The sequence below is a fragment of the Ruegeria sp. B32 genome, assembly GCF_025141855.1.
GTDB classification, from domain to species: Bacteria; Pseudomonadota; Alphaproteobacteria; order Rhodobacterales; family Rhodobacteraceae; genus Ruegeria; species Ruegeria arenilitoris.
In genome coordinates this window covers 56,389-165,722 of sequence record NZ_CP081106.1, presented here as the reverse complement: position 1 = coordinate 165,722, position 109,334 = coordinate 56,389, and the positions used below count along the sequence as shown (strand labels likewise).

The window sequence follows — 109,334 nt, the reverse complement described above, 5'->3', positions numbered from 1 at the left end:
GCTCATCCCGGTTCCGCTGGTCTCGGTCCTGTTCGAACGTGGACAGTTCACACCTGAAGACACGGCTACCACCGCTCTGGCCGTGGCGGTCTATGGCATCGGCCTGCCGGCCTTCATGCTGCAAAAGCTGCTGCAACCGTTGTTCTTCGCCCGCGAGGATACCCGCGCGCCCTTCCGGTATGCCGTTGTGGCAATGATCATCAACGCCGTTCTGGCCTTTGGGCTGTACCCGATCGTCGGCTGGATCGCCCCGGCCATCGCGGCCTCGGCCGCCGGGTGGGGCATGGTGGCGCAATTGGCACTGGGCGCCCGGCGCATGGGCGACGAGGCCCGTTTCGACGACCGTTTCAAGCGCCGCGCGCCCAGGATATTGGCCGCCTCAATAGGAATGGGCGTGGTGCTGATCGCGGCGATGCAGCTATTCGGTTGGACATTCGAGGTTCCGGGCTGGCGCTATCTGGCCTTGCTGGGCCTGATCGTGGTCGCCGCGGTATCTTACTTTCTTCTGGGCCACCTGCTGGGCGCATTCCGCCTGTCCGAGTTCCGGTCCGCCCTGCGAAGGTCCTGACCACCTCAGTCCCGCCGGATACGCCCCACCAGCCGCGCCCATCCGCCCGGCGCCACGAAAAACGACAGCCCGAACCCGGTCGCGAACCCACCCAGATCGGCCACCCAATCCGAGGTGCCGCCGAAGATCAGCCCGAACAACAGTTGGATACCCATCAGCACCGCGATCAACTGGAACGCCCGCGCCTGGTTCTCTCCGACCAGCGACAGCCTGCGCCATAGCAGCCAGGTGAACGCGCCGATCAGGCCGTAGACCGGCGGAAAGCCCCCGACCAGCGGATAGCGCGGGTCCAGCAGCACCGCATAGGCCAGCGCCCCGCCCACGCCGGACAGCACAAAGATCACCAGCATCGCAAAACCGCCAAAGACCTCACCCACCATCTTGCCCATCGCCAAAACAAAGACGCAGACAAAAAGCGCCTGGGTAAAGCTACCTGACACGAAGGGGTAGGTGAAAAACCGGATCATATGCTCGACCGGCCAACGCCCGTTCATCACCATCCAGTCGAAGATGTCGGCCGAGAAGGAATAGCGCTGGATCGCCTCCAGCCGCCAGCCCACCGCGCCCGGTCCGCCGACCAGGCCCCGCGTGCCGAGGGTGAAAGCCAGTTCGATCCCCATGATGAACAAGACCAGCGCCACCACCACGGGTGGCAGGGGGTTCACGGGGGGTGTGTAATGCTCGCTGCTCATTGGGCGGGCCTTTCGCGGCTGTTGACGTCCCTTTGCCTCATGGGTAAGCGACGGAGGCTTATTTTTCCAGACGGGAGTTCCCTTCCATGACCGAGACCAAGTTCACGCCGCGCGTGTTTTCCGGCATTCAGCCCTCGGGAAACCTGCATCTTGGCAACTACCTTGGTGCGCTCAAGCGTTTTGTGGATATGCAGGGACCGGAGATGGAGACCGTGTACTGCATGGTCGATCTTCACGCGATCACCGTCTGGCAGGACCCCAAAGAACTGGCGCATTCCACGCGCGAGCTGTGCGCGGGCTTCATCGCCGCTGGCATCGACCCGGAACAGTCGATCCTGTTCAACCAGTCCCAGGTGCCCGAGCACGCGCAACTGGCCTGGATCTTCAACTGTGTCGCGCGCATGGGCTGGATGCAGCGCATGACCCAGTGGAAGGACAAGGCGGGCAAGAACCAGCAGAACGCCTCGCTGGGCCTTTTCGCCTATCCCTCGCTGATGGCCGCCGACATTCTGGTCTATCACGCGACCCATGTCCCGGTGGGCGACGACCAGAAACAGCATCTTGAGCTGACCCGCGACATCGCCATCAAGTTCAACCACGACTATGGCGTCGATTTCTTCCCGATCACCGAGCCGGTGATCGAGGGCGCGGCGACGCGCGTGATGAGCCTGCGCGACGGGGCCAAGAAGATGTCCAAGTCGGACCCGTCCGACATGAGCCGGATCAACATGACCGACGATGCCGACACCATCGCCAAGAAGATCCGCAAGGCCAAGACCGACCCCGACGCCCTGCCCTCGGAGGTGGACGGGCTGGAAGGCCGCCCCGAGGCGCGCAACCTGGTCAACATCTATGCCGCGCTCAGCGATCAGACGGTCGAGCAGGTTCTGGCCGAGGTCGGGGGCAAGCAGTTCGGTGACTTCAAGCCGATGCTGGCCGATCTGGCGGTCGCAAAGCTGTCGCCGATCTCGACCGAGATGGCGCGGCTGATGGGCGATCAGGCCGAGATCGACAGGGTTCTGGACCGTGGCGCAGAACGGGCGCGGGAAATCGCGGCTCCGATCCTCAGCCGCACCTACGAGATCGTGGGGATGGTGGGCGCCGGCCGCGCCTGAGACCCAGACAGAAACTTCAGCGCCGCCCCTGATCTGGGGCGGCGTTTTTCGTTGCAGGTCAGGCGGCCTGCGGGTGCAGTTTTTCCTCGACGATGGATTCGGCCACCGCATGGGGGCTGACGCCATCGACCTTGGCGCGGGTCAGGATGCGGTCCATCGTCCGCTCCAGCGCCTCGAGCCGCTGACCGACCCAGGCTTCGCGATCCCTGATCTTCAGGATCTCGGTTGCGACGTTCACGATCCCGCCGCCATTGGCCACGAAATCCGGAGCATAGAGGATGCCGCGGTCATGCAGGCGCTGCGCGTCGGCATCAGTTGCCAACTGGTTGTTGGCCCCTCCGGCCACCGCGCTGACCTTCAGCAGCGGAATGCTGGTTTCGTTCAGGATGCCGCCGATGGCGCAGGGCGCGAAAACATCCGCCTGGGCCGCATAGATCGCATCGGGCGCGACGGCCTGCGCTGCGAACCGGTCCGCAAGCCGGGCGGTCTGGCCCGCATCGATGTCGGTGATCACCAGTTTCGCCCTGGCGTCATGCAACAGCGCGCACAGATGTTCGCCCACATGGCCCAGCCCCTGCACCGAGACGGTCTTGCCGCTCAGGTCCCCGGACCCATACCGATGCCGCGCGGTGACGCGGATGGCGTTGAAGATCCCGCGGGCGGTGACGGGCGACGGGTCGCCGCTGGCGAAGGGGCCATCGGGCAGACCGGCGACAAATTCGGTTTCGGTGCCGATCTGGGCCATGTCGGCCGGGGTCATCCCCATGTCCTCGGCCGTCCAGTATTGGCCGCCGAGGCTTTGGACCACGCGCCCGAAGGCCTGCAGCAACCGGGGCGTCTTGTCCGCGGTCGGGTCACCGATGATCACGGCCTTGCCCCCGCCCAGCGGCAGATCGGCCGCGGCGTTCTTGTAGGTCATGCCCCGCGACAGGCGCAGCGCATCGTCCAGCGCCTCGGACGGGTGGCCATAGGTGCGCATCCGCACCCCACCCGCTGCAGGTCCCAATTGCGTGGAGTGGATCGCCACAAAGCCCGAAAGCCCGCTGGCGGCGTCTTTGAATTCGACCACACGCTCGTGAACTGGCGCGTCAATCGTGGTTATTTCCATTTTGCTCCTCCGGAAAGACAGATGGATTCTGCCACATCCGACCGAGCGATTTTCGCCAATACATGCTGGTCAACTTATCTCTCTTGGAGATAATAGTAATCTGATCCGATCATATTAGGGATTCTCTCCATGGACCAGATCGACCGCAAGATCGTGCGCGCGCTGCAGCAGGACGGGCGCATGACCGTTCTGGACCTGGCCGAAAAGGTGGGCCTGTCGCCCACACCCTGCGCGCGGCGGCTGGACCGCCTGCGCCGCGACGGGGTGATCACCGGATATTCGGCCCAGGTCGACCCTGAGAAGCTGGGCTTTGGCGTCACGATTTTCGTGTCGGTCGAACTGGAGAAACAGGACCGCCACGCCATCGACGCCTTCGAACGCGCCATCCTGCGCTGCGATGAGGTTATGGAGTGTTACCTCATGACAGGCTCGCGCGACATCCTGCTGCGCGTCGTGGCGCGTGACCTGACCGCCTTTGATGCGTTTCTGGAAAACCGGCTGATGCAGATTCCGGGCATCCGCAACCTACGCTCCAACTTCGCCCTGCGCGCGATGGTCAAGCGAGACGTGTTGCCTATGGCCGCCGGATAATCTGCTGGACCTCAGGCGCGCGCGCTCCTACGGTTCGGCGGAATTGACGGAGGGCACTATGGCAGTCGGCAAGAATATCCGCACTTATTTCGATGGCAAATGGCACGATGGCGATGCCCCGATCATGCGGGCTGCGGACCACGGGGCCTGGTTGGGTTCGTCGGTGTTTGACGGGGCCCGCCGATTTGATGGCATGACCCCGGATCTGGCCGCGCATTGCGACCGGGTGAACCGCTCGGCCGAGGCGCTGATGCTCACTCCGACCGTGACCACCGAACAAATGGTCGAACTGATCCGCGAAGGTCTGGAAGCATACCCGACCGAGGCCGCCGTCTACATTCGCCCGATGTACTGGGGGATCGACGGCGACGCGACCGCGATCGTACCGCAGGGTGACAGCACAGGTTTCGCCATCTGCCTCGAAGAGATCCCAATGGCACCCGAGGCGGCCTCGGTCACTCTGACGACCACCCGCTTCCGCCGCCCGGTTCTGGAAAGCGCGGTCGTCAACGCCAAGGCCGGGTGCCTGTATCCAAATAACGCCCGAATGCTGGCGGAAGCGCGATCCAAGGGGTTTTCAAACGCATTGGTGACCGACGCCATGGGCAACGTGGCAGAAACCGCAACGGCCAACATCTTCATGGCCAAGGATGGAGAGGTGTTTACTCCGGCACCGAACGGAACCTTCCTTGCAGGCATCACGCGCGCGCGGCACATCGACAACCTGCGTCGCGACGGGGTGACGGTTCACGAAACTGTTCTGACCTTCGACGATTTCCACGACGCGGACGAAGTGTTCATGTCCGGCAACATGAACAAGGTCACGCCCGTGACCGCACTGGACGACACGCAATATCAGATTGGCCCTATCACGCGCCGCACGCGCGCGCTCTACTGGGACTGGGCGGCCAGCGACCAATAAGCGACGGTCCGTCGCGGCCCGAGTTGCCAGACACCGAATGCTCGGGCATGATCCCGAAAACCGAAGAGGACATTCATGCGCAAGTTCCTTGTAGTTCTTGACGATAGCCGCGAGTGCCTGAACGCCATGCGTTTCGCCGCGATGCGTGCTGCGCATACCGGCGGGGGGGTGACCATCCTCTCGGTCATTCCTCCGGACGAGTTCAACCACTGGATCGGCGTGGCCGAAGTGATGCGGGAAGAAGCCCGCGAGCGTATCCACGCGCATTTCGAGGTATTTGCCAAATGGATGCGTGACAAGCAGGGGATCGAGCCGGAACTGGCGATCCGCGAGGGTGAGCCCGTTCCGCAGATCATTGAGCATGTCCGCTCGGATCCCGAAATCGGCGTCCTTGTTCTGGGTGCAGGTACTGACAAGAAGGGCCCCGGTCCACTGGTCACTCAGTTGACGCGGAATTCCGGCAGCTTGCCGATTCCGATCACCATCGTTCCGGGCGACCTGAGCAAGGAGAAGCTCGAAGAGATCACCTGATGCCCGCCACTCTGCACTTCTGGTTCGATTTCGCCTCGACCTATTCCTACCTCAGCGCCATGCGGGTAGAACAGGACGCAGCAGCCTGTGGCGTGCGGGTGGACTGGCAGCCATTCCTTCTGGGCCCCATTTTTGCCGAGCAGGGATGGAAAACTTCACCGTTCAACATCTATCCGGCCAAGGGGCGGTACATGTGGCGCGACATGGAACGGCTGTGCCGGCAGCGTGACCTGCCCCTGTCCCGACCTGCCGAGTTTCCGCAAAACAGCCTGAAGGCCGCACGCCTTGCGCTCGCCATCCCTCAGGGTGAAGCGCGCGCTGCATTCTCCCGCGCCGTTTTCGCCGCACAATTTGGCCAAGGCCTGAACATTTCCGAAGAGCCTGTCCTGCGCAGCGCCCTGTCCGCCGCCGGCCTCCCCGAGGACATGATCGACCGGACCGCAGACACTGACATCAAGAGTGCTCTGTTTGACCAGGTTGCCCGCGCCAAATCGCTGGGGATCTTCGGCGCCCCCAGTTTTGTCGTGGATGAGGAGCTTTATTGGGGCGATGACCGACTGGACATGGCAATCCGACAGGCCACAGCGATTTAGAACCGTTCCAAATCTTGACTTCCCGGCCGCTGACGCGCATATCAGAGCCAACTGATACGGAGCGCGCCATGTTCATCCAGACCGAATCCACACCCAACCCGGCCACGCTGAAATTCCTGCCCGGTCAGACCGTGCTCGAGGCCGGTACAGCGGATTTCCCGACCGCCGAAGCCGCGCAGAACTCGCCGCTGGCGCAGCGCATCTTTGCGGTCAGCGGTGTGACCGGAGTTTTCTTCGGCAATGACTTCGTAACCGTCACCAAAGACGACGGCGTGCAGTGGGACCACATCAAACCCGCCATCCTGGGCGCTGTGATGGAGCACTACCAGTCCGGCCAGCCGGTGATGGGGGCCGGGGTGGAAACCGCGTCCGGCCATGCTGAACATTCGGGTGAGGACTCGGAAATCGTCAACCAGATCAAGGAATTGCTGGACAGCCGCGTGCGCCCCGCCGTGGCGCAGGACGGCGGTGACATCACCTTCCACGGCTTTGACCGCGGCGTCGTCTACCTGCATATGCAAGGGGCCTGCGCAGGCTGCCCGTCCTCGACGCTGACCCTGAAAATGGGGATCGAGAACCTGCTCCGCCATTACATCCCCGAGGTGACCGAGGTTCGCCCTGTTGCCGTCTGATCAGACAATTCTGGCATTTGACACATCGGCCGCGCATTGCGCGGCCGCTTTGCTGCGCGGGCCAGACATCGTCGTGAGCCGCGCCGAAACCATGACCCGCGGCCAGGCGGAACGCCTGATGCCTTTGCTTCAGGACATCCTGGCAGAAGGCGGGGTTTCTTGGGCGGATATCGACGCGATCGGTGTCGGGACGGGTCCGGGCAATTTCACTGGAATTCGCATCTCGGTCTCCGCCGCCCGAGGGCTGGCGCTTGGATTGAACAAACCAGCAATCGGCGTTTCGGGCCTTGAAGCCCTTGCGGCTTTGGCACCTGAAGGGCGGACCCCAGCCATTCCAGCCCCCCGGGAACATGTTTACCTGCTAGCGCCCGACGGGACGCCGCAGCTGATGACGCAGGAACAGGCAGAATCACTTGGCGCCCTGTTTTTGTGCGACGATGCGAATGCAGTCGTCCGGGCCATCGCCCGGATTGCATCCGAACGTGTTGACCTTGTGTCAGGTCCCCCGGCCCCTCTGTACGTTCGTGCCGCAGACGCCGCCCCGTCGCGCGATACGCCGCCGCCTTTGCTGGACCCATGACCCCACAGGAAATGGCCGAGACCCACGGCGCGGCTTTCACCCAGTCCCGCCCCTGGACTGCTGATGAATTCGCTGATCTGCTTGCCAGCCGCTTCACCCATGTCGTTGGAAACAAAACAGCATTTGCCCTGGTCCAAGTCATCGGCGACGAGGCCGAGCTGCTGACCATCGCGACGCATCCCGATCATCAGCGGCAGGGTCTGGGCCGCGCCTGCATGCAGGCTTGGCATGACAAGGCTCACGATCTGGGTGCGCGCCGGGCGTTTCTTGAGGTGGCATCGGACAACGCGGCCGCCATTGCACTCTACCAAAGTTGCGGCTATGCGCGCTGCGGTCTTCGGCCGGGATATTACCGGCGCGGCAAGGCTGACAAAGTGGATGCAATCTTGATGGAGCGCGCGCTACCCTGACGAAAGCCGGGCATTTCTGAGACCAAATGGTCAAAAAGCGGTTGACCATGGCTGTTTCAGACGGCCTTAATTGCCGCTATCACAGCAGTTCTGCTCGCTCTGAGCGGGGCTGGGCAAAAGCCCCTGCCCCGAAGCCATAAAAAACAACGGGAGTATATGATGACCCTGATGAAATCCTTGATGGGCGCGGCCGCCGCGTTTGCACTGACCGCAGGTGCGGCGCTGGCCGAACCGGCGATCATCTTCGATCTGGGCGGCAAGTTCGACAAATCGTTCAACGAAGCAGCCCATAACGGCGCCAAGCGCTGGGCCGACCAAACCGGCAAATCCTATCGCGAAATCGAGCTGCAGTCGGAAGCGCAGCGCGAACAAGCCCTGCGTCGCTTCGCTGAAGCCGGTGCAAACCCGATCATCACGATGGGCTTTGCCATGGCTGATCCGCTGGCCGCCGTCGCACCTGACTATCCCGACACCAAGTTCGTTGCCGTCGACGTCAGCTGGCTGGACGCGCCTAACATCCGCCAGGTCTCGTTCGCCGAGCATGAAGGTTCGTACCTGGTCGGCATGATGGCCGCGATGGCATCCAAGTCGGGTACGGTCGGATTCATCGGTGGCATGGACATTCCGCTGATCCGGCACTTTGGCTGCGGCTACGCCCAGGGCGCGAAGGCCGTGAACCCTGACATCAACGTCGTAGCCAACATGACCGGCACCACCCCGGCCGCTTGGAACGACCCGGTGAAGGGTTCGGAGCTGACCAAAGCTCAGATCAGCCAAGGCGCTGACGTGATCTATGCTGCCGCAGGCGGTACCGGCGTCGGTGTTCTGCAGACCGCGGCCGACGAAGGCATCCTGTCGATCGGCGTGGACAGCAACCAGAACCACCTGCACCCGGGCAAGGTTCTGACCTCGATGCTCAAGCGCGTGGACGTGGCCGTTTATGACGCCATGAAAGCAGGCGAAGATGTCGAAACCGGCAAGTTCACCATGGGTCTGGCACAGGACGGTGTCGGCGTTGCCATGGATGAAAACAACGCCTCGCTGGTGAGCGACGAGATGAAGGCCGCCGTCGAAAAGGCGCGCCGCGACATCATCGACGGCAATGTCACCGTCGTCAGCTACTACGAGAACGACAGCTGCCCGGCACTGCAGTTCTGATATCGCGCGGGGCGGGGGAAACCTCCCGTCCCGCATCCACTCATGCCGCTGTTTCGCCACGACCGAATGATCGCGAAATCAGCGCAGCTTCTACGGCAATCGAGGACAAGACATGACAGTCCCCGCCATCGAGCTCAAAGGGATTTCCAAAGCCTTTGGGCCAGTTCAAGCGAACAAGGACATCTCGATCAGCGTCGCCCCCGGCACGATCCACGGGATCATCGGTGAAAACGGTGCGGGCAAATCCACGCTGATGAGCATTCTGTACGGCTTCTACAAGGCCGACAAAGGTGAAATCTGGATCAACGGCAAAAAGACCGACATCCCCGATAGCCAGGCCGCGATCGCCGCGGGTATCGGCATGGTCTTTCAGCATTTCAAGCTGGTCGAGAATTTCACCGTTCTGGAAAACATCGTTCTGGGCGCCGAAGATGGCGGGCTGCTGGCCCCCTCGCTGGCCAAGGCCCGGAAAGAGCTGAAAGAGCTCGAGGAAGAATACGAGCTGTTCGTGGACCCCGACAAGCGTATCGACGAGATCGGCGTGGGCATGCAGCAGCGGGTCGAAATCCTCAAGGCGCTGTACCGGAAGGCGGAAATCCTGATTCTGGACGAGCCCACCGGTGTGCTGACCCCGGCCGAGGCCGACCAGCTGTTCCGCATCCTCGACCGGCTGCGCGCCGAAGGGAAGACCATCATCCTGATCACCCACAAGCTGCGCGAGATCATGGAGGCCACCGATACCGTGTCGGTGATGCGCCGCGGCCAGATGACTGCCACGGTCAAGACCGCCGAGACCAACCCCGAGGAGTTGGCCGAGCTGATGGTCGGGCGCAAGGTTCTGTTGCGCGTCGACAAGGTGCCGGCCAAACCCGGCAAGCCCATCCTTGAAATCGAGAACCTGCGGGTGACGGATTCGGCGGGCGTCGAGCGCGTCAAAGGCATCGACCTGACCGTCCGCGCGGGCGAGATCGTGGGCATCGCAGGCGTCGCCGGCAACGGGCAGTCCGAGTTGCTAGAAGTGTTGGGCGGCATGCGCCCGGGATCAGGCGTGATCAAACTGAATGGTACGCCCCTGGCACTCAGCGGACCCGAGGCCGACGGTCAGGCGCGGCGCGCCCAAGGGATCGCCCATGTGCCCGAAGACCGGCAACGCGAAGGCCTGATCATGGACTTCCACGCCTGGGAAAACGTGGCCTTCGGCTACCACCGCGACCCTGCCTACCAACGCGGAATTTTCATGAACAACGCCGCCCTGCGCGCCGACACAGAACGCAAGATCGAGAAATTCGACGTGCGTCCGCCGAATGGCTGGCTGTCGGCCAAGAATTTCTCGGGCGGGAACCAGCAGAAGATCGTCGTGGCGCGCGAAATCGAGCGGAACCCCGAATTGCTGTTGGTTGGCCAGCCGACCCGCGGCGTGGACATCGGCGCGATCGAATTCATTCACAAGCAGATCGTCGCCCTGCGCGATCAGGGCAAGGCGATCCTGTTGGTCTCGGTCGAGTTGGAAGAGATCTTCTCTCTGTCCGACCGGATTGCAGTGATGTTCGACGGACATATCATGGGCGAGCGCTTGCCCCATGAAACGGATGAAAAAGAACTGGGCCTGTTGATGGCCGGTGTTGCGGGGGAGGCCGCGTAACATGGATAAGATGCCCAAATGGGCCGACGTCATTCTGATCCCGCTCATCAGTCTGATCCTGGCCGCAATCCTGTCGACACTGGTCATTCTGGCGATTGGCGAAAACCCGGTCGAGGCGGTGAACCTGATGGTCACCGGCGCGCTGGGGTCGACCTATGGTTGGGGCTACACCCTGTATTATGCCACCAACTTCATGTTCACAGGTCTGGCGGTTGCGGTGGCCTTTCACGCGCGTTTGTTCAACATCGGCGGCGAAGGCCAGGCCATGTTGGGCGGACTGGGCGTTGCCATGGTGTGCCTCTATGTGCCTTGGCCGCATTGGAGCATCGCTCTGCTGGCTGCGATGGCCGCCGGCATGCTGTTCGGCGCGGCCTGGGCTGCGATACCGGCCTATCTGCAGGCCAAGCGCGGCAGCCATATCGTGATCACCACGATCATGTTCAACTTCATCGCCGCGGCGCTGCTGAACTACATGCTGGTCAACGTAATGCGACCGGCCGGCTCGCAAGACCCGGCCACCGCCCGCTTTGCCGAGGCGGTACATCTGCCCACCCTGCACGAGATGCTGGCCCCGATCGGGATCACCTTCTCCAAGGCGGCTCCGGCCAACATCTCGCTGATCATCGCGGTCATCGCCTGCATCGTCGTCTGGGCGCTGATCTGGCGCACCCGCCTGGGCTATGAAATCCGGGCCTATGGGCATTCGGAGACCGGTGCGGTCTATGCCGGTATCTCACCGGTGCGTATCACCATCGTGGCGATGCTGATCTCGGGCGCTTTGGCGGGCCTGATGGCTATCAACAACGTCATGGGTGAGGCCGAGCGGCTGGTTCTCAACTCGACCGAGGGCGCGGGTTTTATCGGCATCGCGGTGGCCCTGATGGGCCGCTCGCACCCGTTTGGCGTGTTCCTGGCAGCCATCCTGTTTGGTTTCCTCTACCAGGGCGGCGCGGAACTGGCCCTGTGGACGTCGATCCCGCGCGAGCTGATCGTGGTGATCCAGGCGCTGGTGATCCTGTTCACCGGAGCGCTGGACAACATGGTCCGCATGCCGCTTGAAAAGCTGTTCCTGGCTCTGCGGAAGGAGGCGAACTGATGGAGTTGTTCCTGACGATCGTCCAGGTTCTGGACTCGACCATTCGCCTGGCCACGCCGCTGCTTCTGGCCTGTCTGGCCGGCTTGTATTCGGAACGCGCTGGCATTTTCGACATCGGCCTGGAAGGCAAGATGCTGATGGCCGCATTCTTCTCGGCCGCCGTTGCCGCCGTCACCGGGTCGGTATGGCTGGGCCTGCTGGCCGGCATCGCATCGTCCTTGGTGCTGTCTGGCCTACACGGGCTTGCTTCGATCACGTTCCGGGGCAACCAGCTGATTTCCGGTGTCGCCATCAACTTCCTGGCTGCCGGCATGACCGTGCTGGTGGCCCAGGACTGGTTCCAGCAAGGCGGCCGCACTCCGTCGTTGTTCGGGGGTGGCCGGTTCGAGCCGATCAACTTCCCCTTCGCAGAAGCTTTGAGCGGTGTGCCGATCATCGGTCCCATCTACGCCGAATTGCTCTCAGGCCACTCGATTCTTGTTTACGTGGCGTTCCTGATGGTGCCCGCCACCTGGTGGGTGCTGTTCCGCACCCGCTTTGGCCTGCGCCTGCGCGCCGTGGGTGAAAACCCGGCGGCAGTGGACACTGCGGGCGTCTCGGTGGTGGGGCTTCGCTACGCAGCCGTCGCCATCTGTGGCGTGCTGTGTGGCATCGCCGGGGCCTATTTGGCTACTGCGTTGCAGGCAGGGTTCGTCAAAGACATGACGGCCGGCCGGGGCTTCATCGCACTGGCCGCACTGATCTTTGCCAAGTGGCGGCCATGGCACGCCATGTGGGCGTGTTTACTGTTCGGGCTGCTGCAGGCTGTCGCTCTGCGGTTCCAGAATATCGACCTGGGCGGCATCATAATCCCCGTTCAGGTCATGGACGCGCTGCCCTATATCCTGACCGTGGTGATCCTGGCAGGTTTCGTCGGCAAAGCGGTCCCGCCAAGGGCCGGTGGCGAGCCTTATGTGAAAGAGCGCTGATAAGGCCAGTTCAGGACTGCTTTTCAGTCCTGTTTGCTGCAAAGCGGCATGCAGAGTTGATTTTGCATGCCGCAAGCGCTCTAAGAGGGTATGCACGTCTACCTTCCCATAGCCGAAGTATCCGTTAGCCCGTTTGTTCTGCTGGCGATTGGTGTTTCCGTGGGCGTTCTGTCCGGCATGTTCGGAGTGGGAGGCGGCTTTCTGATCACGCCACTGCTGTTTCTGATTGGCATTCCACCTGCAGTCGCCGTGGCGACATCGGCCAACCAGGTGGTGGCATCCTCGTTTTCCGGGCTGATGGCACATCTCAAGCGCAGGACCGTAGACCTGAAGATGGGATCGGTTCTGCTGGGCGGCGGCCTGCTGGGCGCGACACTGGGGATGCTCGTCTTCAACTATCTCAAGCATTTGGGGCAGGTCGATCTGGCGGTCCAGCTGTGTTACGTCGTGTTTCTAGGCCTCATCGGCACCTTGATGTTCATTGAGAGCCTGCGTGCAATTCGCCGGTCACGGGCAGCGGGCGGCACCGCACCGACCGCACGCCGCCAACGCACCTGGGTTCATGCACTGCCGTTCAAAATGCGGTTCCGCGAGTCAAACCTGTACATCTCGGTCATTCCACCCATCCTGGTCGGCTTTGGCGTCGGAATCCTGTCGGCCATCATGGGCGTTGGCGGCGGGTTCATCATGGTTCCGGCAATGATCTATATCCTGGGAATGCCGACAAAGGTGGTGATCGGAACCTCGCTGTTTCAGATCATTTTCGTGGCCGGGTTTACGACGATGATCCACGCTTCGACCAACTTCAGCGTGGACATCGTGCTGGCCTTGTTCCTGTTGATCGGAGGTGTCGTTGGGGCCCAGTTCGGCAGCATGGTCGGCGCCCGGCTGAAGGCTGAGCAGCTGCGGGTTTTGCTGGCGGTACTGGTCATGATCGTGGCCGGAAAAGTCGGGCTGGAACTGATCGTGGCTCCGACAGAATTCTATTCGCTTTCTGAATTGGCGGGGGTTTGATCGTGACCAGTTTATCCTTCGAAACCGCCATGTACCCACCAGTCCGTTCCTTCGCCCAACGCAGCGCGCCTGCCTTTGCTCGCTTTAACCAGTCCACCGCAGTACGGATCGGCTAGACCACATGCATATCTACCTGCCTATCGCCGAAGTTTCCGTAAACGCCTTTCTGCTGCTTGGCCTCGGCGGCATGGTGGGAATCCTGTCCGGCATGTTCGGTGTCGGTGGCGGATTTTTGATGACCCCGCTGCTGTTCTTTATCGGCATCCCACCCGCCGTTGCCGTGGCAACCGAGGCGAACCAGATCGTTGCCTCGTCATTCTCGGGGGTGCTGGCGCATTTCCGAAGAAAGACGGTCGACCTAAAGATGGGCACGGTCCTTCTTGTAGGTGGTCTGATCGGCGCTGCCGTAGGCGTTGTCTTCTTCAACTATCTCAAAAGCCTGGGTCAGGTCGATCTGCTGGTCAAGCTCTGCTATGTCGTCTTTCTGGGCGTCATTGGCGGGCTGATGTTCTTTGAAAGCCTCAATGCGCTGCGCAGGTCCCGCAAGGCCGGTGGGGTCCCTGTCAAACGGCGCCAGAGGGGGTGGATCCACGCCCTGCCGTTCAAGATGCGGTTCCGGACCTCGGGGCTGTATATCTCGGTCATTCCGCCGGTGCTTGTCGGGCTGTTCGTCGGCGTGTTGTCGGCGATCATGGGCGTAGGCGGCGGATTCATCATGGTGCCCGCCATGATCTACCTGCTTGGAATGCCGACCAAAGTGGTTGTGGGGACATCCCTTTTCCAGATTATTTTCGTCACTGGCTTTACCACCATGCTGCACGCCACGACCAACTTTACGGTCGATATCGTGCTGGCCGTCCTGCTGTTGGTTGGCGGGGTGATCGGAGCTCAGATCGGAACCGTGCTGGGGGCACGCATCCCGGCCGAGCAGCTGCGCGTCCTGCTGGCGGCTCTTGTCTTGGCGGTTTGCGGCAAGCTGGCCCTGGATCTGTTGTTGCAACCGGCCGAGCTCTACTCGCTTGGCACCGATGGGGGGCATTGACGTGTTGCGCTGGTTCTTCGCCCTTGTATTCATGACCCTCCCCGTCCACGCCGCGGATGAGCAGGTCGTTCTTGGCCTCAGCCAGGATCGCGTAGCCATCACCGCCGATTTCGACGGATCCGAGATTCTGATCTTTGGCGCCGTCAAGCGCGAAGCACCGATCCCGCCCGGCCCTCCGCTGGAGGTGATCGTGGCAGTCGCAGGCCCGTCCGAGCCGGTCATGGTGCGGCGCAAGGAAAAGAAATTCGGCATCTGGGTGAATACCGACAGCGTTCTGGTCGATTCCGCACCCAGCTTCTACGCAGTCGCCACAAGCGCACCGTTCACGGACATCATCACCGACACCGAAGATCTGCGCTATCGCATCTCGATCCGGCGCGCGATCCGGTCCGTCGGGGCAGCCATGCATATTCGGGAGGCTCAGGATTTCGCCCGGGCTGTCGTCAGGATCCGCGAGGATGAGGGCCTGTATTCGATCCGGGAGAACACGGTTGCCGTGGATGAGCAAACGCTATTCCGCACCTCCATCAAGATGCCGGCCGACTTGACCGAAGGCGACTACCTGACCCGCATCTTCCTGATGCGGAACGGCGAAGTCATTTCGCAGTTCGAGACGGTTATCGACGTTCGGAAAGTCGGGCTCGAGCGGTTTCTCTACAACATGTCGCGTCAACAGCCGGTCTGGTACGGGTTGATGTCCCTCGTCATTGCCATCGCCGCAGGCTGGGGCGCTTCGACGGCTTTCCGACTGTTGCGCGAAAGCTGACCGCTACCCGCGCCCGATATACGGCATCGTCGTTGCCATCACGGTCATGAACTGAACGTTGGCTTCGGGCGGCAGGCTGGCCATGTGCAGGACCGAGCGCGCGGCGTCTTCGACCTCCATCGTCGGATCAGGCTCTCGCCCTTCAGCAACCGCCGTATCGACCAGGTTCTGCACCATCTGGGTTCTGGCATTTCCGATGTCGATCTGCCCACAGGCGATCCCATGAGCGCGGCCGTCAAGCGACAGGCTTCGTGTCAGCCCGGTAATCGCGTGTTTTGTGGCGGTGTAGTGAACCGAATTCGGGCGCGGTACATGCGCCGCGATCGAGCCGTTGTTGATGATGCGGCCCCCCTGGGGTACCTGCCTGCGCATCAAGCCAAAGGCCGCGCGAGCACACAGAAACATCCCGTTCAGGTTCACGTTGACGCTCTGATACCAGTCGTCCAGCGCGATCTCGTCGATCGTCCCGGCAGGGGCAAAGATCCCCGCATTGTTGAACAGAACATCCAACCGTCCGGCCTGCGCCTGAAATTCATCGAACGCCGCCGACACCGCTTGAGGATCGGTCACGTCGGCCACCAGTGGAATGGCGTTTTCGCGCGTCGCGGCCATCTGGCTCAGCTTGTCCGCACTGCGTGCCAACAGGCCGACCTTCCAGCCCTGATCTAGAAACAGCTCGGCGGTGGCTCGCCCGATGCCCGAACTGGCCCCGGTTACAATGATCGTCTTCACGTCTCCTCCGCCTCCAGCGTAAGTTTTGCGGCCGGGACCGCGCGCAGGTCGTCAACCCGCAGCGGGTGGCTTGGTTTGGACAGCCGGTTGCGCACCACCCAGATCAGCCGCTCTTGCGCCCGGGTGATGGCCACATAGGCCAGCCGTTTCCACAGGGGTTGCCCGGCCTCGGTCCGGCCCATGCGGGCGGCGGCATAAAGGTCAGGGGCAAAGACCTGCACCGTGTCCCACTGCGAGCCCTGCGCCTTGTGGATCGTCACGGCGGCCCCATGCAGAAACGTGGCCCCCATGCGCGCGGCAAAGGGGATGAAGGGCTCTTCTTCGTCCGGTTTTTCGATCTGCACGATCGAGGCGGCGCTGACCTGCGGGTCTTCGGCCCCCATGACATGCAGCCGCGAGAACCCAGGCTTGCGCCCCGGCCCCAGATAGATCACCTGCGCGCCCTTGATCAGCCCGCGCGCCTCGAGGTCGAGCCGCTTCTTGCGGTGCTTCAGCGGCAGCTCGATCCCGTCGCAGATCAGCGGTTCGCCTTCCAACAATTCGGTCTCGGGCGCACCATGCACCTGACGGAAGGCCTGGATCAGCCGGATACGCGTCGCATTCCGCCAGACCAAAACCGGGCTTCGGGCCATCAGGTCGACCTCGACCCGCTGGCCCCAGACCACGCGGTCATCCGTGCGGGCGGTCTGCTCGACAAGGCGTTCGAAATCCTCGAACCCCATGGCCGGATCGGCCAGCGCATGGGCCAGATCCAGAATGGGGTTGTCGGCCTCTTGCCGGTGCACCCGGTGCAGGATCAGCTTGCGCGGTTCGGGCAAAGCATCGAACACCATCGACCCGGACTGGTTCACCGGTGCCAACTGCGCCGGATCGCCGAACAGCAGCAAGGTGGGAAAGATCTCCTTGAGATCATCGAACTGGCGATCGTCCAGCATCGAGGCCTCATCGACGAACCCGATATCCAACGGCTCGTCGCGCCGTTTCCAGCCGGTGATGAAATCCGATCCGCGCAGGCCAGCGGCGGCCAAGGCACCCGGGATGGATTTGTTGTTGGCATAAAACGCGGCCGCGCGGTCCAGCGCCTCGTCGGTCAGGCCTTCGATCTCGGGGCGGTCGTCGTTGCCCGCCAGCCACTCGGCGATCCGTTCGTATTCCGGATCATAGACCGGCGTGTACAGAATGCGGTGAATGGTGGTGGCCGGAACACCGCGCAATCGCAACACGCTGGCGGCCTTGTTGGTCGGGGCCAAAATGGCAAGGCTGCGCTTGTCTTTCGATTTGCGGCTTTCATAGTCGCCCGAGACGATCTGAACTCCGGTCTCAGCCAGCGCCTTGTAGAGTTCGGCCAACAGCAGGGTCTTGCCCGACCCGGCCTTGCCGATCACCGCCATGACCCCCGATTCGCCCTGGCCGGGCAGCTTGAGCAGCGCATCATCTTCCAGGTCCACGCCTGCGGTTTTCAGCATCTGGGCAATGCTGTCGAACGCGGCGGCCTGATCTTCGGAAAAAGTAACCTTGGGCAGAGACATGGCGCGACCCTACAGGGCCGCGCCAACCTGCGCCAGATGCGGAATTCAACCTCAGGCAGACAGTGCGAACCGATGCCGCGCGGCGGACCCGAACGCCGTCTTGAACCACAATCGCGACAGTTCGCGCGGGATGCCCGCCCGCTCGGCCACGCGGTTGCAATCGTCAGCGGAATAGGGCCAAAGCCCGACCGATATCTGGTCACGGCCCGCCCCCTCCGAGCCCAAGACCACCGGCGAGGAACCGATCAGCCGATAGATACGGATCATCCTTGCATCAAAGACCCCGGCGATGTGGGTAAGACCGAAGCCTTCCATGATCTCTCCCCCACTCAGCATGATTGCCCCTGCCGTGTGCGGATGAGCGGTGCGGGACAGGCAGAACCGCGTCACTTCCCAGATCAGCGGGCTGCGGATTGGGCTGCCGCCCGTCAGATGCCCGAACACCTCATTTACCATGACAGGGCCAGTCGTGGGCAATACCCGCATCGAGCCGCCGTGACTGCCGTCCGGCTCTTCCCAGATGACATACAGCGGGTTCAGATCATCATACTGATCCCGTTCCTCTCCTTTGGAATTGACATGAACATCCCATCCCAGGCGGGCTTTGAATTGATCCGCGCGGTCGCGAAACATCCCCTCGGCCAATTTTGGAAATTTATGAAGCTCGTCAGCGTAAACATAACGCAGCATGACTTTTCCCCTTGTCGTCCAGTGCTGGAACGAAGGGGGTACAAAGTCGTGGTTAATTTACTGTGTGGCCCTCGCGCGGGCCTTAAACCACTATTAATCCCCTGCTGAGGGCAGTGGCGATGGCATGGGTTGTATTCAGAGCACCCAGCTTGGACCGGGCGCTTTCGATATAGACACGCAATGTGTGCTCGGAAATAGACAGGGAGTGCGCGACCTGCGCCCGGCTGTAACCCAAGGCCAGCAGCGTCATCGCGTCGATCTCGCGCGGAGAGAGGCCGCGCGCGGATTCCGGCCTGCGGTCCTGCTCGAAATCCAGCGCTTTTCGGTTGAAGTAGTGGGCGAGCAGTATCAACTCGCGGCTGTAGGTCACGATGAAGGCTTCCCAAGCCTCGTCGCTGCAACTGTGATTGACCGTAAAAAGCGCGAACTGGCCATTCGGCCCACGAATTGGGATCGAGTAGCCCTGATTGCCAACACCATGATCCAAAGCATCTTGTAGAAAGGCTTTGGCGACCTTGCCGGACCAGTTCAGAGATTTCCAGTTGACCGGATGAAACCGCTGGAAACAGCCCAGGATAACGGGATCTATTCGGTGATAGTTGCGTTCACGGTATCGGTCGGCCCAGGCATCCGGATAGGTGGTGTAGCCATATTGATCGCCGGCGCCATCGACCCAGTGATAGACGATGTGATCGACCTTCAGTTTGTCCCTGATGCGGACAGCAACCGCACCCAGCTCGTCAAGCGTGCTGGTGTTTTCCAAATCCTCTAGGACCTGGCTCAAATCGAACTGTGTTCCCATTCGACGGCGCTTTTGCCTCATCGTTCAGGGACGCAATTTCGGCCGCGGCGATCAGCCTGGTGTCGTCAAGCTGCTCGGCCAGCGCGGTCAACCCATTCGCAACGGCGAAGGCGTTGAGGTCCGACAATACGTCCAGTATCCACTCATTTCGCGCCATCATGGTCTCTCCGAAACAGTTAACGAAGGGTTAACACAACCATAACATGTACGCTGTTTTCTTGCCTATTCACTGCTTTCTACTCCCCAAAAACAGCGGGTCCCGAATTTGCATGGCATTGAAAAACAATGTCCCATCTTCCGAACGCAAAACGCCCGCGAACCGTCCGAACGATTCGCGGGCGCTTGCTTTCAATGCGCGGTGATCAACCGCGGGCGTCCAGAACCTCTTCCAAGGTCCGCATGCCCGTACGCGGGGCCTGAACCAAGACAGACATGTTGCCCGGCTTGTGCTCGTTCCGCATCATTTTCATGTGCGCCTCGGGCAGTTCTTTCCAAGTGAACACTTCGGACATGCAGGGATCGAGACGCCGCTCCAGCATCAGCCGGTTTGCAGCGGACGCCTGCTTGAGATGCGCGAAATGCGAACCCTGCAGACGCTTCTGGTGCATCCACATGTACCGAACATCAAAGGTCAGGTTGTAGCCGGTGGTCCCGGCGCAGATCACGACCATGCCGCCTTTTTTGACGACAAAGGTCGAGACCGGGAAGGTGCTCTCGCCGGGGTGTTCGAACACCATGTCGACGTTCACGCCCGTGCCCGTGATGTCCCAGATCGCCTTACCGAACTTGCGGGCTTCCTTGAACCACTCGGCATATTCCGGCGTGTTGACCGTGGGCAACTGGCCCCAGCAGTTGAAGTCCTTGCGGTTGATGACGCCCTTGGCGCCCAACCCCATGACGAAGTCGCGCTTGCTTTCGTCCGAGATCACGCCGATCGCGTTGGCTCCGGCTGTATTGATCAGCTGGATCGCATAGGAGCCCAGACCCCCCGACGCGCCCCAGACCAGAACGTTCTGGCCCGGCTTCAGATCATGCGGCTCGTGTCCGAACAGCATCCGATAGGCAGTGGCCAGCGTAAGCGTATAGCAGGCACTTTCTTCCCAGGTCAGGTGCTTGGGGCGCGGCATCAGCTGTTGCGCCTGCACGTTGGTGAATTGCGCAAATGACCCATCGGGCGTTTCATAGCCCCAGATCCGCTGGCTGGGTGAATACATCGGGTCACCGCCGTTGCACTCTTCGTCGTCGCCGTCGTCCTGGTTGCAGTGGATCACGACCTCGTCGCCGACCTTCCAGCGTTTCACCTTGTCGCCCACCGCCCAGACGATGCCCGACGCATCCGAGCCCGCGATGTGATACGGGGCCTTGTGGCCATCAAAGGGGCTGATCGGTTTGCCGAGCGAGGCCCAAACACCGTTGTAGTTGACGCCCGCCGCCATCACCAGAACCAGCACTTCGTGGCTGTCCAGCTTGGGCACATCGACCACCTCCAACTGCATCGCAGTGTCGGGCTCGCCGTGGCGCTCTCTACGGATGGCCCACGCATACATCTGTTTGGGCACATATCCCATCGGAGGGATTTCACCCATCTCATAGAGGTCTTTTTCCGGTGCCTCGTAGGATGCGATGCCGCCGTCGGTGTCCAAAGCCATTGTGGCCTCCTCTGTCAAACGTGTTCGCCGCGACGCAGAATCGCGCGCTTCATAGGCTGGAATATTGGCCCATGAGTAATTTTGCAACCCATTTCGGATCATTATTGAAATTTTATGACCCAGCGGCCGCAGAAATTTCTTTTGCAGCCGCAGAACCATCCGGGTCTTCGCTGATGGGCGCTGAGGCCGCATAATACTTCATCAGATCCAGCCGCTCGACCGATGGCGACAGCATACCGTTGTTTCTGCTCAGTATTCGCCGTTCGACCAGTTGTTCGATCGCTGGCGGGATGGCCTTCAGGTCTTCGTCCGTGGCGCCCTCGCGCCGCATCAGCTCGACGATCCGTGACTGAACGTCAGACTCGGAGATGGTGCCGTTTTCGCGAACGAGCCAGCACGCGGCGGGCGCTGGGACCAAAGGAATCGCCCGGCCAATCCGGCGCATCAACTCTCGAGCCAGATCCGTCATCAGGTCCGGGCCGGCTTGTTCGCGAAACTCCTGCAGCGAAATGGGCAGGCCGTATCGGACCGAGGCAAGACCGAACCGTTTGTAACGCCCGATGATACGGCGCCATATCTGTTTCAGGCTCCACCTTGTGATCACGCCGATCCGCGCGCGGAACCGCCGTTCGCTGCCCAAGGCGGCGGCGGTCAGAATCGTATCCTCCAGCACCCGGTCATAGTTCAGCGCAACTGGTACGAACACGACGTCGCGACCATCGGGACTGGTGCCGTCGATGATGTATTTCAGCAGTCCCAGTTTGGGTCGTCCCAAAGACCCGGTGAGGCTCAGACCGCCCTCGGGGAACATCGCCTGAGTCACACCGGCATTGGTGGCCAGGCGCACATAGCTGGCCAGAACCTGCCGGTAGAGTTCGCTGCCGGACTTGCGCCGGATGAAATAGGCCCCCATCGCGCGGATCAACCGGCTGAGCGGCCAGACCCGTGCCCACTCGCCCACCGCATAGGACAGCGCCGACTGTTGCGCGGCCAAATAGGTCACCAGAACATAATCCATGTTGCTCCGGTGATTCATTACAAAGACCACGGTTGCTTTGGGATCGATCTCCTTCAATGCGGCCTCGTCCTCGTGGCTGAGGCGGACATTGTAGAACGCGTTGCTCAACCATCGAGCCAACCGAATGGCAAAGCTGAAATACATGAAGGCCGAAAACGACGGGACGATTTCCCGGGCGTAGCGCCGGGCCTGCTCGAACGCGACCGCTTCGGGGATTCCATGATCTTCGGCGTGGTGCTGAACAGCCTGACCAACCTGCGGGTCATAGATCAGGCGTTGGATCATGTCATGACGCTCGGCCAGTTTGAACGGCTGGATCGGCCGTTGCAGGCGCTGGTTCAACCGTTCAACAGCCCGTTCAAGCCGGCGGCGAAAGAACCAGCGCACCGACGGGAACAGGAAATGCGAGGCGAAGGTGACCGCGGCAAACACCACGATCAGAACAAACAGCCAAATCGGTAACTCAACGGTCTGCGTCATGCCCGCACAGTGCCATCAAACCGCCGCTGTCACAATCGGCAGCACGCCGTACATGCCGCAACGCAGCGAATTGACATGTGCTGAAAATTGCGCTTTAGAACCCATGAGAGAAATATTGTTACCCATCGACGCATGAGGCTCTGACCATGACGCAGACGCAGAAAGACCGCCCCTGGCTCATCCGAACCTATGCCGGTCATTCCACGGCCAAAGCCTCGAACGCGCTTTACAGATCCAACCTGGCCAAAGGGCAGACCGGTCTGTCGGTGGCCTTCGATCTGCCGACGCAAACCGGATATGACAGCGATCACACCCTGGCCCGGGGCGAGGTCGGCAAGGTCGGGGTGCCCGTCTGCCACCTGGGCGACATGCGGGTGCTGTTCGACCAGATCCCGCTGGAACAGATGAATACGTCGATGACCATCAACGCCACTGCCCCCTGGCTGCTGGCGCTGTATATCGCGGTGGCCGAGGAACAGGGGGCCGATGTGTCCAAGCTGCAGGGCACGGTGCAGAATGACCTGATCAAGGAATACCTGAGCCGCGGCACTTATGTCTGCCCGCCCAAACCCTCGCTCAAGATGATCGCGGATGTTGCCGAGTACTGTTATTCGAACGTACCGAAATGGAACCCGATGAACGTGTGTTCCTATCACCTGCAAGAGGCCGGCGCGACGCCCGAGCAGGAGCTCGCCTATGCGCTGGCCACCGCCATCGCGGTTCTGGACGAGCTGCGCCCCCGCGTTCCGGCCGAGGACTTTCCGGCGCTGTGCGGCCGCATCTCGTTTTTCGTGAATGCGGGCATCCGGTTTATCACCGAAATGTGCAAAATGCGGGCTTTCGTCGATCTTTGGGATGAAATCCTGCAACAGCGTTATGGCGTGGAAAACCCCAAATTCCGCCGATTCCGCTATGGCGTTCAGGTCAATTCGCTGGGCCTGACCGAGCAGCAGCCCGAGAACAACGTCTATCGCATTCTGATCGAGATGCTGGCCGTGACCCTGTCGAAAAAGGCACGCGCCCGGGCGGTGCAATTGCCCGCCTGGAACGAGGCGCTGGGCCTGCCGCGCCCGTGGGACCAGCAATGGTCGATGCGAATGCAACAAATCCTGGCCTACGAGACCGACCTGCTGGAATATGACGACCTGTTCGACGGCAATCCGGTGGTCGATGCCAAAGTCGAGGAACTGAAGCAGGGCGCCCGGGCCGAGCTGGCCAATCTGGAGTCGATGGGCGGTGCGGTTGCGGCGATCGACTACATGAAATCGCGGCTGGTGGATTCCAACGCCGAGCGGCTCAACCGGATCGAGCGCAATGAGACCATCGTCGTCGGCGTGAACCGCTGGACCGAGGGTGAGCCCTCGCCGCTGCAGACCGAGGATGGAGGGATCATGGTTGTCGACCCTGCGGTCGAGCAGGAACAGATCGATCGCCTGAACGACTGGCGTGCCGCCCGCGATGACGCCGCCGTGGTCGCGGCGCTGGCCGATCTGCGCGCCGCCGCGCAATCGGGTGCCAACATCATGGAGCCCTCGATCGCCGCGGCCAAGGCCGGTGTCACCACCGGCGAGTGGGCCGAAGAGATGCGCCGCGTCTTTGGCACCTATCGCGGCCCGACGGGCGTTTCGGGCTCGGTCTCGAACAAGACCGAAGGCCTGGACGACTTGCGCGCAGCGGTGGATGCAGTCAGCGACCGCCTTGGGCGTCGTCTGAAATTCCTGGTCGGCAAGCCAGGGCTGGACGGCCATTCCAACGGCGCCGAGCAGATCGCCTTCCGCGCCCGCGACTGCGGCATGGACATTACTTATGACGGCATCCGCCTAACCCCCGAGGAAATCGTGAAGTCGGCCATCGAGCAGCAAGCCCATGTGATTGGCCTGTCGATCCTGTCGGGCAGCCACCTGCCGCTGGTTCAGGAAGTCATTACACGCCTGCGAGAAGCGGGTCTGGGTGACATTCCGGTTGTCGTCGGAGGCATCATCCCGGACGAAGACGCGGATCGTCTCAGATCGATGGGTGTTGCCAAGGTCTATACGCCCAAAAATTTCGAGCTGAATGCCATAATGGGGGATCTCGTTTTGCTGGCCGATCCAAAAACGCTGGCTGCGGAATAATCGTCGAGAATTAATTCCATTGCCCATTTCGTTTAATGAATGGCTATTGATTGTGATTCTCCGTAACGTTGCCTGATGAGTAAAAAATGAATCAGGTGGGTACGGAGAACGACAATGGGCATAAATCTGGACAAGCTGTCGCGTAAGGAATTGCTTGAATTGCGCGATCAGGTCGACAAGGCGCTGGAAAACGCTGAGGCCAGAGAACGTCAGGAAGCATTGATGGCCGCTGAAAAAGCAGCTGCCGCTTACGGGTTTTCCTTGTCCGACCTGGCATCTCAGCCCACACGGTCCGGCAAGGGATCGAAAGCCAAAGCAAAATATCGCAATCCGGCCGATCCGGCGCAAACCTGGACGGGGCGTGGGCGAAAACCGAAATGGGTCCACGAAGCGCTGAAAGCCGGGGCAGATATTTCCGATCTGGAAATCTGAACGGGAAAAGTATCAAAATGACAATTCACATTGGCGCCAAAAAAGGCGAAATCGCCGAGACCGTGCTTTTACCGGGTGATCCGTATCGTGCGAAATGGGCCGCCGAAACTTTTCTGAGCAATGTGCGGCAAATCAACGATGTCCGCGGGATGCTGGGTTTCACCGGCGAATGGAAAGGAAACCCGGTCACCATTCAGGGCAGCGGAATGGGAATGCCGTCGCTGTCCATTTACGTAAATGAACTGATCCGGGATTACGGTGCAAAAACCCTGATCCGCATCGGGTCTTGCGGCGGCATGCAGGAAAACGTGAAGGTCCGGGATGTTATCCTGGCCATGACGTCAACGACACTCAGCACCCCGTCTCGGGGCATCATGAAAGAGCTCAACTTTGCGCCTTGTGCAGATTGGGGCCTGCTGCAGGCCGCCGCCAAGGCAGCCGAGGCCAAGGGCACGGCAACCCATATCGGCGGCATCTACTCGTCTGACGTTTTCTATGACGAACGCCCCGACCTGAACGAACAGATGGTGCGTCACGGAATCCTGGGTGTCGAAATGGAGGCCGCCGAGCTGTACATCCTGGCCGCGCGGCACAAATGCCGGGCGTTGGCAGTTCTGACCGTGTCCGATCACCTTCTGACCGGCGAGGCTCTGCCCTCGTCCGAGCGCCAGAGCAGCTTTGGTGACATGGTGGAAATCGCACTGCAGGCCGCGTTCCCGAACGCCTGACACGAACCGGCCCGGGTCACCCCCGGGCCTCAGCGCCCATGCGTACGGTCATAGCCATTGGGCGCCGGACTTTGCCATCCGCTCAGCGTGCCTTCGGCAGGTTCCAAAATCTCGACCAACAGCGGGTGACAGGCGGCCGTATCCGACGAATGCTCGGACGAACAATCCCCACCCGGACAGGCGCTGAGGTCACCCAGAAGGTCGATTTCCGCGAAGAACTCCAAATAGTCACCCGGTCGAACCGGTGAAGCCTTCATGAAATACTGCCCCGTATCGCGGGTAAAGCCGGTGCACATGAATACGTTCAACACGTCGTGCACCAAACGCTCGGCTACCGGAATTTCCAGACCAGAATGGTCAGCCAGCGCCCGGGTCAGGTTGGAGTGACAGCAATGATGGTATTGAGTGCCCGACAGCAGGTTTCCGGTATAGGGATCGCAACGCGTTCCGATCACGTCATGCACCGACCCGCCGTATTGATCGATTCCGTACCAGTCCAAGGTGTCCGCAACGATCGTGGCCATCGGGCGCAGAAAGGGAAAGCTGGACCATAGTCGCTCGCCGGTCGTGACATGGGTGCCATGCAATGCACGCGTCTTGCCCGAATAGAAACGTTCGTTCAGGTCGTGCAGGTTCCACAGGTTCAGGTCGCCGACCTGCGGGCCTTCGACTGAGGTGATCCGAAAGAAGTGTCCGGCCGGCACCTCAAAGCAACGGGCATCACGTGGCGGCACCAGAACTTCGGCTGTCTTTCGCGCGCTCTTTCGGGCGTCCAGCAGCAGGTCAAGGTCAACGCTGGGCAGGGTGTCATTTGGGTAGCAAATGACCGGAGCGATCCCGCGGCGGGCGGCGGCATCCGAAGGAGGATTTGGCATTCTGCATCTTTCCGCTGTTTTGCGCAGAGTGACCCAGAACGAGCTTTGGGAAAACCCCGTTTCCCTCAGGCAATAAGGCTTATTTCCGTTCACATCGCGTGGGCTGCGTCTCGGAGACGGAAACCGCCCCGCAATACGCGCAACTCCACGTGCCGGCCTGCCTGTGCTGTCGCCACCGGCAGTCCCGGGTCAAAGAAGACGTGCGGGACCGCCAGACGAAATAGGCGAACACGCCGGCGCCGAGCAAAAGCAGAAGAACAGGCATACCCGTGCTTCGCGCAATATGCGCCGGGACTCAAGACTTGGCTTGGTAAACTCAGGCCGCGTTGGCGTATTCAAACAGCTCAGGCTCTGCATCTTTTGCAGGCTTGACCGGCTCGGGCTCGTAATAGGCCCAGGCTTGCTCAAGATATTCCAAGGCTTTGGCTGCGTCTGTTTTTTTGGATTCGTTCTTCATCGGAGTGATCCTGTTTCCAATCCGTCACTCCTCCCCGATACCGAACATAGTCTTGGCCGGGGCGGCCCACATCCAATGATTTCGCATGTGGGCCATGCACTTGCCGCAACGCGGCAAGCACGTTGGTCGTCATCGTTCAAACCGCGCGTTCGACCATCATCTTCTTGATCTCGGCAATCGCCTTGGCCGGGTTCAGACCCTTGGGGCAGGTCTTTGCGCAGTTCATGATCGTATGGCACCGATACAGCTTGAACGGATCCTCAAGCTGATCCAGACGCTCGCCGGTGGCCTCGTCGCGGCTGTCGATGATCCAGCGATAGGCATGCAGCAGCGCGGCGGGACCAAGGTACCGGTCGCCATTCCACCAATAGCTGGGGCACGAGGTCGAGCAGCTGGCGCACATGACGCATTCGTACAGACCATCCAGTTTTTTTCGGTCTTCGATCGACTGCTTCCATTCTTTTGCAGGGCGGTTGGTCTTGGTCTCCAGCCACGGCATGATCGAAGCGTGCTGCGCATAGAAATGGGTCAGATCCGGGATCAGGTCCTTGACCACCGGCATGTGCGGCAGCGGGTAGATCTTCACGTCGCCCTTGATCTCGTCCATGCCGTAGATACAGGCCAACGTGTTGATCCCGTCGATGTTCATCGCGCAGGAGCCGCAGATCCCCTCGCGGCACGACCGGCGGAATGTCAGGGTCGGGTCGACCTTGTTTTTGATGTAGATCAGCGCATCCAGAACCATCGGCCCGCAATCGTCCATGTCGACGAAATAGGTGTCGACCCGAGGGTTCTGCCCGTCATCCGGATTCCAGCGATAGATCTGGAACTTACGCACGTTGCTCGCGCCTTCCGGCTTCGGCCAGGTCTTGCCCGTCGTAATCCGGGAATTCGTAGGGAGGGTCAGTTGGACCATGTGTTCCTCTCCTCAGAAGGTGCGCGCCTTGGGCGCGATCTTTTCAAGGCTGATACCGCCTTCAGCCTCGGTACTCAGCGGATCCACGATGACCGGGCGATAGCTGAGTTCGACCTTGTTCCCGTCAACCCGGGACACGGTGTGAACACGCCAGTTTTTGTCATCGCGCTCGGTGAAGTCTTCGTGTGCATGAGCGCCGCGGGATTCCTTCCGCGCTTCGGCGCCAACGATAGTGGCAAGCGCGTTGGGCATCAGGTTGGTCAGCTCCAACGTCTCCATCAGGTCGCTGTTCCAGATCAAGCTGCGATCAGTGACCTTGATATCCTCCATCTTGGCCGCGATTGCAGTCATCTTCTCGACACCTTCGGCCAGGGTCTTGGCTGTCCGGAACACCGCAGCATCCGCCTGCATGGTTTTCTGCATTTCAAGCCGCAGATCGGCCGTCGGGATTGCACCGCTGGCATTGCGCACCGCATCGAACCGATCAAACGCCTTGTCGACCGAGGCCTGGTTCAGGACCGGGTTAGGCGTTTCGGGGTCGACGACCTTGCCCGCCCGGATCGCCGCCGCGCGGCCAAAGACCACGAGGTCGATCAACGAGTTCGACCCCAACCGATTCGCTCCGTGAACCGACGCGCAACCGGCTTCGCCGACGGCCATCAGGCCGGGAACGACGGCATTCGGATCGTCGGCGGTCGGGTTCAACACCTCGCCCCAATAGTTGGTCGGAATACCGCCCATGTTGTAGTGCACGGTCGGAAGAACCGGGATCGGTTCCTTGGTGACATCCACGCCGGCGAAGATCTTTGCGCTTTCCGAGATGCCCGGCAAACGCTCATGCAGGGCTTCGGCCGGAAGATGGCTCAGGTTCAGGTGAATATGGTCGCCTTCGGGACCGACGCCGCGCCCTTCGCGGATTTCCATGGTCATCGAACGCGAGACATAGTCGCGCGGTGCGAGGTCCTTGTATTGGGGCGCGTAGCGCTCCATGAACCGTTCACCTTCCGAGTTGGTCAGATATCCACCTTCGCCGCGGGCACCTTCGGTGATCAGGCAGCCCGAGCCGTAGATGCCGGTCGGGTGAAACTGCACGAATTCCATGTCCTGCAAGGCCAGGCCCGCACGGGCCACCATGCCGCCGCCGTCGCCGGTGCAAGTGTGGGCCGAGGTCGCGCTGAAATAGGCGCGGCCGTAACCGCCCGTGGCCAGAACCACCATCTTGGCGTTGAAGACATGCATGGTGCCGTCGTCCAGCTTCCAGCAGACGACGCCTTGGCACTGCCCATCTTCGGACATGATCAGGTCAATGGCGAAATATTCGATGTAGAATTCCGCATTGTTCTTCAGTGATTGCCCGTACAGCGTGTGCAGGATCGCGTGACCGGTCCGGTCGGCAGCAGCACAGGTACGCTGAACTGCGGGGCCTTCACCGAATTCGGTCGTGTGGCCACCAAAGGGGCGCTGGTAGATCTTGCCTTCTTCGGTGCGCGAGAACGGCACACCGTAATGCTCCAACTCATAGACGGCCTTGGGTGCTTCGCGCGCCAGGTATTCCATCGCGTCGGTGTCACCCAGCCAGTCCGAGCCCTTGACGGTGTCATACATGTGCCACTGCCAATGGTCGGGGCCCATGTTCGACAGCGACGCCGCAATGCCACCCTGCGCCGCAACGGTGTGCGAGCGGGTCGGAAAAACCTTGGTTACGCAAGCGGTGCGCAGACCTTGTTCGGCCATGCCCAGCGTGGCACGCAAACCGGCCCCACCGGCGCCGACCACGACCACATCATATTCGTGCGTTTCGTATTCGTAAGCAGCCATTTCATTCAGCTCCGGGGTGTTAGAGGGCAATGCGGGCGACGGCGAAGATACCTGCGGCCGCGGCGCCATATGAGAGACACTTCACGAGAATGATCAGAACCTTTTCCATTGTGCCGTGCACATAGTCCTCGATCATCACCTGGGCACCATCAGCGAAATGCTTGAACCCGACGGCCAGCGTCAGAGCCGCCACGATCGCCGGGAATGGCCGCGAGTAATAGTCCAGCACCACGTCAAAGGGCTGTCCCAGCGTGGGGCCGAATGTGAAGACAAAAAGCGGGACAAGGATCAGCAGCGCAACCGAGCTGACCTTCATCGCCCAAAAGTGTTCGGTACCCGACTTGGCCGATCCCAGGCCTACGGCGCGTTTGCGGTCGGTAAGATAACGCATGTCAGCCTCCCTCAGGCAACGATCAACAGTGTCAGAAAAGTCAGCACGAAAGAGCCGATCACAACCGCCCAGCCCAGCTTGTAGGCTGTCGGGATATCCAGTCCGATCGCGTTGTCCCAGATCAGGTGCCGGATACCGGCCAGCGTGTGGTACCAAAGACCCCAAAGCGACAGTGCCATGACCAAGTCCCCGAGGAGCGACGTGATCACACCATTGGCGCGATCAAAGGCTTCGGGCGACGTGGCTGCGGCCAGGAACCACCAGACGATCAACAGCGCGGCCACCAACATGGCGTTGCCGGTGATCCGGGTCAGGATGGAAGTGACAGAGGTCAACTGCGGACGATAGATCGACAGATGCGGCGATAGCGGGCGGTTCCCCCGATTGACATCGGCCATGGCGGCTCCTTTTGAGGTTGGCTACCGAAGTTTTTACTCCATTTTGCGACCCTGTCACGCGCTGCGCGTGCAAAAAAGATCAAATCACCCGCAATTCGGCCGATAATTCGGAAACGTGATCACACAAAATATTCTCGTGATCACAAAATGCATTCCAACCCTCCAATGTTAGCGTTTTCAAGGGTCAAGCAATGTGATCACGAATCTTTCCGCGCTCAGCGCAGATCGGCAGTCTGCCGCGTGACTTCACGCAGAAGTTTTTTCCGGATCCGTTCGGGATAGTCCTTAAAACCGGCAGCCGATACGACGAAGGCCCCTTCGCCGACTATGACGTTTTCAAAGAAATAGGCCGTCAGGTCTGGTTCGCTCTCCTCGATCGCAATTGCGTTCACCGTAATCCCCTGACGGCGCAAAAGGTCCCGGATCTCGGTGGGTTCTACCCCTTCGTTCGAGACGCCGTCCCCCGAGATGTCGATCAGGTGACGCTTGCACTCGGGCACCTCGAGAAAGCTATTCACGGTCATTTCCAGCGCCTCACCGATCGCGGTCGAGAAGTTGCGCCACACGCGCGGATCGGTCGCCACCTGTTCCGCAAATGCGTCCACCGCGGCGAACCCGTCGATGCGGGTCCAGGGGATGGTGATGCGCTGCCGCGAGGTCCCGGTCCATTGCACCAGCATCAACCGGGCTTGGCCGCGCACCAGCGCCTCGGACACGACCGGGTCGCGCAACCCGGCCGCCAGGCCATCCATCTGGATGCGGTACTCCGAACTGTCGACCGAGCCGGACACATCCACGGCCAGCGCCAGCGCCAGATCGCAGGCCAGCGCCGGGCGGGCAAGGCAAAGTGCAGCGGCAAGGATACGCAGAAAAGACATGAGCCGAACCTAGCACGGTTCGGCCCGGTCGGGATCACAAGACTGTGGGGGTCAGCTCGTTCAGATCGGCATCAGCGCCCAATAGTCCAGATCCAGCAGGACGTCGGGGCTGTATTTTCCATCCGGGCCGCGCAGCGCAAAGGGTGCGCCGCCATTGGTCGCCACCAGTCGCAACCGGATCGCGCCCACGCCGGGCACGCCGGTTTCGGCCTTGTCCAGCACTTCGGACCACGCCTTGATGGTGTCGCCCGCGAAACAAGGGTTGGCATGGGCCCCGCCGTTCAAACCGACGATCATCTGCGCATTGGCCAGCCCGTTGAACGACAGCGCGCGCGCCATCGAGATCACGTGGCCGCCATAGATCAACCGCCCATCGGGGCGGAAAGTCAGGTCGAAATGCACCTTGGCCGTGTTCTGCCACAGGCGGGTGGCCAGCATGTGCTCGGCCTCCTCCACGGTCACGCCATCGACGTGATCGATGGTCTCGCCGATCTGGTAGTCCCTCCAGCGGTGCGGTTCACCTGCCAGAGTAACGTCGTATTTGCTGAAATCCAACCCGTTCGGCACCACGAGGTCGCCGGGCTCCAGCGCCTTTTTCAGGTCCGGCACCACGGTTTCGGGTGCCGGCGCATCCAGGTTCGATTTCCGCACCATCACCCAGCGCACATATTCGATCACCACTTCGTCGCGCTGATTCAGGCCGAGCGTGCGCACCCAGACCACGCCGGTCTTGCCGTTCGAGTTCTGTTTCAGCCCGATGACCTCGGTTTCCGACCGCAGGGTGTCACCGGGATAGACCGGCTGCAGCCAGCGCCCCTCGGCATAGCCCAAGTTCGCGACCGCGTTCAGCGAGATGTCCGGGACCGTCTTGCCGAACACCACATGGAACGCCGCCAGATCGTCGATCGGGCTTTGCGGCAGGCCGCAGCTCCGGGCGAACTCGTCCGAGGAATAGAGCGCGTGGCGGGCGGGATAGAGCGCATGATAGAGCGCGCGCTCGCCCACCGTCACGGTGCGGGGCACCGCGTGATGCAGCACCTGCCCGATGGAGTAATCCTCGAAAAAGCGGCCCGGATTGGTCTTTGCCATTACTGCTGTCCCAGTTTCATGTCGGGGGAATAGTCGGCCGCGACCTCCTTGGTCACGGCCTGCGCACAGCGCATCTTGCTGGTGGACGGATCGAACGCATAGGCCGGAGAGCCGTGCAGTTCCCACCCTTTGGCCAGCGCCTCTGACACCTTGTGGCAGAAGTCCGAGGTGTCCTCTTCAGTCAGCAGTCGATAAAGTTTTGCCATCACATCACCTGCCTAGCCCGGGAACGGAGACGGGCCGACCAGCCCATGAATGTAGCCGATGATGCCCAGCAGCACGATCGAGGCCACGAAGAACATCGCATCCTTGCCCAGCGTTCCGGGCTCGCCCGGGGTCCAGTCGGGCTCGGACTTGTTGATGACGATCACTTCGACCACGGCCCAGGTCAACAGGCCGCCGAACAGGATGATCGACGCCAGATCACCATTGACCAGCAGATGCGCAAAGGCCCAGAGCTTGAACCCGCCCAGCATCGGATGACGCACCCGGTTCAGCAGTCGGCCCTTGGTTCCGGCCGGGCTCATCATCCAGATCGCGATCAGCACCAGCAGGTTGTTGATGTGGATCATGAAGCTGGGCGGCGCCCAGACATGGATGAAATCGGTCATGCGATAGCCGAAGATCATCAGCAGGATCGACACGACCAGCGCACCCGCGACGGCGCCCTTGCCAGCATCGCCCATGGCCGCGCGGCGGGCGGGCATCAGACGTTTGAACAGATGTGCGGCCCACCAAAGCGCCACGCCGAGAATGAGAAGAACGAAGCCCATGCTGGCTTACCCCGCTTGCAAAGCTGATATCGCCTCTGCTTTTGCCAGAATTTCACGGGCAGTTACAACGTGCAGGTTTTCCACGATCTTGCCGTCGACCACGGCAACGCCCTGTCCTTTGGCCTCGACCTCTTCGAAAGCGACGATCTGGCGGCGGGCCAGGTCGATCTCGGCCTCGGAGGGGGCGAAGGCGGTATTGGCGGTCTCGACCTGCGCGGGGTGGATCAGCGTTTTGCCGTCAAAGCCCATGTCGCGGCCCTGCGCGCATTCGGCGGCCAGCCCCTCGGTATCCTTGAAGGCGTTGTAGACGCCATCGACGATCACCAGCCCCTCGGCCTTGGCGGCCAGCAGGCACAGGCCCAGCGAGGTCATCAGCGGCAGGCGGTCGGGGCGGAAGCGGGTCTGCAGTTCTTTCGCCAGATCGTTGGTGCCCATGACAAAGCCCGCCATCAGCGGATGGGCCGCGATCTCGGCCGCGTTCAGCATCCCGCGCGGGGTTTCCATCATCGCCCAGATCGGCAGGTCGCCGGTGATCGCGGCCAGCGCATCCACGTCGGCGGCCGAGTTGACCTTGGGCAGCAGCACCACGTCGGCATCCATCTCGCGCACGGCCTCGGCATCGACGCGGCCCCAAGGGTTGTCGAGGCCGTTGATTCGAACGATCTTGACGCGTGGGCCGTATCCGCCCGTCGCCAGCGCGGCCTTGAGCGTTTCGCGTGCGTTCTCTTTTTCATCGGCGGCAACCGCGTCCTCCAGATCGAAAATGATGGCATCGACCGGCAGCGAGCGCGCCTTGTCGAGCGCCCGTTCCTTGGAGCCGGGAATGTACAGAACAGAGCGGTAGGGGCGCTGGCGGGGGTCCATGGGAACCTCTCGTTGAAATAAAGTTGCGCAGAATGGGGCATTTTTTTTCGGAAACTTCAAGGCCAAAATCGCCGCATTGCAGCATGTGACGCAACGCGCGGTGGCTTTACTGCAATTGCAGGAGGTTCCGGCAGCCTTGATCCGGTTAGCAAGCAAAGGGGGCCGGAAATGAATCAGCGGTTGTTTCAGATGACGATGGGGCTGGGCATCATGGTGCTGGCGGCGCAGCAGGTACAGGCGCAAACGCCGAACTGTGCGCCACGACCGGACGTGCTGCAGCGGCTGGCCGAGACCTATGGCGAGACCCGGCGCGGCATCGGCATGGCGCGGCAGGGGGCGGTGATGGAGATCTTTGCCTCGGACGACACCGGCACCTGGACGATCACCGTTACCCTGCCCAACGGGCTGACCTGTCTGGTGGCCGCGGGCGAGGCCTATGAGACGCTGGCCGAAGCTCTGCCGCCGAACACCTGAGGATCAGGTCAGCGCGTCCCAGATCAGCTTTGACCCGGTCAGGGTCAGCAGCACATAGGCGATGCCGAAAAACAGCCGCTCGGACATCATCCAATGGGCGCGTACGCCGAGCCATGCGCCGAGGATGGCGAAGGGAGTCAGCAGTAGGTCGGCCCAGGCGGTCTGCAGGGTGAACATGCCCAGATAGGCGTAGGGGACGAACTTGGCGATGTTGATGACCCAGAAGACCAGCACGGTGGTGGCCTGGAACTCGGTTTTCGTCAGGCGTTGCGACAGCAGGTAGACGGCGGCGGGCGGGCCGCCGGCGTGGCTGACGAAACTGGTGAAGCCGGCGACCAGCCCCGCGAACAGCCCGGCCGGAGGCGGCAGGCGGTTGGCGAAACCGCGCACCCAGCCGCGGGATTGCGCCACATGCCAGACCACGAAGCCCACCGAGATGCCGCCGATCAGCAGGCGCAGCAGGTCTTCGTCGGTCGCCCGGTACAGCAGCGCGCCCAGCGCCACGCCCGGCACCGCCCCCAGCATCAGCAGGCGCGCGTCGGGCCAGCTCCAGCGTTTCCAGTAGGGGCGCAGGGTGGCCAGGTCGATCACCATCAGGATCGGCAACATCAGCGCCAGCGCCTGCCCCGGATCCAGGATCAGCGCCAGAATCGACGACGACGCAAAAGCCACGCCCGAGCCGAAGCCGCCCTTGGAAATGCCCGCAAAGATCACGGCCGGGATCGCCACAGCAAAAAACATCAGGTTCAATTCAACCATGCGGCGGCCCCGAAACGGCTTGTCCTGCGGGTGGTTTAGCGCAACCGGCGGGGGGCAGGCAAACGGTATGCGGTCGCATGCCGCGCCGCAGAACCCTTGCGCAACGGCGTTTTAGCGACTAGCAAAACCGCGATTTCAAAACCGACCGGAGACAATCCAAATGGCCAGACCCAAGATCGCGCTGATCGGCGCAGGTCAGATCGGGGGCACGCTTGCCCACCTCGCAGCAATGAAGGAACTGGGGGATGTCGTTCTTTTCGACATCGCCGAGGGCATCCCGGAAGGCAAGGCGCTGGACATCGCCGAATCCGGCCCGTCCGAGGGCTTTGATGCCAAGCTGAAAGGCACCCAATCCTACGAGGACATCGCCGGTGCCGATGTCTGCATCGTGACCGCCGGTGTGCCGCGCAAACCGGGCATGAGCCGCGACGACCTGCTGGGCATCAACCTGAAGGTCATGAAGTCGGTCGGTGAGGGCATCGCCGCCAATGCACCCGACGCCTTCGTCATCTGCATCACCAACCCGCTGGACGCGATGGTCTGGGCGCTGCGCGAATTCTCGGGCCTGCCCCACAACAAGGTCTGCGGCATGGCTGGCGTGCTGGACTCGGCCCGTTTCCGCCACTTCCTGGCCGAAGAGTTCGAAGTATCGATGAAAGACGTCACCGCCTTCGTTCTGGGCGGCCATGGCGACACGATGGTACCGTCGGTTCGTTATTCGACCGTTGCGGGCATCCCGCTGCCCGATCTGGTCAAGATGGGCTGGACCACGCAAGAGAAGCTGGACGCCATCGTACAGCGCACCCGTGACGGCGGCGCCGAGATCGTCGGCCTGCTGAAGACCGGATCGGCCTACTACGCGCCTGCAACCTCGGCGATCGAGATGGCCGAAGCCTATCTGAAGGATCAGAAGCGCGTTCTGCCCTGCGCCGCCTATTGCGATGGCGAGTTGGGCGTGAAGGGCATGTATGTGGGCGTCCCGACCGTGATCGGCGCCGGCGGGATCGAAAAGGTTGTCAACATCCAGCTCAATGAAGAAGAGCAGGCCGGTTTCGACAATTCGGTCAACGCCGTGAAAGGTCTGATCGAGGCCTGCAAGGGTATCGACAGCTCATTGGCCTGATACATTGATCGGATCTTTGGACCCCACCAAAGATCCGGCCAAAGGCATGACACCCTGCCCCGCTGGCTCCAACCGGCGGGGCATTTCTTTTGAGCTCTCGAGTTCTATCGGAACATCCCAAGCCACCTGGCTACTCCCAGAAGCATCCCGCCAAGTGCGACCAGCAAGGCGCAAACGACCCAGAACGCATGCGGACTTCCGGCGCCGGGAATGCCACCAACATTGATCCCCAGAACACCCGCCACCAGGCCCAGCGGCAGAAAGACCGCGCTGACCACTGACAGCACGAGCATACGGTTGTTCATACGTTCGGCCCGTTCATCCATCAGTTGATCGTGTATGATCTGAACCCGTTCCCGTACAGCCGCCAAATCCTCGCCGATCCGGTAGATGCGCTCCGAGGCTTCGCGCAACCGCGACCGGTCGTGAGCCTGCAGCCACGGCACGTCTTCAATCTCGAGCGTCGTCAGCGCGTCGCGCTGAGGTACCAGATACCGGCGCAGAACAATGGAGGACCTGCGGATCGCCGCCAGCTCAGACCGGGAAATCTCGGCATTCACCTCAAGAAGCGCCTCTTCTAGATCATCCACACGTTCGTTCAGATCAGTGATCGAAGGTTCGGCCCTATCTGCCAGCCGCAAGGCCAAGCGCGCGACGAAGTCACCCGGCGATTTCGGTGCCTGCCCGCGGTCGATTGCCGCCAGCATGTCCGCAACCGCATCCAAGGGGCGGCGCCAGACACCGATGATCTTGTTCTCCGTCAACCACAGCCTGACCGAGATCATGTCTTCGGGCGGTTGCCCTTCTTGCAGGTTCACTCCGCGCAGGTTCAGGATTACACCATCGCCATGGACGGTACAGCGGGGCCGGGTTTCATCCGCCGTCAGAGCGTCGATCACGAACTCATCAAGCCCGCCGGCGCGTAGAAGGGGAACCGTGCCAGACGCTTCCAGCCTCAGGTGTTGCCAAGCGAACTGCCCCTCCGGTCCGGCCGGTATCCAGCTGGCAAATTCATCGGCGTCCAGTGATACGGCTTTGCCGGATCCGTCGAAGATCCAGGTCATGACATCGGGGAAATCTGGGTTCGGCACTGTCATCTGCTCGGAGCTTGTTCATGTTTGACCTGCCCGACCCAACCGGACCCGCACAGGCCCGGTCAGACTAGCCAGCCTGCGAGAATGCGCCAAGCCCCGAAGGCCTGGCAGGTCCGGTCCCGCCGCTTCGAACGCGACCGGAAATGTTGGCGCAAACGGGGTGCGAACACGGTCTTCGAATATGTTTTCAAAGCCTATTCTGACTCGCTCGAATCATTTTTTTGCACCGGTTTGTTTGTGATCACACCCCGAAAATGTGTGATCACAAATGCTGAAAATCTTCGGCAAATAGCGCGATCGCAGCAGAAAACCCTTTAATTTTTACCGCTAGACACCCCTATAACGATCTAATCGCAGTCAGACGGGACAGTTTCGATGAACATTCACGAATATCAGGCCAAGGCTCTTCTTCGCAGCTATGGCGCTCCGGTCTCCGACGGACGTGCAGTTCTGCGCGCCGAGGAAGCCAAAACAGCCGCCGGTGAACTGGACGGCCCCCTTTGGGTGGTCAAGGCACAGATCCACGCGGGCGGCCGCGGCAAAGGTCACTTCAAAGAAGCCGATGCCGGTGAAAAAGGCGGTGTCCGTCTGACCAAATCGGTGGAAGAAGCCGCCGAAGAAGCCAAGAAGATGCTGGGCCGCACGCTGGTCACCCACCAGACCGGCCCAGTAGGCAAGCAGGTCAACCGCGTGTACATCGAGGCCGGTTCGGGCATCGAGCGCGAGCTGTACCTGGCCCTGCTGGTGGACCGCCAGACCAGCCGCATCTCGTTCGTGTGCTCGACCGAAGGCGGCATGGACATCGAAGAAGTAGCCGCAGCGACACCCGAGAAAATCCTGTCCTTCTCGGTTGACCCGGCCACTGGGTACCAGCCGTATCACGGCCGCCGCATCGCGTTCTCGCTGGGTCTGGAAGGGGCGCAGGTCAAGCAATGCGTGCGCCTGATGGGCATCCTGTACAAGGCCTTCGTCGAGAAGGACATGGAGATGCTGGAGATCAACCCGCTGATCGTGGCCGAAGGCGGCGACCTCAAGGTGCTGGACGCCAAGCTGAGCTTTGACGGCAACGCGGTCTACCGCCACCCCGACATCGCCGAACTGCGCGACACCACTGAGGAAGACCCCAAGGAGCTGGAAGCCAGCAAATACGACCTGAACTACATCGCGCTGGACGGCGAGATCGGCTGCATGGTCAACGGCGCGGGTCTGGCGATGGCGACGATGGACATCATCAAGCTGTACGGTGCCGAGCCTGCCAACTTCCTCGACGTCGGCGGCGGCGCCACCAAAGAGAAAGTGACCGAGGCGTTCAAGATCATCACCAGCGACCCGAATGTCAAAGGCATCCTGGTCAACATATTCGGCGGCATCATGCGCTGTGACGTCATCGCCGAGGGCGTAGTCGCCGCCGTGAAAGAGGTTGGCCTGCAGGTTCCGCTGGTCGTGCGTCTGGAAGGCACGAATGTCGAGAAAGGCAAAGAGATCATCAACACCTCTGGCCTGGACGTGATCGCGGCGGACAACCTGAAAGACGGTGCCGAAAAGATCGTGAAGGCAGTCAAAGGCTGAACCCGATAACTCAGGGCGGGTCGCGGCCCGCCATTCCGATGAATGCTGGCGGGTCAGATCCCGCCGAAAACAGGAGAACGCCAAATGGCAGTCCTCATCGACGAAAATACCAAAGTGATCTGTCAGGGCTTTACTGGCTCGCAGGGCACGTTCCACTCTGAACAGGCCATCGCCTATGGCACCAAGATGGTCGGCGGTGTGACCCCGGGCAAAGGCGGTATGGAGCATCTGGGCCTGCCCGTGTTCAACTCGGTGCACGAGGCCAAGCACGTGACCGAGGCCAACGCGACCGTGATCTATGTGCCGCCGCCCTTTGCCGCGGATTCGATCCTCGAAGCCATCGACGCCGAGATGGAAGTGATCGTCTGCATCACTGAGGGCATCCCGGTTCTGGACATGATGAAGGTGAAGCGCGCGCTGGAAGGCAGCAAATCGCGCCTGATCGGCCCGAACTGTCCCGGTGTCATCACGCCCGACGCCTGCAAGATCGGCATCATGCCCGGCCACATCCACAAGCGTGGCTCGGTCGGCGTCGTGTCGCGTTCCGGCACCCTGACTTATGAGGCAGTCAAGCAGACCACCGATGTGGGTCTGGGCCAGTCCACCTGCGTGGGCATCGGCGGCGACCCGATCAAGGGCACCGAGCATATCGACGTGCTGGAATGGTTCCTGGCCGATGACGAGACCGAGTCGATCATCATGATCGGTGAGATCGGCGGCTCGGCGGAGGAAGAAGCCGCGCAGTTCCTGGCGGATGAGGCCAAGAAGGGCCGCAAGAAGCCCGTTGCCGGTTTCATCGCCGGCCGCACGGCGCCTCCAGGCCGCCGCATGGGCCACGCGGGCGCGATCGTCGCAGGCGGCAAGGGCGGCGCCGAGGACAAGATCGAAGCCATGCGCAGAGCCGGCATCGTCGTGGCCGAAAGCCCGGCGCAGCTGGGCGAGGCCGTGCTGGAAGCAATCGGCAAGTAAACCGCCGGCCCCTTGAGCGGGCTGGCCTCAGCGGAGCGAAACACATGACCTTCAACGAAGCCGTCAAAACGTGTTTCTCCAAATACTTCACATTCTCGGGGCGGGCCTCTCGCCCCGAGTATTGGTATTTTTTCCTGTTCATTCTGGTCTGGAGCGCAATCGCCACGGTCATCGACTGGCATTTCTTCGGACAGGTCACGACCGTGCAATCCGAAGGCTCGGTCGAGGTGACCGCCACATCCAGCCAGCCGGTGCAGAGCATCGTGTCGCTGATCGTGTTCTTTCCGCATCTGGCCGTGGCGTGGCGGCGCATGCATGACACCGGGCGCAACGGTCTCTATGCGCTGCTGCCGATCCTTTTGATCCTTGGGGCTTTTGCCGTTCTGGTCTTCGGCATCGGCCTCGCCTCAAGCTTCCAGCATGGCGGAAGCCTCGACATCCTGTTCACGCGCGCCACGCTGCTGATCGTCATTCCGACACTTCTTGTTCTTCTCGTGTCGCCCCTCCTGGTTCTGTGGTGGCTGTCCCGCCCCAGCCAACCAGGCACCAACAAATACGGTCCCAACCCATATGAGGTAACCCAATGACCGAACACTCGCCCAATTCTGCCTTCCATGCCTCGAGCTTCATGCAGGGGCACAATGCCGAGTACCTGGAGCAGCTATACGCCCAGTACACCAAGGACCCCGGCGCAATCGATGCGGCCTGGGCCGAGTTTTTCCGGCAGATGGGAGACGCGGCACCGGACGTCCAGAAAGAGGCCGAAGGGCCTTCGTGGGCGCGCTCCGACTGGCCACCGATGCCGAATGATGACCTGACCGGCGCCCTGACCGGTGAGTGGATCGAGGTCGACGCCAAGGCAGCGGGCAACAAGATCAAGGAAAAGGCCGCCAAGGCAGGGGTTGATGTCAGCGACGAACAGATCAAGCGCGCGGTGCTGGATTCGATCCGCGCGCTGATGCTGATCCGGGCCTATCGGATCCGGGGTCACCTGGCCGCCGATCTGGACCCACTTGGCATGCGCGCCGCGACCAACCATCCCGAGTTGGACCCCAAGACCTATGGCTTTACCGATGCCGACATGGACCGGCCGATCTTTATCGACAACGTGCTGGGTCTGCAGATGGCCAGCATGCGCCAGATCGTCGAGATCGTGAAACGCACCTATTGCGGCACTTTCGCGCTGCAGTACATGCACATCTCGAACCCCGAGGAGGCCGCCTGGCTGAAAGAGCGGATCGAAGGTTATGGCAAGGAAATCTCGTTCACGCGGGAAGGCCGCAAGGCGATCCTGAACAAGATGGTCGAGGCCGAGGGCTTTGAGAAGTTCCTGCATGTGAAATACATGGGCACCAAGCGGTTCGGTCTGGACGGGGGCGAGGCGCTGATCCCGGCGATGGAACAGATCATCAAGCGTGGCGGCGCCCTGGGCCTGAGCGATATCGTGATCGGCATGCCGCACCGCGGACGTCTGAACATCCTGGCCAACGTGATGGGCAAACCCTACCGCGCCATCTTCAACGAGTTCCAGGGCGGTAGCTTCAAGCCCGAGGACGTGGATGGGTCGGGCGACGTGAAATATCACCTCGGTGCGTCCAGCGACCGTGAGTTCGACGGCAACACCGTGCACCTGTCGCTGACGGCGAACCCGTCCCACCTCGAAGCCGTGAACCCGGTTGTTCTTGGCAAGGTCCGCGCCAAGCAGGACCAGCTTGGCGACACCGATCGCAGCAAGGTCATGGGCATTCTTCTCCACGGCGACGCGGCTTTTGCCGGCCAGGGTGTCGTGGCCGAAGGCTTTGGCCTGTCTGGTCTGCGCGGTCACAAGACCGGCGGCACCATGCATATCGTGGTGAACAATCAGATCGGCTTTACCACCGCGCCGCATTTCTCGCGGTCGAGCCCGTACCCGACCGATATCGCGCTGATGGTCGAGGCGCCGATCTTCCACGTGAACGGCGACGACCCCGAGGCGGTGGTGCACGCGGCCAAGGTCGCGACCGAGTTCCGCCAGAAGTTCCACAAGGACGTGGTCATCGACATCTTCTGCTACCGCCGGTTCGGTCACAACGAGGGCGACGAGCCCATGTTCACCAACCCGATCATGTACAAGAAGATCAAGACCCACAAAACCACGCTGTCGCTGTACACCGAGCGGCTGGTCAAGGACGGTCTGATCCCCGAGGGCGAGATCGAGGACATGAAGGCCGCCTTCCAGGCGCATCTGAACGACGAGTTCGAGGCCGGTAAGGACTACAAACCCAACAAGGCCGACTGGCTGGATGGCCGGTGGTCGCATCTGGACAAGAACAAGGAAGAATATGTCCGCGGCGACACCGCAATCACGCCGGACACGCTGGCCGAGGTCGGCAAGGCGCTGGTGACGGTGCCCGAAGGATTTGCCCTGCACAAGACGGTGGGTCGCCTACTGGAGCACAAGAAGCAGATGTTCGAAACCGGTGAGGGCTTTGACTGGGCCACCGGCGAGGCGCTGGCCTTCGGGTCTTTGCTGACCGAGGGCTATCCGGTACGCCTGTCGGGGCAGGACGCCACCCGCGGCACATTCAGCCAACGCCATTCGGGTTTCATCAACCAGGAGACCGAGGAGCGCTACTATCCCCTGAACCACATCCGCGCCGGGCAGTCGCAGTACGAAGTGATCGACTCGATGCTGTCGGAATATGCGGTGCTGGGCTTCGAATACGGCTATTCGCTGGCCGAGCCCAACGCGCTGGTACTGTGGGAGGCCCAGTTCGGCGATTTCGCCAACGGCGCGCAGATCATGTTCGACCAGTTCATCAGCTCGGGCGAAAGCAAATGGTTGCGCATGTCCGGTCTGGTCTGCCTGCTGCCGCACGGGTTCGAGGGGCAAGGCCCCGAGCACTCGTCGGCGCGACTGGAGCGATTCCTGCAGATGTGCGGCCAGGACAACTGGATCGTCGCCAACTGTACCACGCCTGCGAACTATTTCCACATCCTGCGCCGTCAGCTGCACCGCACCTTCCGCAAGCCGTTGATCCTGATGACGCCCAAATCACTGCTGCGCCACAAGCTGGCGATCAGCAATGCCGAGGACTTCACCACCGGGTCCAGCTTCCACCGGGTGCTGTGGGACGACGCGCAAAAAGGCAACTCGGACACCCAGCTGGTGCCCGACGACAAGATCAAGCGCGTGGTGATGTGTTCGGGCAAGGTCTACTACGACCTGCTTGAAGAACGCGATGCGCGCGGGATCGACGACGTCTATCTGCTGCGGATCGAGCAATACTATCCGTTCCCGGCCCATTCGCTGATCAACGAGCTTGAGCGGTTCAAACAGGCCGAGATGGTCTGGTGCCAGGAAGAGCCCAAGAACCAGGGTGCCTGGGGATTCATTGAACCCAATATCGAATGGGTCCTGTCCCGCATCGGCGCCAAGCATACCCGGCCGATCTATGCCGGCCGCGCCACTTCGGCCTCGCCCGCAACGGGTCTGGCCAGCCAACACAAAGCCCAACAAGAAGCGCTGGTGAACGAAGCGCTGACCATTGAAGGATAATTAACGATGACGATTGAAGTTCGTGTTCCCACGCTGGGCGAGTCCGTCACCGAAGCCACGGTCGCAACCTGGTTCAAGAAACCCGGCGATGCCGTCGCCGTGGATGAGATGCTGTGCGAGCTTGAGACGGACAAGGTCACCGTCGAGGTTCCGTCGCCCGCAGCCGGCGTGATGGGCGAGATCGTAGCCGCCGAAGGTGAGACGGTCGGCGTTGATGCGCTGTTGGCAACGATCCAGGCCGGTGAGGGTGCGGCCCCCGCTCCAAAAGCTGAAGCCGCGCCGGCAGCGGCACCTGCGGCTTCGGGCGGCAGCGTCGACGTGATGGTTCCGACACTGGGTGAGTCCGTCACCGAAGCGACAGTATCGACCTGGTTCAAGAAGGTCGGCGATACCGTCGCACAGGACGAAATGCTGTGCGAGTTGGAGACCGACAAGGTTTCGGTTGAGGTCCCAGCTCCGGCTGCGGGTGTACTCGCGGAGATCGTGGCCCCCGAGGGCGCGACGGTCGACGCGGCCGCCAAGCTTGCCGTGATCTCGGGCGCTGAAGCAGGCGCCGCACCGGCTGCGCCAGCCGCGGCAGCCCCTGCCCCGGCAGCAGCCGCCACCGGCAAGGACGTGGCCAATGCGCCGTCGGCCGAAAAGGCCATGGCCGAAGCCGGTCTGTCGGCCGATCAGGTCACCGGCACCGGCCGCAATGGTCGCATCATGAAGGAAGACGTGGCCCGCGCCGTCGCAACCGCCGCCGCCCCTGCCGCGGCCGCTCCGGCACCGGCCGCAGCCCCGCGCGCACCCGTCGCCGCCGAGGACGCCGCCCGCGAGGAACGCGTGCGCATGACGCGCCTGCGCCAGACCATCGCCAAGCGTCTGAAGGACGCGCAGAACACTGCCGCGATCCTGACCACCTACAACGAGGTGGACATGACCGAGGTGATGGCCCTCCGCAACCAGTACAAGGACCAGTTCGAGAAGAAGCACGGCGTCCGCCTGGGCTTTATGTCCTTCTTCACCAAGGCCTGCTGCCACGCGCTGAAAGAGGTGCCCGAGGTCAATGCCGAGATCGACGGCAATGACATCGTCTACAAGAACTACGTCCACATGGGCGTCGCCGCCGGCACTCCGCAGGGCCTGGTGGTTCCGGTGATCCGTGATGCGGACCGCATGTCGTTCGCCGAGATCGAGAAAGCCATCGCCGAGAAGGGCAAACGCGCCCGTGACGGCAAGCTGAGCATGGCCGAAATGCAGGGCGGCACCTTCACCATCTCGAATGGCGGCGTCTATGGCTCGCTGATGTCCTCGCCGATCCTGAACCCCCCGCAGTCGGGCATTCTGGGCATGCACAAGATTCAGGAACGTCCGATGGTCATCAATGGTGAGATCAAGATCCGTCCGATGATGTATCTGGCGCTGTCCTATGACCACCGCATCGTCGACGGCAAGGGCGCGGTCACCTTCCTGGTGCGCGTGAAAGAGGCGCTGGAAGACCCGCGCCGTCTGCTGATGGATCTGTGATCATGGCGACGCACGTACTCTGGCAGGCCGACGTGGCCGATTTCGACGCCTGGCTGAAGGTGTTCCGCGAGGACAAGCCGATGCGCAAGGCGGCCGGGATTGTCGATCTGCACGTCTGGAAAGACCCCGAACAGCGCGATCATGCGGTTGCCCTGTTCGAGATTACCGATCTGGACCGGGCCCAGAGCTTCATCGAATCGGAAGAGCTGGCCATGCACCATGAACGTGGCGGCGTCGCGCATATTCAGGTGAAGGTTCTGACACCCGTCTGAACAGGCACCCAGGCGATCCACCCCGTGGGTCGCCTTTTCAAAAAAGAACACTCCGCGGATTTGGGAGAACAAAATGGCTAACTATGACGTCATCGTAATCGGCGCCGGTCCTGGCGGCTATGTCTGCGCCATCCGCTGCGCGCAGCTGGGCCTGAAAACCGCCGTCGTCGAAGGGCGCGAGACGCTGGGCGGCACCTGTCTGAACGTGGGCTGCATTCCGTCCAAGGCGCTACTGCATGCCAGCCATCAGCTGCACGAGGCCGAGCACAACTTTGCCAAGATGGGCCTCAAGGGCAAAAGCCCCTCGGTCGACTGGAAACAGATGCTGGCCTACAAGCAGGACGTGATCGACACCAATACCAAGGGCGTCGAGTTCCTGTTCAAGAAGAACAAGATCGACTGGCTCAAGGGCTGGGGCTCGATCCCGGCGGCGGGCAAGGTCAAGGTCGGTGACGAAGTGCATGAGGCCAAGAACATAATCATCGCCTCCGGGTCCGAGGCAGCGTCGCTGCCCGGCGTCGAGGTCGACGAAAAGGTCGTCGTGACCTCGACCGGCGCGCTGGAGCTGGGCAAGATCCCGAAAAAGCTGGTGGTGATCGGCGCAGGCGTGATCGGGCTGGAACTGGGCTCGGTCTATCAGCGTCTGGGTGCCGAGGTGACGGTGATCGAATATCTGGACGTCATCACCCCGGGCATGGACCCAGAGGTGCAGAAGACCTTCCAGCGCATCCTGAAAAAGCAGGGCCTGAACTTCGTCATGGGTGCTGCGGTGCAAAAGACCGAGGCCACCAAGACCAAGGCCAAGGTGACCTACAAGCTGCGCAAGGATGACAGCGAGCACGTGATCGAGGCCGACACCGTTCTGGTCGCCACCGGGCGCAAGCCGTTCCATGACGGGCTGGGTCTGGAGGCGCTGGGGGTCGAGCTGACTCCGCGCGGCCAGATCAAGGTCGGCAAGGACTGGCAGACCGACGTGCCGGGCGTCTACGCCATCGGTGACGTGATCGAAGGCCCGATGCTGGCCCACAAGGCCGAGGACGAAGGTATGGCCGCTGCCGAAGTGGTCGCGGGCAAGCATGGCCATGTGAACTATGGTGTCATTCCGGGCGTGATCTACACCTGGCCCGAGGTCGCCAATGTCGGTGAGACCGAAGCCACCCTCAAGGAGCAGGGCCGCGCCTACAAGGTGGGCAAGTTCAGCTTCATGGGCAATGGCCGCGCCAAGGCGAACTTTGCCGCCGACGGGTTCGTAAAGATCCTGGCCGACAAGGAGACCGACCGCATCCTGGGCTGCCACATCATCGGCCCCGGCGCGGGCGACCTGATCCACGAGGTCTGCGTGGCGATGGAATTCGGCGCGTCCGCCGAGGATCTGGCGCTGACCTGCCACGCGCACCCGACCTATTCCGAGGCCGTGCGCGAAGCGGCGCTGGCCTGCGGCGATGGTCCGATCCACGCCTGATGAGTTCGGCTCCGGCGGTCAGGCCGCCGGAGTCAGCCACGCCCGCAGATAGGTTTCCAGCCGGTCGGTGAATGTGGTCGCCGAATGCAGGGCGCAGAATTTCAGTGACATGGCCTGGATGGCAAAGGCCTGCACGCCCTCGGCCAGCAGGTCAGTCGACACGTCCTGTCTAACCTCGGCCTGATCCAGCCACATCATCACGATCCGGAAGTATTTCTCGAAGCAATAGGCGATCGGCCCGATTTCAGAGATCGCGGCGGCACCGGAATAGCGGATCAGCAGGTCGAACACGTAGCGTTCCGACATCATGAAATCATGCACCGGGGCCAGAGCCTCGATGATCTGGGGCACGGTTTTCGGCGGTTCCGCCGCCTGCGCCTGATCCAGACAGGCGTCCAGTTTTTCGCCGATCAATATCTCCATCAGCGCGTCCTTGTCGTGGAAATGGGCAAAGAAGGTGCCCTTGGCCACGCCGGCGGCCTGTACCACCTCTTCCACGCGCAACGCCTGGTATCCGTTTTTCTGCACCACGTCCGCCGCCGCCTGCAGCAGCTTGGCGCGGGTCTTCAGGGTTCGTTTCTGAATCGTCTTCTGCATGACGCTTGTTCGCATGTTTTTTGACCGTGGTCAAATTTAATATTGACCGTGGTCATTTTTTGATTCTATAAACTGACCGTGGTCAATTTTAGGAGAATCCCGATGCACCCCAAGAAAATTCTCATCCTCGACGGTCACCCCGCCGAAAGCAGCCTGTCGCGCACCTTTGCCGACACCTATGCCGAAGCCGCGCGCGCCAAGGGCCATGAAGTGAAAACCGTTCACCTCAGCGATCTGGAGTTCGATTTCGATTTCGGACAGGGCAACTATCATGATTTCAAACCGCTGGAGCCGGTTCTGGAACAGGTTCTGCAGGACTTCGAGTGGAGCGATCACCTGGTTCTGACGACGCCCATGTGGTGGGGCGGCCTGCCCGCCAAGCTCAAGGGGCTGATCGACCGGATGTTCATCCCCGGCCGTACGTTCGACACCCGCAATCCCAACAAACTGGGATTCCCGGCGCCGATGCTCGACGGCCGATCGGCGCGCGTCATCATCACCTCGGACACGCCGGGCTGGTTCATGCGGCTGGTTTACCGCCGGGCATTGATTCACCAGATGCGCGGTCAGGTTCTGGGATTTGTCGGGTTCAAGCCGACGCGGTTCACCTGGTTTTCCGGTGCCAGCTACCCCAAGCAGGACAGCGTCCAGAAATGGATCGCACGGGTCACCCGGCTGGGCGCGACGGCAGCGTGATCACCACATCGTCTTTGCGGCGCGCGCGCCCCATTCGCGATCATAGCGTGCGCCGCCTTCCTCGCCCTGAGACACCTCGGCCAGAATCTCGCCCACCGTCGGCAATCCGGCGCTGTGATCGCCGCCGGTCCAGGTTTCAGCCCGCATCAGCGCGCGGGCGCATTGCGAGTAGATTTCCCCGATTTCGATAACGATCACCGTGGCCGGTTGCTTGCCCTTTTTCTCGAACCGGGCGCGCAGGTCGGCATCGGCCGTCAACCGGGCGGTACCGTTCACCCGCACCACGTTGTTCGAGCCGGGCACCATGAACATCAGCGCCACACGCGGATCGCGCACGATGTTGAGCAAGCTGTCCAGGCGGTTGTTGCCGCGCCAGTCGGGCAAGGCCAGGGTGCCGGGGTCCAGTTCCGTGACCACCGGGCCGTCATCGCCCCGGGGGCTGCCATCCACCCCTTCGGGCCCTACCGTGGACAGCACGCACAGACGCGACGCCATGATCCACTTGCGATAGAGCGGCGTAAGTTGCCGCGCAACCTTCCGCATCGAGGCCGCGCCGGGCGTGCCGTACAGCGCCTCGAGCGCGGTGATGTCATTGATGTACTGCATCCGGATCAAACCCCACTTCGCGCATAAGCGCGTTCGAGCGCGTCTCGATCACCTCTTCCAGCCGGGCCAGGAACGAGTCGCGATCAACGCCCGGTTCAATCGGATCAAGGAATTCGACGATCGCATGGCCCGGTTTGCGCAGAATCCCCGACCGGGGCCAGAAGACACCGACATTGGTGGCCGCCGGCACGCAGGGGAAGCCCAGCCCCTCGTACAGAACGGCGGTGCCGACCTTGTAGGGCTTGTAGACCCCCGGCGCCACGCGGGTGCCCTGCGGATAGATCACCAGTTGCCCGGGCTCGGTAAACTCTTTGGAAACGTCCTTGACCATCTTGGCCACTGCCGCGCCTCGCTTGCCGCGATTGACCGGGATACAGCCCAGACGACGGGCATACATGCCGATGATCGGGGTCCACAGCAGTTCGCGCTTCATGATGAACTTGCCATGGGGGATCGCGTCAAAGATCAGAATGATGTCGAAGAAGGATTGGTGCTTGGCGGCGATGACCACCTCACCCGTGGGCACGTTGCCGCGCACCTCGCCGCGAATGCCCACCATCCAGCGCGCCAGCCATATGGTCGTGCGCGCATAGGTCTTGCAGGCGCGCAGCGCCCCGCGCTTGGAGAACAGCGCATAGGGCGCGAACACCAGGCCCAGAACCGCCATCCAGGCGTAGATCGTGACCATGAAGATCAGCGAGCGCACCCATTGGACCGCCATTGCCATCACGAAAGCTCCTTCAATTTGCGACGGGCCGCCGACCATGTGGCGGCAAAGGCCACGGCCGCGCCCAAAACGGGGATTACGGCGGGCAGTAGCCAGTCAGCACCCTGGAATCCAAGGCCGGTCAGGAAACCGCCCGCATCCGAGGCCTCGGGCAGCAGCAGCACCCCGGTCAGGCCCAATACCGTCCCCACCACGGCACCGAAAAACGCGCGCCAAGTGAAGCGCCGCACGAAGGCACCGGCGATGAAACGGTCGCGTGCACCGACCTGACGCAGCACCTCGATGATCTGGGCGTTGGCCGCAAGCGAGGCATTGGCCGCAAGCGTGATCATCGCCGCCGTGGCCCCGCCGATCAGCAGGATCGAGATCCAGCCCAACCGCCGCAACGAGGTGGCTGCATCGACCAGCGGCTCGCGCCAGCGGGAATGGTCTTCCAGAACCGCGCCTGGCACCTCGGCCGCCAACCGAAGGCGCAGGCCCATCGTGTCCAACCCCGGTTCGCCCTCGATGATTTCGATGAGCTGCGGCACCGGCAGCGTGTCCAGCGGCAGATCGGGCCCGAACCAGGGGGCCAGCAGCGCGGCCTGTTCTTCGGCGCTGAGCGCGCGGGCCGAGGCCACGCCCGAGGTCTGTTTCAGAACCTCCAGAGCGGCCTCGGTCTGCGCGGCACGCTGTTCAGCAGGCGCATTGATCCGCAGAGTGGCTGCTCCGGCCAATTCCGAGGCCCAGCGATCGGCCAACCGGCCCGAGGCCAGCGACAGAGCCAGCGCGAATACTGTCAGAAAGGCCATCGCACCTGACACGAAAAGGGTCAGGTGCGCCGTAAATCCGGTTGGCGGCACCACGCGATCGGCCCGGGCGTCCCGGCGCAGCAGGGCACGAATGTCATCGGCAATCATAGATCCGCCCCCGCCAGTTGCAGCCGCCGCTGCGAGATCCGAAGAACACGAGCCTGCACCTGGCTTTTGGCCGCCCGGATCAAGCTCAGATCATGGGTGGCGATCACCACGGTCTTTCCCATGTGGTTCAGCTCGATCAGCAGACGCAGCAGACGCTGGGACATCTCCCAGTCGACGTTGCCGGTGGGTTCGTCGGCAAACACCACGTCCGGTGACAGGATGACCGCCCGCGCCAGTGCGGCCCGTTGCCGCTCGCCGCCCGAAAGCTCCGGCGGAAGTGCGTCCAGGCGGCCACCAAGACCGACCCAGGACAGGAGTTCGGTCAGATCTTCCTGCTCGGACTCGACAGAGCGTCCCGACACCATCAGTGGCAGGGCGACATTCTCAGCCAGAGTCATGTGGTCCAGAAACCGGCAGTCCTGATGCACGACACCGATGCGACGGCGCAGCAGGGCCATCTGGTCCCGGTCCAGTCGGGCAATGTCCTGGTCAAAAGCGCTGATCCGCCCCGAACTGGCCAGCAACGCGCCATAGCAGAGTTTCAACAGGGTCGTTTTGCCCGCTCCGGACGGGCCGGTCAGAAAATGGAACGACCCCGGCTGCAACTGGACCGAGACATTGCTCAGCAGTTCGCCGCCGCCATAGCTGTAGCTGACATTTTCAAGCTCGATCACGCCTGCCCTCAATATTGCTTGCGCCCTTCTTGCCCGAGCACGACCACGGTTTCAATGCCTGCACCGAGTCCATTTGGCGACACTTGATCCACCGGGCCGAAAACGCGCTTTGCTGTTTCGCCTTAACGGATTATCATTCTTGGAAAAACGACGACAGGCCGCCAGCGGCCGGGGAGGCAGTATGCGACTAACATGCCCGAACTGTAATGCCCAGTACGAGGTTCCGGATGAGGTCATTCCGGAGGAAGGTCGAGACGTGCAATGCTCGAGCTGCGAGCAGACCTGGTTCCAACCCAAACACCCGGAGGCTGAGCCTGTCGCGGCCGAAACCGATGACGGGCCGGCCGAAAGCGCGCCCTCGGATGCGTCTGAGCCGCCAGCCGCCGAAGCTGCTGCGCCGGAACCGGAGCAGGCAGAAGACGAACAGGTCGAAGCCGAACAGCCCGATCCCGAGCCCGAGGACGAAGCCCGGCCAGCCGCTCCGACCGGCAACGTCGATCCGGCCGTTGCGACAATCCTGCGCGAGGAAGCCGCGCGTGAGGCCGAACTGCGCGCCAAGGAAGGGTCCGGCCTGGAAAGTCAGCCGGATCTGGGCCTGGATCAGCAGCCGGAACCGGCCCCCAAGCCCAAACCTCCTGCGGCGACCGAAACCGCCTCGGGAACCGGTCAGAAAGAGGCGCTGCCGGATGTGGACAGCATCAATTCGACTTTGCGCAGCGACGACGCCCCGACCGCAGCAGAGCCCGCCGAAGCCCCGCCGCGGAAATCGGGCGGGTTCCTGCGGGGCTTTGCGCTGATCCTGATCATCGGGGTCATCCTGTTCCTGATCTACGGCAACGCCCGCCAGATCAGCGAGGCAGTTCCCCAGGCCGAGCCTGTGTTGCAGTCGTATGTCTCGATGGTCGATCAGGCCCGGATCTGGCTGGAATCGCAGGCTGGCTCCGCGACCGAATAACTCTGCCGGTCAGAACCGCTCGAGCAGCCTTTTGAGGTATTCCAGTTCGATTCTGGGCCTGTCGGTTTCGCCCGTGCGGCGACGGATTTCATCCAGCAACTCGCGGGCACGGCGGTACACATCATCCCCCTGCAGCAGGTTCTCCTCGGTCGAGATCGAGCCCGCAGCACCCGGATTCCGACCCAACGGATCGCGGTTGTTGGCCTGCATGTCGCCTTCCTGCGTACCCTGACCGGGCTGGTTCTGCTGGTTCTGGGCCATGGCCTCACCCAGCTCGCGCATCCCTTCGCGCAACGCTTCCATTGCTTCGGACTGGCGGTCGATCGCTTCGGCAAGGTCGTCGCTCCGCAGGGCATCTTCGGCCTCATCCATGGCACGACCTGCACGCCCCAGCGACTCGCGTGCGGCGTCGCCTTCGGGTGTTCCGGCGCCCGGCAGGTTCTGCTGCTGGCGATTCAGTTCATCGCGCAGCGCCTGTTGGCGGTCAGCCAGAGTCCCTTGCCCTTGCTGGCCTTCGCCCGCCTGATCCGATCCTTGGCCCTGGCCGCCCTGACCCTCATGGCTCTGGCCGCGTCCCTGACCGCCCGAGCGGCCTTCATTGCCCTGGCTTTCACCGGCCTGCGCGCCGGGATTGAATTGCTCTTGCAAGTCACGGAAAGCCTCGTCGCTCAGGCCCTGCTGCTCACGCAGGGTTTCGGCCAATCCTTCCATGGCCTGCTGGCCTTCGGATTGTTGCCCCTGTCCCTGGCCCTGGGTCACCCGCATGTTTTCCATCATCTGCTGGAACTCCTCCAGCGCCTGCTGGGCCTCGGCCATGCGGCCCTGCTCCATCAGTTCCTGGATCCGGTCCATCATCCGCTGCAGGTCATCCTGCGTCATCTGCATGGATTCACCGGATTGGTTCTGCTGGCCCTCCTGGCCGTCCGGGTTTTCCTGCGCCAGTCGCTGCAGCTGACGAAGATACTCGTCGGTCGCTTCACGCAGCTCCTGCATCAACTCGGCGATTTCCCCGTCGCTTGCACCGTTCTGCATCGCTTCGGTCAGACGTTCCTGAGCGCGGCGCATCCGCTCCAGCGCGTCGGCGAGCGTACCTTCTTCGATCAGGATCGCCAGATCCCACAGGGCTTGCGCGATCTCGGTCTGCTGTTCGGGGCCCAGGCCGAATTCCGTAAAGGTTTCCAACCGGCGCAGAATGTAGCGCAGTCGCAGATATGCGGTTTCCGAACGGAAGACATCCTCGGGCCGGTGCGAAACAGCCCGCAACAGCTGAGCCACCCTTTTGGCATTGTCGCGCGACCACAGCAGATCGCGGCGCTGTTCAATCACCGCCGCAGCCAGCGGATCAAAGAACCGGCGAGCGGGAAGGTCGGTTCGGTAGACATCCGACTCCGACACCTGATCAGCGGCATCGACGGCAGAAAGGGTAATCTTGACCGGCAGGTGCGCCCAAGGGTGTTCCGAAAAATCCTCGATCAGGTCTTCCGTGAAATCGCTCCGGTCACCAGCGATCGGCATGGGCAGGTCGACGGTGACCGCGTCGCGAGGTTCGGGCGCAACGGCCAGACCATGGCGACGATCGACCGCAGACAGGTCCAACTCGATCAACGCGGTGCCTGCCAGGATGCCATAATCGTCACGCGCCGAGAACGGCAGTTTCATCTGGCCACCAGCCTCGGCGGTGGCGGGTTCGGCTACGGCGATTACCGGTGGCGCGTCCGCAATGACCTCGACACCCCAGTCACGTCCTGCAGGGCCCTCGATCGACAATCGGCCCGAACGCTCGACGACAAACTCCTGATCCGGATCGGTTGCTGTCGTGGTGGAAGCGGAGGAGCTGGTTTCGGTCAAGCTGTGCGCGCCGACCTCGCCATAGAAGCGCAAAGTGACGCGACTGCCTTGTGGCACTGTCAGCGTCGGACCGGATTGATCGGCCAGATACAGCGTCGGCAGGCCGGTATAGCGAGGTGGCTCGACCCAGCCTTCCCAGCTGGGGCCCTGGCCGGCTACGGCCGTGCCGGGTGTCATCTGGGCGACCGATCCAACTTTCCAGAACGATCCGAACAGCAATCCGACCACCAGCGCCAAAAGCGCCGCATAGCGCAGCGCGTAGGGGTCACGAGCGGCAAGGTTCAGGTCAGGCTTGACCGGTCCGGCCTGCGCGGCGCGGGCGGCCATGCGCGCCTGATGGGCCTGCCACAAAGCGCGCGAATCTTCGTCCATCGCCCCGATGGCCTGATCGTCCAGCAATGCCTGAATGGGACGGCCCGGCAGTGTCTCGTCCAGTCGGACAAGCGCCTGCGTGCGGGTGGGGAACCGAAACCTCCGCGCGCCCCAGACCAATGCAACCGTCAACGCCAGAATGGATGCGGCTCCGATGATCCAGACGGTTTCAACGCCGACGAGGTCGTGGAGACCCAGCAGCAAGGCCGCCATGATCAGGGCCGCAATCGACAGGAACGGCCAAAAGGCGTGCATCACCTGCTCGGCCAGCATCCCCGTTCGCGTCAGCAACAGGGACAGTCTGGGGATCGGCAGGTTGCGAGTGTCGGTCACGTCAGGCCTCCGGGTCGGGCCCGCGCGGTTATCGCGTCACAGCCACTCAGGTATGGTATCGCGGTTTATGATTTCGTCAAAGGTTGGCCGTTCACGAATAACCGCGAATTGATCGCCATGAACCAGAACTTCGGGGATCAGAGGCCGGGTGTTGTATTCACTGGACATAACCGCGCCATAGGCGCCGGCACTGCGAAATGCGACCAGATCCCCCGGGTTCAACGGTGGCATCGCCCTTTGTTTCGCAAAGGTATCCCCGGTCTCGCAGACCGGCCCGACAATGTCATAGGGGCGTTGTTCGCCCCCCGGCGCGGGCTCGATGACGGGAACGATGTCATGATAGGCGTCGTACATGGCCGGGCGGATCAGATCGTTCATCGCCCCGTCAAGGATCAGGAAATCCCGCCCTTCGCCCGACTTCACATAGATCACCTTTGACACCATCAGCCCCGCGTTGCCCGCGATCAGACGGCCCGGCTCGATCTCGATCTCGCAGCCCAGATGGCCCAGCGTTTCCTTGATCATCGCACCGTATTCCAACGGCAGCGGCGGTGCTTCGTTCGAGCGGGCATAGGGAATGCCCAGCCCGCCACCCAGGTCCAGACGGTGAATGTCGTGGCCTTGAGCACGCAGCTGTTCGGTCAGTTCGGCGACTTTGGAGTAGGCCAGGCGGAACGGCTCCAGATCGGTCAGTTGCGAGCCGATATGCACGTCGATGCCCACCACCTTCAGGCCGGGCAGGCTGGCCGCATGGGCATAGACCTCGGGTGCACGGACGATCGGGATGCCGAATTTGTTTTCGGATTTACCGGTGGCGATTTTGGCGTGGGTCTTGGCGTCGACGTCCGGATTCACGCGAACGGTGATCGGCGCGATCACGCCCAGGTCCTGCGCGACGGCGTTGATCACCTCCATCTCGGGCTCGGATTCGACGTTGAACTGGCGAATCCCGCCGGTCAGCGCGATGCGGATTTCCTCGGCCGTTTTGCCGACACCCGAGAACACGATCTTTTCGCCCGGCACACCCGCTGCCTTGGCCCGCAGGTACTCGCCGCCCGAAACCACGTCCATCCCCGCGCCGGCTTGCGCCAGCGTTTTCAGAATGGCCTGGTTGCTGGCGGCCTTCATCGCATAACAGACCACGTGGTCGGTACCTGCCAACGCCTCGTCGAACAGGTTGTAGTGCCGCAGCAGCGTCGCCGTGGAATAGACATAGAACGGCGTGCCGACCGCAGCCGCGATCTCGGCGACCGGGACGTCCTCGGCGCACAAAACGCCGTCGCGGTAGAGAAAGTGATCCATATCTGCGCGCTTAGACCAAAACAGGCCTGTGGATCAACGGGATTTGCATCGCGGGCATGCAATCCGGTGCGAACCGCACAGAAGTCGGGCACAACGGCTTATCCGCGCAGGCCGGCCTCAAGCAACGAAAGGGTCGCCTCGCGCCGCGCCTCAAAGTCGCTTTCATCGCCCCCGAAGATCGCCAGATGGATCACCAATCCATCCAGCATCGCCGTCACCGCCTGCGCGGCGGCCTGCGCACTCAGGTCGCTGCGGATTTCCCCCGCGCGGATCAAGGGGGCGAAGTGAGCCGCGTAATGATCGGCAAGCCAGGCGAAGAACCCGCCAATGATCTCGGCCGCGCGCGGGTCCTGAAATCCGGGGCCCAGCACGTCAAAGAACAGCCGCGTCGCCGCCAGACGGTCGGCAGGCATGGACAGACGCAGCCCGGTCATGAACTGGTCCAGCGTCTGCGGGGCCGGTATGTCGCTGATGCGAGCGCGGATATCCTCGAAATACCGCTGCAGCAACGCCAGAAGCAAAGACTCCTTGCTTTGGAAGTACAGATACAACGTGCCCTTGGCCATCCCGGCCTGATGGGCCACGTCCTGCATCTTGGTGGCGTGATAGCCCTGATCCAGAAAGCAGGCCATGGCGGCATCCAATATCCGCCCCTGCATCTCTTCGCGATCGACGATCTTCGGCATCTTGCCCCCCGATTTTCTTCCGGCGCGCCCCTCTTGACCCAGATTGTACGCGGCGTCACGCAAATTCAATCTTTTAATGACTTGACGGTCAGTAACGCCATCTCCATTTGTGACCCGCCAGTCATTAAAAGGATTCTGTCATGGTGCATTCGTCACAAATCAACGCCGGCCCAACACGGCCTATGGCGTCCCAACCCACGGCAACAGCCGCCAAACTGATGCTTGTCCTCGTCGCCAGCTTTGTCACGCTCGTCCCCGGCGGACCGATCGAGACCCGGGACTTTTCCGGGCTGGGTGGAACGGTGTTCTGGGGTTTCAACGCCTTTCTGATCGCGCTTGCCCTGCTGGCCGTGGGGTCGGCGGTGGCTATGCTGCGCGGCTCGGCAACGGCAAGCTGGGGCGCCATCGTGGCGGCCTGGGGGTACATCTTCGTGGTCCTGCTGGACCTGGGTCATGTCTTCCCCACATCACCCGACCCGATTCCGCTGATGCTGGGACTGGTCGAGATTCTGGATTTCATCCTGGCTTTCTACATCCTGGCATTGGCTCATCGTGGCCTGGGCCACCTCTGAACCCGCCCGGCGCGCACTCGTGTACGGCCCGAAGCCACAGCAACAGGAGGTGGCGCCGGGTCCCGCCGTAATACCTACAAAGAAAGACAACTCATGCTGTTCAAGGAACGTTTCACATTGACCGTCTTGCCGCTGGCCCTGGTCACAGCCGCATGCAGCGGCACCGGTGCCCAACACCAACCCGTCCTGTCTGCCGAGCCGGGCCCGGCTTACGCCGCTGATCTGGACCAGTGCCGAGCATTGGCCAAGTCTCAGGACCTGTGGAACCCGGAAACCCGGACACAGGCCTTGATAGGCGCCGGGGTCGGCGCATTGGCAGGTATTTCGGACGACACGGTTGGAAACACAGAAGGCGCCATAGCCGGCGCAGCGGTGGGATCAGCAGCAAGTGCCGTCGCCGGAGCCGCCGAGATGCGCAACACCCGGCGTGACATTCTGATCGAGTGTCTGCGGCAGCGCGGGCACCCTGTGGCCGGCTGAGCGCATCAAGCGCTCATTCAGAAATTCGTCGACACCCCGGCCCGCGCATATCCGGATACGGACACTCCAGCCCCCGAGCGCGTGGGCTCTTCTACTGGCTGAGAGCGCGGCGGATTCGTGGTTTCGCAGGCCGCCAGCACGGCAAGCGACAGGATAAGGCCGAGTGGTTTCATTTCGCTGCCTTCATTAGTTGGATCACTTGCTAAATGGCGACTGGCACGTCGCTTTCAACCACAGAGCGTTCAGATCCCCAGAAACACGCTGAGGGGGCCTCGGTGCAGGCCGACGCCCCCGCTTACATATGTGCCACTGGTCGAAACGCCCACATTGGCGTTCAGGGTCGGCTGGACGGGCTCTCCGTCGGCGCCGCAGGCCGCCAAAGCAAAGGCGGCCCCGATCAGGGCAATCACACGCAAGGTTGTCATTCCAGCATCTCCTTCCAGCGGGCGATCTGCGCCCGGACCTGGTCCGGGGCCGTACCGCCATAGGACTGGCGCGAGTTTACCGAATTATCAACGCCAAGGACAGAATAGACATCCTGCGTGATGCCCGCGTGAACCAATTGCATGTCCTCGAGCGTCAGATCGGGCAGGTCGCAGCCCTTCTTCTCGGCCATGGCGACCAGCGATCCGGTGACGTGGTGCGCATCACGGAAGGGCAGGCCCAGCACCCGCACCAGCCAGTCGGCCAGATCGGTCGCGGTGGAAAAGCCCGAGCCGGCGGCAGCGGCCAGGCTGTCGCGATTGGCGGTCATGTCCTTGACCATGCCCTCCATCGCGGCCAGCGCCAGCATCCAGTTGTCGGCGGCGTCAAAGACCTGCTCCTTGTCTTCCTGCATGTCTTTGGAATAGGCCAGCGGCAGCCCTTTCATAACCATCATCAGCGCCGTGTTGGCGCCAAAGATCCGACCCACCTTGGCGCGGATCAGCTCGGCGGCGTCGGGGTTCTTTTTCTGCGGCATGATCGACGAGCCGGTCGAGAACCGGTCGGACAGGGTGACGAAGCGGAACTGGGCCGAGGACCAGATCACCAGTTCTTCGGCGAACCGCGACAGGTGCACCGCGCAGATCGAGGCCACCGACAAAAATTCCAGCGCGAAGTCCCGGTCGCTGACCGCATCCAGCGAGTTGGCGGCGGGCCGGTCAAAGCCCAGCGCCCGCGCCGTCATGTGGCGGTCGATCGAGAAGGAGGTGCCGGCCAGCGCCGCAGCACCCAGCGGGCATTCGTTCATCCGCGCCCGCGCGTCGCGCACGCGGCTGAGGTCGCGGCCGAACATCTCGACATAGGCCATCATGTGGTGGCCCCAGGTCACCGGCTGCGCGGTCTGCAGGTGGGTGAATCCGGGCATGACCCAATCGGCCCCGGCCTCGGCCTGCGCCAAAAGCGCGCGGATCAGGGCCAGCAGGCCGGATTCGGCGGCGTCCAGCTGATCGCGGACCCACAGTTTGAAATCGGTCGCTACCTGGTCATTGCGGCTGCGGCCTGTGTGCAGGCGGCCAGCGGGTTCGCCGATGATCTCTTTCAGCCGCGCCTCAACATTCATGTGGATGTCTTCCAGCGCGGTCGAGAACTGGAACTCGCCGCGTTCGATCTCTGACAAAACGGTGAGCAGCCCTTCCCGAATGGCCTCGGCATCACTATCACTTATGACGCCCGTGGCGGCCAGCATGGCGGCATGGGCACGCGAGCCCGCAATGTCCTGGGCCGCCATCCGTCGGTCGAACCCGATCGAGGCATTGATCGCCTCCATGATCGCGTCTGGTCCGGCGGCAAAGCGGCCGCCCCACATCTGGTTCGAGGATTGTTCGGTCATGCTGGAAAACCCGGAGTTGATATGCGCCTGTTTCGTCTGATCCCCCTTTATATGGCCCTTGCGCTGGGTGCAAATGCCGCTTTGGCCGCCGACACGCAGGCCCTGGCCGACCTGCGCGACGGCAGCCTGAAACGCCTGATCCTGCATTCCGAGCCCAAACCGGTCTCGGACGCGGAATTCCTGCTGGAAGATGACGGCGGTACCGCCACGCTGGCAGATTATCGCGGCAAATACGTTCTGCTGAACTTTTGGGCCACCTGGTGCGCGCCCTGCCGAAAAGAGATGCCCCAGATCGCCGAGTTGCAGGAGGAATTCGGCGGAGACCAGTTCGAGGTTCTGACACTGGCCACCGGGCGAAACTCGCCCGCGGGGATCAAGAAGTTCTTTGACGAAAACGGCATCACCAACCTGCCCCGCCATCAAGACCCGAAACAGGCCGTCGCACGCGAGATGGGCATCGTCGGCCTTCCGATCACCGTGATCATCGACCCCGACGGCCAGGAAATTGCGCGGCTGATCGGCGACGCCGAATGGAACTCGGACAGTGCCAAGGCGATCATCGCGGCCCTGCTGAACCCCGAAAGCTGACCACCTGACGGGCCTTTTGTGCTAGACTGGAACCGGCCTGAACAGGGCCGGTTTTTCATTGGCAACAGACAGGAGGCTGAGATGAAACCGGTGGTTTTGCTGATCGGCCGGCTGCCCAACGTGATCGGCGACGTGGCGCGGCAACTGGACCATCTTCCGATCCGGTGGCTGGGCGCGCATGATCCCGACGAGGTGCGGCGGCAACTGGACGCCGAACCGCGCATCGCCTGCGCGATCATGGGCGCGGGCCTCGATGACAAGGTGCGCGGCGAACTGGTGGGCATCATCGCGGCGCGGCGACCGGATATCTGCATTCACCTCAAGGATCGCGCCTCGGGGCCTGAAGGGCTGGTGCCCTTCGTCGAGCGCGTTGTCCGGCACGAGTTGCTGGAGCCGCACGATGCCCCCTGACGCAACGCCACCTTTGACAGGGCCTGACCCCGCTTGCACTCTGTCCGCGGGAGGACATCATGCCGCTGGAAATCCTGCTGGTTCTGGTGGTCGTAGGCATTGCCGGCATCACCGCGCTGCTGCATCTGACGGGCAAATCGCGCCTGCGCGTGCTGAGCGCCGATACCGCGCGCGCCGAATGGGTGCGCCATTTCCCCGACGACACCATCATCGACGTCACCCTGGCCCATGGCGGACACGCCGCATTGCTGCGCACCGAGACCGGGCCGGGCCTGTTGTGGTCCTTTGGCGCCGATACAGTGGCCCGCCACCTGCGCGATTTCGACTGGATCGACCACCCCGAGGGCATCGAGGTCCAGTTCCACGACTTCGCCACCCCCGGCGTCACCGTCCGCCTTGATGAAACCGAGCGCCGCCACTGGCGCCACCTGCTGGAGCCCGCATGACCGACCAGATCAGCTTTCCCGATGTCGTCCAATGGGCCGTGCCGTTCTTTATCGCCGCAATCCTGGCCGAATTTCTGTGGATCGCCATGAAGGGCCGTGGCGGGCGGTATGAAACCCGCGACGCCGTGACCTCGCTGATCATGGGAGCGGGCAACATCGCGTCCGGATTCCTGCTGGGCTTCATCGCCTATGGGTTCTTCATGTTGCTGTGGAAGATTACGCCATTGGATCTGGGCACATCGATCCCGGTGATCATCCTGTGCTTTGTGCTGGATGACCTGCGATACTACTGGGTGCACCGGTTCGGGCACCGCATCCGCTGGGTCTGGGCCAGCCATGTAAACCACCACAGCTCGCAGCACTACAACCTGACGACCGCCCTGCGGCAGACCTGGACCTATACCTTCACCTTCATGATGGTCGTGCGCGCGCCGCTGATCCTGCTGGGGTTCCACCCGGCGATGGTGCTGTTCTGCGGCGGCCTGAACCTGATCTACCAGTTCTGGATCCACACCGAAGCCATCGGCAAGATGCCCCGCTGGTTCGAGGCGGTCATGAACACCCCCAGCCACCACCGTGCCCACCACGGCCGCAACGCGCGCTATCTGGATTGCAACTATGCCGGGGTGTTCATCATCTGGGACAAGCTGTTCGGCACCTTCGTCCCCGAGCAGGAGCACGACCGGGTCGACTATGGCCTGGTGCACAATATCGGCACCTTCAACCCGCTGCGGGTGGCCTTTCACGAATGGGTGGCCATCTGGCGCGACGCGACCCAGCCGGGCCTGACCCTGAAACAGCGGCTGGCCTATTGCTTTGCCCCGCCGGGCTACAGCCATGACGGCAGCCGCGACAGCTCCGAGCAGATCAAGTCCAAGCACCTGGCCCGCCACCCCGAAGATCGCGGAACGCCCGGTTTCGAGCAATTTGACGAAAACCTGCCCAACCAACAGGCAAAACAGGCCTGAGACTGGCGGCGTCTGCCGGGCGGGCGCTTGAATTCCGGCGCGCGTGCTCCATATCCGGACAAGTGACAAGTTTGTTCGGTCGGAGTTCCACCATGTCCCGCGTTACAGCCATCTTCACCGCAACCGGCCTGTTGGGCCTGGTAATCGCGATGCTCAGCGCCCTTGGCCAGCAGCCTGCGCCGGCGGTGATGATGCTTGGAGTTGCTATGGTGAGCACAGGCTTCCTGGGCGCCGTGATTGGCGCCGTAGTCGAATTGCGCCACGCAGCCCAGACGACCCGCTGATCCCGCCGACTGTTTCCCGACGCGCATTAACCGCAAATTCACGGGTACGATCCGAAACTACGTGCTGACCGGTTTCGGAAACGTGCGGGGATTCGGCGTCGATGCGGAAAAAGGACTTTGCAGATCTGCCAGAGGGTGGGGACAGCCCGTTGAATTCGGCCGTCGCCGCGCGAGATACTTCGACCGTTCAAATGGCGACCGAGGCTGTCAAGCATCAGCAATGCCGCCTGGCGTTCCAGCCCGTCATGCAAGCACGAGACCCGCACGGCGTTGCCTTCTATGAGGCATTCATCCGCGTGCTGGACGAAACCGGCCGTGTGATCCCCGCGCGGGAGTTCATGCCGCAGGTGGAAAACACACCAATCGGCCGGGAATTGGACTGCATAGCATTGGAAAAAGGATTGCGCGCCCTGTCTCGCAATCCGGAAATCCGGCTTTCGGTCAACATGTCCGCACGCTCGATCGGATACGCGCGCTGGTCGCGGATCCTGGACCGGTTTCTCAAGCGGGACAAAACGCTGGGCGAGCGGCTTATCCTCGAAATCTCCGAAAGCTCGGCAATGCAGGTTCCCGAACTGGTGATCGATTTCATAGACCGGCTTCAGGACCGCGGGATCGCTTTTGCGCTGGATGACTTCGGTGCCAGCAACTTCAGCTTCAGATATTTTCGCGAGTTCTTCTTTGACGCGGCGAAGATCGACGGGCAGTTCGTACGGGGTGTCAGCACCAACCCGGACAATCAGGCGCTGGTGCGCGCGCTGATCGCCGTCGCCCGTGAATTCGAGATTCTGGTCATCGCCGAATCGGTCGAAACGCGTGAAGATGCCGAGTTTCTGGTGGCCAGCGGTGTGGACTGTCTGCAGGGCTACCTATTCGGCGCTCCGACGGTGAAAGCCCCGTGGCAACCGGAAAAAGAAGCCAAAACAGGAAGTTGAACCCAATTCCCTTGGGCGCAATCCAGCCGAGGCTTTCTCATGAGACAAGCTGTCCGTTGCTGCACGTGCAGCATTGCGCTATGGCAGAAAGTGCTTGAGCGGGGGATCACGAGGCGCTCTTGCATCGCCAGAGAGGCTCTGTGCGACCTGCGCCGTCAGATTTCCCACAGGACCTTGACGGTAAAGGATTGACTGTATGACCAACGTAGTAATCGCATCCGCCGCACGCACGGGCGTCGGCAGCTTTGGCGGTTCCTTTGCGAACACCCCCGCACATGATCTGGGCGCTGCCGTCCTCGAAGCCGTCGTGGAACGCGCCGGGATCGACAAGTCCGAGGTGAGCGAAACCATCATGGGTCAGGTTCTGACGGCCGCCCAAGGCCAGAACCCCGCACGCCAGGCGCACATCAACGCCGGCCTGCCGCAGGAAAGCGCGGCCTGGGGCATCAACCAGGTCTGTGGTTCAGGCTTGCGTGCCGTCGCACTGGGCGCTCAGCACATCCAGTTGGGCGATGCCGAGATCGTCTGCGCGGGCGGTCAGGAAAACATGACCCTGTCGCCCCACGCCGCATCGCTGCGCGCGGGCCACAAGATGGGCGACATGAAGTACATCGACACCATGATCCGCGACGGCCTGTGGGATGCGTTCAACGGCTACCACATGGGCCAGACCGCCGAGAACGTGGCCGAGAAGTGGCAGATCAGCCGCGATATGCAGGATGAGTTCGCGGTGGCCAGCCAGAACAAGGCTGAGGCCGCGCAGAAGGCCGGCAAGTTCAAGGACGAGATCGTGCCCTTCACCATCAAGACTCGCAAGGGCGACATCGTGATGGATAGTGACGAGTACATCCGTCACGGCGCGACCATGGAGGCGATGGCCAAGCTGCGTCCAGCCTTCACGAAGGATGGCTCGGTGACTGCGGCCAACGCCTCGGGTCTGAATGACGGCGCGGCGGCAACCCTGCTGATGTCAGCCGACAACGCCGAAAAGCGCGGGATCGAACCGCTGGCCCGCATCGCGTCTTATGCGACCGCCGGGCTGGACCCGTCGATCATGGGTGTCGGACCGATCTATGCCTCGCGCAAGGCGCTGGAAAAGGCCGGCTGGTCGGTTGACGATCTGGATCTGGTCGAAGCCAACGAGGCCTTCGCGGCACAGGCTTGCGCCGTGAACAAGGACATGGGTTGGGATCCCTCGATCGTGAACGTGAACGGCGGCGCGATCGCCATCGGCCACCCGATCGGAGCATCCGGCTGCCGGGTTCTGAACACGCTGCTGTTCGAAATGAAGCGCCGGAACGCGAAAAAGGGCCTGGCAACCCTCTGCATCGGAGGCGGCATGGGCGTCGCCCTGTGCGTGGAGCGCGTCTAAGTGCTTTGACAAGTCACGAATAAGGGCGTCCAATGGGCGCCCTTTTTTGTTACACTCCGGGAATATCCCTAGGATGCGACAATATCACCAAACGGAAAGAGCCATCTCGCGACGAAACGATATTGCGCAACTCAATCTCTCAGAGTAACAGAATTACCAACACGATTAAATTTGGAGGAGTCCTAAATGGCACGTACAGCACTCGTAACCGGCGGCACCCGCGGCATCGGCGCAGCAATTTCCAAAGCGCTCAAGGCCGAAGGATACAATGTAGCCGCCTCGTATGCGGGGAATGACGAAGCCGCGGCCAAGTTCACCGAGGAAACCGGCATTGCGACCTACAAATGGAACGTGGCCGACTATGACGAGTCCAAGGCGGGCATCGAAAAGGTCGAGGCCGAGCTCGGCCCAATCGACATCGTTGTCGCCAATGCCGGCATCACCCGCGACGCGCCGTTCCACAAGATGACACCGGAACAATGGCACCAGGTGATCGACACCAACCTGACCGGGGTGTTCAACACCGTGCACCCCGTCTGGCCCGGGATGCGCGAGCGCAAGTTCGGTCGGGTGATCGTGATCAGCTCGATCAACGGGCAAAAGGGCCAGTTCGCCCAAGTGAACTATGCCGCCACCAAGGCCGGTGATCTGGGCATCGTCAAATCCCTGGCGCAGGAAGGCGCGCGCGCCGGCATCACCGCAAACGCCATCTGCCCCGGATACATCGCGACCGAGATGGTCATGGCCGTTCCGGAAAAGGTGCGTGAAGCCATCATCGGTCAGATCCCCGCAGGCCGTTTGGGCGAGCCCGAGGAAATTGCCCGCTGCGTCGCATTCCTGGCCTCGGAAGATTCGCAGTTCATCAACGGGTCGACGATTTCGGCCAACGGCGCGCAGTTTTTCGTCTGATCGCGGCTTATATGAAAACGGGCCGACCCAACGGGTCGGCCCTCCTTTGATCCCGTAAGAACGCGCGCGCAGCGTTCAGCGGGAACCCAGAACCCACTTCCAGAAACTCCGGATCGCCTTGCCGCGCTCTTGATGAGCGCGCAGAATTGCCTTTTGTGCGGCAGGATTGGTCGTCATCTCGATCATGGCTTTTCCCTTCTACTAAAGGTGAGCTTGACTTGCATTCAACATGCCTGTTGTTTTTAATAGTTACAAACGAGAGTTTTTCCGCCTTCAGTTTAGAAAATCTTATGTGAAGATGAGCGACCGACTTCCCCCACTCACCGCCCTCAGGGCCTTTGACGCCGCCGCCCGCCATATGTCCTTTGCCAAGGCCGCAGACGAGTTGAACGTGACACCAGCCGCGCTGTCGTTTCAGATCAAGTCTCTGGAAGAGCATCTGGGCCAGCCGCTGTTCCGCCGATTGAACCGTGCGGTCGAGCTGACCGAGGCCGGACGAACCCTGGCCCCGGGCACGGAAAAAGGGTTTGCTGCGCTGCAGGCGGCTTGGTCGGCCACCCGCCGCCTGCAGGACAACACAACACTGACAGTGACCGCTGGGCCGGCCCTGACAGCCAAATGGCTGGCCCCCCGCCTTTACGAGTTCGCCCGCGCCCATCCCGAGATCGACCTGAGATTCTCAGCCACGCTGCGCAATCTCGATTTCGAGCGCGACGACGTGGATGTCGCGATCCGGTTCGGGTATGGGCAGGATGACGGGCTGTATTCAGTTCCCGTGCGGCAAGAGTGGTTGACGCCGGTCATGACGCCCGAGCTTGCGGCCCGGTTTCCGACGCCGCAGGACCTGACCAAAGCGCCGCTGATCCACGATGACTCGATCAACTTCCTGAACCCGCCCTGTGACTGGCCCGCCTGGTTTCGCGCGGTCGGGGTGGACTTCACGCCGACCCATGGCGCGCATTTCTCGAACGCGGATCACGCCATTGATGCCGCGGTGGCGGGTGTCGGCGTCGCGTTGGGACGGCGCCCGATGATCATCAAGGATGTGATCGAAGGCCGGCTGGTCATGCCCTTCAAAACCGCCATCGAAACCAAGGCCCGCTTCCGGTTCCTGTGCCGTTCGGGCGAGGAGACGCGCCCTCAGATTGCCGCCTTCCGGGATTGGTTCCTTGCAGAGATCGAAAAAACCGCGCACATATCCGACGGTCTTGAAATCATACCCGTCGAGGAAATCCCACCCGCATGACAAAGAACCGCGCCACCGCCATCGGCTTTGTCGCCGTCCTTTTGTGGGCACTGCTGGCGCTGTTCACGGTTGGCTCGGCGCCGACCCCGCCGCTTTTGCTGAACGCCATCTGCTTCACGATCGGCGGAACCCTTGGCTTGATCTGGACATGGCACAGCGGTGGGCTTGGGCAACTGAAACAGGTTAGTTGGAAGGTATTCACCTTCGGCACGGTTGGCTTGTTCGGATACCACGCCCTGTATTTTTCGGCCCTGCGCATGGCACCTGCGGCCGAGGCCGGATTGATCGCCTACCTCTGGCCCTTGCTGATCGTGCTTTTCTCAGGGTTGCTTCCCGGCGAAACGCTACGACTGGGGCATCTGCTCGGGGCATGTCTGGGCTTCTCCGGGGCCGCGCTGATCATCACTGGCGGCGGAACCGCGGGGTTTCAGGCCGAACATCTGCCGGGCTATGCGCTGGCGCTTTTGTGCGCCCTTACGTGGTCCGGGTATTCCGTATTGTCGCGCAGGTTGGGTCAAACGCCCACCAGCTCGGTAGCAGTGTTCTGCGTGCTGACCGCCATCGCCTCGTGGATCCTGCATTTCAGCCTTGAGCAGACAGTCTGGCCGCCCGACGCACTGGCCTGGATGTCGACCGTTGCCCTGGGGTTGGGGCCCGTTGGGCTGGCGTTCTATGTCTGGGATATCGGGGTCAAGCACGGTGACATCCAGATGTTGGGCACCAGCTCGTACGCGGCACCCCTGCTTTCAACTCTGGTGCTTGTGGTCGCCGGGATCGCCACGCCGTCCTGGACGCTGGCGATCGCGGCATTGCTTGTTACCGGCGGCGCTGCAATCGCGGCACGCGCCAGCCTACGACATTAAGCCGACAGGCGTTCAATCTCTTCCTTCAGCTTCAGCTTCTTCTTTTTGAGTTGAGCAATGTGGAGATCGTCGATACCGGGCGAGCGCTGGGCTTGTTCCACTTCGAGACTGAGGGTTTCGTGCTTCTTCTTCAGTTCCGTCAGATGTGCGCTTACGCTCATGGCGATCCTCCTTCTCTGTTTCTGAATATCACATGGGAAGTTGATCACATCATTTCCAGCCTGTCACGCCGCAGACGCTCGGATTCTTGTTCAAATCCGACAATTTCGGCTGGTCATTGCCTATCGGGCGTCCGGCCAGGGCATTGGTCGGCCCTCGCGCAGGATGCCGGATACCGTGTCGGTGTAGCTGTCGCCGTCCCTTTCATGGCGGTCACCGCTGTGGAGAATCAGCGGCGCATGCAACCGAAAATCCGCGCGTCCCCCTTTGCGCGCCCGCAGGATCAGCAACTCGGCCCCGCGCCCCATGCGCGGCGCGATGGGCAGAACTTCTACCGAGCCCAACCGACCCGCGCAGGCCGACAGCATGTCCGGCAAGCGTTCCACGCGCTGGATCATGTGCAGGTACCCGCGCGGTGTCAGCCTGCGCGCCGCCGCATCAAACCAGTCGGACAGCGGCGTCTGCTCGCTCAGCGCCGTTCGCCGACCAGCATCGACGGCCGCGCTATGTGCACCGGGCCGATAATAGGGCGGGTTTGCGATCACGTGGTCGAAGTGCTGCTGACGCAGATCAGTCGGCATATTGGACAGGTCGGCCACGTGAACGGACAGATCAATCTCGTTGCATTGCGCGTTTCTTGCGGCCAGATCGGCATAGTCGGCCTGAAGCTCGATCCCAGTCGAGCACAGACCGGGTACGCGGGTCGCGAGACAAAGAACCGCAGCACCCGCCCCGCAGCCCAGCTCCAGCACCGACTGCCCGGCTTTGGCCGGAACTGCGGCAGCGAGTAGCACCGGATCGATACCGGCGCGATAACCGTCACGCGGCTGCCACAGCTTTAGGCGGCCACCCAGAAAGTCGTTGCAAGTCAGCGCGCTGTCAGGAAACCCGGTCATTTTCCCAGCGGAATGTCATTGTCACGCATCACCCGCTCTGCCCGCTCGAGGTCATCGGTCCGAACCATGAGGCGGCGCGGAAAGATTCCGATGCCTCCCTCGAGGACGCTCATATTTACGTCCATCTCAAAGCAGTCTATATCCTCGCCCTCAAGAAGAGCGGTTGCAAAGGCGATGATGGTCGGATCAGTGCTGCGCAGAAGTTCTTTCATGGGGATGGATGTAAGGGCAAGGCAGGACGAAAGTCGAGCCTTGTATCAGGAGTGTGATGACGATCAGCACGATCTCGAAACCGCATGAGCGACTGGCCGAGATTTTGGCCGGCGAAATGGAGGCGGTAAACACTCTGATCCGCACCCGCATGGCCTCGGAACACGCGCCCCGCATCCCCGAAGTCACCGCGCATCTGGTCGAAGCCGGCGGCAAGCGCCTGCGCCCGATGCTGACCCTGGCTGCCGCGCGGCTGTTCGGCTATGGCGGTGACCATCACATCCGCCTGGCCGCCACGGTCGAGTTCATCCACACCGCCACGCTGTTGCACGACGATGTGGTCGACGAAAGCGCCCAGCGGCGCGGCCGACCCACCGCCAACCTGCTGTGGGACAACAAGTCCAGCGTGCTGGTCGGCGACTATCTGTTTTCGCGCAGTTTCCAGCTGATGGTGGAAACCGGATCGCTGCGGGTTCTGGACATCCTGGCCAATGCCTCGGCCACCATTGCCGAAGGCGAGGTGTTGCAGATGACCGCGGCCACCGACCTGCGCACCGACGAGAGCGTGTATCTGCAGGTCGTGCGCGGCAAGACCGCTGCGCTGTTCTCCGCGGCGACCGAGGTGGGCGGCGTGATCGCCGGTGCATCCGAGGAGCAGGTCCGGTCGCTGTTCGCCTATGGCGACGCGCTGGGCATCGCCTTCCAGATCGCCGACGACCTGCTGGACTATCAGGGCGACAGCAAAACCACCGGCAAGAACGTGGGCGACGACTTCCGCGAGCGCAAACTGACCCTCCCAGTGATCAAGGCCGTGGCCCAGGCCACACCCGACGAGCGTGCGTTCTGGGAGCGCACGATCGAGAAGGGTCGGCAACAGGATGGAGACCTGGGCCTGGCCCTGAACCTCATGCGCAAATACGGCACCTTGGAGGAGACCCGGACAGACGCTCTGGCCTGGGCAGCCAAGGCCAAAACCGCTCTGACCGCGCTGCCCGATCACGAATTGCGCGACCTGCTCGGCGATCTGGCCGACTACGTCGTATCCCGCCTCAGCTGAGGACGCTGGCGCGACACCACCAGTCCGGCTGGGAAACACCAATCTCGTAGGCCGCAAAATGTGCGGCCTTCATGGACGGGTACAGCGCAAAGCAGGTCGAACCCGACCCCGACATGCGCACCAGCAGAACGTCCCGCGTTTCACCCAGCGCCTGCAACACGTCTGAAATTTGGGGCGCCAAGCCAATTGCCGCTTCCTGCAAATCATTGCGTTGCCCGGCCAGCCAGTCAGCGCAGGCCTCGGGCGTTTCGAATGCCGGGATCTCATCCGGCATCCCCGGATTGTCGCGCGAATCCAGCGCATTGAACACCGGCCCCGTCGGAACCGCCACGCCCGGATTGACCAGCAATGCGGGCAAAGCGGGCAATGCAACCGGCGCGACACGGTCACCAATGCCCTGCATCCGTGCGGCTCTGCCCAGTACACAAACAGGAACATCCGCGCCCAGGTCCAAAGCCGTTTCCAGCGGAACTTCCGCGTCTTCCCCTGCGATGGCCCGCAAAGTAGCAGCCGCATCCGATGAGCCGCCGCCGATTCCCCCGCCATGCGGCAGGAGCTTGTCCAACTGGATTTGCCCGCTCCATCCCATTGCCCGAGCGGCCCGCCAGACGAGGTTGCGGTCGTCGGTCGGCACCCCGGCGGAATGGGGGCCGGTCACGGTCAGGCGAATCTCGGGCCCGGGTGACAGGATCAACGTGTCTCCCACATCGGCAAAGGCGACCAGCGAATCCAGCTGATGGTATCCGTCGGCCCGCCGTCCGGTCACATGCAGGGAAAGGTTGATCTTCGCGGGCGCAAAGGCCTCAGTCGCCATTGGCGACCTTCAGGGGGGCCGCGCCTTCCTCGGCCAGCACCGCGTCCAGCCCGACCTCGAGTTTGCGACGGATCCGGTCGGGGTCGGCCTCGCCATCGGTATCTTCGGGGTCGATGAAGGACAACGCGCGCCGCCATTGGAAATCGGCCTCACGGGTGCGCCCGACGGCCCAGTAGACGTCGCCCAAGTGGTCGTTGACCACCGGGTCCACGGCCATCAGTTCAACGGCGCGCTCCATATGCTCGACCGCCTCGTCGTACCGGCCCAAGCGAAACAGGACCCAGCCCAAGCTGTCGACGATATAGCCGCTGTCAGGCTGGATCGCGACGGCGCGCTCGATCATGTCCAGCGCCTCTTCCAGTTTTTCCTGCCGCTCGACCAGCGAATAACCGAGATAGTTCAAAACCTGCGGCTGATCCGGATTCAACTCCAGGGCACGCCTGAAATCCGCCTCGGCCTTGTCCCAGGCCTTGAGACGTTCGTGGCAGATGCCGCGGGCGTAGTGCAGGAACCAGTTGCCACCCGAACCGGTTTCGGTCAGTTCGATGGCTCGGTCATACGAGGTTACAGCTGCGGCGTAGTTTTCCTGACGCCGCTGCAGGTCGGCCAAGGCGACATGGATACTGGGCAGATTGGGCTGCCGGGCCGCCAGATTTTCCAGCACTTCGATCGCCGCATCCGGTTTCCCCGATTGAGCCAGAATTTCGGCACGCCCCAGCTCGGCTGCGTGGAAATCGCTGCTATCCGTGGGAACCTTTCGATAGGCTTCGGCGGCCAGGTCGTACTGGCTCAACTGCTCAAGCAGTTCCGCGCTCAGCAGGATCGCATCGATGTGATCGGGCCGGAGGTAAGTCGCGATCCGCGCGTATAGCAGCACATAGTCATGTGCGGCCTCGGTGTTCAACGCCGCCCCGACCGAGAAAAAGACCTCGGCCACGCCATCGGTGGCCGACCCGACATGGGTGAATGGCAAAGTGCCACCGGCGCTGAGCGTGTCCACGTAGGACTCGATCGACGGGTCGCTGCCCGCCGCAAACACGTTTTCCAGAAATTGCAGAGCTTCGTCGTTGCGGTTGAGCTGCGACAAGACTTCGACACGCGCCAGCGCTGCACGTCGCGAGAATCGCGCAACGATACTGTCGTCGGCCGCAAAGATCGCCTCGGCCCCCTCGAAATCGCCAACCGACGCCAGCGCCAGCGCCTTGTGGTACAGCGCGAATTCCCGCAGCCCGTCCTGCTGGGCGACCTCATCGAACTGCGCCATCGCCTTGGTCATTTCGCCCTTGCCCAGATGCGCCCAGGCCGTCATCAGCCCATCGACCAGCGGGCCAACGCCCTGATTTTCCGGGTCACGGGCCAGCAATTCGTCGAACTTTCCGTCAGATACCAGTTTGGCGGAAACAACCATACGTGCGGCCTGGTTGGGCTGCCCGTTCGCCTCCATGTCCTCGGCGATCGGCAATGCACGTTCCACATCGCCAAGCGCCACGCGCGCCAGTAGCACGCTTTCCTTGAGCTTGGTGTTGCCCGGATCGAAAATCAGGGCCTTGGAGTAGTACTCCTCGGCCGCCTTGTAGTCGCTTTCATAGATGGCCTGGCGTCCAGCCAGATAGGATCCCGCGCCGGAATCCGCGTGAACCGGAACGACAGCCGCTGTCGCAAGAAACACGGCCAGCGCCGTGCGACGAACCAGTGAAACCACCTAATACCTGCCTTGTCTGCCTATGATTGCAGAACAAGCTAGGGCCTTGGCCCGCCAGAGGCAATGGCCGAGCGTTCACGGCCCCGCCATTGCCCGGGTTTTTGCCTACATGTTGGGGTAGTTCGGTCCGTCCCCACCCTGCGGCGTGGTCCACGTGATGTTCTGGCTGGGATCCTTGATGTCACAGGTCTTGCAGTGGACGCAGTTCTGGAAGTTGATCACGAATCGCGGCTCGGCCTCGTCCCTCACCACTTCGTACACGCCCGCCGGGCAATACCGCTGCGCCGGTTCGTCAAACTTGGGCAGGTTGACCTTCACCGGAATCTCGGGGTCGGTCAGCTTCAGGTGACAGGGTTGGCTTTCTTCGTGGTTGGTGAACGAAAACGCCACGTTGGTCAGACGATCGAAAGACAGCGTGCCATCGGGCTTCGGATAGTCGATGGGGGGGTGCTTGCTGGCATCCTCGGTCGCCTCGGCGTCGTTCTTGCCATGGCCCAGCGTCCCCAGCAGCGAGAAGCCCAGCGTGTTGGTCCACATGTCCATGCCACCCAGCACCAGCGAAGCGGTCAGGCCGTATTTCGACCACAGCGGCTTGACGTTGCGAACCTTCTTGAGGTCGCGGCCGATCGTACCGTTGCGCACCTCGTCTTCATAGGCGTACAGCTCGTCGCCAGACCGGTCGGCCTTGAGGGCCTCGAACGCGGCCTCGGCCGCTGCCTTGCCCGACAGCATCGCGTTGTGGTTGCCCTTGATGCGCGGCACGTTGACCATGCCCGCCGAACAGCCCAGCAGCGCGACACCCGGCGCCACCAGCTTCGGCATCGACTGATATCCGCCCTCGGTGATCGCGCGGGCGCCATAGGCCACGCGCTTGCCGCCTTTCAGCAGGTCGGCCACCACCGGGTGGTGCTTGAACCGCTGGAATTCCATGTAAGGAAACAGGTGCGGGTTCTTGTAGTTCAGGTGAACCACGAAGCCGACATAGACCTGGTTGTTTTCCAGGTGATAGATGAACGACCCGCCCCCGGCATTGCCGCCCAGTGGCCAGCCCATCGTGTGGGTGACGCTGCCTTCCTTGTGCTTGGCGGGGTCGATCTCCCAGATTTCCTTCATGCCGATGCCGTATTTCTGCGGCTCTTTCCCGGCGGACAGGTCGTATTTCGCGATCACTTCCTTGGACAACGACCCGCGCACCCCTTCCGACAGGAAGACGTATTTGCCGTGCAGTTCCATGCCCGGCTCGGTGTTGGGGCCATAGGACCCGTCGGGTTCCAGCCCGAAGACACCTGCCACGACACCCTTGACCTCGCCATTGTCGCCATAGACCAGTTCGGAACAGGCCATGCCGGGGAAGATCTCGACGCCCAGTTCCTCGGCCTGTTCGGCCATCCAGCGGCAGACATTGCCCATCGAGACGATGTAGTTGCCGTGGTTGTTCATCAGCGGCGGCATCGGCCAGTTTGGGATGCGCAGCTTGCCGGCCTCGCCCAGCATATAGAAGTTGTCTTCGCGCACCGGCACGTTCAGCGGCGCGCCCTTTTCCTTCCAGTCGGGGATCAGCGCATCCAGACCGCACGGGTCCAGCACCGCGCCCGACAGGATATGCGCGCCCACTTCCGAGCCCTTCTCCAGCACGACCACGTTCAGGTCGGCGTCCAGCTGTTTCAGACGAATGGCCGCCGACAGGCCCGCCGGGCCTGCGCCCACGATCACCACGTCGTATTCCATCGCTTCGCGTTCAATTTCGGCCATCGTGGGCTCCTCCGCTAACTATCCGAATTGGCGCCTGGGGCGCGGGCTCGGCGAAATTTTGTTTCCCGGCTGATTACCTGCTGGAAAAGACCTTGGTCAATCAAAACACGGCGTAACATTGCTGCAATGCGGCAGATCAGCCCTCGGGCGCGTCACCCATCAGGTACCTGGGACCGCTACCATGCGCCTTGGCCCGGTCGTCGGGGTTGTAGAGCGCGCATTTCGGCAGGCTCAGACAGCCACAGCCGATGCAGCCGTCCAGATTGTCGCGCAGACGCAGCAGAGTATCGATTCGCTGGTCCAGATGCGCGCGCAGGCTTAGGCTGATCTTTGTCCAATCCGCCGGCGTGGGGGTGCGGTTGTCGGGCAGACGGGCCAGAACCTCGCGGATTTCGGGCAGGGTCAGACCGAACTGCTGGGCGATCATCACGAAACTCAGCCGACGGATGTCGGCGCGCTGATACCGCCGCTGACCGCCCGGATTGCGCCAGGGGGAAATCAGCCCCTGCGCCTCGTAATAGCGGATGGCGGATACCGCCAACCCCGTGCGGCGCGCCAACGCGCCGATCGAAAGGCCTTCGGATACGGGCATGATCTCCTCCTGAAATAATCTCTTGAGCTAAAGTTAGGTTTAGGAATTACGGTGAGTCGAAACAAGCCTGAACATGAGAAGGAGACCCCATGATGGCGACGCTGGAACACACGAACTTCACCGTCCGCAACCCGCAGGCAACTGCCGCTTGGATGCAGGACGTATTCGGATGGAAGACCCGCTGGGAAGGCCCGGCCATCGCGGGGGGCTATACCGTACATGTGGGCAGCGCGCATACCTATCTGGCGCTTTATGCCCCGGCCGACCCGAAACCGTCGGGCCAAAGCAGCTATGACATCGTCGGCGGGCTGAACCATGTGGGCGTGCTGGTCGAGGACATCGACGCGACCGAAGCCAAGGTCCGCGCCGCCGGGTTCGAGCCGCACAACCACGCCGACTATGAACCCGGCCGCCGGTTCTATTTCGACGATGACAACGGCATCGAATTCGAGGTCGTTCAATATGATTGAGATGCTCTGGTTCGGCGCCGAGGCGCATCGCTGGAAACGCGGTGATCTGCTGGGGCATCGGCACAATCGGAAACCCCCACCGCACCGACGGCGTTAAGTTGCGGATTGCAGGGGCCAAACCCCTTGGCCTCTTGCATTTCACGCCATATTTGGGTCAGGTAATTGCCAACCCATCTTTCGCCCCGACGCTGGTCTCATGCGGCGGGGCGACTCAATTTGTGCGTGGAAAAAAGAAGATATGGAAAAGATCCCCATGACGCCCGCGGGCTTTGCCGCGCTCGAGGCAGAGCTCAAGCAACTCAAGTCCGTTGAACGCCCCGCCATAATCGAGGCCATCGCCTCGGCGCGCGAATTGGGCGACCTGAAGGAAAACGCCGAATACCACTCGGCCCGCGAAAAGCAGGGCTTCATCGAAGGCCGCATCAAGGAACTGGAAGGCGTTCTGTCGCTGGCCGAAGTGATCGACCCGACCAAACTGTCGGGCGCGATCAAGTTCGGCGCCAAGGTCACCCTGGTCGATGAGGACACCGACGAGGAAAAGACCTGGCAGATCGTGGGCGAGCATGAGGCCAATATCGAAAAGGGCCTGCTGAACATCAAATCGCCCATCGCCCGCGCCCTGATCGGCAAGGAAGAAGGCGACAGCGTCGAGGTGCGCACCCCCGGCGGCGTGCGCTCGTACGAAGTGCTGAGCATCCACTACGCCTGATCGGAGCGCGCCATGTCGGGCCAAGACCCTGATCCGGACAGCAAACGCCCCACCTGGCTGGGCATCTATGACCGTCCGGGCCGACCCAGCGTCACCGGGATCGAGATTGCGGCCGCGGCCCTCAGCCTGATCTGGCTGGTGGTGGCCGTGGTCTTTCTGGTGCTGCCCGAGCAGACGCAGGCCGGCGGTTTCATCGTGATGCTGCTTGCGGTTTTCATGCCGGTGGCGATGATCTGGGTCGCGGCGTTGGCCATGCGCGCCAGCCGCATCATGCGCGAAGAGAGCGCCCGGCTGCAGACCGCAATCGACGCGATCCGCCAAGCCTATGTATCGCAGCAACAGCGCTCGGCCAGCACCTACGAACCCGCGGTGGCCCGGAAACTGGATGAAATCGCCACGGCCACCCGGCACACCCAAAGCACGCTGGCCACGTTCTCCAGCAAGCGGCGGGATCTTGCGCCGCTGGCAAGACCTGCGGCACCCTCGGGCCAGACCTCGTTGGAACTGGGCACTCCGGCCGAGGAGATACCGACTCCTCTGCCCACCGACATTTTCATCCGCGCGCTGAACTTTCCCGAAACCGCCGAGGATACCGAAGGCTTCAACGCCCTGCGCCGCGCCATGAAAGACCGCAAGACCGCGCAACTGGTACAGGCCGCCGAGGACGTGCTGACCCTGCTCAGCCAGGAAGGCATCTACATGGACGACCTGCGCCCGGACATGGCCCGCCCCGAGGTCTGGCGCCAGTTCGCCAAGGGCGAACGCGGGCGTGCGGTCGCTGCTTTGGGCGGCATCCGCGACCGGTCGTGTCTGGCGCTGACCTCGGCGCGGATGAAACAGGACCCGATCTTTCGCGATGCGGTGCATCACTTCCTGCGCCGGTTCGACACCATGATCGTCGAATTCGAACCTCAGGCCAGCGACGCCGACCTGACCGCTTTGGGCGACACGCGCACGGCGCGCGCCTTCATGCTGCTGGGCCGGGTGGCCGGGACCTTCGACTAGCCACCGTCGAGCACGACCCACCGCATTTTCGTAGCCGAACTGAATCCGAACAGATGCTTGAACGGGCCGGTATAATCCTGCCCGATCACCTGAAACCCTTCACGCTCGTACAGGATACGCGCGCGCGGGTTGGTGTCGATCACGTCCAGGTGCACCTCGTGCATGCCCAGCCTCTGCGCTTCGTCCTTGATCGCCCGCAGCAACAGGGTCCCGACACCCTGCCCGCGCGCCTCGGCTGCCACGCATATGCCATCCATCTGGAACACGCCCGGCTTCAGGTCGCGCTCCAGAACGCTCAGGATCAGGCCCCGCCATAGGGCACCGAACCAGCCATAGACCCGGGCCAGATCCGCCAGCCCGCCCTGGGTCAGCCCACCGTCGCGGGTCTTGTACCCGGCCAGCCCCAGCATCCGCCCATCCGCATCCCGAGCCACCAGGGCGAATTCTGGGTTCAGCACCCGTTCGAAAAAGGCCAGCCCGCGCGCGTCCGGACCCATCACGCGCGATAGTTTGCCCGAGAACGCCTGCCAGAACAGCTCTGCTGCCCGCGCGCGCTCATCGGGGGAAAACCCGCGCGAGACCGAAACCGTCACAGGCCGAAACTGCCATAGGGTATGAAGCGAACCGGGTCTCCCGGCTGGATGTCCAGCGGGCCGTCCGGCAGTTCGACCAGCCCTTCGGCCCAGCTGAGCCCACTGATGCGACCCGACCCTTCCGAGTGGAACACCTCGACCCGACCGTCGCGGACCCGGGCGCGCAGGTATTCGCGGCGGCCCGGTTTCTTGCGCTTGGCGAACCCGGCGGGCAGGCCAAAGCCCTGCGGCTGCTGCCACCCCTCGCCCGCCATCAGGCCCAGCGCGGGCCGGGCAAAGATCAGAGTGCAGACCATCGCCGCCACCGGATTGCCCGGCAGGCCAAACACAGGCGTGCCCTGCCACAGGCCCAGCGCCAGCGGGCGGCCCGGCTTCAGCGCGATGCGCCATTCCTGCAAGGCCCCCGTCGCGCGAAGCAGGGCCGAGACATGATCCTCGTCCCCCGCCGAAGCGCCGCCGCTGGTCAGGATCGCGTCGGTTTGTTGCGCGGCCTTGTCCAGCCGGTCCCGCAGCGCGGCCCGGTCGTCGCCCACGCGGCCCAGATCGACCGGCACAAAGCCCATCCGTTGCAGCATCGACAGCAGCATCGGGCGGTTCGCATCATAGATCTGACCCGGCCCGGCGGCCTGACCCGGATCACGCAATTCATCGCCGGTGGACAGAACCCCCACGCGCAAGGGGGCGCGTACCGGGACCTCGGCCACGCCCACCGCCGACAGCAGCGCCAGATCGGCAGGTGTCAGGCGTCGCCCGGCAGGCAAAGCCAAGGCTCCGGCCTGCACGTCTTCGCCCGCCTTGCGCGTGTTGGCGCCGGCCTTCAAAGGGCCGTTGAAGGCGATGTGGCCGTCCTGCACGGTCACGTCCTCTTCCAGAATGACGGTATCCATCCCCTCGGGCAGCGGCGCGCCAGTCAGAACGCGCAGCGCCTGCCCCTCCGGCACGGCCCCCGCAAACGGCACGCCCGCCGCCGCGCGCCCCTCGGCCAGCGGCAGGACATGCGGGCCCTCGGGCCGACCACCGGCAAAGCCGTACCCGTCCACCGCCGTGTTGGGCAGCGGCGGATTCGACCGTTGCGCGATCACCTCCTGCGCCAGAACGCGCCCGCAGGCTTGACCAACGGGCAGGGTCTCGACACCGGCCACCGGGTGCAACCGGTCGCGCAACAGGGCCAGCGCGTCATCGACCGGGGTCCATTCGACCCCCGGCGGCAGGGCGAAACAGTCGTTTTTCAGCGGTGGAGGCGCAATCTTCGGCATGGTCCGGTCCTCGGGCATGGTCAGGGGCTGGGCTGCCGCCCTAGGCCGACCTCGGCCAGGATGAAATCGGCAATGGCAGGCGTGTCGTTCAGATCGAAGACCGGACGGTCCAGATCCAGCGGTGTGTCACTGGCCACCGCGCGGATCGTCGGATCGTCGGCGGCGATCAGCGGGTTTCCGGGTTGGGCGCGAAAGGCCTCGACCTTGGGGTGGCGCGCGCGCTTGTACCCCTCGACCAACACCAGATCGACCGGGGACAGGCGCGCCAGAAGGTCGTCCAACGGCGGCTCAGGCGCGCCGCGCAGCTCTTGCATCAAGGCGATGCGGCGGCTGGATGCCAGCAGAACCTCGGACGCCCCGGCGGTTCGGTGGCGGTGGCTGTCTGTGCCCGGCTGGTCGACGTCAACCGCGTGGTGAGCGTGTTTGACGGTCGAGACACTGAACCCGCGCCCGGTGATCTCGGCCACCAGCCGCTCGACCAACCCGGTCTTGCCCGCATTCTTCCAGCCGGTGACGCCGTAGACCCTCATGCCCGCTCCAACAGGTGCTGCGCCCGGATCAGATCTTCGGGCGTGTTGACGTTGAAGAACGGATCGAACGGGTCGGCCGGAAACAGCGCCTCGCGCCCGTCATGGCGGTCGGTCCACAGGACCACCTTGCGCAACCCGTCCGTCAGGGCCGCGCGCAGATCGTCGCGCAGAGCGACGGGCCACAGGCCGAAGGTCGGGTGCCGGTTCACCCGGCGGCCACCGCCCGATTTCAGCGCCTCGTCACCGGTGCGCGGCGTGGTGGCCAGAGCCAGCGGATGAGCCTGCCCCTGCGCCGCCCGCGTCAGCCGCTCGACCAGATCGCGCGGAAAGAACGGCGTGTCGGCGGCAGCGGTGACGATGCAATCAGCGCCCTGCCCCGCCGCCCAATCCAACCCGGCCAGAACGCCCGCCAACGGCCCGGCGTAACCCGCGATGCTGTCCGGCAGGACCGGCAGGCCAAGATCGGCAAAGCGCGCCGGATCGCCATTGGCGTTCAGCGCCAGCCCGGCCACCTGCGGCGCCAACCGGTCGATCACGTGCGCCAACAGGCTTTGCCCGCCCAGTTGCAGCAACCCCTTGTCGCCGCCGCCCATCCGCGTGGCCAGACCTCCGGCCAGTATGACGCCGAGGGGGCGTGATGTTTCACCTCCCATCGGCGCTTTTCCTTCGATGCTTCTTGTCCTCGACCGGCACGGTGGCCGGGTCCGCGTCGCGCAGCAGCCGGTCCTCGCCCGACAGGCACACAAAGCGCTGGCCGCGCATCCGGCCGATCAGGGTCAGGCCGACCTCACGCGCGATTTCGACGCCCCACGCGGTAAAACCCGACCGCGAGGCCAGAACCGGGATGCCCATCATCGCCGTCTTGATCACCATCTCCGAGGTCAGCCGCCCGGTGGTGTACAGGATCTTGTCCCCGGCCGCCTCGCCTTCGGACAGCATCCAGCCGGCGATCTTGTCCACCGCGTTGTGGCGGCCCACGTCCTCCATATAGACCAGCGGGCGACTCTCGCGGCACAGAACCGTGCCATGGATCGCCCCGGCCTGCAGGTACAGCGATGGCGTGCGGTTGATCTTGGCCGCCACATCATACAGCCACGAGGTGCGCACCTGAACCTGCGGCAGGCGCACGCCCTCCAGCCCCTCCATCATGTCGCCGAACACCGTGCCCACCGCGCAGCCGCTGGTGCGGGTCTTTTTCTTCAGCTTGTCCTCGTACGAGGTTTCGCGGGTCGTGCGCACCACGACGGTTTCCAGATCGTCATCGTAATCGACCCGCGTGATCTCGTCATCGGGGCGCAACATGCCCTGGTTGCGCAAAAAGCCCAGCGCCAGATATTCCGGGTAATCGCCGATAGTCATGGCCGTCACGATCTCTTGCGAATTGAGGAAGATCGTCAGCGGGCGCTCCTCGACAACCGAGATGCGGCTGACCTCGCCGTTCTGGTCCACCCCCTCGACCACGCGGGTCAACCGCGCCGCGCCGGGATCGGGGGCGATGATGTATTCCGACAGATCGGTTTCGGTGGCCAATTGCAACCCTCTCGCTGACCCGCTACTGCTGCGCAGACCACCATAGGATCTAGCCATGGCAACCTCCACATCCAAGTCATACTATTGGCAGGGTTTTCGCGACGGGACCCCGTTCATCTTCGTGGCGGTGCCCTTCGGCACCCTGTTCGGCGTCTTCGCGACCGAGGCGGGCCTGAGCATTCTGCAGACCATGGTGTTCACCGCAGCCGTATTTGCCGGCGCCGCGCAGTTTGCATCGCTGCAGCTGCTGCAGGACGGCACACCCACGGCCATCATTCTGGTTTCGGCACTGGCCGTGAACCTGCGGATGGCCATGTATTCAGCGTCTTTGACGCCTTATCTGGGCGCGGCGCCCCTGTGGCAACGGGTCTTTGCCGCCTATCTTACGGTCGACCAATCCTATGCCTGCTCGATCGTCCAGTTCGAAAAGGAACCGGACATGTCGGTTCCGCAGCGCATGACCTATTTCATGGGGTCGGTTTCGCCGCTGGTGCCCATGTGGGTACTGGCAACCTTTATTGGTGCCTACCTGGGAACGCAGATCCCGGATAGCTGGGCACTGGATTTCGCGCTGCCGATCACCTTTCTGGCCATGATCGGCCCGATGATGCGCACTCCGGCCCATGTGGTCGCGGCTCTGGTCGCCATCGTCGTGTCGCTGCTATGCGTGGCAATCCCCTACAATCTTGGCCTGCTGATCGCGGGCTGCGCGGGCATGATGGCCGGTGCGCAGGCCGAAGTGATGCTGGAACGCAGAAAGGTAGCGTTATGACCACCCCCGATCAGACAACGGTCTGGACGATCATCGTCGGGCTGGCGATCGGCAGCTATGCCCTGCGCTTCGTGTTCATCGGCTTTGTCGGAGACCGTCCGTTGCCGCCATGGTTGCTGCGGCATCTACGCTATACGGCGGTGGCCATCCTGCCGGCCCTGATTGCCCCTCTGGTCATGTGGCCCTCGGCCACCGAGGGCCAGCCGGACCTGCCGCGCATGGCCTCGGCCGTGGTTGCCCTGAGCGTCGGGTTGATCACCAAGAACGTGCTGGCCGCCATCTTTGCCGGGGCCGGCACGCTGTATGGTCTGCTGTACCTAGTTGGTTGAAGCCGCTTCCAGCTGGTTGAGCGCGGCGTTGTTGGCCGCCAGCCCCGCCTGCAGATCGGCGCTGTCGTTTTCACGATATTCGGTCGTGACGACCCCCGGAATCTGCCCGAACTGATCGGACAACTTGACCGGGTAGAAGGTGGTCTGGATCTGCTCGAACCCGGGAACCTGCTGCAGCAGCCGAGCAGTCGAGTTGGCGCAGTAGGCGCCCGGAACCGGTCCGGACTGCTTGGCCAGCTGATAGGCGATCTCAGCCTGTTGGGGTGTCACCTGGATGGTCTGGATGCGCGCATAATGCGTTTCGCGTGCGTGCGAGCTGCGATAGGCACGCTCGACCGCGGGGGTGATGCCATACAGCACGTCATCCTTGATCGGCACCACGTCGGCGCGGAACGACCCGGCGGGGTCGAAAATTACCCGCTCGCTGGCGCTGATCATCAGCGAGGTATGCGCGCCAGACCCCGTACGCGTGTTGATCATCGTGTACAGGGTCAGCGTTGAGGGCCCCGGGTCACGGTAGGATCGCGCAACGATCTCGGACTGGTCGGCCTGAGGGCGCTGCGACGTGGCACAGCCTGCGACGGTCACTGCCAGCAGGCAGGCAATCAAGATGCGAAACATGACCCGTCAGTCCGGCTTATGCCCCGAAGATCGCAAGAAATAGGGCAATGAAGCAGATCACCACGACGCTGTAGGTGGTGAATTTGATGAACCCGTTGAAGGTTTTGGTCTGGACGGTGATGTCCATCTCGCCGTGTTTGTGTTCAGCCATTTCGAAAGATTCCCAATTCGCGTGTTTGCCGGTTTGGATAAATCATATTTTCCGGCCTGTCACGACGTCAATCGCGCGCAGGTGCCCGAGTTCAGTCGCCCGCAGCCTCATCGGTGGCAAAAACCGAGCAGCCGGGATACCCGAAGCCCCACCGCCACGGCAGGCCGGTGCAAGGGCCACCTCCGAATCGGACGGCCATGAACATCGCCTCGGCGGTGATCGACATGGCCGACGTCACCTGCTCGGGCGTCATGTCGTATTGCGTGGCATAGTCCTGCGCATGCTGGGCTCCGAATTCCTTGACGCAGGCGCGCAGGGCGCGGTCAGCCTCCAGCCGGGCGTCGAAACTGGCGCCGGCGGACGTGGCGCCCCCGGCGGTGTGATACGCGCGATCATGAGTCACGCAGCAGGACTCCCACGGCGGGTGGCTTTCATAAACCGCGCGAAATCTGGGAAAGGTTTCTGCCACCAGCCGCCAGCTGGACGACATGCCCCCCGAGCAGCCATCGGTTTCAAACGTGCTCAATGGTTGCCCAACCGATTGCGCGATCAAAGCCCGATGCGCGGGCATCTCGACGCCGCGCATCAGATCCTGCGCCGAAGCCGACCCGGCAAGGCAGGCGAGCAAAAGACCGAAGCTAGGGGCTTTCATCGCGCATCGCCTCGGTATCGACCGACAGGCCGAAGGTCGTGGCCAGCCACAGCAGCAAGCGCTCGCCCGGTTCCATTTCGGCGCGGACACGCAGCACTTCACGCGCCATGGCGGGGCGGTCGGTGATCAGACCGTCGACACCCATCGAGGCCATCGACGACATCTGCAGCGGGTCATTCACCGTCCAGACATAGATATCCTTGCCTGCATCATGGACCGAGCGGATCAACCCGGGCGTGACCATCCCGGCATTCACCGCGACGAAATCGCCCTCCAGCCCGGTCAGATCGCCCACCGCCGTGGCAGCCAGAACGCCGGCGCGCCAGTCCGGGCGCAACGCTTTCATCTTCTGCACCGCCGGGTATTTGAGCGACATCGTGGCGATGTCCTGCTCCATCCCGAATTCTTCGACGATGGCGGCCACGCGGTTTTCAAGGTCGACATCATGGCCATAGTATTTCAGTTCGATGATGACCTTGGATTTGCCCTTCGCTGCCTCGAGAACCTCACGCAGGGTCGGGGTACGCTGATCGGCATATTCGGGGTCGAACCAGCTGCCGATATCGATCTGCGCCACATCCTCCATCGTGGCATCCCAGACTTTCATATTGACCCCGCCTAGCTTCATGAAGTCGCTGTCATGGGCCACGATCACCTCGCCGTCGGCGCTTTCCTGAACGTCGATCTCGACCCAGTCGGCCCCGTCTTCAATGGCCTTCAGCACCGCAGCCATCGTGTTTTCCGGCCGCAGCGCCGCCGCGCCCCGGTGGCCGATCACGTCGGCATGATCGGGTGCCGATATCTGGTCCAGGACGTCCTGGCTGAACCAGATCCCGGCCAACAAGGCCACAACGGCCGCGGCAACGGTCACCAGAACCGGGGCGCGCAGATTTCCGGCTTCGGGGTGAGGCAGCTCTGCCGCCCGAGGTTCAAAAAACGCATCCAGCAGAACCGCCAGCGCGCCCAGCGCCACAGCCGCCAGCACCAATCCGGCCAGAGACCACAGCCCGGCCACCAGCAGGCTGAGCGTCAGGGCCAACCGCAGGTTCGTGCCCTGTTCGAGAGGTACAAGGTGGAACAACAGGCTGGCCACGGCGGCAATCAGCGCAGCAATCGCCAGACGTACGGCCAGCCACAGCGCCAATTCGATCTTCAACCGGCCGCGTTTGCCCTCCATTCGGCGGGCGCTTTCGGCAAAGGCGTCCGAGGGCGCAATCCCCTCGAACAGCACCAGATGCAGGGCGAGCGCCCAGGCCGACAGGCGGCGGATCAGCACCCAGGCCAAAGCCAGCACCACCAGCCCGATCAGCGCGACGGCCACCTGGAAGGCGGGCGGATGGAAGGTCAAGTAATAGTTGATGTCGTATTCGGTCAGCGTCCACCACGCGATCAGGCCCGCGACCGCCACGAAGGGCACCGCCAGAACAAGCACCCGCAGGATGAAGCGCACCGCGAAGGAAAACAGCGTCGGCAGGCGCGACAGGATCAACCGCAAGGCCGATCCGCCGGCCCGCCACGGGTCGCTTTCGCCCATCCTGAGCGATCCGGCCATGACCGAAAAGACGAACACCTCGGCCAACAGGAACAGGCCCAGAATGACCACCGCCGCCACGAAACCAACCGGCGACAGGATGAACATGGCGATGTCCTGATCGGTCAGCGCGGTTTGGTCGGACAGCATCACCGCCAGGTTCACGGTGAAGGCCACGCCGGGTGCGATCAGCGCGATCAGCAGCAGACGCACCGCGAGATAGATGGGAACAAAGGTCCAGCGCCGGGCCCAGGCCCCGCGATAGGCATCTGTTACGGTTGAGAAATGTGACACGCCGGCCCCCTTTGAATGCTGAATTCATTCAAGGCCGCGCAGATGTGAATTGCAAGCGTGACGCTCAGCTTTCCTCAAGCTTGGCCGCGAGGCGGAAGCCGATGCGGTTGGCGGGCTTGTCCTCAACCGTTTTGGGCAGCGCGCGCAACATGACGTTCAGCTGGCTGACATGCTGCACCAGCTGGGTGCGCGCGCCCGAACCGTCCGAGCCGTAGAAGGTGATCACATCGGGGTCGAAATATCCCATCCCTTCGATCCGCATCACCCCGGCGTCACCACCGGTAAAGCCCATGGCGACCTCGTGATCGGCATCGAGCGTTTTTTCAAAGTTCTGGATGTACAGGATCAGCCGTTCATACGCCCATTGGGCGGGGCTTTTGCTGTCGACCGGCTGGCGCAGGGGTTCGGGCAGATCCTTGGTGCCCGACGAGCTGTCCGGGTCAGCATGAACCTCATAGCACCGGGGCAGAGCCGCCGCTTCGGCGGCCTCGGCCGAGGTTTCGATCTTGTCCTGCATCGTCTCAACCTTTGCGCTGATACACCCATGCGCCGTCTTCACGGCGCGCCCGGGTCACGGCTCCAGTGTGATAAAGATGGTTCAGATGCGCAACCGCCTCGACCAGCGCAAGCCCGTATTCGCCGTCGCGGATGGGGCGTTTGAACAGGGTCACGAAACAGTCCGACGCCGCCTTGGGCGCGTCCAGATCGTCCAGCAGGCGTGCAAGAGCGCCGTGGTGGTTCTCGATCAGTTGCTTCATGCGGATCGGCAGGCCGATGAAGGGCAGTTTGTGCCCGGGCAACACCACCTGATCGGGCCGTGCCAGCTGTTGCAGGCGCTCGCAGGCCTCCAGCCAGTCGGACACCGGGTCAGCCATCGGCTCGGTGGCATAGACGCCCAGGTTCGGGCTGATCGAACTGAGGATCTGGTCGCCCGAGATCACCAGGTTGTCGTCGCGGCTCCAGAACGTGGCGTGTTCGGGGGCATGGCCATTGCCCATATGCACGTCCCAGTCCCGCCCGCCCATACGGATCACGTCGCCTTGCTTGATGCGGACAAAGCCCAGAGGCATCGGATAGACCGTGTCGGCAAAATTGAAGGGCCGCTCGGACATGCGCTTGGCCAGGATCTCGGGGGCCATGCCGGCGCTGCGGTAGAATTCCAGCGTCTCTTCCGGCCAGCTCTCCTGCACGTCCAGCGTCAGCATTCGCGCAAACAACCATGCGGTGCGGCTCGAGACCAGATCGGCGCCGTGCTCCGACTGGAACCACCCGGCATTGCCGACGTGGTCGGGGTGGTGATGCGAAACCACCACCCGGGTCACCGGCTTGCCCGCAAGCGGCCCGGCCATTAGGTCGGACCACAGGCCGCGCGTCTTTTTCGATGAAATTCCGGTGTCGATCACCGTCCAGCCATCTCCGTCATCCAGCGCGTAGACGTTGACGTGGTCCAGCGCCATCGGCAGCGGCAGGCGCATCCACAGCACGCCCTCGGCGATCTCGGTGGCCTGTCCGGGCGCGGGCGGCTCGGGCCAGGGATGGCGAAACGCCGGAGGCCGCGCGCCGTCCATCACGCTGCCAGTTCGTCGGCGCTGAGCGCGAACAGGTCTTTGGCCCCGATCTGTGCTTGATCCAGCAGGCCCGCGTATTCCGGCAGGCGCGCGGTGATGAAGTACCGCGCCAGCTTGGCGCGCGGACCATCCGGATCGGCCAAAGCGGCGATCAGGTGGTAATGCGCGCCCAGCACGCGGGCGAAGGCGTTCAGATAGGCCACGGCCCCGGCAAAGCGGTTGTTCATGTCCTCTTGCGCCGCCAGCCACTCGGTCGCCTCGCGCAGGGTTTCGGTCGCCTCCCATACCGGGCCGGCCAGCTCGGGCACGGTGGCGCGGGCGCGCTCGGCGTGATCTTCGATCTCGTCCAGCAGGCGGGCGGCGGCTTCGCCCCCATCCATCATCTTGCGGCCGACAAGGTCCATTGCCTGAATGCCGTTGGTCCCCTCGTAGATCGCGGTCACGCGGACATCGCGGTAATACTGCGCGGCGCCGGTTTCCTCGATATATCCCATGCCGCCATGCACCTGCAGGCCGGTTTCGGCCACGCGCATGCCGGTCTGGGTGCCGAAAGCCTTGCAGATCGGGGTCAGCAGGGCCGCCCGCGCGGCCCAGTCGGCGTTGCCGGTGGCCTTGGCCATGTCGATGGCCGCGGCATTGGCCAGCATGATCGCACGGGCGGCGAACAGGTCGGCCCGCATGTCCATCAGCATCCGGCGCACATCGGCATGATCGATGATCGTGCCCGAGGGCGTCTTGCCCTGCTTGCGCTCCAGAGCATAGGCCAGCGCGTGCTGATAGGCGCCCTCGGCCGCGCCCACGCCCTGCCCGCCGACGCCGAGGCGCGCGTTGTTCATCATGGTGAACATGGCGGCCATACCTTTGTGTTCCTGGCCAACCAGCCAGCCCTTGGCGCCGTCATACTGCATCACGCAGGTGGGCGAGCCATGCAAGCCCATCTTGTGTTCCAACGACACCACCTTCAGGTCATTCGCCACGCCCGGATTACCGTTTTCATCGGGGATGAACTTGGGCACCAGGAACAGGGAAATCCCCTTGGTCCCCGGCGCGCCATCGGGCAGACGGGCCAGAACCAGGTGGCAGACATTCTCGCAGAAATCATTGTCGCCCCACGAGATGTAGATCTTCTGCCCGGTGATCGCATAGGTGCCATCGCCGTTGGGTTCGGCCTTGGACGTCAGCGCGCCGACGTCAGACCCGGCCTGCGGTTCGGTCAGGTTCATCGTGCCCGACCATTCGCCCGACATCAGTTTGGGCAGGTACAGCGCCTTGAGCTCTTCGCTGGCGTGGTGTTCCAGCGCCTCGATCTGACCCTGGCTCATCAACGGGGCCAGCTGCAGCGACAGGCAGGCGGCGCTCATCATCTCGTTCACGGCGGTGGTCACGGTCATAGGCAGGCCCATGCCTCCATATTCCGGGTCGCCGCTCATGCCGATCCAGCCGCCCTCGGCGATCGCTTTCCAGCCATCGGCATAGCCGGGAGAGGTCCGCAAAATCCCGTTCTCCAGCCGCGCGGGGTGCAGATCGCCGGGGCGCTGCAGGGGGGCCATCACCTCTTCGCACATCTTGCCGGCCTCGGACAGAATGGCGCTGACCACGTCCGGGGTGGCCTCGGCGAATTTCTCGGTTGCGGCGACGTCCTTGAACCCCACCACCTTGTCCATGAGGAACTCGTAATCAGTGACAGGAGCGCGATATGGCATGGTTTCCCCCGGAAATCGTGTGTCGGTCGCAATGGCGGGCTTGGAATCCATGGCCCGCGCCGGTATTCATCTAAGCTTGTTCGATTACCTATCCGTCCCCCTGTTGCAAGCAACCAAAACGCCGCGTCACCACCCATGATCCCCAACAGCACGCAATATCTGGATGCTGATCCCGCCGGGATTGCAGCCGCGGCCGACCTGCTGCGTCAGGGACTGCTGGTCGCCTTCCCGACCGAGACCGTCTACGGGCTGGGCGGCGACGCCCGCAACGGCGAGGCGGTCGCCGCGATCTACGCCGCCAAGGGGCGACCCAGTTTCAACCCGCTTATCGCGCATGTCGCCTCGGTCGAGGCCGCCAAACGCTATGTCGAGTGGTCGGACCATGCCGAACGACTGGCGGCTGCGTTCTGGCCCGGTCCGCTGACGCTGGTGCTGCCGCTGCGCGCAGGGCATGGCGTGTCCTCGCTGGTGACGGCGGGGCTGGAGACGCTGGCCGTGCGGGTGCCCGCCCACCCAACCGCGCGCGCACTGCTGAGCGCAGTTGACGGACCCGTCGCTGCCCCATCGGCAAACCCCTCCGGTCGGATCAGCCCGACCACTGCGGCGCATGTGCGCGCCGGTCTGGACGGTCGGATCGCCGCCGTACTGGATGACGGACCCTGTTCGGTCGGGTTGGAATCGACCATCGTGGGCTTGGCCGGCACCCCCGCTTTGCTGCGGCCCGGCGGTGTGGCACTGGAACAGATCGAAACGGTTCTGGGTACGCGCCTGACCCGCCACAAGCCCGGAGATCTGCTGACCGCTCCGGGGCAGTTGCTGTCACATTATGCTCCGGATGCATCGGTGCGGCTGAACGCCACCGAGCGGCGCGGGGACGAGCTGCTGCTGGGATTTGGCAGTGTCGATTGCGACCGCAACCTATCTGCCAGGGGTGACCTGATCGAGGCGGCGGCAAACCTGTTTGCGTATCTGCACGAACTGGACGGTACGGGGCGGCCAATTGCCGTCAGCCCGATCCCTTCCGAGGGCGTCGGGGCGGCCATCAACGACCGCCTGCGCCGGGCAGCGGCGCCACGCAATTCCTGATCAGGCCCGACCGGCGCTGGCCGACAGCGTCAGCGGATCGACACCCAGCGTGGCCAAGGCGGCCTCCCACTTTTCGTCGTCGGCAACGTCAAAGACCAGTTTCGATGTGGCATCGGTCGTCAACCAGCCATTGGCCGCGATCTCATCTTCCAGCTGTCCCGGCCCCCATCCCGAATAGCCCAGCATCAGCATCGAGTTCAGCGGCCCCTTGCCAGAGGCGATATCTTCGAGCACGTCCAGCGTCGCCGTCATGCTAAAATCGCCGGCCACGTGCAGCGAATGCAGATTTGCATCGTAGTCCGCGCTGTGCAGCACAAACCCCCGGGACAATTCGACCGGCCCACCAAAATGCACGAGGCGTTCTCCGACAACCGGGATGCGGCACGCGATGTTCAACTGTTCAAGCAGCGTCTTGATTCGCAAATCCGACGGTTTGTTCACGATCAGACCCATCGCGCCGTCATCGCCGTGGCTACACAGGTACACCACTGAATGATCAAAGCGCGGATCGCCCATGCCGGGCATCGCAATCAACAGTTTTCCAGTCAGATCCATCAAAAAAACTCGTGAGGCTTATTCCCTTACAATGACCTTGCGGAACCCGGATTGGCAAGGGATCACGCCGGAAATCCCGCGATTTCTGCCGGTGACCAGAACGTGACTTGGCAAACCTGCCCGCAAGTCGCATGTATGGATCATGAGATCGCTGTTCAAACCCGTTCTGACCGTTGTTTCGGCTTGCCTGGCCCTGTCCGCACCTGCGCAGGGGCAATCGATCGACTCGATCGTCAGGCTGGACGTGATCGATGGCGGCCAATCCGAGGATGGCACCTATCTCACCGCGATCCGGCTGGATCTGGAACCCGGATGGAAGACCTATTGGCGGGCCCCTGGTGACGCCGGCATACCGCCGGAATTCGACTGGCGCCGGTCCGGCAATGTCGGCGCGGTTGCGATCACCTGGCCCACCCCGCATGTCTTTGACCAGAACGGTCTGAAGTCCATCGGCTACGAAACCCAGCTGGTGCTGCCGGTTCGGATTACGCCCAAGGACGCATCCAAACCGGTCCGGTTGCGGGGCGAAGTCGACTTGGGGGTGTGCAAGGATGTCTGCATTCCCGCATCGTTGAAATTCGACCACGAACTGGATGCGGGCGCGGCAAGGAATCCAGCGATTGCGGCTGCGCTGGCGCAACGGCCCTTCTCTGCACGCGAGGCTGGCGTTACTGGCGCGGCCTGTCGCCTGAGCCCGACCGCGGACGGTTTGCAGGTTCAGGTCCAGATCGACATGCCCTCGGCCGGTGGTGCCGAACTTGCGGTGATCGAGCCGGGGAACCCGGGCCTGTGGGCGTCGCAGACTGAAACCAAGCGGCAAGGCAACAGGCTGACCGCTACGTCCGAGGTGATCAGCCCCGACGGTCAGCCCTTTGCGCTGGACCGGTCCGCCGTGCGGATCACGGTTCTGGGGACCAAACACGCGGTCGACATTCTGGGCTGCAGCGCGGGCTGACCGGATGCAGCGGGTTCCCCGGATCGGCGCACTGGCGGTTGTCGTAGATCAGGGCCATGTCCTGCTGGTGCAACGCAGCAAGGCCCCCGATGCCGGTCTCTGGGGATTTCCGGGCGGCCATGTGGAGTGGGGCGAAACCGTCTTGCAGGCCGCCGCGCGCGAGTTGATGGAGGAAACCGGTATCGAAGCAACCCCGCAGGCATATCTGGGCAACCTTGATCTGCTGGTCCGGGATTCGGCCGGACAGATCACCGCCCACTATTTGCTGGTCGGCGTGTCCTGCCGCTTCGGATCCGGCACTCCGATCGCAGCGGACGATGCGCAGGACGCGCGTTGGTTCCCAATCCGGCAGGTGCTGGACCGCGACCTTGCGATGAGCGCCCGGGTGCCCGACCTTCTGTCTCAGGCACTGGCCCGGGATGAAAGCCTGACATAAAGCGCCGCGGACACGATCAGGCTGACGGCCAGAATGGCAACCGCACCGGCCGCGAACGCTCCCAGCCCCATTCTCAGCAACGCCAGACCGTCCTCGCCGCCGTACAGCCCGGACAGCACACCCAGCGGCGCGCCGGCCAGAACCGGCCAGACCATGGTGACCAGCAGCCAGAGCATCATCGCCCCGCCCGTCCCCGCGGCCGCGACCCGAACCACCTTGTCTGGCGCCCGCAAGGCGCGGCGCATCGCCGTCATCGGGCGAGAAATATCACTCAGGATCGCCAGCAACGCGGGGACCAGGAGCAGCACCAGCACCATGCCGAACCCGAGCCCGTAGACCAGCGTGATCACCGTGGGTTTAAGGAATTGCGCCTGCTGCGACCCTTCGTACAGCAACGGGGCCAGCCCCATCACCGTCGTCAGCGTGGTCAGCATCACCGGCCGCAACCGGTCAGCAGTGCCTTCTATAATCGAAGGCACCAGCCCGCGATCCTGCTGATAGCCATCGATGGTCGTTATCAAAACGATCGAGTCATTGATGATGATCCCGGTCATGCCCAACAAGCCGACGACCGTGAACATGCTAAGGGGAACGCCCCAGATGTAATGCCCCCAGATGGTGCCGACCAGACCAAAGGGAATGATCGCCATCACCACCAGCGGCCTTGTCCAACTGGCGAAGATCCACGCCAGAACAAGGTAGATTCCGGTCAGACACAGGATCAGACCGGTACGCGCCTCGGTCAGGAACTCGTCCTCCTGTTCGCTCAGACCGGCCATGCGCCACTCGACCTGATACTCGGCGGCGATATCAGGCAGGATTTCCTCGCGCATGGCGCGGGTGATTTCCGCCGCCTGGGCCGGGTCATCCTCGGAAATGTCCCCGTTCACTGCGATCACCCGCAGGCCATTTTCCCGGCGCACCGTCGAGAACCCCGACTCGCGCTTGACCGAGACGATGTCAGCCAGCGGGACATAGACCCCGTCCGGTGAACGCATCAGCGTGTGTTCGAGGAAATCGGCGGTCAGCTCGCTTTCGGGCAGTTCGACCCGGATCTCGGCGCTGCGAGGACCGTCGGGGAATGTCGCCGCCTCGATCCCGTTCAGCCGGTGACGCAGAACCCGGCCCAATGTCTCGATGCGGAAGCCCAGCGCCTCGCCCTGTGCCGTCAGATCCAGAATGTACTCTTCCTTGTCATAGGCCAGATTGTCTTCCAGCGCTGAAACCTCGGGGTATTTCGACAGTTCCGCCTGCAGGGCCTCGGACGCGGATTTCAGTGTGTTCACGTCCGCGCCGAAAAGCTGCACGTCGATGGCATCACCACCCGGACCCGAGCGCCAGCCGCGGAACGTCAGCAATTCGACCTTGGGATGGCGCGGCACGAATTCCTGCAGCTCGCCCACGAATTCAAAGCTGGAATAAGGCCGCAGGTCGGCATCGATCAGCTCGATCGAGATACCGCCCAGCAAATCGCCGTCCTTGCCATCGGCGGCGGACAGACCATAACCGGCGCTCCCCCCGATCTCGGCTAGAACATAGTCGATCGGGTTGCGACCGTGGCGTTCTTCGTAGATCTGACCCAGCTCTTCCGTGGCGCGCTGCAGAATGTGCATCATTTCGATCGTGTCGGCGCGGGTAGCGCCTTCGGCCATGATGAAATTGCCGGTGACCGAGCCCCGCTCGGGCGCGTTGAAAAACCGCCAATTGACGTCGCCCTTGATGAACAGCGCTATCTGGCTGGCCAGAATGGCGATCATCAGGGCCACGACCACGTATCGCGCCCAGATTGCCCACGCCACCAAAGGTCGGAAAAGAGTGTCGCGCACCCAGCGAAAACCCCTGTTCACAACCCGGTTGGGCCAGTCATACCAGTGTTCCTTGGCCGAATGTGCGATGGCATGCGCCATGTGGTTCGGCAGGATCAGAAAACACTCGATCAACGAGGCGATCAGTACAGCGATCACCGTAAAGGGAATGTCCCGGATCAGCTCTCCGAACCGTCCGCCAATGGCGGTCAGACCGAAAAAGGCGATCACGGTCGTGACCGTGGCCGCAAAAACCGGCATCGCCATGCGCCGGGCGGCGCGCTCGGCGGCAACGACCGGTGGCTCGCCCAGACGGCGGGCCCGGAAATCGGCGTGTTCCCCCACCACGATCGCATCATCCACCACGATACCCAGCGTGATTATAAGGCCGAACAACGAGACCATGTTGATCGACAGCCCGCCGATATACATGAAGGCGATGGCCGCCGACATGGCCACCGGAATACCGGCTGCGACCCAAAAGGCGATGCGTGCATTCAAGAATAGGAACAGCAGGCACACCACCAAGCCCAGCCCGACCAGCCCGTTGTCGATCAGAATGTCCAACCGGTCGGTGATGGCCTGCGCCCGGGTACGGATCAGCTCGACCGAGATACCATCCGGCAGGCTCGCCTGCATCTCGGCAACCACATCCTCGACCGTGTGCTGAATGTCGATCGCGTCCCCCAGGTTCGACCGGTCCACCCGGACGGACATGGCCGGATTTTCCCCCACAAAATAGCTGCGATTGCGGGTAACGCCCTCGACCCGGATCTGCGCGACATCGCCGACCACCAGCTTGGACCCGTCCGGATAGGTGCGCAAAGCGATGCGCTCGATCTCCTCCGGGGTGCGCTTTTCGACACCGGTGCGGATCCGGGCGTTTGCGCCGGTCACGTCCCCGGCCGGATTGGCCGTGACCTCGGCCGCGACCGCCGAGGCGATCTCGGACAGGGTGATGTCGTTGGCGATCAACTGCGCGGTGGGAACTTCGACCACGATGCGTGGGGCGGCAAGGCCGCGGATCGTGGTCCGCGTGACACCGGCAGCGAACAGCCGATTGATCAACTCATCCGTGAATTTGGCCAGCTGCCCGGTCTCGATCGGGCCGGTGAGGACAACATCCGTCACCCGGTCTCGCCACGCGGCCCGCCGGATGGATGGTTCTTCGGCGTCCTCAGGCAGGTTGGTCACGCTGTCGACCGCGGTGCGCACTTCTTCGACGGCGCGGCTCATGTCCCAGTTGGGTTCAAATTCCAGCGCAATGCGGGCCGATCCTTCGCGAGAGGTCGACTCGGTGCTGGCAACGCCTTCGACCGCCAGCAATGCAGGTTCAAGGATCTGGACAATCCCGTTGTCCACATCCTCGGGCCCCGCACCATCCCATTCGACGTTGACATTGACCCGTTCCAGGATCACGTCCGGAAAGAACTGCGCCCGCATGTTCGGCGCCGAAGCCGCGCCGAGGACCAGCATGACCACCAGCAGAAGGTTGGCAATGGTCCGGTGACGCGTGAAATAGCTGAGGATGCCGCTGGCCGCGCCCGGGATCTCGCGCATCATGGCGCCTATCCCCCGGCCCGGTTTTCAAGCCGCCGCAACAGAGACGACGGCACCTTCGCCTCGCTCAACTGAGCAAGAACACGGGTCTTGGCGTCCTGGGACATGCGGTCGCTGGCCTCGACCTGCGCCACCAACCGCGCGCGGTGCTCGTCCGTCAGCTCGACCATGTCCGGCTCGACCGCGGCGCTGTCTTCGATGCGAACCGGGCGCACGCGGACCCCCGACCCCAGCAGCGGGGTCCGACCCACAACGACTTCGCGCCCTTCCAGCCCGGCGCCGCGCAGCAGCACTTCGTCCCCTTGCCGGCGCACCAGCTCGACCGGGAGCGTTTCCAGCCGGTCGTCGTCGCCCAGCACCAGCACGGTGCCTTGCGCATCCAGAACCGAAGACGGGAGACGCACGACATTATCCAGCGGCTGTTCCTCGACCGAAACGGTCACGAAATCGCCGGGCTTGAACCCCGGCGCGTCATCAAGTCGGGCATAGAGCAATCGGCCGGTCTGGCCCTCGCCGGCCGACCCGCTGTCGCGGCTTATCCGACCGGTGGCGCTCAGGTCCGTGCCCGTCACCTCAAGCGAGATGGTCACCGGTGCCGGGATCAGCTTGCCCTGATCGTCCAGCAATCGCACGTATTGCGCGGTCGAAACACGGAACGCGACCTCCAGCGCGAACGGGTCGACCAGTTCGGCCAGCTTTTCATTTGCCGTGACCAGGCGCCCTTCAACCAGCGTGACACCAGTCAGCGTCCCGTCGAACCGGGCGCGGATGGTCATGTCTTCCAGATCGCGTTCCGCCGATTCCAAAGCGATACGGGCCCGCGCCAGCAACGTCGTTGCCTGATCGACGCGGGACTCGGCCTGCGCCAAAGCTATACGGCGCGACAACACGGTTTGCCGGGCCGAGGCCGCGGCCAATTCGGCCTCTTCAACGCTGGCTGTCGCGCCCACGCCACGGTCCAGCAAATCCTTCTGACGCTGCAGGGCCCGTTCCCGCAGATCCGATTGGGACTCGGCGGCCTTCAATTCATCCTGTGCCAAAAGCAGGGCGCGTTCGGCATCGCGTTCTTCAAACTGGGCATCCAGCAGGTCCGACCGCGCCCGGTCCAGCGCCGCCTGCGCATCGGCCGGGTCCAGCTCGACCAGAACTTCGCCTGCGCGCACAACCCCTCCATCCTCGAAGTTTTCCGCCAGCCCGATGACGCGGCCGCCCAGCGCCGCCCGCAACTCCAGACGCCTGCGGCTTTGAACTTCGCCAAATGCTTCCAGATAGGGGGTGGCGGTTTGTGGCTCGGCCTTCTGAACCGTGACGGCGAACACGCGTTCGCGCGCCTGCGGGGGTTTGTTGTCGCGGGTCATGACCTCTTGCACCGCGCCGGTGATCATCTGCGCAGCGACAATCAACAGCGCAAGCATCAGGGATGCCAGAAAGACACCGATGAGGCTCTGCCGCAGAAATCGCATAGATCTTTCACTCCGGTTGCAACGGGACGCCGTCTATAAATAGGTAGCCGGGCCGGAAAAAATACCAACCCACAAGGCGGTTATGAGCCGTTAAACGTACGACCAGTCTACTTCCGTCGCAGATGTTCGTCCAATCTGGGCATGATTTCCACGAAATTGCAGGGCCGGTGGCGATAATCCAGCTGTTTTTCCAAAATGCCGTCCCAGGCATCCTTGCAGGCCCCCGGGCTGCCCGGCAGCGCGAACAGATAGGTTCCGCCGGCAACGCCACCTGTGGCCCGCGACTGTACAGCCGAGGTTCCGATCTTCTCCATCGAAATCAGGGTGAAGACGGTGCCAAAAGCCTCGATTTCCTTTTCGTAGACATCGCGATGCGCCTCGACCGTGACATCGCGCCCGGTCAAGCCGGTGCCGCCGGTCGAGATCACCACGTCAATCTCGGGGTCGGCGACCCACGCCCGCAACCGCTCGGCGATCTGGGCGCGCTCGTCCTGAATGATCTTGCGGTCGGCCACGGTGTGCCCCGCACGCTCGATCCGGTCGACCAGCGTTTGCCCCGAACGATCTTCGGCCAGTGACCGCGTGTCCGATACGGTCAGAACAGCGATGCGGATGGGGATGAATTCCATGGTTTCATCAATTCGGGACATGTCGTGTCAGGCTCTTTCCATGATGGCCAGCCGGGCCGCCAGCGCGACGAACACGCCGCCACTGACCCAGCCGAGAATTCGCGACGCCCGCGGGCTTGAAATCAGCGCTCGCCCGGCGCCGCCGGCAAATGACCCCACCAGGGCATTCACGACGAACCCACCCACAGCGATGATCGCGCCCAGCAGCAGAAACTGAGCCAGAACCGATCCGTTGGCCGGCGATACGAATTGCGGGATGAAAGCCAGAACGAACAGAATGATCTTGGGATTCGTCATGTTGACCAGCATCCCCTCGCGAAAGGCATGGCCCGACGACTGCATTGGAGCGTCAGCCCGGACCGCACCGTTCCGGATGGTGCCCCAGGCCAGATACAGCAGGTAGGCCACGCCCAGCCAGCGAATGACGTCGAACAGCCAAGGCATAGCCGCGACCGCCGCGCCAAGCCCCAGCCCAGCCAGCAGAACATGAATCATCAGACCGGTCGAAACACCCGCACTGGCCACGATGGCCGATCGGGCGCCCGACCGAAGCCCAAGCCCGAAGCAGAACATCATGTCAGCCCCCGGCGTCATGTTCAGCGCTATGGCGGCTGGGATGAAGGTCAACAGCGTTGCGTATTCGATCATGGATCGACCTCGAACCAATTCACCTTGGGCCCCAGATTCGCGATCCGGGTGCGACCGATCTCGCCGCGATAACCCCAGCTGTCGTGGATATGACCGCACAGAGCAAAGTCAGGTTGAATCCGTTCCACCGCGTCGCGCACCGCGCTCGATCCGATCGACTGCCCCTGCGAGGTCCGGTCGCCTTTGCCCTTGGGCGGGGCATGCGTGATCAGGATGTCCGCCGACGCGCAGCGATTGAGCAGCTCTGCCGCCTCGGCTTCGGTCAGGTCGCAGGACCAGTCACCAAATGGCGTGACCGGTACGCCATAGCCAAGTCCGAACAGGCGCAGCCCGTCCACGGTCATCCCTGTTCCGTGCAGCACATGCACGCCGTCCGGCACAGCTGCCGCCAGTTCCTCAGCGCTTTCGGCGTTGCCGGGAACCAGAACCATCGGCGCGGATATGCCGGAAAGCATATCCATCGCCTCGTCCAGCCCCTGACGCATGTTGCAGTAATCACCCGCACCGATCACCAGGTCAGCTTCGACGCTGGCTGCCACCAGTTCCGCAGCCCGATTGCGGGCCATGTGCAGGTCGGAAAAGGCCAGAACCTTCATCCCTTGTTCTCCAGATATGCGCGCAGATCCAACAGATCGGCCCAGGCCTGGCGCTTGGCATGGGGCTGGCGCAGCAGATAGGCCGGGTGCAGCATGGGCAGAACCGGCAGATTCAGCGCCTGATCCCACTGCCCGCGCAGACGCGTTATGCCGCGCTTGTTCAGAACCGCCTGGCAGCTGATGTTGCCCATCACTACCAGGACCTTTGGCTTGGACAGGGCCACGTGCCGTTCCAAAAACGGCTGCATCATCGCGATCTCGTCCGGCCGCGGGTCCCGGTTCTGCGGCGGACGCCACGGCAGGACATTGGTGATGTAGACGTTTTGGGCGCGGTCCATATCGATCGCGGCCAGCATCCGATCCAGCAGCTGCCCGGCGCGGCCAACGAACGGCTTTCCAGCGCGGTCTTCGTCACGGCCCGGGGCCTCACCGACGATCATGACCGGCGCACCGGGTGTCCCATCAGCAAAGACCAACTGTCGCGCGCCACGCTTCAGATCGCAGTGTTCGAACGCCTCCAGAGCGGCGCGCAGCTGATCCAGAGACGATGCCGCAGACGCAGCCTTCTTTGCCTCGACCACCGGATCCGCCTTGGCGGGCTTTTGCACCGCGGGCTGCGCTACGGCGGATTTTTTGACCTTTGGCGCGGTATCCGGCAATGCATAGCGGTCAACCGGCGCGTCGACGATCGCGTCGGTTACGCCCAGCTCAACCTGCCATTCCAGCAGGGCACGCGCGGTGTAAGGGTCAAGGGCCGATTCCATGACCATCAATCTACTCAGCTTTGCGGGAAGGGAAAGCAAATTGGCCTTGCCTTGGCGCATTGCCGGGCCGACGATGGTCCCCGTCATGACGCGAACCCTGGGCCTTCTGCTGATCACTCTGTTCGCCCTGCTGCCCGGCGGGTCGGAGGCGCAGTCGTTTCTCAACAATCAAGGCCAATGCCGTGGCGGCCAATTTCAGTGCGGTCTGAAATGCTGCTCGGTTGGCCAACGCTGCAGCTATGACGGGTTCTGCATTCAGGCCGGGGGCACCTATTGCGGCGGCGGGCGGTCCTGCGGGCCGTTCGAGAAATGCGTGGCCGGGGGCACCCGATGTGCGCCCGCGGGGGCAAACAAATGCGCTTCGCGGCTGGATTGCCCCAGCGGGTCCTTCTGCAACGCGCGCGGCGAATGCGAGCGCAGTTCGCCCGACTTCGACCCCTCTCCGCAACCTGCAACGCCCTGCGACGACGGGCGGACCTGCGCAGCCGGTTCGACCTGCCTGCCGGGCGGCGGCTGTACGCGCCCCGGCTGGTATCTGTGCGAAGAGACCGGATCGCAATGCCGCACCGGGTTCAAATGCTCGGCCAATCAGGGCTGCGTGCCCAGAAAGGCCGTCGATTGCGGATACGGCAAGTGGTGCAGACCCGGCGAGCGGTGCCTGCCCGAAGGCGGATGCGAGAAACTGCCCGACGGGGACTGACTCCAGTTGCCCCGACGCGCTGCGCTTTCTATAAGCGGCGCGACTGTCAGACAGGAGCCCGGCCCATGCGTTTCGCCCATCGTCACCTACTTGGCATCGAGCATCTGTCCCAATCCGACATCACCGCCATTCTGGACCTGGCCGAAAAATACGTCGATCTGAACCGGCAATCGGCCAAACACTCGGACGTTTTGGCGGGGCTGACCCAGATCAACATGTTCTTCGAGAACTCGACCCGCACGCAGGCCAGTTTCGAACTGGCGGGAAAACGTCTGGGCGCGGATGTGATGAACATGGCGATGCAGGCCAGCTCGATCAAGAAGGGCGAGACCCTGATCGACACGGCGATGACGCTGAATGCGATGCATCCCGACCTGCTGGTGGTGCGGCATCCGCATTCGGGCGCGGTGGACCTGCTGGCGCAGAAAGTCAACTGCGCGGTGCTGAATGCCGGCGACGGGCGGCACGAACACCCAACGCAGGCGCTGCTGGATGCGCTGACCATCCGCCGGGCCAAGGGGCGGCTGCACCGGTTGAACGTGGCGATCTGCGGGGATGTCGCGCATTCCCGCGTGGCGCGGTCGAACCTGATCCTGCTGGGCAAGATGGAAAACCGCATCCGTCTGATCGGCCCGCCGACGCTGGTGCCCGCGCAATTCGCCGAATTCGGGGCCGAGATCTATGACGACATGACCGAGGGCCTGCGCGACGTGGACGTTGTAATGATGCTGCGCCTTCAGAAAGAGCGGATGGACGGCGGGTTCATCCCGTCGGAACGGGAATACTATCACCGCTATGGCCTGGACGCCGCCAAGCTGGCGCTGGCCAAGCCGGACGCCATCGTAATGCATCCCGGCCCGATGAACCGCGGGGTCGAGATCGACGGGACTCTGGCCGATGACATCAACCGCTCGGTCATCCAGGAACAGGTCGAGATGGGCGTCGCCGTGCGCATGGCCGCGATGGAGTTGCTGGCCCGCAACCTGAAGGAGGCGGCATGAGCGATCTGACCCTTTCCGCTGGTGAGCGCGGCGTGATCCGCCTGTTCTCGCTTGGCATGCGCCCCGAAGAGGCGAAATTCCTGCGCGAGCCCGGCGCGGCGGATCAGGTTCTTGGGGTCTCGGGGCTGGACCCCCAGCAGATCGACGTGTTTCCGGTTTCCGACCTCGAGGATCTGGGTCTCTACGGCTATCTCAGCGAGGGCTGCGGCGTGTCCGAGGACCAGCTGGACCGGGCGAGGCTGGAGTCGGTCGATGGCTGGGTTCTGGTGCTGCGCAGCGCGGCCCTGGGCGGGCGCGCGGCCACATTGAACCCCGATCCGCGTCTGCGCCTGATCGGCCTTTACACCGAAGAGGCCACGAACTGGAGCGGCGGAACCATCGAGACCGAAAGCGCGCGGCCATACTCGGCCGCGCCGAGCCCGGTTTCGAGCGAGCAACCCCGCCGGACGGGATCGGCCGTGCTTGCCCTGATCATACTGCTGGTCATCGGAGGTGCTCTGTGGCTGATCCTGTGATCTTTGCGCCGAACAAGGGCGCCTATGTCCGCACCAACGCGTGGCTGGCCGCGGGCGCGATGGCGGGGGCGATGCTCGTGCTGTGGCTGATCGGAAATCCCTATGTATGGACCGGCGCGCCGGCCGGTCTGGCGGCGGTGGGCGTCCGGGCATGGTACCTGGCGTCCGAGGAACTGTTGGCCAACTGGCAGATGACCGACACCACACTGACCGGCCCGGGCGGACGAAGCGTGCCGCTGAACCAGATCGCGGCCGTGAACACGATGGGCAGCTTCGTGCAGATCGTCACCAAAGGCGGCGACAAGCACCTGATCAAGTACCAGGCCGACCCGGCCGCCACCAAAGCCGCGATTGAAAGGGCAATGGCATGACCAAGCTGATCTTCACCAACGCCCGCCTGATCGACCCCGAAGCCGGAACCGACGCGCTGGGCTGGCTGCATGTGGCCGATGGACGGATCGTAGCCAGCGGCGACGGTCCGGCGCCCGAGGCGGACGCGCAGGTGATTGATTGCGGCGGTCAGTGTCTGGCCCCCGGCATCGTCGATATCGGCGTCAAGGTCTGCGAGCCGGGCGAGCGGCACAAGGAAAGCTACAAATCCGCGGGCCTTGCCGCCGCGGCCGGGGGCGTGACCACAATGGTCACCCGCCCCGACACCCTGCCTGCGATCGACACGCCGGAAACGCTCGAGTTCGTCACCCGACGCGCGCAGGCCGACACGCCCGTCAACGTGCTGACCATGGCCGCACTGACCAAGGGCCGCGACGGGCGCGAGATGACTGAGATCGGGTTTCTGATGGATGCGGGCGCGGTGGCTTTTACCGACTGCGACCATGTGGTGAAGGACACCAAGGTATTTTCCCGCGCGCTGACCTATGCCCGGGCCTGCGGCGCGCTTGTCATCGCCCACCCACAGGACCCGGGGCTGAGCCACGGTGCTGCCGCCACCAGCGGCAAATTCGCCGCCCTGCGCGGTCTGCCCGCCGTTTCCCCCATGGCCGAGCGCATGGGTCTGGACCGCGACATCGCCCTGCTGGAAATGACCGGCGCGACCTATCACGCCGATCAGATCACCACGGCCCGCGCCCTGCCCGCGTTGGAGCGGGCCAAGCGCAACGGGCTGGACATCACCGCCGGCACCTCGATCCATCACCTGACGCTGAACGAGCTGGACGTGGCCGACTATCGCACCTTTTTCAAGGTCAAGCCGCCGCTGCGCTCCGAGGACGACCGGCAGGCGATGATCGAGGCGGTGCGGTCCGGCCTGATCGACACGATCAGTTCGATGCACACGCCGCAGGACGAGGAAAGCAAGCGCCTCCCGTTCGAAGAGGCGGCCTCGGGCGCAGTTGCATTGGAAACCCTGCTGCCGGCTGCGCTGCGCCTGTATCATGCCGATCAACTGGACCTGCCGGCCCTGTTCCGGGCCATGACACTGAATCCGGCGAAACGACTGGGGCTGGACTGCGGCCGCCTGAGCGCGGGCGCCCCGGCCGATCTGGTTCTGTTCGACCCGGATGTGCCGTTCGTGCTGGACCGGTTCACGCTGAAATCGAAATCGCAGAACACCCCGTTTGACGGGCATCGGATGCAGGGTAAGGTCACCGCAACCTACGTTGCAGGCAAAGAAATTTTCCGGAGATCCTGATGCCCGTTTTCGACAGCACGACGACCCAACTGATTATCTGGGCCGCGATCGGATACCTGATGGGGTCGGTGCCCTATGGCATGATCGTTGCGCGGGTGATGGGGCTGGGCAACCTGCGCCAGATCGGGTCCGGCAATATTGGTGCCACCAACGTGTTGCGCACCGGCAGCAAGGCGGCGGCGGCGCTGACTCTTCTGTTCGACGCCGGCAAAGGCGCGGTCGCGGTCCTGCTGGCCCGGGCACTGGCCGGCGACGATGCCGCCCAAGTCGCGGCGCTGGCGGCCTTTGTCGGCCATTGCTACCCGGTCTGGCTGAGCTTCAAGGGCGGCAAGGGCGTGGCAACTTTCCTGGGCCTGTGGCTGGCGCTGGACTGGCGGGTGGGCGTTGCGTGCTGTCTGACATGGCTGGTCGCTGCTGCGATCTGGCGGATCTCGTCCCTTGGCGCGTTGGCAGCAGCTGCCCTGTCGACGACATGGGTGATGATCCTGACGGACGGGTCGACCTTTTTGCTGGGCGTCGTTCTGACGCTGCTGGTTTACTGGCGCCACCGCGAGAATCTGGCCCGCATCAAGGCGGGAACAGAGCCCAAGATCGGGAAATCGTGACCGCGCCGACCGACTTTTTGGATGCATTCTTTGCCTTGCCGGCGGGTTCCTTCACCGGAACCGCAAACGGTCGAAGCTACTCGGTCACGCGGCTGGCGATGGCGGGAGGCAAATCGCACAAGCTGGTCGCCCATGAACGGGGTGGCGCAGACTACATCAGTATGAACCTGTACCTGACGGATCAGAGCGGCGCTTTGCTGCGCCCCTGCGAGATGCCTGCCGCCAAGGTCGTACGCTTTGTTCTTGCCCTGGTACCCGACAGCTGAACCGCGGACCGACCTGCGCAGGCGAACAGACCGCTTGGCATTTCCGCACATTCACGTTTGATTGCTTTGAACGTGATCGCGGCCTTTCCCACCTCAGTTTCCGTGACGCTCAATTACCGGGTGCACGAAACGCAATTTCGGTGCTGGAACGCCCGCGCTTGGACATGCCGGGCAGCCCCGATCACGAAAGGTGGAACCATGAACAAGATCAAATCCCTGTTGGGCGGCGTGGCGCTGTCCGTGGCAATCGCAAGCTCGGCCCTGGCGGCCGGCGTGGAAATCAACGCCTCGTCGACCGGCCTGGCGATGCAGGGTTACGACCCTGTGGCCTATTTCACCGAAGGCGAGCCGACCAAAGGCAGCTACAAGATCACGGCCTTGCACAACGATGCGCTGTACCGTTTTGCCACCGAAGAGAACAAGGCCGCGTTCGAAGCCAACCCCGAGGCCTACCTGCCGGCCTATGGCGGCTACTGCGCCTTCGGAGCGGCCATGGGGTTCAAGTTTGACGGCGATCCGACCTACTGGAAGATCGTGGACAACAAGCTGTACCTGAACCTGTCGGAAGACATCCAGCAGCGTTGGGAAGGCGACATCCCCGGCTTCATCGAAAAAGCCAGCGTCAACTGGGAAACGATCGCCGACAAGGATCCGGCCGAACTGCAGCAATAATCTGCTGAATTGGCGGCAAGGATCGGCGGCAGAGTGCTTCTGCCGCCGATCGTGATTTGAAGCCCCACGACCCCGAACCTATCTGATCAGAACAACACTCCAAAAGGGCGGCCAGGCGCCGACCTTGCGGAAATCCGGGTCGGAATAACAGCGAAAAACCAATGATCCGGTCCACCGACCGGAACGTAATGATCAATACAAACCTTCAGGCCAACCAAAGGCCGAGGCAGAAAACTTCCAACGAAAGGATAGCAAGATGACGAGCAAACTGGCACTTTTGACCACCGTTGTAACTTTTGCAGCCGGCACCGCCATGGCGCAGTCCTCGGGCGATTGGACCGGGTTCTATGCAGGTGCGCAGGTCGGCTACGCGGATATCGGCACCAGCCTGTCCGGTGTGGACGGAGACGGCGCCATCGGCGGTCTCATCCTTGGTTACGACTATGATCTGGGCGATTGGGTCGTGGGCGGCGGCTTTGACTATGACTGGTCTGATGTCGACCTTTCGGGTGCCGCAACGGTCGAAGACGTCTGGCGGCTGAAAGCCCGCGCCGGCTACAAGGTCTACCCGCAGGGGCTGCTGTATGGTGTCGCCGGTTACGCGGATGCGGGAACCGACACGCTGGGCAGCGACGATGGTTGGTTCATCGGCGCCGGCTATGAACAGATCGTCGCGCCGAACGTCAGCATCGCGGGCGAGCTGCTGTACCACGAGTTCGACAATTTCAACTCGACCGGTGTCGACGTGGATGCAACCACGTTCCAGATCCGGGCGGCATACCGCTTCTGATCCCTCGCGCAGAATCGAACGGGCCCGGCACGGCGTGCCGGGCCTTTTTCATGGCACCAGAATCGTGCTTCCGGTTGTCTGCCGCGCCTCCAGTGCGCGGTGCGCCTCGGCAACCTGATCCAGCTCAAAGCGTTGATCGATGTGAATCTTGACCTCGGCGCCGGCCACCTTGCCGAACAGCCGCCGGGCCATGGCCTGACACACGGAATGGTCCGCAATATGGGTGAACAGCGTCGGCCGGGTGATTTTCAACGACCCTTTCTGCCCAAGAATGCCGATGTTGAACGGTGGCACCGGTCCCGACGCATTGCCGAAGGAAATCATCATCCCCAATGGCTTGAGGCAGTCCAGCGACCCTTCGAACGTATCGGCACCGACAGAGTCCATGACCGCATCGACCCCTTTGCCGCCGGTAATCTCGGCCACGCGGGACGCAAAATCCTCGGTCCGGTAGTTGATGCAGTGTGTGGCGCCGTTGAACTGGGCCAGACGGCACTTGTCATCGGTCCCGGCCGTACCGATCAGCTTGATGCCTTCGGATTTGGCCCACTGGCACGCGATCAGGCCGACACCCCCGGCGGCGGCATGGAACAGAACCGTATCACCACGTTTCAGCGGCGTGGTGCGGTGAAACAAGTATTCAACCGTCAAGCCCTTGAGCATCATGGCCGCCGCGGTCTCGAATGAGATGCCGCCAGGCAAAGGGCACACCTGTGACGCGGGCATCACCCGCGCTTCGCAATAAGCACCGGCCGGCACCGCGGCATAGGCCGCCCGCTGGCCCGGTTTCAGATGGGTCACGCCCTCACCGACTGCCTCGATCACCCCAGCAGCTTCCATTCCCAGCGCGTGCGGCAGTTCCATCGGATACAGACCGGTCCGCTGGTAGACATCAATAAAATTCAGACCGCAGGCGTGATGGCGGATCCGAACTTCGCCCGGTCCCGGGTCACCCAACGGTCTATCCTCGATCTTCAGCACCTCGGGGCCGCCGGTTTCGTGAATGACTACGGTACGCGCCGTTTTCTGCATGCTGACCTCCTTTTGCCTAGATTCAAGCTATCACTTCGGCGCCGCAGGGCAATCGGGCGATCTCGCAAGGGTGAACCAGGATTGGAAAAAACTGTGGTACACTAGGGTCAGGCGTTGCCGGGTCATCCGGCCACGGGCAACTTTTCGCCGGATGCATCCTGCGGCGCACCTGCGCCAAGGAAAGGGATGACAATGGCAAAGACAATCGGAAACCCGATCAGTTGGGCCGCACAGCAACTCGGCGCGACCAGCGATCACATCGCTGAAAACGTAACCGGCATCAGCAGCGCTGACACCCAGCATCTGCCGACGGTTCAAACGCTGACGCTGCAAGACTTGCGAGAGTGCCTGCGCGCCGGATACGAGGACTTTCTGGCGATACGGGCCGATGCCATTTTCATCGTTCTGATCTACCCGATCGCGGGGCTTTTGATGTTCGGATTCGCCATGCAAGCCAACATGGTGCCGCTTCTGGCTCCTCTGGTGGCCGGGTTTGCGCTGATCGGTCCGGTGGCTGCTTTGGGCTTGTATGAGATCAGCCGCAGGCGGGAACAGGGGCACGAGGTTCACTGGCTGGACGCGCTGGGTATTTTCCGATCCCCCTCGTTCGGCGCCATACTGGCACTGGCCTTTTACCTTGTCATGCTGTTGCTGGTCTGGCTGATGGTGGCACACGGCATCTATGTCGAAACACTGGGTCCGCAGCCGCCAGAGACGCTGGGCCAATTTCTGACACAGGCTCTGACCACCGGCCCCGGCTGGACCATGATCATCGTCGGATCGGCGGTTGGGTTCCTGTTTGCTCTGGTGGCCTTGGCCGTCAGCGTTGTCAGCTTCCCGTTGCTTCTTGACCGCAAGATCGGCCTGCCTGTGGCCGTGGTCACCTCGGTCCGGGTCCTGCGGCACAATCCGACCGTGATCATGACTTGGGGCTTCATCGTCGCCGCGCTGTTGGTTCTTGGCGCGATCCCGCTGCTTTTGGGGCTGATCGTCGTAATGCCTGTCTTGGGGCACGCAACATGGCACCTGTACAGACGCGCCATCGCCTGAGCAAAGCGTGGGGCAACCCCCGCGCTGACATGCCTAGCCTGATACTTTCAAGACGATCTTGCCAATGTGGCCGGAGCTTTCCATGCGGGCATGCGCAGCGGCGGCATCGGCCAGATCAAATTCGCTGTCCATGACCGGGGCAACTTTTCCAGCCTCAAGCAGCGGCCAGACCGCCTCATGCAGATCCTGCGCGATGCGCGCTTTCGCCAGATCGCTCTGCGGCCGCAGCGTGCTGCCGGTCAGGGTCAGGCGTTTGACCATCATCAGCGCAAAGTTCAACTCGACGACGGGTCCTTGCAGAAACGCGATCTGAACCAGCCTGCCATCTTCGGCCAGCGCCTTGACGTTGCTAGGGATGTAATCGCCGCCAACCATGTCGAGAATCAGATCCGCCCCACCTTCGGCCCGCATGGCAGCAACAAAATCCTCGGTCTTGTAGTTGATTGCCCTCTCGGCCCCCAGGTCCAGACAGGCCTGGCATTTCTCGTCCGAACCGGCCGTCACGAAGACCCGGGCTCCGAAAGCGTTGGCCAGTTGAATGGCCGTGGTACCGATCCCGCTCGATCCCCCATGTACAAGGAACCGTTCGCCAGCCTTCAGCCCACCACGAGTGAACACGTTGGACCAGACAGTAAAGAAGGTTTCGGGCAGGCAGGCGGCCTGTTTCAGGCTCAGGCCCGAGGGCACAGGCAGGCAGTGTGCCGCCGGTGTCGCCACGTATTCGGCATACCCGCCGCCAGGCAACAACGCACAGACCTGATCCCCCAGTGCCACCCCCGAGACGCCGGAACCGATGGCCACCACCTCGCCCGAAGCCTCGAGCCCGGGAAGGTCACTGGCCCCCGGCGGCGGATCATAGGCCCCGGCCCGCTGCAGAGCGTCTGGGCGATTGACGCCGGCATAGGCCACTTTCAAAACCACCTGACCATGACCCGGCTCGGGCATGGGGCGTTCCGTCAGCTTGAGAACGTCCGGACCTCCGGGCGTGGTGATCTCAATGGCGCGCATCATCTGGGGCATTGGCAAAACTCCTTTGCGCAATGGGTATCAGGCGAATCGGGAAAGGCCCAGCAGCAAGAGGCGGTTACTTGCGCGGGTCCAGAAGACCCGGCAGATCGGCCCGCATCCTGACTGGCGCCCGAACCTGACTTGCCAGCCAGTTGGGAACCGCAAGGAACGGTTTGAACAGCGGATTGTTGTTCACCTGCGCCTTGAGCTTCTCGAACTGCATCACATCCGCAATGCGGCGATCCAGGAATTCCCAGGTCAGCTGGTGGTCCGGGCTGTCATCGCCCAACCAGAACAAGAGGGTCGAGGAATACACACCCGACAGCGTCGCGCGTTTGGTGTACCAATTGACATCATCCGAAGTGTCGCCCAGCGCATCCCAGATCAGGTCGCAGGTGCCCCAGACCGCCTTGGCGCCATCTGCTGCATATGACGGCAACGAAAACAAAGTCACGCCTCGGCGCACCGCCTCCCTGTCGGGGACAGCCTGCAGGCGGAAGCGCACCGCGGCGGCAATCCTGTCGCGGAACTTCAGATCGCTCAGGTCCTCGGACTTCAGCCGTTCAAGCATCTCGGCGTCCCCGCGGGCGTGAAATGCGAGCGCCAGATCCACGGCGCCCCGCGGGCAGATGACACGGGCCAGACCTTCGTCCAGATCGCAGTCGGCAATGGCCGCGCGAAAGCTCTCTTCGGACCAACCATCAAAAGGAACATGGGTCAGAATTGCGTCCAGCAATTGCTGTTTTGCATCTTCATAGGTCACGGTCATGGCGGTCCTCCGACTGTTGGGCCCAGTACTAGACAAGTTAGGTCCGCTTTGCTATACGGCCAACTCCTGCAATTTCCTTGCAACTCTATCTAGAAAGGTGGTGACAACCACATGCAGGTTAGTGTTCGCGACAACAATGTCGATCAGGCGCTTCGTGCCCTGAAGAAAAAGCTGCAGCGCGAAGGCGTGTTCCGTGAAATGAAGCTGAAGCAACATTTCGAGAAACCGTCCGAGAAAAAAGCGCGCGAGAAAGCTGAAGCGATCCGCCGTGCCCGTAAACTGGCACGCAAGAAAGCCCAGCGCGAAGGTCTGCTCTAAGATCTTCCTCGTCCAGCTTTGGATGACACTATTTGACGACCCCCGAGGCATCGCCCGGGGGTTTGTCGTTTCAGTAGATCTTGGGCACGTACAGTTCGTCCGGCAGAACCCGCCGTTCGTATTCGGGATTGTATTTCCGGTCCGGCAGAGTGACC

General features: G+C 62.7%; 124 protein-coding genes (2 of these 124 only partly in view). 62 read left to right on the top strand and 62 right to left on the bottom strand.

What is annotated here, in order from left to right; translation table 11 throughout:
* Positions 1–568: the 3' portion of a murein biosynthesis integral membrane protein MurJ gene (gene murJ, locus K3752_RS00890; protein ID WP_260064154.1), read on the top strand. The gene continues 974 nt to the left of window position 1, outside the view; the window shows 568 of its 1,542 coding nt (coding positions 975–1,542); its start codon lies off the left edge, out of view; the stop codon is at positions 566–568.
* Positions 569–573: 5 nt separating this feature from the next.
* Here murJ and K3752_RS00885 read toward each other — a convergent pair whose 3' ends face one another.
* On the bottom strand, positions 574–1,260 hold the full coding sequence (locus K3752_RS00885) for a rhomboid family intramembrane serine protease (protein WP_260064150.1): 687 nt from the start codon (positions 1,258–1,260) through the stop codon (positions 574–576).
* A gap of 86 nt (positions 1,261–1,346) precedes the next feature.
* On the opposite strand from K3752_RS00885, the gene trpS reads away from it, so the two are divergent.
* Complete coding sequence (gene trpS, locus K3752_RS00880; RefSeq protein ID WP_260064149.1) at positions 1,347–2,375, top strand: tryptophan--tRNA ligase; 1,029 nt, start codon at positions 1,347–1,349, stop codon at positions 2,373–2,375.
* A 58-nt stretch (positions 2,376–2,433) separates the two neighbouring features.
* On the opposite strand, the gene K3752_RS00875 is transcribed toward trpS, so the two are convergent.
* Positions 2,434–3,483, bottom strand: a complete 1,050-nt coding sequence (locus K3752_RS00875; protein ID WP_260064147.1) for a Glu/Leu/Phe/Val dehydrogenase — start codon at positions 3,481–3,483, stop codon at positions 2,434–2,436.
* A 129-nt stretch (positions 3,484–3,612) separates the two neighbouring features.
* Between K3752_RS00875 and K3752_RS00870 the strand changes: the two genes are divergently transcribed.
* The 14 genes from K3752_RS00870 to K3752_RS00805 all read left to right on the top strand — a co-directional run bounded on the left by K3752_RS00870 (position 3,613) and on the right by K3752_RS00805 (position 15,428).
* On the top strand, positions 3,613–4,074 hold the full coding sequence (locus K3752_RS00870; protein ID WP_170406702.1) for an Lrp/AsnC family transcriptional regulator: 462 nt from the start codon (positions 3,613–3,615) through the stop codon (positions 4,072–4,074).
* A 58-nt stretch (positions 4,075–4,132) separates the two neighbouring features.
* Entirely contained in the window at positions 4,133–4,996 is an 864-nt protein-coding gene (locus K3752_RS00865; protein WP_260064141.1) for a branched-chain amino acid aminotransferase, read from the top strand.
* A 75-nt stretch (positions 4,997–5,071) separates the two neighbouring features.
* Complete coding sequence (locus tag K3752_RS00860; RefSeq protein WP_170342153.1) at positions 5,072–5,527, top strand: universal stress protein; 456 nt, start codon at positions 5,072–5,074, stop codon at positions 5,525–5,527.
* Positions 5,527–6,120 (top strand): 2-hydroxychromene-2-carboxylate isomerase, encoded by a 594-nt coding sequence (locus tag K3752_RS00855; RefSeq protein WP_260064140.1) that lies wholly within the window; start codon positions 5,527–5,529, stop codon positions 6,118–6,120. The genes K3752_RS00860 and K3752_RS00855 overlap by 1 nt, the downstream gene beginning before the upstream one ends.
* A 68-nt stretch (positions 6,121–6,188) precedes the next feature.
* The gene (locus K3752_RS00850) at positions 6,189–6,752 is read left to right on the top strand and encodes a NifU family protein (RefSeq protein ID WP_093963451.1); all 564 of its coding nucleotides are present in this window, start codon (positions 6,189–6,191) and stop codon (positions 6,750–6,752) included.
* Positions 6,742–7,332 carry a tRNA (adenosine(37)-N6)-threonylcarbamoyltransferase complex dimerization subunit type 1 TsaB gene (gene tsaB / locus K3752_RS00845; protein ID WP_170436108.1) on the top strand — a complete coding sequence of 197 codons (591 nt, stop codon included), beginning with the start codon at positions 6,742–6,744 and terminating at the stop codon, positions 7,330–7,332. The genes K3752_RS00850 and tsaB overlap by 11 nt, the downstream gene beginning before the upstream one ends.
* Positions 7,329–7,742 carry a ribosomal protein S18-alanine N-acetyltransferase gene (gene rimI / locus K3752_RS00840; protein ID WP_170391890.1) on the top strand — a complete coding sequence of 138 codons (414 nt, stop codon included), beginning with the start codon at positions 7,329–7,331 and terminating at the stop codon, positions 7,740–7,742. The genes tsaB and rimI overlap by 4 nt, the downstream gene beginning before the upstream one ends.
* 159 nt (positions 7,743–7,901) lie before the next feature.
* The gene (locus K3752_RS00835; RefSeq protein ID WP_093963454.1) at positions 7,902–8,900 is read left to right on the top strand and encodes a BMP family protein; all 999 of its coding nucleotides are present in this window, start codon (positions 7,902–7,904) and stop codon (positions 8,898–8,900) included.
* A gap of 112 nt (positions 8,901–9,012) precedes the next feature.
* Positions 9,013–10,542 (top strand): ABC transporter ATP-binding protein, encoded by a 1,530-nt coding sequence (locus tag K3752_RS00830; RefSeq protein WP_170360163.1) that lies wholly within the window; start codon positions 9,013–9,015, stop codon positions 10,540–10,542.
* Between the two features lies 1 nt (position 10,543).
* Positions 10,544–11,638 carry an ABC transporter permease gene (locus K3752_RS00825; RefSeq protein ID WP_170365357.1) on the top strand — a complete coding sequence of 365 codons (1,095 nt, stop codon included), beginning with the start codon at positions 10,544–10,546 and terminating at the stop codon, positions 11,636–11,638.
* A complete protein-coding gene (locus K3752_RS00820) occupies positions 11,638–12,606 on the top strand; it encodes an ABC transporter permease (RefSeq protein ID WP_170365360.1) in 969 nt (322 codons plus the stop codon). The genes K3752_RS00825 and K3752_RS00820 overlap by 1 nt, the downstream gene beginning before the upstream one ends.
* 90 nt (positions 12,607–12,696) lie before the next feature.
* Positions 12,697–13,620 carry a sulfite exporter TauE/SafE family protein gene (locus K3752_RS00815; protein WP_170343308.1) on the top strand — a complete coding sequence of 308 codons (924 nt, stop codon included), beginning with the start codon at positions 12,697–12,699 and terminating at the stop codon, positions 13,618–13,620.
* A gap of 121 nt (positions 13,621–13,741) precedes the next feature.
* A complete protein-coding gene (locus K3752_RS00810) occupies positions 13,742–14,662 on the top strand; it encodes a sulfite exporter TauE/SafE family protein (protein WP_170343309.1) in 921 nt (306 codons plus the stop codon).
* 31 nt (positions 14,663–14,693) lie between these two features.
* Complete coding sequence (locus K3752_RS00805; protein WP_260064137.1) at positions 14,694–15,428, top strand: TIGR02186 family protein; 735 nt, start codon at positions 14,694–14,696, stop codon at positions 15,426–15,428.
* A 3-nt stretch (positions 15,429–15,431) separates the two neighbouring features.
* Here K3752_RS00805 and K3752_RS00800 read toward each other — a convergent pair whose 3' ends face one another.
* From K3752_RS00800 to K3752_RS00775, 6 genes are all read right to left on the bottom strand, one after another.
* Positions 15,432–16,160, bottom strand: coding sequence for an SDR family oxidoreductase (locus K3752_RS00800; RefSeq protein WP_170436094.1), 729 nt, complete (start codon positions 16,158–16,160; stop codon positions 15,432–15,434).
* Complete coding sequence (locus tag K3752_RS00795) at positions 16,157–17,689, bottom strand: ATP-dependent RecD-like DNA helicase (protein ID WP_260064136.1); 1,533 nt, start codon at positions 17,687–17,689, stop codon at positions 16,157–16,159. The genes K3752_RS00800 and K3752_RS00795 overlap by 4 nt, the downstream gene beginning before the upstream one ends.
* Positions 17,690–17,740: 51 nt before the next feature.
* On the bottom strand, positions 17,741–18,379 hold the full coding sequence (locus tag K3752_RS00790; protein ID WP_170406721.1) for an acyl-homoserine-lactone synthase: 639 nt from the start codon (positions 18,377–18,379) through the stop codon (positions 17,741–17,743).
* A gap of 82 nt (positions 18,380–18,461) precedes the next feature.
* Positions 18,462–19,181 (bottom strand): LuxR family transcriptional regulator, encoded by a 720-nt coding sequence (locus tag K3752_RS00785; RefSeq protein ID WP_170448467.1) that lies wholly within the window; start codon positions 19,179–19,181, stop codon positions 18,462–18,464.
* A gap of 362 nt (positions 19,182–19,543) precedes the next feature.
* On the bottom strand, positions 19,544–20,830 hold the full coding sequence (gene ccrA, locus K3752_RS00780) for a crotonyl-CoA carboxylase/reductase (protein WP_260064135.1): 1,287 nt from the start codon (positions 20,828–20,830) through the stop codon (positions 19,544–19,546).
* Positions 20,831–20,942: 112 nt separating this feature from the next.
* Positions 20,943–22,328 carry a 1-acyl-sn-glycerol-3-phosphate acyltransferase gene (locus K3752_RS00775; protein WP_260064129.1) on the bottom strand — a complete coding sequence of 462 codons (1,386 nt, stop codon included), beginning with the start codon at positions 22,326–22,328 and terminating at the stop codon, positions 20,943–20,945.
* Between the two features lie 146 nt (positions 22,329–22,474).
* Here K3752_RS00775 and K3752_RS00770 point away from each other — a divergent pair, with 146 nt between their 5' ends.
* The 3 genes from K3752_RS00770 to deoD all read left to right on the top strand — a co-directional run bounded on the left by K3752_RS00770 (position 22,475) and on the right by deoD (position 25,602).
* On the top strand, positions 22,475–24,442 hold the full coding sequence (locus K3752_RS00770; RefSeq protein ID WP_260064122.1) for a protein meaA: 1,968 nt from the start codon (positions 22,475–22,477) through the stop codon (positions 24,440–24,442).
* A gap of 114 nt (positions 24,443–24,556) precedes the next feature.
* On the top strand, positions 24,557–24,874 hold the full coding sequence (locus K3752_RS00765) for an H-NS family nucleoid-associated regulatory protein (protein WP_170342178.1): 318 nt from the start codon (positions 24,557–24,559) through the stop codon (positions 24,872–24,874).
* Between the two features lie 17 nt (positions 24,875–24,891).
* Positions 24,892–25,602: a purine-nucleoside phosphorylase gene (deoD, locus tag K3752_RS00760; RefSeq protein WP_170526070.1), complete on the top strand. Its 711-nt coding sequence runs from the start codon at positions 24,892–24,894 to the stop codon at positions 25,600–25,602.
* Positions 25,603–25,631: 29 nt separating this feature from the next.
* On the opposite strand, the gene K3752_RS00755 is transcribed toward deoD, so the two are convergent.
* From K3752_RS00755 to K3752_RS00705, 11 genes are all read right to left on the bottom strand, one after another.
* On the bottom strand, positions 25,632–26,477 hold the full coding sequence (locus tag K3752_RS00755; protein WP_260064119.1) for a DUF1989 domain-containing protein: 846 nt from the start codon (positions 26,475–26,477) through the stop codon (positions 25,632–25,634).
* Positions 26,478–26,793: 316 nt separating this feature from the next.
* Entirely contained in the window at positions 26,794–26,934 is a 141-nt protein-coding gene (locus tag K3752_RS00750; RefSeq protein WP_170343320.1) for a hypothetical protein, read from the bottom strand.
* A gap of 136 nt (positions 26,935–27,070) precedes the next feature.
* A complete protein-coding gene (locus K3752_RS00745) occupies positions 27,071–27,850 on the bottom strand; it encodes a succinate dehydrogenase iron-sulfur subunit (protein WP_170343321.1) in 780 nt (259 codons plus the stop codon).
* 12 nt (positions 27,851–27,862) lie between these two features.
* A complete protein-coding gene (gene sdhA, locus K3752_RS00740; protein WP_170445594.1) occupies positions 27,863–29,668 on the bottom strand; it encodes a succinate dehydrogenase flavoprotein subunit in 1,806 nt (601 codons plus the stop codon).
* A 19-nt stretch (positions 29,669–29,687) separates the two neighbouring features.
* Positions 29,688–30,059, bottom strand: coding sequence for a succinate dehydrogenase, hydrophobic membrane anchor protein (gene sdhD / locus K3752_RS00735; RefSeq protein ID WP_093963475.1), 372 nt, complete (start codon positions 30,057–30,059; stop codon positions 29,688–29,690).
* An 11-nt stretch (positions 30,060–30,070) separates the two neighbouring features.
* Positions 30,071–30,457, bottom strand: coding sequence for a succinate dehydrogenase, cytochrome b556 subunit (sdhC, locus tag K3752_RS00730; RefSeq protein ID WP_170343324.1), 387 nt, complete (start codon positions 30,455–30,457; stop codon positions 30,071–30,073).
* Between the two features lie 215 nt (positions 30,458–30,672).
* The gene (locus tag K3752_RS00725) at positions 30,673–31,335 is read right to left on the bottom strand and encodes a DUF1194 domain-containing protein (RefSeq protein ID WP_260064100.1); all 663 of its coding nucleotides are present in this window, start codon (positions 31,333–31,335) and stop codon (positions 30,673–30,675) included.
* Between the two features lie 60 nt (positions 31,336–31,395).
* Complete coding sequence (locus tag K3752_RS00720; RefSeq protein ID WP_260064098.1) at positions 31,396–32,424, bottom strand: MaoC family dehydratase; 1,029 nt, start codon at positions 32,422–32,424, stop codon at positions 31,396–31,398.
* Positions 32,424–32,630 (bottom strand): DUF1737 domain-containing protein, encoded by a 207-nt coding sequence (locus K3752_RS00715; protein ID WP_170343327.1) that lies wholly within the window; start codon positions 32,628–32,630, stop codon positions 32,424–32,426. The genes K3752_RS00720 and K3752_RS00715 overlap by 1 nt, the downstream gene beginning before the upstream one ends.
* Before the next feature lie 12 nt (positions 32,631–32,642).
* Positions 32,643–33,197: an NnrU family protein gene (locus K3752_RS00710; protein WP_260064096.1), complete on the bottom strand. Its 555-nt coding sequence runs from the start codon at positions 33,195–33,197 to the stop codon at positions 32,643–32,645.
* Positions 33,198–33,203: 6 nt separating this feature from the next.
* Positions 33,204–34,061, bottom strand: coding sequence for a CoA ester lyase (locus K3752_RS00705; protein WP_260064093.1), 858 nt, complete (start codon positions 34,059–34,061; stop codon positions 33,204–33,206).
* A 168-nt stretch (positions 34,062–34,229) separates the two neighbouring features.
* Between K3752_RS00705 and K3752_RS00700 the strand changes: the two genes are divergently transcribed.
* On the top strand, positions 34,230–34,535 hold the full coding sequence (locus K3752_RS00700) for a hypothetical protein (RefSeq protein ID WP_260064091.1): 306 nt from the start codon (positions 34,230–34,232) through the stop codon (positions 34,533–34,535).
* Between the two features lie 3 nt (positions 34,536–34,538).
* Here K3752_RS00700 and K3752_RS00695 read toward each other — a convergent pair whose 3' ends face one another.
* Positions 34,539–35,294, bottom strand: coding sequence for a sulfite exporter TauE/SafE family protein (locus tag K3752_RS00695; RefSeq protein WP_170445577.1), 756 nt, complete (start codon positions 35,292–35,294; stop codon positions 34,539–34,541).
* A 160-nt stretch (positions 35,295–35,454) separates the two neighbouring features.
* On the opposite strand from K3752_RS00695, the gene mdh reads away from it, so the two are divergent.
* Positions 35,455–36,417: a malate dehydrogenase gene (gene mdh, locus K3752_RS00690; protein ID WP_260064089.1), complete on the top strand. Its 963-nt coding sequence runs from the start codon at positions 35,455–35,457 to the stop codon at positions 36,415–36,417.
* Positions 36,418–36,521: 104 nt separating this feature from the next.
* On the opposite strand, the gene K3752_RS00685 is transcribed toward mdh, so the two are convergent.
* Positions 36,522–37,514 (bottom strand): zinc transporter ZntB, encoded by a 993-nt coding sequence (locus K3752_RS00685; protein WP_260064088.1) that lies wholly within the window; start codon positions 37,512–37,514, stop codon positions 36,522–36,524.
* Positions 37,515–37,886: 372 nt separating this feature from the next.
* On the opposite strand from K3752_RS00685, the gene sucC reads away from it, so the two are divergent.
* From sucC to lpdA, 7 genes are all read left to right on the top strand, one after another.
* Entirely contained in the window at positions 37,887–39,080 is a 1,194-nt protein-coding gene (sucC, locus tag K3752_RS00680) for an ADP-forming succinate--CoA ligase subunit beta (protein ID WP_093963486.1), read from the top strand.
* Positions 39,081–39,164: 84 nt separating this feature from the next.
* The gene (gene sucD, locus K3752_RS00675) at positions 39,165–40,049 is read left to right on the top strand and encodes a succinate--CoA ligase subunit alpha (RefSeq protein WP_260064086.1); all 885 of its coding nucleotides are present in this window, start codon (positions 39,165–39,167) and stop codon (positions 40,047–40,049) included.
* Between the two features lie 44 nt (positions 40,050–40,093).
* Entirely contained in the window at positions 40,094–40,636 is a 543-nt protein-coding gene (locus K3752_RS00670) for a DUF805 domain-containing protein (RefSeq protein ID WP_170360119.1), read from the top strand.
* Positions 40,633–43,587 carry a 2-oxoglutarate dehydrogenase E1 component gene (locus tag K3752_RS00665; protein ID WP_170436059.1) on the top strand — a complete coding sequence of 985 codons (2,955 nt, stop codon included), beginning with the start codon at positions 40,633–40,635 and terminating at the stop codon, positions 43,585–43,587. Before K3752_RS00670 ends, K3752_RS00665 begins: the two co-directional genes overlap by 4 nt.
* Before the next feature lie 6 nt (positions 43,588–43,593).
* Positions 43,594–45,096, top strand: a complete 1,503-nt coding sequence (gene odhB, locus K3752_RS00660; protein WP_260064083.1) for a 2-oxoglutarate dehydrogenase complex dihydrolipoyllysine-residue succinyltransferase — start codon at positions 43,594–43,596, stop codon at positions 45,094–45,096.
* Between the two features lie 2 nt (positions 45,097–45,098).
* On the top strand, positions 45,099–45,368 hold the full coding sequence (locus K3752_RS00655) for a hypothetical protein (protein WP_170342212.1): 270 nt from the start codon (positions 45,099–45,101) through the stop codon (positions 45,366–45,368).
* 73 nt (positions 45,369–45,441) lie between these two features.
* Positions 45,442–46,830, top strand: a complete 1,389-nt coding sequence (lpdA, locus tag K3752_RS00650) for a dihydrolipoyl dehydrogenase (RefSeq protein ID WP_260064082.1) — start codon at positions 45,442–45,444, stop codon at positions 46,828–46,830.
* Between the two features lie 18 nt (positions 46,831–46,848).
* Here lpdA and K3752_RS00645 read toward each other — a convergent pair whose 3' ends face one another.
* A complete protein-coding gene (locus tag K3752_RS00645; RefSeq protein ID WP_170342920.1) occupies positions 46,849–47,427 on the bottom strand; it encodes a TetR/AcrR family transcriptional regulator in 579 nt (192 codons plus the stop codon).
* Between the two features lie 102 nt (positions 47,428–47,529).
* On the opposite strand from K3752_RS00645, the gene K3752_RS00640 reads away from it, so the two are divergent.
* On the top strand, positions 47,530–48,123 hold the full coding sequence (locus tag K3752_RS00640; protein WP_260064081.1) for an NAD(P)H-dependent oxidoreductase: 594 nt from the start codon (positions 47,530–47,532) through the stop codon (positions 48,121–48,123).
* Here the strand turns inward: K3752_RS00640 and K3752_RS00635 are convergent, their stop codons facing one another.
* The 4 genes from K3752_RS00635 to K3752_RS00620 are packed head-to-tail and all read right to left on the bottom strand — an operon-like array spanning position 48,124 to position 51,029.
* Positions 48,124–48,729 carry a pyridoxamine 5'-phosphate oxidase family protein gene (locus K3752_RS00635; RefSeq protein WP_260064080.1) on the bottom strand — a complete coding sequence of 202 codons (606 nt, stop codon included), beginning with the start codon at positions 48,727–48,729 and terminating at the stop codon, positions 48,124–48,126.
* Complete coding sequence (locus tag K3752_RS00630; protein WP_170360110.1) at positions 48,713–49,456, bottom strand: 1-acyl-sn-glycerol-3-phosphate acyltransferase; 744 nt, start codon at positions 49,454–49,456, stop codon at positions 48,713–48,715. The genes K3752_RS00635 and K3752_RS00630 overlap by 17 nt, the downstream gene beginning before the upstream one ends.
* Positions 49,456–50,355: an ABC transporter permease gene (locus K3752_RS00625; RefSeq protein WP_260064079.1), complete on the bottom strand. Its 900-nt coding sequence runs from the start codon at positions 50,353–50,355 to the stop codon at positions 49,456–49,458. The genes K3752_RS00630 and K3752_RS00625 overlap by 1 nt, the downstream gene beginning before the upstream one ends.
* Complete coding sequence (locus K3752_RS00620) at positions 50,352–51,029, bottom strand: cell division ATP-binding protein FtsE (RefSeq protein WP_260064078.1); 678 nt, start codon at positions 51,027–51,029, stop codon at positions 50,352–50,354. Before K3752_RS00620 ends, K3752_RS00625 begins: the two co-directional genes overlap by 4 nt.
* 181 nt (positions 51,030–51,210) lie before the next feature.
* On the opposite strand from K3752_RS00620, the gene K3752_RS00615 reads away from it, so the two are divergent.
* Positions 51,211–51,984, top strand: coding sequence for a zinc-ribbon domain-containing protein (locus K3752_RS00615; protein WP_170372261.1), 774 nt, complete (start codon positions 51,211–51,213; stop codon positions 51,982–51,984).
* A gap of 9 nt (positions 51,985–51,993) precedes the next feature.
* Here the strand turns inward: K3752_RS00615 and K3752_RS00610 are convergent, their stop codons facing one another.
* The 3 genes from K3752_RS00610 to K3752_RS00600 all read right to left on the bottom strand — a co-directional run bounded on the left by K3752_RS00610 (position 51,994) and on the right by K3752_RS00600 (position 56,525).
* On the bottom strand, positions 51,994–54,477 hold the full coding sequence (locus K3752_RS00610) for a TIGR02302 family protein (RefSeq protein ID WP_409233615.1): 2,484 nt from the start codon (positions 54,475–54,477) through the stop codon (positions 51,994–51,996).
* Positions 54,478–54,573: 96 nt separating this feature from the next.
* Positions 54,574–55,839, bottom strand: a complete 1,266-nt coding sequence (gene lysA / locus K3752_RS00605) for a diaminopimelate decarboxylase (RefSeq protein WP_260064071.1) — start codon at positions 55,837–55,839, stop codon at positions 54,574–54,576.
* A gap of 98 nt (positions 55,840–55,937) precedes the next feature.
* A complete protein-coding gene (locus K3752_RS00600) occupies positions 55,938–56,525 on the bottom strand; it encodes a TetR/AcrR family transcriptional regulator (RefSeq protein WP_260064069.1) in 588 nt (195 codons plus the stop codon).
* A 218-nt stretch (positions 56,526–56,743) separates the two neighbouring features.
* On the opposite strand from K3752_RS00600, the gene K3752_RS00595 reads away from it, so the two are divergent.
* Both K3752_RS00595 and K3752_RS00590 read left to right on the top strand, forming a co-directional pair.
* Positions 56,744–57,097, top strand: coding sequence for a hypothetical protein (locus tag K3752_RS00595; protein ID WP_170342236.1), 354 nt, complete (start codon positions 56,744–56,746; stop codon positions 57,095–57,097).
* 93 nt (positions 57,098–57,190) lie between these two features.
* The gene (locus tag K3752_RS00590; RefSeq protein WP_260064067.1) at positions 57,191–57,577 is read left to right on the top strand and encodes a glycine zipper family protein; all 387 of its coding nucleotides are present in this window, start codon (positions 57,191–57,193) and stop codon (positions 57,575–57,577) included.
* 17 nt (positions 57,578–57,594) lie between these two features.
* Here the strand turns inward: K3752_RS00590 and K3752_RS00585 are convergent, their stop codons facing one another.
* The 3 genes from K3752_RS00585 to argH all read right to left on the bottom strand — a co-directional run bounded on the left by K3752_RS00585 (position 57,595) and on the right by argH (position 59,390).
* The gene (locus K3752_RS00585; RefSeq protein ID WP_260064066.1) at positions 57,595–57,750 is read right to left on the bottom strand and encodes a hypothetical protein; all 156 of its coding nucleotides are present in this window, start codon (positions 57,748–57,750) and stop codon (positions 57,595–57,597) included.
* Between the two features lie 69 nt (positions 57,751–57,819).
* Positions 57,820–58,002 (bottom strand): hypothetical protein, encoded by a 183-nt coding sequence (locus tag K3752_RS00580; protein ID WP_170342240.1) that lies wholly within the window; start codon positions 58,000–58,002, stop codon positions 57,820–57,822.
* A complete protein-coding gene (argH, locus tag K3752_RS00575; RefSeq protein WP_260064064.1) occupies positions 57,999–59,390 on the bottom strand; it encodes an argininosuccinate lyase in 1,392 nt (463 codons plus the stop codon). Before argH ends, K3752_RS00580 begins: the two co-directional genes overlap by 4 nt.
* Before the next feature lie 21 nt (positions 59,391–59,411).
* Here argH and K3752_RS00570 point away from each other — a divergent pair, with 21 nt between their 5' ends.
* The 10 genes from K3752_RS00570 to K3752_RS00525 all read left to right on the top strand — a co-directional run bounded on the left by K3752_RS00570 (position 59,412) and on the right by K3752_RS00525 (position 67,412).
* On the top strand, positions 59,412–59,978 hold the full coding sequence (locus tag K3752_RS00570; protein ID WP_170440272.1) for a TlpA disulfide reductase family protein: 567 nt from the start codon (positions 59,412–59,414) through the stop codon (positions 59,976–59,978).
* Positions 59,979–60,059: 81 nt separating this feature from the next.
* A complete protein-coding gene (locus tag K3752_RS00565; RefSeq protein WP_149776981.1) occupies positions 60,060–60,389 on the top strand; it encodes a hypothetical protein in 330 nt (109 codons plus the stop codon).
* 59 nt (positions 60,390–60,448) lie between these two features.
* Positions 60,449–60,835 carry a hypothetical protein gene (locus K3752_RS00560; RefSeq protein ID WP_260064063.1) on the top strand — a complete coding sequence of 129 codons (387 nt, stop codon included), beginning with the start codon at positions 60,449–60,451 and terminating at the stop codon, positions 60,833–60,835.
* A complete protein-coding gene (locus tag K3752_RS00555; protein ID WP_260064061.1) occupies positions 60,832–61,803 on the top strand; it encodes a sterol desaturase family protein in 972 nt (323 codons plus the stop codon). The genes K3752_RS00560 and K3752_RS00555 overlap by 4 nt, the downstream gene beginning before the upstream one ends.
* A gap of 92 nt (positions 61,804–61,895) precedes the next feature.
* Positions 61,896–62,087 carry a hypothetical protein gene (locus K3752_RS00550; RefSeq protein ID WP_260064060.1) on the top strand — a complete coding sequence of 64 codons (192 nt, stop codon included), beginning with the start codon at positions 61,896–61,898 and terminating at the stop codon, positions 62,085–62,087.
* A gap of 101 nt (positions 62,088–62,188) precedes the next feature.
* Positions 62,189–63,022: an EAL domain-containing protein gene (locus K3752_RS00545; protein WP_260064059.1), complete on the top strand. Its 834-nt coding sequence runs from the start codon at positions 62,189–62,191 to the stop codon at positions 63,020–63,022.
* A 196-nt stretch (positions 63,023–63,218) separates the two neighbouring features.
* On the top strand, positions 63,219–64,394 hold the full coding sequence (locus tag K3752_RS00540; protein WP_093963511.1) for an acetyl-CoA C-acetyltransferase: 1,176 nt from the start codon (positions 63,219–63,221) through the stop codon (positions 64,392–64,394).
* A gap of 186 nt (positions 64,395–64,580) precedes the next feature.
* Positions 64,581–65,303, top strand: a complete 723-nt coding sequence (gene phbB, locus K3752_RS00535; protein WP_093963512.1) for an acetoacetyl-CoA reductase — start codon at positions 64,581–64,583, stop codon at positions 65,301–65,303.
* Positions 65,304–65,601: 298 nt separating this feature from the next.
* On the top strand, positions 65,602–66,549 hold the full coding sequence (locus tag K3752_RS00530; RefSeq protein ID WP_170461014.1) for a transcriptional regulator GcvA: 948 nt from the start codon (positions 65,602–65,604) through the stop codon (positions 66,547–66,549).
* Entirely contained in the window at positions 66,546–67,412 is an 867-nt protein-coding gene (locus K3752_RS00525; RefSeq protein WP_170391830.1) for a DMT family transporter, read from the top strand. The genes K3752_RS00530 and K3752_RS00525 overlap by 4 nt, the downstream gene beginning before the upstream one ends.
* Here the strand turns inward: K3752_RS00525 and K3752_RS00520 are convergent.
* The 3 genes from K3752_RS00520 to K3752_RS00510 all read right to left on the bottom strand — a co-directional run bounded on the left by K3752_RS00520 (position 67,409) and on the right by K3752_RS00510 (position 68,679).
* Entirely contained in the window at positions 67,409–67,573 is a 165-nt protein-coding gene (locus K3752_RS00520) for a YdcH family protein (protein WP_093963770.1), read from the bottom strand. The two genes, K3752_RS00525 and K3752_RS00520, sit on opposite strands and share 4 nt — an antisense overlap.
* A 120-nt stretch (positions 67,574–67,693) precedes the next feature.
* Positions 67,694–68,467 carry a tRNA1(Val) (adenine(37)-N6)-methyltransferase gene (locus K3752_RS00515; protein ID WP_260064058.1) on the bottom strand — a complete coding sequence of 258 codons (774 nt, stop codon included), beginning with the start codon at positions 68,465–68,467 and terminating at the stop codon, positions 67,694–67,696.
* Positions 68,464–68,679: a DUF2007 domain-containing protein gene (locus K3752_RS00510; RefSeq protein ID WP_260064056.1), complete on the bottom strand. Its 216-nt coding sequence runs from the start codon at positions 68,677–68,679 to the stop codon at positions 68,464–68,466. The genes K3752_RS00515 and K3752_RS00510 overlap by 4 nt, the downstream gene beginning before the upstream one ends.
* Before the next feature lie 56 nt (positions 68,680–68,735).
* Here K3752_RS00510 and K3752_RS00505 point away from each other — a divergent pair, with 56 nt between their 5' ends.
* Complete coding sequence (locus K3752_RS00505) at positions 68,736–69,734, top strand: polyprenyl synthetase family protein (RefSeq protein WP_260064054.1); 999 nt, start codon at positions 68,736–68,738, stop codon at positions 69,732–69,734.
* Here the strand turns inward: K3752_RS00505 and K3752_RS00500 are convergent.
* The 4 genes from K3752_RS00500 to soxR form a co-directional block, all read right to left on the bottom strand.
* Positions 69,727–70,548, bottom strand: a complete 822-nt coding sequence (locus K3752_RS00500) for a 4-(cytidine 5'-diphospho)-2-C-methyl-D-erythritol kinase (RefSeq protein WP_260064053.1) — start codon at positions 70,546–70,548, stop codon at positions 69,727–69,729. The genes K3752_RS00505 and K3752_RS00500 overlap by 8 nt on opposite strands.
* Complete coding sequence (locus K3752_RS00495; RefSeq protein ID WP_260064052.1) at positions 70,538–72,250, bottom strand: tetratricopeptide repeat protein; 1,713 nt, start codon at positions 72,248–72,250, stop codon at positions 70,538–70,540. Before K3752_RS00495 ends, K3752_RS00500 begins: the two co-directional genes overlap by 11 nt.
* 105 nt (positions 72,251–72,355) lie before the next feature.
* Positions 72,356–74,002, bottom strand: a complete 1,647-nt coding sequence (locus K3752_RS00490) for an electron transfer flavoprotein-ubiquinone oxidoreductase (RefSeq protein ID WP_260064051.1) — start codon at positions 74,000–74,002, stop codon at positions 72,356–72,358.
* 136 nt (positions 74,003–74,138) lie between these two features.
* Positions 74,139–74,594 carry a redox-sensitive transcriptional activator SoxR gene (gene soxR / locus K3752_RS00485; RefSeq protein ID WP_170452212.1) on the bottom strand — a complete coding sequence of 152 codons (456 nt, stop codon included), beginning with the start codon at positions 74,592–74,594 and terminating at the stop codon, positions 74,139–74,141.
* Between the two features lie 89 nt (positions 74,595–74,683).
* Between soxR and K3752_RS00480 the strand changes: the two genes are divergently transcribed.
* From K3752_RS00480 to K3752_RS00470, 3 genes are all read left to right on the top strand, one after another.
* Positions 74,684–75,064, top strand: a complete 381-nt coding sequence (locus tag K3752_RS00480) for a VOC family protein (RefSeq protein ID WP_170365441.1) — start codon at positions 74,684–74,686, stop codon at positions 75,062–75,064.
* Positions 75,065–75,302: 238 nt separating this feature from the next.
* Positions 75,303–75,773 carry a transcription elongation factor GreA gene (gene greA / locus K3752_RS00475; protein WP_005978981.1) on the top strand — a complete coding sequence of 157 codons (471 nt, stop codon included), beginning with the start codon at positions 75,303–75,305 and terminating at the stop codon, positions 75,771–75,773.
* 12 nt (positions 75,774–75,785) lie between these two features.
* The gene (locus tag K3752_RS00470; RefSeq protein WP_260064049.1) at positions 75,786–76,778 is read left to right on the top strand and encodes a hypothetical protein; all 993 of its coding nucleotides are present in this window, start codon (positions 75,786–75,788) and stop codon (positions 76,776–76,778) included.
* On the opposite strand, the gene K3752_RS00465 is transcribed toward K3752_RS00470, so the two are convergent.
* Genes K3752_RS00465 through K3752_RS00445 form a run of 5 tightly spaced genes read right to left on the bottom strand, consistent with a single transcriptional unit; the run spans position 76,775 to position 80,744 of the window.
* A complete protein-coding gene (locus tag K3752_RS00465; protein WP_260064047.1) occupies positions 76,775–77,371 on the bottom strand; it encodes a GNAT family N-acetyltransferase in 597 nt (198 codons plus the stop codon). The genes K3752_RS00470 and K3752_RS00465 overlap by 4 nt on opposite strands.
* Positions 77,368–78,627 (bottom strand): gephyrin-like molybdotransferase Glp, encoded by a 1,260-nt coding sequence (gene glp / locus K3752_RS00460; protein WP_260064045.1) that lies wholly within the window; start codon positions 78,625–78,627, stop codon positions 77,368–77,370. The genes K3752_RS00465 and glp overlap by 4 nt, the downstream gene beginning before the upstream one ends.
* Before the next feature lie 20 nt (positions 78,628–78,647).
* Entirely contained in the window at positions 78,648–79,157 is a 510-nt protein-coding gene (gene mobB / locus K3752_RS00455; RefSeq protein ID WP_260064043.1) for a molybdopterin-guanine dinucleotide biosynthesis protein B, read from the bottom strand.
* Positions 79,154–79,810 carry a molybdenum cofactor guanylyltransferase MobA gene (gene mobA, locus K3752_RS00450; RefSeq protein WP_260064042.1) on the bottom strand — a complete coding sequence of 219 codons (657 nt, stop codon included), beginning with the start codon at positions 79,808–79,810 and terminating at the stop codon, positions 79,154–79,156. The genes mobB and mobA overlap by 4 nt, the downstream gene beginning before the upstream one ends.
* Complete coding sequence (locus tag K3752_RS00445; RefSeq protein WP_260064040.1) at positions 79,800–80,744, bottom strand: formate dehydrogenase accessory sulfurtransferase FdhD; 945 nt, start codon at positions 80,742–80,744, stop codon at positions 79,800–79,802. The genes mobA and K3752_RS00445 overlap by 11 nt, the downstream gene beginning before the upstream one ends.
* Here K3752_RS00445 and K3752_RS00440 point away from each other — a divergent pair.
* Positions 80,743–81,459 carry an AzlC family ABC transporter permease gene (locus tag K3752_RS00440; RefSeq protein WP_260064039.1) on the top strand — a complete coding sequence of 239 codons (717 nt, stop codon included), beginning with the start codon at positions 80,743–80,745 and terminating at the stop codon, positions 81,457–81,459. The two genes, K3752_RS00445 and K3752_RS00440, sit on opposite strands and share 2 nt — an antisense overlap.
* Positions 81,456–81,788 carry an AzlD domain-containing protein gene (locus K3752_RS00435; protein ID WP_260064038.1) on the top strand — a complete coding sequence of 111 codons (333 nt, stop codon included), beginning with the start codon at positions 81,456–81,458 and terminating at the stop codon, positions 81,786–81,788. Before K3752_RS00440 ends, K3752_RS00435 begins: the two co-directional genes overlap by 4 nt.
* On the opposite strand, the gene K3752_RS00430 is transcribed toward K3752_RS00435, so the two are convergent.
* The 7 genes from K3752_RS00430 to K3752_RS00400 form a co-directional block, all read right to left on the bottom strand.
* On the bottom strand, positions 81,777–82,409 hold the full coding sequence (locus K3752_RS00430; RefSeq protein ID WP_093963529.1) for a hypothetical protein: 633 nt from the start codon (positions 82,407–82,409) through the stop codon (positions 81,777–81,779). The genes K3752_RS00435 and K3752_RS00430 overlap by 12 nt on opposite strands.
* Before the next feature lie 16 nt (positions 82,410–82,425).
* Positions 82,426–82,560, bottom strand: coding sequence for an aa3-type cytochrome c oxidase subunit IV (locus K3752_RS00425; protein ID WP_093963530.1), 135 nt, complete (start codon positions 82,558–82,560; stop codon positions 82,426–82,428).
* Between the two features lie 91 nt (positions 82,561–82,651).
* Positions 82,652–83,212, bottom strand: coding sequence for a hypothetical protein (locus K3752_RS00420; protein WP_260064036.1), 561 nt, complete (start codon positions 83,210–83,212; stop codon positions 82,652–82,654).
* Complete coding sequence (locus K3752_RS00415; protein ID WP_260064035.1) at positions 83,199–85,037, bottom strand: glycerophosphodiester phosphodiesterase; 1,839 nt, start codon at positions 85,035–85,037, stop codon at positions 83,199–83,201. The genes K3752_RS00420 and K3752_RS00415 overlap by 14 nt, the downstream gene beginning before the upstream one ends.
* A gap of 64 nt (positions 85,038–85,101) precedes the next feature.
* Positions 85,102–85,554, bottom strand: a complete 453-nt coding sequence (locus K3752_RS00410) for a DUF6173 family protein (RefSeq protein ID WP_260064034.1) — start codon at positions 85,552–85,554, stop codon at positions 85,102–85,104.
* Between the two features lie 4 nt (positions 85,555–85,558).
* On the bottom strand, positions 85,559–86,605 hold the full coding sequence (locus K3752_RS00405; protein WP_260064033.1) for an MBL fold metallo-hydrolase: 1,047 nt from the start codon (positions 86,603–86,605) through the stop codon (positions 85,559–85,561).
* A complete protein-coding gene (locus tag K3752_RS00400) occupies positions 86,605–88,308 on the bottom strand; it encodes an acyl-CoA dehydrogenase (protein WP_260064028.1) in 1,704 nt (567 codons plus the stop codon). The genes K3752_RS00405 and K3752_RS00400 overlap by 1 nt, the downstream gene beginning before the upstream one ends.
* 135 nt (positions 88,309–88,443) lie before the next feature.
* On the opposite strand from K3752_RS00400, the gene K3752_RS00395 reads away from it, so the two are divergent.
* Positions 88,444–89,394, top strand: coding sequence for an L-threonylcarbamoyladenylate synthase (locus K3752_RS00395; RefSeq protein WP_260064026.1), 951 nt, complete (start codon positions 88,444–88,446; stop codon positions 89,392–89,394).
* Here K3752_RS00395 and K3752_RS00390 read toward each other — a convergent pair whose 3' ends face one another.
* Complete coding sequence (locus K3752_RS00390) at positions 89,395–89,949, bottom strand: YqgE/AlgH family protein (RefSeq protein ID WP_093963536.1); 555 nt, start codon at positions 89,947–89,949, stop codon at positions 89,395–89,397. It lies immediately after the preceding gene.
* A 142-nt stretch (positions 89,950–90,091) separates the two neighbouring features.
* Here K3752_RS00390 and K3752_RS00385 point away from each other — a divergent pair, with 142 nt between their 5' ends.
* Positions 90,092–90,904 (top strand): protein-disulfide reductase DsbD domain-containing protein, encoded by an 813-nt coding sequence (locus K3752_RS00385; protein WP_170342284.1) that lies wholly within the window; start codon positions 90,092–90,094, stop codon positions 90,902–90,904.
* Between the two features lie 4 nt (positions 90,905–90,908).
* Entirely contained in the window at positions 90,909–91,340 is a 432-nt protein-coding gene (locus K3752_RS00380; RefSeq protein ID WP_170342285.1) for an NUDIX hydrolase, read from the top strand.
* On the opposite strand, the gene K3752_RS00375 is transcribed toward K3752_RS00380, so the two are convergent.
* The 6 genes from K3752_RS00375 to K3752_RS00350 all read right to left on the bottom strand — a co-directional run bounded on the left by K3752_RS00375 (position 91,307) and on the right by K3752_RS00350 (position 98,805).
* The gene (locus K3752_RS00375) at positions 91,307–94,708 is read right to left on the bottom strand and encodes an efflux RND transporter permease subunit (protein WP_260064023.1); all 3,402 of its coding nucleotides are present in this window, start codon (positions 94,706–94,708) and stop codon (positions 91,307–91,309) included. The genes K3752_RS00380 and K3752_RS00375 overlap by 34 nt on opposite strands.
* Positions 94,709–94,713: 5 nt before the next feature.
* Complete coding sequence (locus tag K3752_RS00370; protein ID WP_170360035.1) at positions 94,714–96,168, bottom strand: efflux RND transporter periplasmic adaptor subunit; 1,455 nt, start codon at positions 96,166–96,168, stop codon at positions 94,714–94,716.
* Positions 96,169–96,275: 107 nt separating this feature from the next.
* The gene (gene moaB / locus K3752_RS00365; RefSeq protein ID WP_260064020.1) at positions 96,276–96,818 is read right to left on the bottom strand and encodes a molybdenum cofactor biosynthesis protein B; all 543 of its coding nucleotides are present in this window, start codon (positions 96,816–96,818) and stop codon (positions 96,276–96,278) included.
* A 6-nt stretch (positions 96,819–96,824) separates the two neighbouring features.
* Positions 96,825–97,445 carry a LysE family translocator gene (locus tag K3752_RS00360; RefSeq protein ID WP_260064018.1) on the bottom strand — a complete coding sequence of 207 codons (621 nt, stop codon included), beginning with the start codon at positions 97,443–97,445 and terminating at the stop codon, positions 96,825–96,827.
* The gene (locus K3752_RS00355) at positions 97,442–98,041 is read right to left on the bottom strand and encodes a metallophosphoesterase (RefSeq protein ID WP_170365473.1); all 600 of its coding nucleotides are present in this window, start codon (positions 98,039–98,041) and stop codon (positions 97,442–97,444) included. Before K3752_RS00355 ends, K3752_RS00360 begins: the two co-directional genes overlap by 4 nt.
* Positions 98,038–98,805: a uracil-DNA glycosylase family protein gene (locus K3752_RS00350; RefSeq protein WP_170406857.1), complete on the bottom strand. Its 768-nt coding sequence runs from the start codon at positions 98,803–98,805 to the stop codon at positions 98,038–98,040. Before K3752_RS00350 ends, K3752_RS00355 begins: the two co-directional genes overlap by 4 nt.
* On the opposite strand from K3752_RS00350, the gene K3752_RS00345 reads away from it, so the two are divergent.
* From K3752_RS00345 to K3752_RS00305, 9 genes are all read left to right on the top strand, one after another.
* Positions 98,804–99,505 carry a scavenger receptor class F, member 2 gene (locus K3752_RS00345; protein ID WP_260064017.1) on the top strand — a complete coding sequence of 234 codons (702 nt, stop codon included), beginning with the start codon at positions 98,804–98,806 and terminating at the stop codon, positions 99,503–99,505. The genes K3752_RS00350 and K3752_RS00345 overlap by 2 nt on opposite strands.
* A 65-nt stretch (positions 99,506–99,570) precedes the next feature.
* Complete coding sequence (locus K3752_RS00340; RefSeq protein WP_005979082.1) at positions 99,571–100,506, top strand: aspartate carbamoyltransferase catalytic subunit; 936 nt, start codon at positions 99,571–99,573, stop codon at positions 100,504–100,506.
* Positions 100,503–101,021, top strand: coding sequence for a hypothetical protein (locus K3752_RS00335; RefSeq protein ID WP_260064016.1), 519 nt, complete (start codon positions 100,503–100,505; stop codon positions 101,019–101,021). The genes K3752_RS00340 and K3752_RS00335 overlap by 4 nt, the downstream gene beginning before the upstream one ends.
* The gene (locus tag K3752_RS00330) at positions 101,006–101,392 is read left to right on the top strand and encodes a hypothetical protein (RefSeq protein ID WP_260064014.1); all 387 of its coding nucleotides are present in this window, start codon (positions 101,006–101,008) and stop codon (positions 101,390–101,392) included. Before K3752_RS00335 ends, K3752_RS00330 begins: the two co-directional genes overlap by 16 nt.
* Entirely contained in the window at positions 101,389–102,669 is a 1,281-nt protein-coding gene (gene pyrC, locus K3752_RS00325; RefSeq protein WP_260064013.1) for a dihydroorotase, read from the top strand. The genes K3752_RS00330 and pyrC overlap by 4 nt, the downstream gene beginning before the upstream one ends.
* Positions 102,669–103,274, top strand: coding sequence for a glycerol-3-phosphate 1-O-acyltransferase PlsY (plsY, locus tag K3752_RS00320; protein ID WP_260064011.1), 606 nt, complete (start codon positions 102,669–102,671; stop codon positions 103,272–103,274). Before pyrC ends, plsY begins: the two co-directional genes overlap by 1 nt.
* A complete protein-coding gene (locus K3752_RS00315) occupies positions 103,271–103,540 on the top strand; it encodes a hypothetical protein (protein WP_170342303.1) in 270 nt (89 codons plus the stop codon). The genes plsY and K3752_RS00315 overlap by 4 nt, the downstream gene beginning before the upstream one ends.
* 198 nt (positions 103,541–103,738) lie before the next feature.
* Positions 103,739–104,212 carry a YHS domain-containing (seleno)protein gene (locus tag K3752_RS00310; protein WP_093963550.1) on the top strand — a complete coding sequence of 158 codons (474 nt, stop codon included), beginning with the start codon at positions 103,739–103,741 and terminating at the stop codon, positions 104,210–104,212.
* A 256-nt stretch (positions 104,213–104,468) separates the two neighbouring features.
* Positions 104,469–105,002 (top strand): outer membrane protein, encoded by a 534-nt coding sequence (locus K3752_RS00305; protein WP_260064001.1) that lies wholly within the window; start codon positions 104,469–104,471, stop codon positions 105,000–105,002.
* A gap of 48 nt (positions 105,003–105,050) precedes the next feature.
* Here K3752_RS00305 and K3752_RS00300 read toward each other — a convergent pair whose 3' ends face one another.
* Entirely contained in the window at positions 105,051–106,034 is a 984-nt protein-coding gene (locus K3752_RS00300; RefSeq protein ID WP_093963552.1) for a quinone oxidoreductase, read from the bottom strand.
* A gap of 192 nt (positions 106,035–106,226) precedes the next feature.
* On the opposite strand from K3752_RS00300, the gene K3752_RS00295 reads away from it, so the two are divergent.
* A complete protein-coding gene (locus tag K3752_RS00295) occupies positions 106,227–107,084 on the top strand; it encodes a DUF2189 domain-containing protein (protein WP_260064000.1) in 858 nt (285 codons plus the stop codon).
* Between the two features lie 33 nt (positions 107,085–107,117).
* Here K3752_RS00295 and K3752_RS00290 read toward each other — a convergent pair whose 3' ends face one another.
* Positions 107,118–108,104, bottom strand: coding sequence for an NAD(P)H-quinone oxidoreductase (locus tag K3752_RS00290; protein ID WP_260063998.1), 987 nt, complete (start codon positions 108,102–108,104; stop codon positions 107,118–107,120).
* A gap of 64 nt (positions 108,105–108,168) precedes the next feature.
* The gene (locus K3752_RS00285; RefSeq protein ID WP_170440248.1) at positions 108,169–108,861 is read right to left on the bottom strand and encodes a COQ9 family protein; all 693 of its coding nucleotides are present in this window, start codon (positions 108,859–108,861) and stop codon (positions 108,169–108,171) included.
* Positions 108,862–108,972: 111 nt separating this feature from the next.
* On the opposite strand from K3752_RS00285, the gene rpsU reads away from it, so the two are divergent.
* Entirely contained in the window at positions 108,973–109,179 is a 207-nt protein-coding gene (rpsU, locus tag K3752_RS00280) for a 30S ribosomal protein S21 (RefSeq protein ID WP_005614280.1), read from the top strand.
* A gap of 70 nt (positions 109,180–109,249) precedes the next feature.
* On the opposite strand, the gene ppk2 is transcribed toward rpsU, so the two are convergent.
* Positions 109,250–109,334 carry the 3' end of a polyphosphate kinase 2 gene (gene ppk2, locus K3752_RS00275; RefSeq protein ID WP_170360005.1) on the bottom strand. Its footprint extends 833 nt past the window's final position, so only the last 85 of its 918 coding nucleotides appear in the window; its start codon lies beyond the right edge, outside the window — the gene reads right to left on this strand; its stop codon occupies positions 109,250–109,252.

Coding starts and splice junctions, on each gene's coding strand:
- K3752_RS00885 (WP_260064150.1), bottom strand. CDS start 1,260: ATGAGCAGCGAGCATTACACACCCCCCGTGAACCCCCTGCCACCCGTG.
- trpS (WP_260064149.1), top strand. CDS start 1,347: ATGACCGAGACCAAGTTCACGCCGCGCGTGTTTTCCGGCATTCAGCCC.
- K3752_RS00875 (WP_260064147.1), bottom strand. CDS start 3,483: ATGGAAATAACCACGATTGACGCGCCAGTTCACGAGCGTGTGGTCGAA.
- K3752_RS00870 (WP_170406702.1), top strand. CDS start 3,613: ATGGACCAGATCGACCGCAAGATCGTGCGCGCGCTGCAGCAGGACGGG.
- K3752_RS00865 (WP_260064141.1), top strand. CDS start 4,133: ATGGCAGTCGGCAAGAATATCCGCACTTATTTCGATGGCAAATGGCAC.
- K3752_RS00860 (WP_170342153.1), top strand. CDS start 5,072: ATGCGCAAGTTCCTTGTAGTTCTTGACGATAGCCGCGAGTGCCTGAAC.
- K3752_RS00855 (WP_260064140.1), top strand. CDS start 5,527: ATGCCCGCCACTCTGCACTTCTGGTTCGATTTCGCCTCGACCTATTCC.
- K3752_RS00850 (WP_093963451.1), top strand. CDS start 6,189: ATGTTCATCCAGACCGAATCCACACCCAACCCGGCCACGCTGAAATTC.
- rimI (WP_170391890.1), top strand. CDS start 7,329: ATGACCCCACAGGAAATGGCCGAGACCCACGGCGCGGCTTTCACCCAG.
- K3752_RS00835 (WP_093963454.1), top strand. CDS start 7,902: ATGACCCTGATGAAATCCTTGATGGGCGCGGCCGCCGCGTTTGCACTG.
- K3752_RS00830 (WP_170360163.1), top strand. CDS start 9,013: ATGACAGTCCCCGCCATCGAGCTCAAAGGGATTTCCAAAGCCTTTGGG.
- K3752_RS00825 (WP_170365357.1), top strand. CDS start 10,544: ATGGATAAGATGCCCAAATGGGCCGACGTCATTCTGATCCCGCTCATC.
- K3752_RS00820 (WP_170365360.1), top strand. CDS start 11,638: ATGGAGTTGTTCCTGACGATCGTCCAGGTTCTGGACTCGACCATTCGC.
- K3752_RS00815 (WP_170343308.1), top strand. CDS start 12,697: ATGCACGTCTACCTTCCCATAGCCGAAGTATCCGTTAGCCCGTTTGTT.
- K3752_RS00810 (WP_170343309.1), top strand. CDS start 13,742: ATGCATATCTACCTGCCTATCGCCGAAGTTTCCGTAAACGCCTTTCTG.
- K3752_RS00805 (WP_260064137.1), top strand. CDS start 14,694: ATGACCCTCCCCGTCCACGCCGCGGATGAGCAGGTCGTTCTTGGCCTC.
- K3752_RS00795 (WP_260064136.1), bottom strand. CDS start 17,689: ATGTCTCTGCCCAAGGTTACTTTTTCCGAAGATCAGGCCGCCGCGTTC.
- K3752_RS00790 (WP_170406721.1), bottom strand. CDS start 18,379: ATGCTGCGTTATGTTTACGCTGACGAGCTTCATAAATTTCCAAAATTG.
- K3752_RS00785 (WP_170448467.1), bottom strand. CDS start 19,181: ATGGGAACACAGTTCGATTTGAGCCAGGTCCTAGAGGATTTGGAAAAC.
- ccrA (WP_260064135.1), bottom strand. CDS start 20,830: ATGGCTTTGGACACCGACGGCGGCATCGCATCCTACGAGGCACCGGAA.
- K3752_RS00775 (WP_260064129.1), bottom strand. CDS start 22,328: ATGACGCAGACCGTTGAGTTACCGATTTGGCTGTTTGTTCTGATCGTG.
- K3752_RS00770 (WP_260064122.1), top strand. CDS start 22,475: ATGACGCAGACGCAGAAAGACCGCCCCTGGCTCATCCGAACCTATGCC.
- K3752_RS00765 (WP_170342178.1), top strand. CDS start 24,557: ATGGGCATAAATCTGGACAAGCTGTCGCGTAAGGAATTGCTTGAATTG.
- deoD (WP_170526070.1), top strand. CDS start 24,892: ATGACAATTCACATTGGCGCCAAAAAAGGCGAAATCGCCGAGACCGTG.
- K3752_RS00755 (WP_260064119.1), bottom strand. CDS start 26,477: ATGCCAAATCCTCCTTCGGATGCCGCCGCCCGCCGCGGGATCGCTCCG.
- K3752_RS00750 (WP_170343320.1), bottom strand. CDS start 26,934: ATGAAGAACGAATCCAAAAAAACAGACGCAGCCAAAGCCTTGGAATAT.
- K3752_RS00745 (WP_170343321.1), bottom strand. CDS start 27,850: ATGGTCCAACTGACCCTCCCTACGAATTCCCGGATTACGACGGGCAAG.
- sdhA (WP_170445594.1), bottom strand. CDS start 29,668: ATGGCTGCTTACGAATACGAAACGCACGAATATGATGTGGTCGTGGTC.
- sdhD (WP_093963475.1), bottom strand. CDS start 30,059: ATGCGTTATCTTACCGACCGCAAACGCGCCGTAGGCCTGGGATCGGCC.
- sdhC (WP_170343324.1), bottom strand. CDS start 30,457: ATGGCCGATGTCAATCGGGGGAACCGCCCGCTATCGCCGCATCTGTCG.
- K3752_RS00725 (WP_260064100.1), bottom strand. CDS start 31,335: ATGTCTTTTCTGCGTATCCTTGCCGCTGCACTTTGCCTTGCCCGCCCG.
- K3752_RS00720 (WP_260064098.1), bottom strand. CDS start 32,424: ATGGCAAAGACCAATCCGGGCCGCTTTTTCGAGGATTACTCCATCGGG.
- K3752_RS00715 (WP_170343327.1), bottom strand. CDS start 32,630: ATGGCAAAACTTTATCGACTGCTGACTGAAGAGGACACCTCGGACTTC.
- K3752_RS00710 (WP_260064096.1), bottom strand. CDS start 33,197: ATGGGCTTCGTTCTTCTCATTCTCGGCGTGGCGCTTTGGTGGGCCGCA.
- K3752_RS00705 (WP_260064093.1), bottom strand. CDS start 34,061: ATGGACCCCCGCCAGCGCCCCTACCGCTCTGTTCTGTACATTCCCGGC.
- K3752_RS00700 (WP_260064091.1), top strand. CDS start 34,230: ATGAATCAGCGGTTGTTTCAGATGACGATGGGGCTGGGCATCATGGTG.
- K3752_RS00695 (WP_170445577.1), bottom strand. CDS start 35,294: ATGGTTGAATTGAACCTGATGTTTTTTGCTGTGGCGATCCCGGCCGTG.
- mdh (WP_260064089.1), top strand. CDS start 35,455: ATGGCCAGACCCAAGATCGCGCTGATCGGCGCAGGTCAGATCGGGGGC.
- K3752_RS00685 (WP_260064088.1), bottom strand. CDS start 37,514: ATGACAGTGCCGAACCCAGATTTCCCCGATGTCATGACCTGGATCTTC.
- sucC (WP_093963486.1), top strand. CDS start 37,887: ATGAACATTCACGAATATCAGGCCAAGGCTCTTCTTCGCAGCTATGGC.
- sucD (WP_260064086.1), top strand. CDS start 39,165: ATGGCAGTCCTCATCGACGAAAATACCAAAGTGATCTGTCAGGGCTTT.
- K3752_RS00670 (WP_170360119.1), top strand. CDS start 40,094: ATGACCTTCAACGAAGCCGTCAAAACGTGTTTCTCCAAATACTTCACA.
- K3752_RS00665 (WP_170436059.1), top strand. CDS start 40,633: ATGACCGAACACTCGCCCAATTCTGCCTTCCATGCCTCGAGCTTCATG.
- odhB (WP_260064083.1), top strand. CDS start 43,594: ATGACGATTGAAGTTCGTGTTCCCACGCTGGGCGAGTCCGTCACCGAA.
- K3752_RS00655 (WP_170342212.1), top strand. CDS start 45,099: ATGGCGACGCACGTACTCTGGCAGGCCGACGTGGCCGATTTCGACGCC.
- lpdA (WP_260064082.1), top strand. CDS start 45,442: ATGGCTAACTATGACGTCATCGTAATCGGCGCCGGTCCTGGCGGCTAT.
- K3752_RS00645 (WP_170342920.1), bottom strand. CDS start 47,427: ATGCAGAAGACGATTCAGAAACGAACCCTGAAGACCCGCGCCAAGCTG.
- K3752_RS00640 (WP_260064081.1), top strand. CDS start 47,530: ATGCACCCCAAGAAAATTCTCATCCTCGACGGTCACCCCGCCGAAAGC.
- K3752_RS00635 (WP_260064080.1), bottom strand. CDS start 48,729: ATGCAGTACATCAATGACATCACCGCGCTCGAGGCGCTGTACGGCACG.
- K3752_RS00630 (WP_170360110.1), bottom strand. CDS start 49,456: ATGGCAATGGCGGTCCAATGGGTGCGCTCGCTGATCTTCATGGTCACG.
- K3752_RS00625 (WP_260064079.1), bottom strand. CDS start 50,355: ATGATTGCCGATGACATTCGTGCCCTGCTGCGCCGGGACGCCCGGGCC.
- K3752_RS00615 (WP_170372261.1), top strand. CDS start 51,211: ATGCGACTAACATGCCCGAACTGTAATGCCCAGTACGAGGTTCCGGAT.
- K3752_RS00610 (WP_409233615.1), bottom strand. CDS start 54,477: ATGCTGGCCGAGCAGGTGATGCACGCCTTTTGGCCGTTCCTGTCGATT.
- lysA (WP_260064071.1), bottom strand. CDS start 55,839: ATGGATCACTTTCTCTACCGCGACGGCGTTTTGTGCGCCGAGGACGTC.
- K3752_RS00600 (WP_260064069.1), bottom strand. CDS start 56,525: ATGCCGAAGATCGTCGATCGCGAAGAGATGCAGGGGCGGATATTGGAT.
- K3752_RS00595 (WP_170342236.1), top strand. CDS start 56,744: ATGCTTGTCCTCGTCGCCAGCTTTGTCACGCTCGTCCCCGGCGGACCG.
- K3752_RS00590 (WP_260064067.1), top strand. CDS start 57,191: ATGCTGTTCAAGGAACGTTTCACATTGACCGTCTTGCCGCTGGCCCTG.
- K3752_RS00585 (WP_260064066.1), bottom strand. CDS start 57,750: ATGAAACCACTCGGCCTTATCCTGTCGCTTGCCGTGCTGGCGGCCTGC.
- K3752_RS00580 (WP_170342240.1), bottom strand. CDS start 58,002: ATGACAACCTTGCGTGTGATTGCCCTGATCGGGGCCGCCTTTGCTTTG.
- argH (WP_260064064.1), bottom strand. CDS start 59,390: ATGACCGAACAATCCTCGAACCAGATGTGGGGCGGCCGCTTTGCCGCC.
- K3752_RS00570 (WP_170440272.1), top strand. CDS start 59,412: ATGCGCCTGTTTCGTCTGATCCCCCTTTATATGGCCCTTGCGCTGGGT.
- K3752_RS00565 (WP_149776981.1), top strand. CDS start 60,060: ATGAAACCGGTGGTTTTGCTGATCGGCCGGCTGCCCAACGTGATCGGC.
- K3752_RS00560 (WP_260064063.1), top strand. CDS start 60,449: ATGCCGCTGGAAATCCTGCTGGTTCTGGTGGTCGTAGGCATTGCCGGC.
- K3752_RS00555 (WP_260064061.1), top strand. CDS start 60,832: ATGACCGACCAGATCAGCTTTCCCGATGTCGTCCAATGGGCCGTGCCG.
- K3752_RS00550 (WP_260064060.1), top strand. CDS start 61,896: ATGTCCCGCGTTACAGCCATCTTCACCGCAACCGGCCTGTTGGGCCTG.
- K3752_RS00545 (WP_260064059.1), top strand. CDS start 62,189: ATGCGGAAAAAGGACTTTGCAGATCTGCCAGAGGGTGGGGACAGCCCG.
- K3752_RS00540 (WP_093963511.1), top strand. CDS start 63,219: ATGACCAACGTAGTAATCGCATCCGCCGCACGCACGGGCGTCGGCAGC.
- phbB (WP_093963512.1), top strand. CDS start 64,581: ATGGCACGTACAGCACTCGTAACCGGCGGCACCCGCGGCATCGGCGCA.
- K3752_RS00530 (WP_170461014.1), top strand. CDS start 65,602: ATGAGCGACCGACTTCCCCCACTCACCGCCCTCAGGGCCTTTGACGCC.
- K3752_RS00525 (WP_170391830.1), top strand. CDS start 66,546: ATGACAAAGAACCGCGCCACCGCCATCGGCTTTGTCGCCGTCCTTTTG.
- K3752_RS00520 (WP_093963770.1), bottom strand. CDS start 67,573: ATGAGCGTAAGCGCACATCTGACGGAACTGAAGAAGAAGCACGAAACC.
- K3752_RS00515 (WP_260064058.1), bottom strand. CDS start 68,467: ATGACCGGGTTTCCTGACAGCGCGCTGACTTGCAACGACTTTCTGGGT.
- K3752_RS00510 (WP_260064056.1), bottom strand. CDS start 68,679: ATGAAAGAACTTCTGCGCAGCACTGATCCGACCATCATCGCCTTTGCA.
- K3752_RS00505 (WP_260064054.1), top strand. CDS start 68,736: ATGACGATCAGCACGATCTCGAAACCGCATGAGCGACTGGCCGAGATT.
- K3752_RS00500 (WP_260064053.1), bottom strand. CDS start 70,548: ATGGCGACTGAGGCCTTTGCGCCCGCGAAGATCAACCTTTCCCTGCAT.
- K3752_RS00490 (WP_260064051.1), bottom strand. CDS start 74,002: ATGGCCGAAATTGAACGCGAAGCGATGGAATACGACGTGGTGATCGTG.
- soxR (WP_170452212.1), bottom strand. CDS start 74,594: ATGCCCGTATCCGAAGGCCTTTCGATCGGCGCGTTGGCGCGCCGCACG.
- K3752_RS00480 (WP_170365441.1), top strand. CDS start 74,684: ATGATGGCGACGCTGGAACACACGAACTTCACCGTCCGCAACCCGCAG.
- greA (WP_005978981.1), top strand. CDS start 75,303: ATGGAAAAGATCCCCATGACGCCCGCGGGCTTTGCCGCGCTCGAGGCA.
- K3752_RS00470 (WP_260064049.1), top strand. CDS start 75,786: ATGTCGGGCCAAGACCCTGATCCGGACAGCAAACGCCCCACCTGGCTG.
- glp (WP_260064045.1), bottom strand. CDS start 78,627: ATGCCGAAGATTGCGCCTCCACCGCTGAAAAACGACTGTTTCGCCCTG.
- mobB (WP_260064043.1), bottom strand. CDS start 79,157: ATGAGGGTCTACGGCGTCACCGGCTGGAAGAATGCGGGCAAGACCGGG.
- mobA (WP_260064042.1), bottom strand. CDS start 79,810: ATGGGAGGTGAAACATCACGCCCCCTCGGCGTCATACTGGCCGGAGGT.
- K3752_RS00440 (WP_260064039.1), top strand. CDS start 80,743: ATGGCAACCTCCACATCCAAGTCATACTATTGGCAGGGTTTTCGCGAC.
- K3752_RS00445 (WP_260064040.1), bottom strand. CDS start 80,744: ATGGCTAGATCCTATGGTGGTCTGCGCAGCAGTAGCGGGTCAGCGAGA.
- K3752_RS00435 (WP_260064038.1), top strand. CDS start 81,456: ATGACCACCCCCGATCAGACAACGGTCTGGACGATCATCGTCGGGCTG.
- K3752_RS00430 (WP_093963529.1), bottom strand. CDS start 82,409: ATGTTTCGCATCTTGATTGCCTGCCTGCTGGCAGTGACCGTCGCAGGC.
- K3752_RS00425 (WP_093963530.1), bottom strand. CDS start 82,560: ATGGCTGAACACAAACACGGCGAGATGGACATCACCGTCCAGACCAAA.
- K3752_RS00420 (WP_260064036.1), bottom strand. CDS start 83,212: ATGAAAGCCCCTAGCTTCGGTCTTTTGCTCGCCTGCCTTGCCGGGTCG.
- K3752_RS00410 (WP_260064034.1), bottom strand. CDS start 85,554: ATGCAGGACAAGATCGAAACCTCGGCCGAGGCCGCCGAAGCGGCGGCT.
- K3752_RS00405 (WP_260064033.1), bottom strand. CDS start 86,605: ATGGACGGCGCGCGGCCTCCGGCGTTTCGCCATCCCTGGCCCGAGCCG.
- K3752_RS00400 (WP_260064028.1), bottom strand. CDS start 88,308: ATGCCATATCGCGCTCCTGTCACTGATTACGAGTTCCTCATGGACAAG.
- K3752_RS00395 (WP_260064026.1), top strand. CDS start 88,444: ATGATCCCCAACAGCACGCAATATCTGGATGCTGATCCCGCCGGGATT.
- K3752_RS00390 (WP_093963536.1), bottom strand. CDS start 89,949: ATGGATCTGACTGGAAAACTGTTGATTGCGATGCCCGGCATGGGCGAT.
- K3752_RS00385 (WP_170342284.1), top strand. CDS start 90,092: ATGAGATCGCTGTTCAAACCCGTTCTGACCGTTGTTTCGGCTTGCCTG.
- K3752_RS00380 (WP_170342285.1), top strand. CDS start 90,909: ATGCAGCGGGTTCCCCGGATCGGCGCACTGGCGGTTGTCGTAGATCAG.
- K3752_RS00375 (WP_260064023.1), bottom strand. CDS start 94,708: ATGATGCGCGAGATCCCGGGCGCGGCCAGCGGCATCCTCAGCTATTTC.
- K3752_RS00370 (WP_170360035.1), bottom strand. CDS start 96,168: ATGCGATTTCTGCGGCAGAGCCTCATCGGTGTCTTTCTGGCATCCCTG.
- moaB (WP_260064020.1), bottom strand. CDS start 96,818: ATGTCCCGAATTGATGAAACCATGGAATTCATCCCCATCCGCATCGCT.
- K3752_RS00360 (WP_260064018.1), bottom strand. CDS start 97,445: ATGATCGAATACGCAACGCTGTTGACCTTCATCCCAGCCGCCATAGCG.
- K3752_RS00355 (WP_170365473.1), bottom strand. CDS start 98,041: ATGAAGGTTCTGGCCTTTTCCGACCTGCACATGGCCCGCAATCGGGCT.
- K3752_RS00345 (WP_260064017.1), top strand. CDS start 98,804: ATGACCATCAATCTACTCAGCTTTGCGGGAAGGGAAAGCAAATTGGCC.
- K3752_RS00350 (WP_170406857.1), bottom strand. CDS start 98,805: ATGGAATCGGCCCTTGACCCTTACACCGCGCGTGCCCTGCTGGAATGG.
- K3752_RS00340 (WP_005979082.1), top strand. CDS start 99,571: ATGCGTTTCGCCCATCGTCACCTACTTGGCATCGAGCATCTGTCCCAA.
- K3752_RS00335 (WP_260064016.1), top strand. CDS start 100,503: ATGAGCGATCTGACCCTTTCCGCTGGTGAGCGCGGCGTGATCCGCCTG.
- pyrC (WP_260064013.1), top strand. CDS start 101,389: ATGACCAAGCTGATCTTCACCAACGCCCGCCTGATCGACCCCGAAGCC.
- plsY (WP_260064011.1), top strand. CDS start 102,669: ATGCCCGTTTTCGACAGCACGACGACCCAACTGATTATCTGGGCCGCG.
- K3752_RS00310 (WP_093963550.1), top strand. CDS start 103,739: ATGAACAAGATCAAATCCCTGTTGGGCGGCGTGGCGCTGTCCGTGGCA.
- K3752_RS00305 (WP_260064001.1), top strand. CDS start 104,469: ATGACGAGCAAACTGGCACTTTTGACCACCGTTGTAACTTTTGCAGCC.
- K3752_RS00300 (WP_093963552.1), bottom strand. CDS start 106,034: ATGCAGAAAACGGCGCGTACCGTAGTCATTCACGAAACCGGCGGCCCC.
- K3752_RS00295 (WP_260064000.1), top strand. CDS start 106,227: ATGGCAAAGACAATCGGAAACCCGATCAGTTGGGCCGCACAGCAACTC.
- K3752_RS00290 (WP_260063998.1), bottom strand. CDS start 108,104: ATGCCCCAGATGATGCGCGCCATTGAGATCACCACGCCCGGAGGTCCG.
- K3752_RS00285 (WP_170440248.1), bottom strand. CDS start 108,861: ATGACCGTGACCTATGAAGATGCAAAACAGCAATTGCTGGACGCAATT.
- rpsU (WP_005614280.1), top strand. CDS start 108,973: ATGCAGGTTAGTGTTCGCGACAACAATGTCGATCAGGCGCTTCGTGCC.